This window comes from Anaerorhabdus sp. (assembly GCF_036641015.1).
Lineage (GTDB): Bacteria > Bacillota_I > Bacilli_A > Erysipelotrichales > Erysipelotrichaceae > Anaerorhabdus.
The window spans coordinates 1-89,662 of sequence record NZ_JAVWFO010000001.1 but is presented as its reverse complement, the minus strand read 5'-3'; the positions used below and the strand labels follow the sequence as shown (position 1 = coordinate 89,662).

The 89,662-nt window shown below is 30.6% G+C and carries 81 protein-coding genes, 1 tRNA gene, 1 riboswitch and 3 other annotated features; of the genes, 74 read left to right on the top strand and 8 right to left on the bottom strand.

All coding sequences use genetic code 11. The annotated features are described in order from the left end of the window. Nucleotides 1–159: 159 nt before the first annotated feature. The 17 genes from RR430_RS00410 to rbr all read left to right on the top strand — a co-directional run bounded on the left by RR430_RS00410 (nt 160) and on the right by rbr (nt 16,387). A complete protein-coding gene (locus tag RR430_RS00410; RefSeq protein WP_332486742.1) occupies nt 160–675 on the top strand; it encodes a hypothetical protein in 516 nt (171 codons plus the stop codon). A gap of 43 nt (nt 676–718) precedes the next feature. Beyond that, nucleotides 719–920, top strand: a binding site (T-box leader). A gap of 34 nt (nt 921–954) precedes the next feature. Further along, nucleotides 955–3,348: a leucine--tRNA ligase gene (gene leuS / locus RR430_RS00405; protein WP_332486744.1), complete on the top strand. Its 2,394-nt coding sequence runs from the start codon at nt 955–957 to the stop codon at nt 3,346–3,348. Between the two features lie 120 nt (nt 3,349–3,468). Then, complete coding sequence (locus RR430_RS00400; protein ID WP_332486746.1) at nt 3,469–4,194, top strand: segregation and condensation protein A; 726 nt, start codon at nt 3,469–3,471, stop codon at nt 4,192–4,194. A 5-nt stretch (nt 4,195–4,199) separates the two neighbouring features. Further along, nucleotides 4,200–4,850: an SMC-Scp complex subunit ScpB gene (gene scpB / locus RR430_RS00395; protein ID WP_332486747.1), complete on the top strand. Its 651-nt coding sequence runs from the start codon at nt 4,200–4,202 to the stop codon at nt 4,848–4,850. A gap of 131 nt (nt 4,851–4,981) precedes the next feature. Continuing rightward, nucleotides 4,982–5,079: riboswitch (purine riboswitch) on the top strand. A 125-nt stretch (nt 5,080–5,204) separates the two neighbouring features. Continuing rightward, complete coding sequence (gene purF / locus RR430_RS00390) at nt 5,205–6,599, top strand: amidophosphoribosyltransferase (RefSeq protein ID WP_332486748.1); 1,395 nt, start codon at nt 5,205–5,207, stop codon at nt 6,597–6,599. A 44-nt stretch (nt 6,600–6,643) separates the two neighbouring features. Next, nucleotides 6,644–7,351 carry a DUF554 domain-containing protein gene (locus RR430_RS00385; RefSeq protein ID WP_332486749.1) on the top strand — a complete coding sequence of 236 codons (708 nt, stop codon included), beginning with the start codon at nt 6,644–6,646 and terminating at the stop codon, nt 7,349–7,351. Nucleotides 7,352–7,395: 44 nt separating this feature from the next. After that, nucleotides 7,396–8,226: an Mrp/NBP35 family ATP-binding protein gene (locus tag RR430_RS00380; protein ID WP_332486750.1), complete on the top strand. Its 831-nt coding sequence runs from the start codon at nt 7,396–7,398 to the stop codon at nt 8,224–8,226. Between the two features lie 62 nt (nt 8,227–8,288). Continuing rightward, on the top strand, nt 8,289–8,960 hold the full coding sequence (locus RR430_RS00375) for a response regulator transcription factor (RefSeq protein WP_332486751.1): 672 nt from the start codon (nt 8,289–8,291) through the stop codon (nt 8,958–8,960). Further along, on the top strand, nt 8,944–10,386 hold the full coding sequence (locus tag RR430_RS00370) for a HAMP domain-containing sensor histidine kinase (RefSeq protein ID WP_332486752.1): 1,443 nt from the start codon (nt 8,944–8,946) through the stop codon (nt 10,384–10,386). The genes RR430_RS00375 and RR430_RS00370 overlap by 17 nt, the downstream gene beginning before the upstream one ends. Before the next feature lie 63 nt (nt 10,387–10,449). Continuing rightward, on the top strand, nt 10,450–10,845 hold the full coding sequence (locus tag RR430_RS00365; protein WP_332486754.1) for a DNA topology modulation protein FlaR: 396 nt from the start codon (nt 10,450–10,452) through the stop codon (nt 10,843–10,845). 224 nt (nt 10,846–11,069) lie between these two features. After that, entirely contained in the window at nt 11,070–11,330 is a 261-nt protein-coding gene (locus RR430_RS00360; RefSeq protein WP_332486756.1) for an autorepressor SdpR family transcription factor, read from the top strand. Between the two features lie 4 nt (nt 11,331–11,334). Next, nucleotides 11,335–12,003: a DUF1648 domain-containing protein gene (locus RR430_RS00355; RefSeq protein WP_332486757.1), complete on the top strand. Its 669-nt coding sequence runs from the start codon at nt 11,335–11,337 to the stop codon at nt 12,001–12,003. A 15-nt stretch (nt 12,004–12,018) separates the two neighbouring features. Beyond that, nucleotides 12,019–12,720 carry an ABC transporter ATP-binding protein gene (locus tag RR430_RS00350; RefSeq protein WP_332486758.1) on the top strand — a complete coding sequence of 234 codons (702 nt, stop codon included), beginning with the start codon at nt 12,019–12,021 and terminating at the stop codon, nt 12,718–12,720. Then, nucleotides 12,720–14,318 (top strand): hypothetical protein, encoded by a 1,599-nt coding sequence (locus RR430_RS00345; protein WP_332486760.1) that lies wholly within the window; start codon nt 12,720–12,722, stop codon nt 14,316–14,318. The genes RR430_RS00350 and RR430_RS00345 overlap by 1 nt, the downstream gene beginning before the upstream one ends. A gap of 134 nt (nt 14,319–14,452) precedes the next feature. After that, nucleotides 14,453–14,905, top strand: a complete 453-nt coding sequence (locus RR430_RS00340) for a GNAT family N-acetyltransferase (RefSeq protein ID WP_332486762.1) — start codon at nt 14,453–14,455, stop codon at nt 14,903–14,905. 69 nt (nt 14,906–14,974) lie between these two features. Next, nucleotides 14,975–15,796, top strand: a complete 822-nt coding sequence (locus RR430_RS00335) for a ZIP family metal transporter (protein ID WP_332486764.1) — start codon at nt 14,975–14,977, stop codon at nt 15,794–15,796. 54 nt (nt 15,797–15,850) lie between these two features. Continuing rightward, a complete protein-coding gene (gene rbr / locus RR430_RS00330; RefSeq protein WP_332486766.1) occupies nt 15,851–16,387 on the top strand; it encodes a rubrerythrin in 537 nt (178 codons plus the stop codon). A gap of 74 nt (nt 16,388–16,461) precedes the next feature. Here the strand turns inward: rbr and RR430_RS00325 are convergent, their stop codons facing one another. Continuing rightward, nucleotides 16,462–18,375: a DEAD/DEAH box helicase gene (locus RR430_RS00325; RefSeq protein ID WP_332486768.1), complete on the bottom strand. Its 1,914-nt coding sequence runs from the start codon at nt 18,373–18,375 to the stop codon at nt 16,462–16,464. A gap of 149 nt (nt 18,376–18,524) precedes the next feature. Between RR430_RS00325 and RR430_RS00320 the strand changes: the two genes are divergently transcribed. From RR430_RS00320 to RR430_RS00275, 10 genes are all read left to right on the top strand, one after another. Continuing rightward, the gene (locus RR430_RS00320; RefSeq protein ID WP_332486770.1) at nt 18,525–19,925 is read left to right on the top strand and encodes a TrkH family potassium uptake protein; all 1,401 of its coding nucleotides are present in this window, start codon (nt 18,525–18,527) and stop codon (nt 19,923–19,925) included. A 9-nt stretch (nt 19,926–19,934) separates the two neighbouring features. Further along, the gene (locus tag RR430_RS00315) at nt 19,935–20,606 is read left to right on the top strand and encodes a potassium channel family protein (RefSeq protein ID WP_332486772.1); all 672 of its coding nucleotides are present in this window, start codon (nt 19,935–19,937) and stop codon (nt 20,604–20,606) included. A gap of 46 nt (nt 20,607–20,652) precedes the next feature. Beyond that, nucleotides 20,653–20,907 (top strand): TIGR03905 family TSCPD domain-containing protein, encoded by a 255-nt coding sequence (locus RR430_RS00310; protein WP_332486774.1) that lies wholly within the window; start codon nt 20,653–20,655, stop codon nt 20,905–20,907. Between the two features lie 57 nt (nt 20,908–20,964). Then, the gene (locus RR430_RS00305; protein WP_332486775.1) at nt 20,965–22,761 is read left to right on the top strand and encodes an ABC transporter ATP-binding protein; all 1,797 of its coding nucleotides are present in this window, start codon (nt 20,965–20,967) and stop codon (nt 22,759–22,761) included. Next, complete coding sequence (locus tag RR430_RS00300) at nt 22,754–24,592, top strand: ABC transporter ATP-binding protein (RefSeq protein ID WP_332486776.1); 1,839 nt, start codon at nt 22,754–22,756, stop codon at nt 24,590–24,592. The genes RR430_RS00305 and RR430_RS00300 overlap by 8 nt, the downstream gene beginning before the upstream one ends. A 4-nt stretch (nt 24,593–24,596) precedes the next feature. After that, nucleotides 24,597–25,103: a hypothetical protein gene (locus RR430_RS00295; protein WP_332486778.1), complete on the top strand. Its 507-nt coding sequence runs from the start codon at nt 24,597–24,599 to the stop codon at nt 25,101–25,103. Nucleotides 25,104–25,178: 75 nt separating this feature from the next. Further along, nucleotides 25,179–25,649, top strand: a complete 471-nt coding sequence (gene lspA, locus RR430_RS00290) for a signal peptidase II (RefSeq protein WP_332486779.1) — start codon at nt 25,179–25,181, stop codon at nt 25,647–25,649. After that, a complete protein-coding gene (locus RR430_RS00285) occupies nt 25,636–26,550 on the top strand; it encodes an RluA family pseudouridine synthase (protein ID WP_332486780.1) in 915 nt (304 codons plus the stop codon). The genes lspA and RR430_RS00285 overlap by 14 nt, the downstream gene beginning before the upstream one ends. 1 nt (nt 26,551) lies before the next feature. After that, a complete protein-coding gene (locus tag RR430_RS00280; protein WP_332486782.1) occupies nt 26,552–27,808 on the top strand; it encodes a rhomboid family intramembrane serine protease in 1,257 nt (418 codons plus the stop codon). Nucleotides 27,809–27,813: 5 nt separating this feature from the next. Next, nucleotides 27,814–28,290, top strand: coding sequence for a deoxycytidylate deaminase (locus RR430_RS00275; protein ID WP_332486784.1), 477 nt, complete (start codon nt 27,814–27,816; stop codon nt 28,288–28,290). A 7-nt stretch (nt 28,291–28,297) separates the two neighbouring features. Here RR430_RS00275 and rnhC read toward each other — a convergent pair whose 3' ends face one another. Then, nucleotides 28,298–29,149 (bottom strand): ribonuclease HIII, encoded by an 852-nt coding sequence (gene rnhC, locus RR430_RS00270; protein WP_332486785.1) that lies wholly within the window; start codon nt 29,147–29,149, stop codon nt 28,298–28,300. Between the two features lie 86 nt (nt 29,150–29,235). On the opposite strand from rnhC, the gene RR430_RS00265 reads away from it, so the two are divergent. Genes RR430_RS00265 through RR430_RS00250 form a run of 4 tightly spaced genes read left to right on the top strand, consistent with a single transcriptional unit; the run spans nt 29,236 to nt 34,972 of the window. After that, nucleotides 29,236–29,874: a CvpA family protein gene (locus tag RR430_RS00265; protein WP_332486787.1), complete on the top strand. Its 639-nt coding sequence runs from the start codon at nt 29,236–29,238 to the stop codon at nt 29,872–29,874. Next, nucleotides 29,874–32,174, top strand: a complete 2,301-nt coding sequence (locus tag RR430_RS00260) for an endonuclease MutS2 (RefSeq protein ID WP_332486788.1) — start codon at nt 29,874–29,876, stop codon at nt 32,172–32,174. Before RR430_RS00265 ends, RR430_RS00260 begins: the two co-directional genes overlap by 1 nt. 2 nt (nt 32,175–32,176) lie before the next feature. Continuing rightward, complete coding sequence (uvrC, locus tag RR430_RS00255; protein ID WP_332486789.1) at nt 32,177–33,934, top strand: excinuclease ABC subunit UvrC; 1,758 nt, start codon at nt 32,177–32,179, stop codon at nt 33,932–33,934. 39 nt (nt 33,935–33,973) lie between these two features. Further along, nucleotides 33,974–34,972 (top strand): M15 family metallopeptidase, encoded by a 999-nt coding sequence (locus RR430_RS00250; protein WP_332486790.1) that lies wholly within the window; start codon nt 33,974–33,976, stop codon nt 34,970–34,972. A 19-nt stretch (nt 34,973–34,991) separates the two neighbouring features. On the opposite strand, the gene RR430_RS00245 is transcribed toward RR430_RS00250, so the two are convergent. Next, the gene (locus RR430_RS00245) at nt 34,992–35,285 is read right to left on the bottom strand and encodes a hypothetical protein (RefSeq protein ID WP_332486792.1); all 294 of its coding nucleotides are present in this window, start codon (nt 35,283–35,285) and stop codon (nt 34,992–34,994) included. 114 nt (nt 35,286–35,399) lie between these two features. Between RR430_RS00245 and RR430_RS00240 the strand changes: the two genes are divergently transcribed. The 12 genes from RR430_RS00240 (at nt 35,400) to RR430_RS00185 (ending at nt 45,664) form a co-directional block, all read left to right on the top strand. Further along, nucleotides 35,400–35,876, top strand: a complete 477-nt coding sequence (locus tag RR430_RS00240; protein WP_332486794.1) for a metallophosphoesterase — start codon at nt 35,400–35,402, stop codon at nt 35,874–35,876. Nucleotides 35,877–35,903: 27 nt separating this feature from the next. Then, a tRNA-Arg gene (locus RR430_RS00235) sits at nt 35,904–35,980 on the top strand. Between the two features lie 260 nt (nt 35,981–36,240). Then, nucleotides 36,241–36,690, top strand: a complete 450-nt coding sequence (locus RR430_RS00230; protein WP_332508529.1) for a hypothetical protein — start codon at nt 36,241–36,243, stop codon at nt 36,688–36,690. A 406-nt stretch (nt 36,691–37,096) separates the two neighbouring features. Then, nucleotides 37,097–37,657, top strand: a complete 561-nt coding sequence (locus RR430_RS00225) for a LytR/AlgR family response regulator transcription factor (RefSeq protein ID WP_332508527.1) — start codon at nt 37,097–37,099, stop codon at nt 37,655–37,657. Then, on the top strand, nt 37,657–38,574 hold the full coding sequence (locus RR430_RS00220; protein ID WP_332508524.1) for a hypothetical protein: 918 nt from the start codon (nt 37,657–37,659) through the stop codon (nt 38,572–38,574). The genes RR430_RS00225 and RR430_RS00220 overlap by 1 nt, the downstream gene beginning before the upstream one ends. Further along, entirely contained in the window at nt 38,556–38,909 is a 354-nt protein-coding gene (locus RR430_RS00215; RefSeq protein WP_332508532.1) for a GHKL domain-containing protein, read from the top strand. Before RR430_RS00220 ends, RR430_RS00215 begins: the two co-directional genes overlap by 19 nt. Before the next feature lie 622 nt (nt 38,910–39,531). Next, on the top strand, nt 39,532–40,041 hold the full coding sequence (locus tag RR430_RS00210; protein ID WP_332508522.1) for a hypothetical protein: 510 nt from the start codon (nt 39,532–39,534) through the stop codon (nt 40,039–40,041). Nucleotides 40,042–40,227: 186 nt separating this feature from the next. Beyond that, entirely contained in the window at nt 40,228–41,178 is a 951-nt protein-coding gene (locus tag RR430_RS00205) for a Dyp-type peroxidase (RefSeq protein ID WP_332508520.1), read from the top strand. A 243-nt stretch (nt 41,179–41,421) separates the two neighbouring features. Further along, nucleotides 41,422–41,985, top strand: coding sequence for a hypothetical protein (locus tag RR430_RS00200; protein WP_332508518.1), 564 nt, complete (start codon nt 41,422–41,424; stop codon nt 41,983–41,985). Between the two features lie 22 nt (nt 41,986–42,007). Beyond that, nucleotides 42,008–42,454 (top strand): hypothetical protein, encoded by a 447-nt coding sequence (locus tag RR430_RS00195; RefSeq protein WP_332508516.1) that lies wholly within the window; start codon nt 42,008–42,010, stop codon nt 42,452–42,454. Between the two features lie 168 nt (nt 42,455–42,622). Continuing rightward, the gene (locus RR430_RS00190; protein ID WP_332508514.1) at nt 42,623–43,378 is read left to right on the top strand and encodes an EFR1 family ferrodoxin; all 756 of its coding nucleotides are present in this window, start codon (nt 42,623–42,625) and stop codon (nt 43,376–43,378) included. 183 nt (nt 43,379–43,561) lie between these two features. Further along, complete coding sequence (locus RR430_RS00185) at nt 43,562–45,664, top strand: transporter substrate-binding domain-containing diguanylate cyclase (protein WP_332508512.1); 2,103 nt, start codon at nt 43,562–43,564, stop codon at nt 45,662–45,664. A 147-nt stretch (nt 45,665–45,811) separates the two neighbouring features. Here RR430_RS00185 and RR430_RS00180 read toward each other — a convergent pair whose 3' ends face one another. After that, nucleotides 45,812–46,714 carry an HD domain-containing phosphohydrolase gene (locus tag RR430_RS00180; RefSeq protein WP_332508510.1) on the bottom strand — a complete coding sequence of 301 codons (903 nt, stop codon included), beginning with the start codon at nt 46,712–46,714 and terminating at the stop codon, nt 45,812–45,814. Nucleotides 46,715–47,140: 426 nt separating this feature from the next. Here RR430_RS00180 and RR430_RS00175 point away from each other — a divergent pair, with 426 nt between their 5' ends. Both RR430_RS00175 and RR430_RS00170 read left to right on the top strand, forming a co-directional pair. After that, nucleotides 47,141–48,511: an MATE family efflux transporter gene (locus RR430_RS00175; protein WP_332508507.1), complete on the top strand. Its 1,371-nt coding sequence runs from the start codon at nt 47,141–47,143 to the stop codon at nt 48,509–48,511. Between the two features lie 104 nt (nt 48,512–48,615). Further along, nucleotides 48,616–49,200, top strand: a complete 585-nt coding sequence (locus RR430_RS00170) for a histidine phosphatase family protein (protein WP_332508505.1) — start codon at nt 48,616–48,618, stop codon at nt 49,198–49,200. Nucleotides 49,201–49,206: 6 nt separating this feature from the next. Here the strand turns inward: RR430_RS00170 and RR430_RS00165 are convergent, their stop codons facing one another. Together RR430_RS00165 and RR430_RS00160 are read right to left on the bottom strand one after the other, a co-directional pair. Then, complete coding sequence (locus tag RR430_RS00165; protein WP_332508503.1) at nt 49,207–49,587, bottom strand: rhodanese-like domain-containing protein; 381 nt, start codon at nt 49,585–49,587, stop codon at nt 49,207–49,209. After that, nucleotides 49,584–49,769, bottom strand: coding sequence for a DUF362 domain-containing protein (locus RR430_RS00160; protein WP_332508501.1), 186 nt, complete (start codon nt 49,767–49,769; stop codon nt 49,584–49,586). Before RR430_RS00160 ends, RR430_RS00165 begins: the two co-directional genes overlap by 4 nt. Before the next feature lie 150 nt (nt 49,770–49,919). On the opposite strand from RR430_RS00160, the gene RR430_RS00155 reads away from it, so the two are divergent. The 28 genes from RR430_RS00155 (at nt 49,920) to RR430_RS00020 (ending at nt 84,993) form a co-directional block, all read left to right on the top strand. Next, nucleotides 49,920–50,873 (top strand): L-lactate dehydrogenase, encoded by a 954-nt coding sequence (locus RR430_RS00155; protein WP_332488159.1) that lies wholly within the window; start codon nt 49,920–49,922, stop codon nt 50,871–50,873. A gap of 76 nt (nt 50,874–50,949) precedes the next feature. Then, nucleotides 50,950–51,321 carry a GntR family transcriptional regulator gene (locus RR430_RS00150; RefSeq protein ID WP_332488161.1) on the top strand — a complete coding sequence of 124 codons (372 nt, stop codon included), beginning with the start codon at nt 50,950–50,952 and terminating at the stop codon, nt 51,319–51,321. A gap of 3 nt (nt 51,322–51,324) precedes the next feature. Beyond that, on the top strand, nt 51,325–52,170 hold the full coding sequence (locus tag RR430_RS00145; protein ID WP_332488163.1) for an ABC transporter ATP-binding protein: 846 nt from the start codon (nt 51,325–51,327) through the stop codon (nt 52,168–52,170). Between the two features lies 1 nt (nt 52,171). Beyond that, on the top strand, nt 52,172–53,449 hold the full coding sequence (locus RR430_RS00140) for a hypothetical protein (RefSeq protein WP_332488165.1): 1,278 nt from the start codon (nt 52,172–52,174) through the stop codon (nt 53,447–53,449). Between the two features lie 297 nt (nt 53,450–53,746). Beyond that, a complete protein-coding gene (locus RR430_RS00135; RefSeq protein WP_332508499.1) occupies nt 53,747–58,657 on the top strand; it encodes a hypothetical protein in 4,911 nt (1,636 codons plus the stop codon). Nucleotides 58,658–58,703: 46 nt separating this feature from the next. Next, nucleotides 58,704–59,417 carry a DUF3196 family protein gene (locus RR430_RS00130; RefSeq protein WP_332488167.1) on the top strand — a complete coding sequence of 238 codons (714 nt, stop codon included), beginning with the start codon at nt 58,704–58,706 and terminating at the stop codon, nt 59,415–59,417. A gap of 107 nt (nt 59,418–59,524) precedes the next feature. Next, a complete protein-coding gene (gene tig / locus RR430_RS00125) occupies nt 59,525–60,796 on the top strand; it encodes a trigger factor (RefSeq protein WP_332488168.1) in 1,272 nt (423 codons plus the stop codon). A 42-nt stretch (nt 60,797–60,838) separates the two neighbouring features. Next, nucleotides 60,839–63,157: an endopeptidase La gene (gene lon, locus RR430_RS00120; protein ID WP_332488169.1), complete on the top strand. Its 2,319-nt coding sequence runs from the start codon at nt 60,839–60,841 to the stop codon at nt 63,155–63,157. Continuing rightward, on the top strand, nt 63,154–63,756 hold the full coding sequence (gene yihA, locus RR430_RS00115; RefSeq protein WP_332488170.1) for a ribosome biogenesis GTP-binding protein YihA/YsxC: 603 nt from the start codon (nt 63,154–63,156) through the stop codon (nt 63,754–63,756). The genes lon and yihA overlap by 4 nt, the downstream gene beginning before the upstream one ends. Nucleotides 63,757–63,777: 21 nt before the next feature. Beyond that, nucleotides 63,778–63,984: a binding site (T-box leader), on the top strand. A gap of 36 nt (nt 63,985–64,020) precedes the next feature. Beyond that, nucleotides 64,021–64,572, top strand: coding sequence for a GNAT family N-acetyltransferase (locus RR430_RS00110; RefSeq protein ID WP_332488171.1), 552 nt, complete (start codon nt 64,021–64,023; stop codon nt 64,570–64,572). A gap of 1 nt (nt 64,573) precedes the next feature. Beyond that, a complete protein-coding gene (locus RR430_RS00105; protein WP_332488172.1) occupies nt 64,574–67,186 on the top strand; it encodes a valine--tRNA ligase in 2,613 nt (870 codons plus the stop codon). 111 nt (nt 67,187–67,297) lie between these two features. Further along, nucleotides 67,298–68,239 carry an alpha/beta hydrolase gene (locus RR430_RS00100; protein WP_332488174.1) on the top strand — a complete coding sequence of 314 codons (942 nt, stop codon included), beginning with the start codon at nt 67,298–67,300 and terminating at the stop codon, nt 68,237–68,239. A 102-nt stretch (nt 68,240–68,341) separates the two neighbouring features. Continuing rightward, entirely contained in the window at nt 68,342–71,467 is a 3,126-nt protein-coding gene (ppdK, locus tag RR430_RS00095; RefSeq protein WP_332508496.1) for a pyruvate, phosphate dikinase, read from the top strand. Nucleotides 71,468–71,651: 184 nt separating this feature from the next. Next, nucleotides 71,652–71,852, top strand: a binding site (T-box leader). A gap of 37 nt (nt 71,853–71,889) precedes the next feature. After that, nucleotides 71,890–73,629, top strand: coding sequence for a threonine--tRNA ligase (thrS, locus tag RR430_RS00090; RefSeq protein WP_332488094.1), 1,740 nt, complete (start codon nt 71,890–71,892; stop codon nt 73,627–73,629). Continuing rightward, the gene (locus tag RR430_RS00085) at nt 73,629–74,573 is read left to right on the top strand and encodes a hypothetical protein (protein WP_332488095.1); all 945 of its coding nucleotides are present in this window, start codon (nt 73,629–73,631) and stop codon (nt 74,571–74,573) included. The genes thrS and RR430_RS00085 overlap by 1 nt, the downstream gene beginning before the upstream one ends. 158 nt (nt 74,574–74,731) lie before the next feature. Then, the gene (locus RR430_RS00080; RefSeq protein WP_332488096.1) at nt 74,732–75,463 is read left to right on the top strand and encodes an ABC transporter permease; all 732 of its coding nucleotides are present in this window, start codon (nt 74,732–74,734) and stop codon (nt 75,461–75,463) included. A 2-nt stretch (nt 75,464–75,465) separates the two neighbouring features. After that, nucleotides 75,466–75,966, top strand: coding sequence for an NADH-quinone oxidoreductase subunit NuoE family protein (locus RR430_RS00075; RefSeq protein WP_332488098.1), 501 nt, complete (start codon nt 75,466–75,468; stop codon nt 75,964–75,966). A 2-nt stretch (nt 75,967–75,968) separates the two neighbouring features. After that, nucleotides 75,969–76,328 carry a hypothetical protein gene (locus RR430_RS00070; protein WP_332488100.1) on the top strand — a complete coding sequence of 120 codons (360 nt, stop codon included), beginning with the start codon at nt 75,969–75,971 and terminating at the stop codon, nt 76,326–76,328. Then, nucleotides 76,321–76,740: an ATP-binding protein gene (locus RR430_RS00065; RefSeq protein ID WP_332488101.1), complete on the top strand. Its 420-nt coding sequence runs from the start codon at nt 76,321–76,323 to the stop codon at nt 76,738–76,740. Before RR430_RS00070 ends, RR430_RS00065 begins: the two co-directional genes overlap by 8 nt. Continuing rightward, a complete protein-coding gene (locus RR430_RS00060; protein ID WP_332488103.1) occupies nt 76,737–77,927 on the top strand; it encodes a [Fe-Fe] hydrogenase large subunit C-terminal domain-containing protein in 1,191 nt (396 codons plus the stop codon). The genes RR430_RS00065 and RR430_RS00060 overlap by 4 nt, the downstream gene beginning before the upstream one ends. Next, complete coding sequence (locus RR430_RS00055; protein WP_332488105.1) at nt 77,914–78,246, top strand: hypothetical protein; 333 nt, start codon at nt 77,914–77,916, stop codon at nt 78,244–78,246. Before RR430_RS00060 ends, RR430_RS00055 begins: the two co-directional genes overlap by 14 nt. Further along, a complete protein-coding gene (locus RR430_RS00050) occupies nt 78,246–78,941 on the top strand; it encodes a PHP domain-containing protein (RefSeq protein ID WP_332488106.1) in 696 nt (231 codons plus the stop codon). The genes RR430_RS00055 and RR430_RS00050 overlap by 1 nt, the downstream gene beginning before the upstream one ends. After that, a complete protein-coding gene (locus tag RR430_RS00045; RefSeq protein ID WP_332488107.1) occupies nt 78,938–79,492 on the top strand; it encodes an ATP-binding protein in 555 nt (184 codons plus the stop codon). The genes RR430_RS00050 and RR430_RS00045 overlap by 4 nt, the downstream gene beginning before the upstream one ends. Beyond that, a complete protein-coding gene (locus tag RR430_RS00040) occupies nt 79,489–79,851 on the top strand; it encodes a (2Fe-2S) ferredoxin domain-containing protein (protein WP_332488109.1) in 363 nt (120 codons plus the stop codon). Before RR430_RS00045 ends, RR430_RS00040 begins: the two co-directional genes overlap by 4 nt. Nucleotides 79,852–79,860: 9 nt before the next feature. Beyond that, on the top strand, nt 79,861–81,657 hold the full coding sequence (locus tag RR430_RS00035) for an NADH-quinone oxidoreductase subunit NuoF (protein ID WP_332488111.1): 1,797 nt from the start codon (nt 79,861–79,863) through the stop codon (nt 81,655–81,657). A gap of 5 nt (nt 81,658–81,662) precedes the next feature. After that, complete coding sequence (locus RR430_RS00030; RefSeq protein ID WP_332488112.1) at nt 81,663–83,420, top strand: NADH-dependent [FeFe] hydrogenase, group A6; 1,758 nt, start codon at nt 81,663–81,665, stop codon at nt 83,418–83,420. Between the two features lie 117 nt (nt 83,421–83,537). Beyond that, nucleotides 83,538–84,491: a biotin--[acetyl-CoA-carboxylase] ligase gene (locus RR430_RS00025; protein WP_332488114.1), complete on the top strand. Its 954-nt coding sequence runs from the start codon at nt 83,538–83,540 to the stop codon at nt 84,489–84,491. Next, entirely contained in the window at nt 84,484–84,993 is a 510-nt protein-coding gene (locus RR430_RS00020) for a biotin transporter BioY (protein WP_332508493.1), read from the top strand. The genes RR430_RS00025 and RR430_RS00020 overlap by 8 nt, the downstream gene beginning before the upstream one ends. Before the next feature lie 245 nt (nt 84,994–85,238). On the opposite strand, the gene RR430_RS00015 is transcribed toward RR430_RS00020, so the two are convergent. Together RR430_RS00015 and RR430_RS00010 are read right to left on the bottom strand one after the other, a co-directional pair. Beyond that, nucleotides 85,239–86,270, bottom strand: a complete 1,032-nt coding sequence (locus RR430_RS00015) for a lipid II:glycine glycyltransferase FemX (RefSeq protein ID WP_332488117.1) — start codon at nt 86,268–86,270, stop codon at nt 85,239–85,241. A gap of 55 nt (nt 86,271–86,325) precedes the next feature. After that, entirely contained in the window at nt 86,326–88,020 is a 1,695-nt protein-coding gene (locus tag RR430_RS00010) for a proline--tRNA ligase (RefSeq protein WP_332508491.1), read from the bottom strand. 107 nt (nt 88,021–88,127) lie between these two features. Between RR430_RS00010 and RR430_RS00005 the strand changes: the two genes are divergently transcribed. Continuing rightward, on the top strand, nt 88,128–89,636 hold the full coding sequence (locus tag RR430_RS00005; RefSeq protein WP_332488120.1) for an IMP dehydrogenase: 1,509 nt from the start codon (nt 88,128–88,130) through the stop codon (nt 89,634–89,636). Nucleotides 89,637–89,662 lie beyond the last annotated feature (26 nt).

Genomic DNA, 89,662 nt, shown 5'->3' with positions numbered 1-89,662 from the left:
AGATGTTATTATTTTACCATTTTTTATTAATAATTCAAGTAGGGCAATCATTTTTGTATTTAATAAATTTTAAATATTAATAAAATCTTAAGGAAGTCTTAAGTTTATCATTAACCAAATGCTGTATACTTCATTTTGCGTCAAGCAAGAGGAGAAATTATGAAAAAAATATTATTTAGTTTATTAGCACTAACACTTATTGCAGGTTGTTCAAGCAAGCCGGCTGAAACAACACCGACAACTACTCCAGAATCAACAGATGTTCCAACTACAACACCAGATGCTGCACAACAACCATCTACGGGTGAAGTATTAAGTGCATGTGAAGTTATTTCTGATAATGATACAGTTATTACTACATTTAATGGTACTGACGGTGTTATATCTGAAATTAGACAAGAAATACATTATGGTATTACTGAAGATAGAACATTAGAATCATTAAAGAAATCAATTGAAGCAGATGCTGGATTTTTTAAAGGAATTGATGGAGTTACATATGAAATAATAGAAAATGAAAAAGAAGTTATTCAAACTGTAACTTATCAACTAGACAAAATGGATGAAGAAACATTGGCACTTGTTGGAATGGATGCGCTTGCAAATACAGATGGAAAATTCATTAAAGATGATGTTGTTAAAGTATTTGAAGATATGGGAGCTACTTGTAAATAAGCGCCTACTAATGATTGACACTCTTAGGTAAATTGGATATGATTATTACGCTATGAAACGGAGTAGTAATTAGAAGTCTAAATATAGAGAGTCAAGGGTTGGTGCAACTTGATATTAGATACTGGTGAACTCACCGTAGAGCTGAATCTGAATAAAAGGATTCCGTATAATCTGCGTTAAGGAGAAATTAAGGGCATGACTTTGTCATGAACTAAGGTGGTACCGCGTAATTTAACGTCCTTAGATTTAAGGGCGTTTTTATATTTTAAGGAGGAAATTATGGAATTTAATCATGTAGAATCAGAAAAAAAGTGGCAAGAATATTGGGATAAGAATAAAACATTTGAAACTAATGTTTGGGATTTTAGTAAGCCTAAGTTCTATGCATTGGATATGTTCCCATATCCATCAGGACATGGATTACATGTAGGTCATCCAGAAGGATATACAGCTAGTGATATTGTATGCCGTATGAAAAGAATGCAAGGATTTAATGTATTGCATCCAATGGGATTCGATTCATTTGGGTTGCCTGCCGAGCAATACGCTATTCAAACTGGAAATCACCCTGAAGGATTTACATTAGACAATATCAAAACATTTACAACACAGTTGAAAATGTTAGGTTTTTCTTTTGACTGGGATAAAGAAGTATCAACTTGTGATCCTCATTTTTATAAATGGACTCAATGGATTTTCAAGCAATTATATGAGGATGGGTTAGCTAAGTATGTTGATTTTCCTGTTAACTGGTGTGAAGAATTAGGAACTGTATTAGCTAATGATGAAATTATTGATGGTAAATCAGAGAGAGGTGGATATCCCGTTGTTCGTAAAATGATGAAACAATGGGTTATTGATATTGTTAAATATGCTGATCGATTACTTGATGGATTAGATGAAATTGATTGGCCAGAATCTACTAAAGAAATTCAACGTAATTGGATTGGTAAATCACGTGGAGCTCATGTGAATTTTAAAGTAGATGGACATAATGAACAATTCACTGTATTTACAACACGTTGTGATACTTTATTTGGGGCTACTTATTGTGTATTGGCTCCTGAACATGATTTAGTTGATAAAATTACTACTATTGAGCAAAAAGAAGCAATAACTAATTATAAAAATGAATGTGCTTCTAAATCTGATATGGAACGTACAGAACTTAATAAAGATAAAACAGGAGTATTTACTGGTGCTTATGCAATTAATCCAGTAAATCAAAAGAAAGTTCCTATTTGGATTAGTGATTATGTACTGGCTTCATATGGTACTGGAGCAATTATGGCTGTTCCTGCTCATGATGAAAGAGATTATGAGTTTGCTAAAAAATTTGGAATTGAAATTATACAAGTTCTTGATGGTGAATCAGTTGAAGAAAAAGCAATGGTTGATGATGGAATTCATATTAATTCAGATTTCTTAGATGGAATGAATAAAGAAGATGCAATTAATGTTATGATTGCATGGCTTGAAACGAATAAAGTTGGAGAAGCTAAAATTAATTATCGTTTGCGTGAATGGATATTTGCAAGACAACGTTATTGGGGTGAACCAATTCCAGTAGTTCATTTTGATGATGGAAGTATGGAAGCGTTAAATGATGATGAGTTACCGTTAATATTACCTGAATTAAGTGATTATAAAGGATATGGTGGTAAATCACCACTTGATAAAGCAACTGATTGGGTAAGTGGAGAAAGAAATGGAAAGCATTATCATAGAGAGACGAGTACAATGCCAGGTTCTGCTGGAAGTAGTTGGTATTTCTTGCGATATATTGATTCACATAATGAACAAACATTTGCTGATAAGAAACTACTAGAACATTGGATGCCGGTAGATTTATATATCGGAGGACCAGAACATGCAGTAGGTCATTTATTATATTCTCGTATGTGGAATAATTATTTATATGATAAAGGCTTAGTTCCATGTAAAGAACCATTTAAAAAATTATTCCATCAAGGAATGATCTTAGGTGAAAATGGTGAAAAAATGAGTAAGTCTCGTGGTAATGTAATTAATCCGGATGATATTGTTCAAGCATATGGAGCTGATACATTACGTTTATATGAAATGTTTATGGGACCACTTGAAGCAAGTAAACCATGGAATGATAAAAACGTAGAAGCTTCTAGAAAATGGTTGGATCGTGTATGGCGTCTATTTATTGATTCAGATAGACTTACTGATGTAAATGATGGATCATTGGATTATTCATATAATGCGACAGTTAAAAAGGTTACAAATGATATTGAAACATTAAATATGAATACTGCAATTTCACAAATGATGATTTTTATTAATGATTGTTACAAACAAGAAAAAATATATCGTGAATATGCATTAAACTTTATTAAGATGTTATCGTGTTATGCTCCTCATATATGTGAAGAAATGTACCAAATCTTAACTGGTAAAGATACAATTACTTATGAATCTTGGCCAACTGTTGATGAGAGTAAACTTGTATTAAGTGAAGTTGAAATGGTTGTACAAGTTAATGGAAAGATTCGTGGTAAATTTACTGTAACAAAAGATGAAGACAGTAAGAAAGTTGAAGAAATTGCATTGAATATTGATACAGTTAAAGCACAAACTGATGGAAAGACTATTAAAAAAATTATAGTAATTCCTAATAAAATAGTTAATATTGTAGCAATCTAACACAAAACGATAGTCATCTGACTATCGTTTTGTATGCTTATTGATAATTGCATGGATTAAATAAGTTTCTACTAGTGAGATTACGTTATTTTTGATATAATTTTATAGCGAGGTGTACATATGAGTTTTACTGTAACAATTGAACAATTTGAAGGTCCATTAGATTTAATGCTTCACCTTATTAAGGAGCAAGAATTAGATCTTTTTGATTTAGATATAAGTGCATTGACAGATCAATATTTAAATTATCTTAGTCATATGGAAGATTTACATCTAGAGGTCGCAAGTGAATACTTACTTGAACTTGCTACACTTATTGAATACAAAAGTAAAAAAATCCTTCCTAAGGATGATACTATATTAGGTGATGAATATGAAGAAGACCCTAAAGATCGTTTAGTAAGACGATTATTAGAGTATCAACAATTCAAAGAGGTTAGTGAAGAATTAAGTGAATTATTTCATCAAAGAATGATGCAAATGTCTAAGCCAATATCTATTGAAGTTGAAGAATGGACAAAACCTAAAACAGAAAATGAACCAATTAATGGAACACCGTATGATTTAGTAAAAGCTATGAATAAATGTTTACGAAGACTTCAATTATCAAAACCTATTGAAACTAAATTTACTGCTAAGGAGTTGTCTATGGAAGATCGCTCATTGCAAATTAGAGCGCGGTTAAAAGATTTACCAGAAACATTTGCTTTTGAAACACTACTAGATGATTGTACTGATATGCAAATGGTTATTGTAACATTCTTATCAATATTAGATTTAGCAAGACAACATACATTGGTATTTACTATCGATGATAAAGAAACAATTTGGTTTAAGAGGGGGTAATGATAATGACAGAAATCCTTAATGATGAGCAAACAGAAGTTGTTGAAGAAATCACAACAGAAATTGAAGAAAAAATTGATGAAGCTATTGAAGAAAATAATAAAGTTGAAGAAGGTAACCGAGCAGGTACAATTCTTGAAGGGTTGTTGTTTATTGTTGGCGAAGAAGGTATTACATTGCAACAAGCTAGTGAAGTTTTAGGCATTAGTTTTGAACGCTGTGAGACAGAGTTTAAACTATTACAAGATGCTTATGCGGATGATTGCCGTGGTTTTGAAATAGCTAACTATGGTGGTGTGTATAAGTTTTTATCTAAAGCAATTGTTCATCCATACGCAGAAAAATTATTTCAAACAACAAAGACTGCAGGTATTTCGCAAGCAGCATTAGAAACTTTAGCTATTATAGCTTACAAGCAACCTATCACTCGTGTTGAAATCGAAGAGATACGTGGCGTTGGATGTGACATGATGTTGCGAAAACTTGAAGCTCGTAACTTGATACGTGAAAATGGTAGAAGTGAAGCACCAGGTAGACCAATTTTATATGAAGTTACAGATGAATTTATGGATAGCTTTAAACTGTTAAGTTTAGAAGAGTTACCTAAATTACCTGAATTTGATACAGAAGCTAACAACGAAAATCTATTTGACTAAGTGGGTGAAGAACCCACTTTTTCTTTAATTAATGAATGAATACTAAGTATTGGAAGATTTACATTAAAAATTATGAGATACCAAGAAAAAAAACTTGTAATGAGTGGCTCGGTTGTGTATACTATCTTTGTGATTGAAAGATCACATTTGCTTGTATATGTGTCAATAAATGGCTGACATGTTTCTACCCACTAGCCAATAGTGGACTACAAGTAAACCTTTTCCCCTTAATACGTGATAGGTTTACTTTGTAATGGAGGAAAAAGGATGTTTACTATTACAAAATTACAAACAAATAGAAATTAACTACATATTGCTTTCAATATGTATTTTTATTTTTACGGAGGGTGCATGATGGATGAATTTAGAGAATTAATGGGTAATAAACTTAATGAAGAGTGTGGATGTTTCGGAATTTATAATGTGAAGGATGCAGCAAGTTTATCATACTTTGGCTTACATGCTTTACAACATCGTGGACAAGAAGCGTGTGGTATTGCAGCAAGTGATAATAAAAATATTACTTGTTATAAAGGCAAAGGCTTAATTAGTGAAGTGTTTAATAATAAAATCATTGATGAATTACCAGGTAAACATGCGGTAGGTCATGTTCGTTATGCTGCTGCACATCAAAATCAAATTGAAAACGTACAACCAATTATGGTGCGTGCCCATCAAGGATCTTTTGCTTTAGTTAATAATGGACAAATTGTTAATGCTAAAGAGATAAAAATTGAATTAGAAAATAGTGGTAGTATCTTCCAAGGTACTAGCGATAGTGAAATCTTCTTGCATTTAATTCAAAAAGAAGAAGGAACGATGGTTTACAAAATAATGAATGCATGTGCCAAACTTGAAGGTGCGTTTGCGGTTATTATTATGACTAAAGATTGTATGTATGCAGCACGTGATAAAAATGGATTAAGACCATTATCAATTGCTAAACTTGAAGATGGTTATTGCATCTCTAGTGAAAGTTGTGCATATGATATAGTAAATGCAAAATTTATTCGTGATGTTGAACCAGGTGAAGTAGTTAGAATTGCACATGATGGTGTTCAGTCATTCAAGTATACTGATAAAGTTCAAAAAAAGATGTGTGCAATGGAATATATTTACTTCGCTCGTCCAGATAGTGTAATTGAAGGGGTAAATGTTCATAATGCTCGTAAACTTTCTGGCAAATTATTAGCTCGTAAAGATAAAGTGAATGCAGATATTGTCATAGGTGTTCCAGACTCATCACTAAGTGCAGCAATTGGTTATGCAGAGGAAAGCGGTTTACCTTATGAAATAGGTTTAATTAAAAATCGTTATGTTGGTAGAACATTTATTCAACCAACACAAAAACAAAGAGAACGTGGTGTACGCATGAAACTAAGTGCTATCTCAGCTATTGTTAGTGGTAAGCGTATTGTCATGATCGATGACTCAATAGTTCGTGGTACTACTATGAAACGAATTGTTCAGCTATTAAAAGATGCAGGAGCTAAGTCTGTTCATGTACGTATTGCATCTCCAGAATTTAAATCTCCTTGTTTCTATGGGGTTGATACATCATCATATGATGAATTAATAAGTTCTAAACTAAGTATAAAAGAACTAAAGGATTATATAGGGGCAGATAGTTTAAAATTCTTAACGATTGATGAAGTAAAAGAGGCAAATGGTACGGATTTATGCGTTGCTTGCTTTAGTGGTAAATATCCAACTAATCTATTTTCACTAGGAAACATTATAAAGAAGTAGTAAAATGAAACAGGATGAAAATCCTGTTTTCTATTGGAGGAGATATGGGGAGTATTGTTAATGCGATATGCATTGTAATCGGAGGATTGCTTGGAATATTATTGAAAAATGGAATAAAAAAGAATGTACAGGATAGTATTTATATCGCTATTGGAATTTGTATTTTAATTATTGGAATAAATGGTGTCATATCTAATATGGCAGTTGTAAATGGAAATATAATATCAACAAACGGTGAGTTAATATTAGTAATTTCTATAGTTATTGGAACACTTATTGGTGAGTCATTAGATATCGATTCTTTCTTAAATAACTTATCTGTAAAAATTGAAAAAAAGTTTAATTTGGCAGGATTTGCAAGTAGTTTTGTTGCGGCATCAATTATATTTTGTGTGGGTGCTATGGCAATAATTGGTTCAATAAATGATGGACTTTTACATAACCCTAATGTTCTATATGTAAAAAGTATTCTCGATGGTATAACAAGTATTATATTAGCTGCAACACTAGGCATGGGGGTAATTTTTGCATCAGTTCCGGTATTAATATATCAAGGAATAATTACTCTATTAGCGGGTTCATTATCGGGAATCTTAGTGGGTGAGTTTTTAAGACAATTGTGTATGGTGGGATATGCGTTGGTATTGTGTATCGGTATAAATTTTATTGCACCAGGTAAACTAAAAATTGCGAATATGTTACCTTCATTAATTGTTGTAATAGTTATAAATGTTATATTGATGTTTATTTAGTTCATTTGTGATATTATAAAATACGTTGAAAGGTGGTAAGTTAAATGAGTAGTTGTAATCATGATTGTGGATCTTGTAGTCAAAGTTGTTCAGAGCGTACGAACCCTGAAAGCTTCTTAATCAAGCCACACAAAGATAGTAATATTAAAAAAATCATTGGTGTTGTAAGTGGTAAGGGTGGGGTAGGTAAAAGCCTAGTTACCAGTATGCTTGCGACCGCAATGTCACGTAAGGGATTTAATGTGGGCGTATTGGATGCTGATATTACAGGACCTAGTATGACAAAAGTATTCGGTATAACTGGCAAAGCTGAAGGAACACAAGATGCGATTTATCCATGTGTTACAGAAGGTGGAATTCAAGTAATGTCAATTAATATGATGCTTGAAACAGATGAAACACCAGTAATTTGGAGAGGACCTGTTATTGCGGGTATTGTTAAACAATTTTATACCGATGTTGTTTGGAATGATGTGGATTATTTATTTGTAGACATGCCTCCTGGAACGGGTGATGTACCATTAACGGTATTTCAGTCATTACCATTAGACGGTATTGTCATTGTCACATCTCCACAAGAATTAGTTAGCATGGTTGTAGCAAAAGCAATTAATATGGCTAAAATGATGAAAATCAATGTTTTGGGTATTATAGAAAATATGAGTTATGTTCAATGCGATGAATGTGATCATAAAATATATGTTTTCGGTGAGAGTCATATATTAGAAATTGCAAGGGATGCTGGATTGGAAGTACTAGCACAATTGCCATTGGATCCAATGATTGCTAGCCTATGCGATGCTGGAAACATTGAAGTTGTTGATACACGAAATTTAGATAAAGCAATTACAAAAATTGAAGGGCTTAATAAATAGCCCTTTTATTGTATTCACGCAAAATTCACATAGCATGGTGTATAATAAAAATGGTGATAAAAATGAAAATATTAATCGTTGATGACGAAGTAAAAATTAGAGAAATGATACGTAAATATGCGCAATATGAAGGATATGAAGTAACGGAAGCAATCGATGGTTTAGATGCTGTTGAAAAATGTGCTGATAATAATTTTGATTTAATTGTTATGGATGTTATGATGCCAAACCTGGATGGCTTTTCAGCGTGTAAAGAAATTAGGAAGATGAAAGATATCCCAATTATCATGTTAACGGCCTTAGGAGAAGAGTATGATAAAATTCATGGATTTGATTTAGGTATTGATGATTATGTTGTTAAACCATTTTCTCCTAAAGAGTTGATGATGCGTATACAAGCTATTTTGAAACGCACAAAATCACAAAGCGAGTTAACGGAAGTATTTACACAAGAAGGATTAACGGTAGATTTTACTGCACGTATTGTTGAAGTTGATGGAGTAAAAACACAACTATCTCCTAAAGAATTTGATTTGCTTGAATTTTTAATTCGTAATCAAGGAATAGCATTAACGCGTGATAAATTGTTACAAAAAGTATGGGGTTATGATTTCTTTGGTGATGACCGTACCCTAGATACACACATTAAATTATTACGTAGAAATTTAGGACCTTATAACAAATTTATTGTTACATTAAGAGGGGTAGGTTATCGTTTTGAAAAAGCCGATTAAATTACAATGGAAGTTATTTATTTATTTACTAACTTTTATGTTTGGTATTCTTGCGATACTTTGGTTATTTCAAATCGTATTACTTCAGCCATTATATGAATCAAATAAAATTAATGTTGTTAAAGATGTTGCGAATAATATAGCTAAAGTAATTGATAAAGAAAACTTAGATGTATATGTTGAATCTATTTCGAAACAAAATGATTTATGTGTATCGGTTATTACGGATACTAATAATGTCACTTCTAATAATTTGTCAGGATGTTCAATAGATAGAATTCCGTTGGATAAATTATATGAATATTATTCATTGGCACAAGAGAATGGTGGAAGTTATTTAGCTAAAACAGATTTAATTGAAATGACATTTAATTTTAATAATCCAGATTCTTTTACACCTAGAAATAAAGGTGATAAAAATATAGTTTATACCAAAGTTGTTATGTCAACTACTGGTACACCTAATATTATTTTGGTGAATTCAAGGGTGACTAGGATTAATGCTGCGACTCAAACGTTGTCTGATCAACTGTTTGTAATTGCTGGGATAATATTTATAGGTACTATTGGGTTAGCATTTTTCTTATCTAAAAAAATTGTTAAGCCGATAGCGGATATAACAAAGTCTTCGAAGAGTTTAGCTAAAGGTTCATATGACAACACAATAAATGAAAAGGCATATCAAGAAGTTCATGCCCTAAATGACACTTTAATTGATGCATCGGTTCAAATACAAAAAGCAGATCAAGCAAAACGAGATCTTATCGCTAATGTATCACACGATTTAAGAACGCCACTTACTATGATTAGTGGCTATGGAGAAATGATGCTAGATTTACCTGATGAAAAAACGGATGATAATTTAAAAGTTATTATTGAAGAATCTAAACGATTAACATTAATAGTAAATGATTTATTAGATTTATCACGATTAAGTGAAAATAAAATTAACTTACAAAAAGAACAAATAAATTTAACACAATGTATTAAAGATGTTATTAAAACATATGAAACTTATTTAAGACAAAATAAATTTGAAATTGAATATATATATGATAAGGAAATTGAAATAACTGCGGATTCAACAAGGCTCATGCAAGTATTACATAATTTTATTAATAATGCGATAAACTATTCTAATGATTCAAGAAAAGTAATTGTTAGACAATCTGTTGTTGATAATAATGTAAGAATTGAGATTCAAGATTTTGGAATGGGTATAGATGAGAATCAATTATCACTTATATGGGATCGCTATTACAAAGTGGATAAAGAACATACTCGTGTTGAGCAAGGATCAGGAATTGGATTGGCCATTGTAAAAGAAATATTAGAATTACATAAATTTAAATATGGTGTAAATTCAAAATTAAATGAAGGTTCGACATTTTATTTTGAAGCGCCAATTAGAAGAGGCGATGAGTAATCGCTTTTTCTTGTTAGATTGATTACTTTGAATTATAATACTATTTACTTGAGGTGATGGTGAATGAAAATTGCAATTATTGGTTACAGTGGATCTGGAAAATCTACGCTTGCTAAACAATGTTCAAATTTATTGAATATCCCTTGTTGTCATTATGACAAAATACAATTCATTGAAAATTGGAAAGAACGAAGTCAAGAAGACAAAGAAATACTTGTAGAAGAGTCGCTCAATCAACAATCGTGGATTATTGATGGTAATTACTTTTCTTTTCAAATGGATAGAAGATTAGAAGATGCAGATAAAATAGTTTATATGAATTATCCAAGAAGAATATGCTTAATTAGAGCATTTAATCGATATTTTCAGAATAGAGGTAAATCTCGTGACTCCATAACAGAAGGTTGTATAGAGAAAATTGATATTGAATTCATTATGTGGATATTATTTAATGGATGAAATAAAAAAATAAGAAATCTTTATAAAAACATTCAAAAAAAATATCATCATAAATTTATAGAATGTAAAAATGATAATGATACAAAAAAATTTTTAAACACAATTTAAGTAGGGAAACCTACTTTTTTTCTATTTAGAAATATTTCGAAATAGATATTGATTTTTTGAAAATAAGGTTCATAATGTATTTAGAAAGTTATCTAAATAGGTGGTGATGAAAGAGGATGAGTATAAATGATACTTTAAAAGCAATTTCCGATCCGATAAGGAGAAATATTTTAGAACTACTAAAGAATGGAAAAATGTCAGCAGGAGATATTGCAGAAAAATTTGACTTAACAAATGCAACTGTTTCATATCACTTATCTCAACTCAAAAAAGCTGGATTAGTAAATGAAGAGAAGCAAAAAAACTTTATTTATTATGAGATAAACTTATCTGTTTTTGAAGATATTTTGATGTGGATACAGCAATTAGGAGGATAGAATGATGAGTAATGTAAAATGGAAAACACTTATTATTACGAGTTTACTTTGCTTAGCGCCAATACTTATTGGGGCCTATTATTACAGCGAATTACCTGAAATGGTAGCAATTCACTTTAACTTTAAAGGCGAACCAGATAGTTACATGCAAAAAAATTATTTTGTGTTTCTATTACCAATTTTAATGGCGTTATTACAAGTGTATCTTTGTTATAAAAATGATGTTGTAAATAATGGGCTTAAGACACCTAAAGTTGAATATATATTTAAATCGGTTATACCGTTAACAAGTATTATTGTATATTTGCTTAGTATGGGAATAACAATGGGTATTCAATTAGATTTAAGAAGAATTATGTTAGTGTTTTTGGGAATATTATTTATTTTAATAGGTAATTATATGCCTAAGACAAGTGGATATTATCGAACTAAAGTGATGCTGAATGGCAATTTAACAGGACTAGGATTTATTAAAAATTATTATAATATGGACCCGGATTTACGTAAAAGGCACTACACTGTATTTGGATATATATTGTTTATAATTGGAATTATTTATTTGTTTTCAATTTTCTTAAACGAAGTATTTACAATGTATATTCTAATAGGAACTATTTTAATAGTGTTAATTTATACGGTTTTAATTTATTTTCAAATGAGCAAAAAGGCTTAGTGAAAGAGGGATAAAATGTTAGAAATTAAAGATTTCCATAAATCATATGGACAAAAAGAAATTGTTAAAGGTATCAACATCGAAGTTAAAAGTGGAGAAATATTTGGGTTTATTGGTCACAATGGTGCAGGGAAAACAACAACTATAAAAAGCATTGTAGGTATTCTAGATTTTGAGCGTGGTGAAATATTAATTGATGGTAAAAATATTAAGAAAGATCCAATTGCTTGTAAGCAAATACTTGCATATATACCTGATAACCCAGATTTATATGAGCATTTAACAGGTATTAAATATATTAATTTTATTTGTGATTTATATAGTATACCAAATGAAGATCGTTATGAAAGAATTCAAGAATTATCTAAAGAATTAGAATTTGATACTAATTTAGGAGATTCTATAAGTTCTTATTCTCACGGTATGAAACAAAAGCTAGCTTTGATTGCGGCGTTTGTACATAAACCTAAATTGCTTATTCTAGATGAGCCATTTGTAGGGTTGGATCCTAAGGCGGCATTTACATTAAAAAAGAGAATGCGTAAAATCTGTGATGAGGGTTGTTCAATATTCTTTTCCTCTCATGTATTGGAAGTAGTAGAGAAGCTATGTGATAAAGTAGCTATATTAAAAGATGGAGCAATTGTATTGCAAGGGGAAACGGATGAAATTATTCGTAATGAATCATTAGAAGAAATCTTCCTAGGTTTAGAGTAATGAAAAAATTTTTTGAAATTGCAAAAATACAATTAGCAATAATGACAAGTAATACCACTAAAGCTGGGTCTGGAACTTTGTCTAGTAAAATTTTGTTGTTTGTTATTGTTGCTTCAATGATTTTTGCTTCAACAGTTTATAGCTTTGGTATTTATTCTAGTTTACCTGTTGGTAATAAAGAATTGGTTTTATACTCAATGGCAACTGTTTCTGTGTTGATTATTTTCATCTTTTCAATTACAACAGCACAAGGACAATTATTTCAATTTAGAGATTTTGAAATGCTAATGACATGGCCAATATCAAGAACAACAGTATTCTTAGCTAAGGTAATTTCATTTGTAGCAATTATGTTAATGTATAGTATATTAATAATGTTACCTGCATTGCTTGTATATGGATATTTACAATCAATGGGAATTTTGTTTTATCTATTAGGTGTTGTTGGGATGTTCTTTAATATATTAATTCCTATTACTTTGTCTAGTATGATTGCGTTCTTTATTCGTAAAGTTGCAGGTAATGGAAAATATAAAAACTTATTTGTAAATCTAGGTTCAATTATAATGTTTGGTGCTATTATGATTTTCTCGTTTTCATTATCGTCAGTTGAAGAAACTGTTATTTCTATCGATGTTGTGACAAATATAATAGGTTATATCAAAACATATTTATATCCAATTTACTTATATGTTCATAGTTGTATTACTGGTAATATTTTTGAATTGTTATTATCAATCCTGATAAATGTAGTTGTGTTTATGGTGTTTGTACTTGTGTTTAGTAGAACGTTTGTAAAAATTAATAGTACCGTTCAAACTGGTTATAAAAACAAGAATTTCAAACTAAGAAAAGAAGGTGGTAAATCACCATTATTAGCATTATGTTTGAAAGAGTTAAGTAAGTTTACATCTAATATGATGTATTTTATGAACATGGGCATGGGGCAAGTTATGCTTGTTATTGGTGGTGTTTATTTATTACTTAATAAAAGTTTAATTATGGATGGCTTAAAACAATTTGAGTTATTAGGTTTCGATATTTTACCGACATTATTTGGATTAGTTTGTACAGCAATTTGTTTATTTGCATTTATGACACCAACAGCAGCTGTTAGTATATCACTAGAGGGTAAACAGTTTTGGATAACTAAAACTTTACCTGTGTCAACTGAGACTATCTTCATTTCTAAAGCATTGGCAAATGCTATAATAATATGGCTACCTTCATCTATTGGATTTATATTGATCAGCCTTGGTTTAGGGTTTACGTTGCTTGAAATAATTATGGGATTAGTGTTGATATTTTTAATGGGTATTTTAATTGGATTATTAGGTGTTTTTATAAATATTAATTTTCCTAAACTTGAATTTGATAGAGAAATACTTGTAATTAAACAAAGTACTAGTTCATTTGTAGCGATACTAGGTGGAATGGTTGTTGGAGCTTTAATCGTTTTTGCTTATATTAACATTGCTCCTGCAATTGGTGAATATATCTTCATCATGTTACTAATCATTGCAATTCTATTTATTAATTTGGGTATATGGATTTACCTAAAAAAAATAGGGGTTAGGAAATTCTACGAGTTGTATTGATTATATTAAAATGCAAAGAACCATCTATTCACTTCAAAATAGATGGTTTTTATGTGTTATAATGCAATTATTCATCATGAAGATGAATTGGAGTATTATACAAGGATTAAGTTTTAGTGTTAAAGGTGGTAAGTATGTATATAAGAAAATATGAACCAAGTGATTGTTTCTATTTATATCGATTATTTTTTGATACTGTTCATTCTATTAATTTAAAAGATTATAATGAACAACAAGTAAATGCATGGGCAACGAATGAGGTAGATTTGGAAAAAATGAATCGTTCATTTATGAATCATATAACTTTGGTAGTGGTAAGTGACGATTGTATTGTGGGGTTTGGAGATATTGATCAAACAGGTTATCTTGACTATTTGTATGTTCATAAAGATTATCAAAGACAAGGTATCGCAACGATGTTGTGTGATGAATTGGAAAAAAATGTAATAAATAATGTGATAACAACACATGCATCGATTACAGCAAAACCATTTTTCATGAAACGTGGTTATAATTTAATAAAAGAACAACAAGTTGAAAGAAAAGGGATTTTCCTTACAAATTTTGTGATGGAAAAGTGTTTATGAAATAAATATTAAAGCATATCGCTTGCCTTTTTGATACTTAATATCAATAATAATAGTGGAGGATATATTATGGGTTTAGAACAACTAATAACAATGGGTCCTATAGCTTTGGCACTATGTGCATCGTTATTTACATGGTTTATGACAGCTTTAGGTGCAGCTTTAGTATTTTTCTTTAAAGATATTAATCAAAAGGTATTAAATGGCATGTTAGGTTTTGCGTCTGGAGTAATGATTGCGGCTAGTTTCTTTTCGCTATTGGCTCCTGCAGTTGATATGGCGGAAGAATTAAATATGACTGCTTGGATAGTAGTGGCAATTGGGTTTTTGGCTGGTGGAATCTTCTTGTGGATATCTGATCATACAATTCCTCATATGCACTTTCAAGATAAAACGCATCATGAAGAAGGTATTCATACAAAACTGAAGAGAAGTATCTTGCTTGTGTTCTCAATTACACTACACAATATTCCAGAAGGTTTAGCAGTAGGTGTGGCATTTGGTGCGTTAGCACAACATGCTAGTGTTCCAGAATTAATGGCAGCTTTCACAGTTGCATTAGGGATTGGAATTCAAAATTTTCCTGAAGGAGCAGCAGTTTCAATTCCATTGAGAAAAGAAGGGTTGTCACGTACAAAATCATTTCTTTATGGTCAAGCAAGTGGTTTGGTTGAACCAATATCAGCGGTTATTGGGGCATTCCTAGTAACTGCAGTAAGACCTATTTTACCTTACGCATTAGCATTTGCAGCAGGAGCAATGATTTACGTTGTGACTGAAGAATTGATACCTGAGAGTCAAACGGGTGGTCATGAAGCAACGCATTTCTCTACAATGGGATGTATTGTTGGCTTTGTGATTATGATGATTTTAGATGTAGCATTTGGATAAATAATGCTTTATCTATATAAAATTGAGTTATAATAAGAAAAAGGAGAGATGAAAATGAAAGACTTAAAAGGAACAAAGACTGAAAAGAATTTAATGGATGCATTCTCTGGCGAAAGCCAAGCTCGTAACAAGTATACTTATTATGCTAGCAAAGCTAAAAAAGAAGGTTATGAACAAATAGCTGCATTATTTTTACAAACTGCAGAAAATGAAAAAGAACATGCAAAATTATGGTTTAAATTATTCCATGGTGTTGGTGATACAATGGAAAATTTGAAAGATGCTGCTGCTGGTGAAAATTATGAATGGACTGATATGTATGCACGAATGGCAGATGAGGCGGATGAAGAAGGTTTCCCTGAAATTGCTGAAACAATGCGCGGAGTAGCTGCCATTGAAAAAACACATGAAGAACGTTATAACAAATTATTAGCTAATATTGAAAATGGTGAAGTATTTGTTAAGAAAGAAGATACTGTTTGGGAATGTCGTAACTGTGGACATTTATATATTGGTAAAAATGCCCCTGAAGTTTGTCCAGTATGTACTCATCCTAAATCATACTTCATGGTTCATCCAACAAATTATTAATTTATTTGAACATCTAGTAAGCTTTGCTAGATGTTTTTCTTTTTTTGACTAATAAACAAAAAAAAGAAGAAACATTAATCTTGTTTCTTCTTTCTATCAGGTGTACTTTTTCTTTCTCTAACTGGTTTGTCATCACTTGATTTCTTAGTTCTAGAGAAACTTCTTTCTCTAGTTGGCTTATCATCACTTGATTTTTTGTCTCTAGAGAAACTTCTTTCTCTAGCTGGTTTATCATCACTTGATTTTTTGTCTCTAGAGAAACTTCTTTCTCTAGCTGGCTTATCATCACTTGATTTTTTATCTCTAGAGAAACTTCTTTCTCTTCCAGAACTTCTATCTCTAGTGCCTCTATCACGACTTGAGCTTCTTTCGCCACTAAAGTTTCTATCTTTACTTGATCTTGAATTTGAACTACCTAGTTCAGTTACTTCGATATTATAACCTTTAATTGTAGTATTCTTTAAATCATTAAGGATACTAGATACAACTTCTTTTGGAACATCTACTGTAGTAGAACGTTCACCAATGTTGATCTTTCCAATGTCTTTACCACTTAATCCAGTAGCTTCTGCTATAGCACTTAAGATATGAGCAGGACTTACTTTGTGACGGTTACCAACATTGATTTCAAGAGTTGTTTTATCTTTAGAGTTTACACGTAGTGAATTTGGTTCCTTTTGAGGAGTTTTAATTTCAACTAATAAAGTTGATGAGAACATATTGTTAGCTAGAGCTAGCGCTAATTCTCTTTCACTAAATCCTTGTCCGATGAATTCATTTACTAATTCTTCGATTTCTTTTGTAACTGAAGTATTTAACATGTTGTTAATATCTTGTTTAACTTGATTAGTACGTACCTCACGAATCATCTTTTGGCTAGGTAAAGGTTTAACTTCAATCTTAGCTTTTGTTGTACGTTCAAGTTCTCTAACTAAATTTCTTTGTCTAGCAGTTAATAAAGTAACAGCTAATCCTTCTTTACCAGCACGTGCAGTTCTACCGATACGATGAACATAGTATTCAGCTTCTTGAGGGAAATCGAAGTTATAAACAACATCCATGCTGTCTACATCGATACCACGAGCTGCAACGTCAGTTGCTACTAGGATATTAATCTTCTTCTTCTTGAAGCGTTCCATAACGTTGGCACGAGCTTCTTGCTTCATGTCACCATGGATTGCAGCGGCAGGATATCCTTTAGCCACCAATTCGCTTGTTAAATCATCAACCATTTTCTTAGTGTTACAGAAGATCATTGCTAGATTAGGACGTTGTAATTCAATTAATTGAATTAATACTTCACGTTTGTCACTTTGCTTACATTCATAAACTACTTGTTCGATTTTTGCAGCAGTAAGTTCAGTTACTGGTGTTTTAATATGAACAGGGTTAGTTTGGTAAGTTCTAGTGATTTCTAGAATTGCCTTAGGCATTGTTGCAGAGAAAAGAATAGTTTGTCTTTCTTCTGGTAATTCGTTAATAATTGATTCAATATCTTCTCTAAATCCCATGTTAAGCATTTCATCTGCTTCATCTAAGACTAGTTTATTACAGTTTTCCATCTTTAATGTATGTCTGCGTAAATGGTCTAGAACACGTCCTGGACATCCAACAACGATGTCACAACCTTTCTTAAGATCTTGAATTTGTTTAACTATAGGAGTTCCCCCGTATAGACAAACTGTTTTAAGACCTTCTTTGTATTTTGCAAACTTACGGATTTCTTCTACTACTTGTAAAGCAAGTTCACGAGTAGGGGTAAGGATTAGCGCTTGAGGTCTCTTGTGATCAGTAATTTTTAATTCTTCGATTAATGGTATGCCAAAAGCAGCTGTTTTACCAGTTCCTGTTTGTGATTGTCCTAAAATGTCGCCACCTGTTAAAATAACAGGTATACATGCACTTTGGATATAAGTAGCTTCGTTATACCCGCAATCTTGAATTGCACGAAGCATTTCTTTTGATAATTGTAATTCGTTAAATTTCATAGTTTATTTTCTCCAAAGGAACACTATATCATAAAGATAAGGATATGTATACTTTTAATTCTTTGTGAAAGGTTTAACTAATACGGTATATGTTGATTTTTATTTATAAAGGAGTAAACTAATATTTGCTATAGATTAAAGGGGATATTATGGATAAATCTAATATGTCTATACGACAAATACTATTTAAAAAAGTTGGTCCAATGGCAATGATTGCTCTTAGTTTTGCATTTGTTATTTTAACTGGAGCTATTCTATTAAGTTTTCCATTTGCCAATGTTGGCGTTCCAAAGCCATTTATTGATCATTTATTCGTTTCGACGAGTGCTACATGTGTTACTGGTCTTGTCCCATATTCTATTTTAAGTCAATATAATATGTGGGGGCAAATTGTAATTATCGGTTTGATGCAAGTTGGTGGACTTGGATTGATGACATTACTAACATTAATGCTTTCACTTATGAAACATAAAATATTTTTAGGTGAGAAAAAAATTATTCAAGATTCATTATCTAAGAATGATATGAAAGATATTCCTAAGTTTATTAGGAGTATTGTTTTATACACTTTGATATTTGAAACTATTGGATTCTTGTTATTCGCTACTAAATTTGTACCTGAATATGGTTGGTTTCATGGTATCTTCAATTCTATTTTCTTATCTGTATCAGCATTTTGTAATGCTGGACTTGATAATATAACTCACTCAAGTTTAATACCATTCGTTAATGATCCACTAATTAACTTTACGGTGGCTGGACTAATCATTACTGGTGGTATTGGATTTGTAGTTTGGTTAGATTTACGTAAAAATATTGGTGATTTATTCGCAAAGCGTAAAAACTTTAGGAAGTTTATTAGTACGTTATCGGTACATACAAAAGTTGTATTACTTATGACTGTTGGGTTATTATTATCCGGAACTGTGATTATCTATTTATTAGAACATAATAATCCAGCAACACTTGGACCTTTAAGTGAAAGTAGTAAGTGGATGGCTTCATTCTTCCAATCAACTACATTGAGAACAGCAGGTTTTGCTACGCTGCCTATTGCAGCATTAAAACCAGCTACTCAATTTATTATGTGCTTATATATGTTTATTGGTGGATCACCTGGAGGAACTGCTGGGGGTATTAAAACCACTACATTTGCAATGTTATTTATATTTGTATTATTTATTTTAAGAAATGATAATCATATTAATGTAATGAAAAGAGATATACCACGTGTAAACTTTATGAAAGCTTACGTTGTTACTATTATCTACTTGACAGCATTAGTTATTGCGATTATTGTGTTATGTATTTCTGAGACTGCGCCATTCTTAGCGATTATATTTGAATGTTTCTCGGCAATCGCAACTGTAGGGCTATCAATGGATTTAACACCACTACTTTCGGTAGTTGGTAAACTGGTCATTATCGCTTTAATGTTTATCGGTCGTGTTGGACCAATAACAATTGTAGTATTAATATTTAGGGTTAATTCGCGTAAGAAATTAACAAACGAAGTATCGTATGCACACGGGGACATTTTAATAGGTTAGGAGAAAACTATGTCAAACAAAACAAAAACATATGCAATCTTAGGATTAGGAATATTTGGTTCAACAATTTCTAAAACATTATCAGACTACAACTATGAAGTAATCGCAGTGGATAGTGATATTACTTGTGTTGATCGTGTTGCTGAATATGTTACTAATGCCGTACAAGCGGATATTACTGATATCGAACAATTACGTGCTATTGGAATTCAGGACTGTGATGTCGCAGTAGTTGCTACAGGATCACACTTGGAAGATAGTATTATGGCAATAATGAATCTAAAAGAATTAGGTGTTCCTTATATTTTAGCTAAGGCAAAAAATAAGAAGTATATGCAAATATTTGAAAAAATTGGTGCTGACCGTGTTATCCGTCCTGAAAAGGAAATGGGTGAACGTGTTGCCAAACAATTAGTATCAAAGAATATTGTTGATTTAATAGATATTGATTCAGAGTATAGTGTAGTAGAAATTATTGCACCAGAAATTTGGGTTGGTAAGCCACTTAAGGATTTAAACTTACGTGCAAAATATGGAATAAATATCTTAGGAATACGTAAAAAACCAAAAGAACATTTATCAATTTCACCTAATGCAGATTACGTAATTGAATTGGATGATCGTTTGTTAGTTATTGCGGATAATACAGTATTTAAAAAATTCGATAAAAACTTCAACTAATATAAAAAATATGTTATGATATTTCCAGCGTAAAGGAGGTGACATCATGTCAGTCAATAAATTTAGTTATAAACCAAATGGGACTTGCTCAAGACTCTTTGAATTTGAGTGTGAAGATAATATAATTAAAGATGTACAAATAACTGGTGGATGTGATGGCAACCTAAAAGGAATTTGTAGTATTATCAAGGGCAAGACCGTAGAAGAAGTGATAAGTGCTTTTAACGGGATTACTTGTGGTAACAAGAATACTTCTTGTCCAGATCAAATCGCCAAATGCTTAGCGGAGCAATTTCGTTAAATTATAAAAAGCACGTAAGTGTTTTTTATTTTTGTATTTTAAAGGGGGAAGCAGTACATGAATACATGGACTTTTGTAAAGAAGTATTGTAAAAATAATCAAGGTAAATTGCTACTTATGCTTATAGTTACATTACTCTATGCATTACTAAACCTAGTTTCACCACTAATATTTAGTTTTTTTATAGACAATATCATAGATAATCAACCAATAACAAATACTTTGTTTAGTTCCTTATTAAATTTTCTAGGAGGGCGTGACTATGTGCGCGATAACCTATGGATAGGAGCGGTACTGGTTTTATTAGTAAGTGTATTCTTATGCATATCAGTATTTATTCGAGGAAGAATGAACGGAATTATTTCGGAAAACATGAGTTATCATATACGTAATGATTTATATGATCATTTACAACATTTACCATATTCGTATCATGTAGGTGCAAAAACAGGTGACTTAGTTCAACGTTGTACAAGTGATGTAGAACAAGTTCGTAAAGTGTTTGCAGGACAATTGTCGGAAATGATATATTCTGTTGCAACAGCATTTATTGCTATTGTCGTTTTATTTTCAATTTATCCACCAATGGCTGTTTTATCGATTATCAGTATGCCATTATTGATATTTTACGCTTATATCTTTTTCAAAAATACTCAGAAAACATTTTTAGATTCAGATGAAGCTGAAGGTGTAATGACTACAACTATTCAAGAAAGCTTATCTGGAATTCGTGTTATTAAGGCTTTTAATAGAGAAAGATATGAAATTGATCGATTTGAAAAGAAAAATGAAGTATTTAAAGATTTAACTTTTAAATTAATTAGATTACTGGGACTGTATTGGAGTACGAGTGATTTAATTTGTTTATCACAAATATTATTAATTCTCGTTGTAGGAATATATCAAGCAATCGCGGGGAACATAACAGTTGGGAATTTCTTTGTGTTCATTTCGTATGAAACTATGATTTTATGGCCGATTAGAAACTTGGGAAGAATATTAGCTGATATTGGTAAAGCAACTGTTTCAGCAAAACGTTTAAATGAAATATTTAATAGTCCTATAGAAGATGCTACTAATGGTGAAACACCAAATGTTAAAGGAATGATTGAATTTAATCATGTTGACTTTCAATACCATGATGCTAATGAACCAATTTTAAAGGATATTACTTTTACAATTAATCCAGGTGAAACTGTCGCAATTATAGGTCCGACAGGTGCTGGTAAATCTACTTTAGTTCACTTACTATCGCGTTTATATGATTACACTGGTGGATCATTAAAAATAGATGGCAATGAATTAAATACTATTCAAAGAGAACATATTCGTAAAAATATAGGAATTGTATTACAAGAACCATTTTTATTCTCTAAATCAATTCACGATAATATACGTTTGGCTAATCGCTTTAATGATGATGCTAAGGTAGAAAGAGCTGCACGTGTGGCTTCTGTTCATGAGGTTATTCAAGAATTTGAACAAGGATATGATACTTTGGTAGGTGAGAAAGGTGTAACTCTATCTGGGGGACAAAAGCAACGTATTGCTATTGCAAGAACAATTATCAATGAAACACCGATTCTTATTTTTGATGATAGTTTAAGTGCTGTAGATACTGAAACTGATGCCCATATTAGAGGAGCATTAAATGAATTAAATAAAGAAACAACAAAAATCATTATTACACAACGTGTTTCTTCTGCACAGGATGCAGATAAAATTATCGTAATTGAAGACGGTAGAATTACACAAATTGGTAATCATGAATCATTGATAAATCAAGATGGATTATACAAACGAATTTTTGAAATACAAAGTTCATTTATTCGAGGAGGTGATGACAATGACTAATCGTTTCCAAGAACAAGAATATAATACCGATTCTCTAGAAATTGGTCTTTGGCGCAAAATTCTAGGACTGATGCATTCTCAAAAGAAAAACTTGTATATTTTATTCTTACTTAATTTGTTTATTGCAGTATTGGATGTAGCATTTCCATTCATGAATAAGATTGCAATTGACTACTTTGTTGGTAAAGGTGTTATTGATTCGCAATTAACGTTATTTGCTGTAATATTTATTATTGGTATCATTGCACAGGCTAGTATTGTTTATTTATTCTTTTTGCAAGCAGGAAAAATCGAAATGAATTTCGCTTTTGAAGTGAGAGAAAAAGCATTCCATAAACTTCAATCACTTTCATTCTCGTATTTTGACAAAACGCCAATTGGCTGGTTAATGGCACGTATGACAAGTGATATTGGACGTTTAGCTGAAATACTATCGTGGAGTTTAATGGATTTAGTATGGGGTTTTAGTGTAATGATTGGTGTAACTATAGTTATGTTAATTGTTAACTGGAAACTTGCTTTAATGGTATTAATAGTAGTTCCTATTTTAGCTTATATAAGCGTTTGGTTTCAAATTCGAATTCTAAAAAATTATCGATCTGTAAGAAAAATAAACTCTCGTATTACAAGTGGGTTTAATGAAGGTATTACAGGCGCTAAAACTACAAAAACGCTTGTTCTTGAAGAAAAAAACTTTCATGAGTTTAGAGAAGATACTGCTTTAATGCGTAAATCTAGTATCAAAGCTGCTACCTTGTCTTCCTTATTTATGCCTTTAGTAATGGGGCTTGGATCAATTAGCACTGCTGCTATTCTTTGGTATGGTGGTTATGAAGTGCTATTAGGTACGCTACAATTTGGAACACTAATGATGTTTACTCAATATGCAACGCAATTTTTTGAACCTTTACGTCAAATTGCAAGATTAATTGCTGAACTACAAATGGCACAAGCCAGCGCTGAACGAGTATTAGGGTTATTAGATAGTAAACCAGAGATTGTTGATACACCAGAAGTTATTGAAAAATATGGTACATTGTTTGATCCAAAGACAGAAAACTATGAACCAATCAAAGGAAATGTAGAATTTAGAAATGTTTCATTTCATTATTTACCAGGAGAGCCAGTATTGAAGAACTTTAACTTAAAAGTTAAAGAAGGTCAAACTGTTGCGCTTGTTGGTGAGACAGGATCTGGTAAGAGTACAATTGTGAATTTATTATGTCGTTTCTATCAACCAGTTGAAGGTGAAATCTTAATTGATGGGGTAGAGTATCGTGAAAGATCTTTAGGGTGGTTAAGATCACGTTTAGGTTATGTTTTACAATCACCACATTTATTTTCTGGTACAATTAAGGAAAATATTCGTTTTGGTCGTCTTGATGCGACAGATGAAGAAATTATTGAAGCATGTAAATTAGTTAATGCTCATGATTTTATATCAAAACTTGAAAATGGCTATGATACTGAGGTTGGAGAAGGTGGAGGTAAACTGTCTACTGGTCAAAAACAATTGATATCATTTGCTAGAGCAGTACTTGTTAATCCTCGTATTTTCGTATTAGATGAAGCTACATCTTCGATTGATACTGAAACAGAACAAATCATTCAGCACACAATTGATCATGTTTTAACTCATCATACAAGTTTTATTATCGCTCATAGATTGTCAACAATCGTAAATGCCGATATAATCTTAGTTATAAAGAAGGGCGTTGTAGTTGAATCTGGTACTCATACTGAACTGATGGATAAAAAAGGATATTATTATCGTTTATATACCAATCAGTTTACAGAGGATCTAGAAAATCAATTACTGCATAAAGGATAGATTAATGATTTCTTATAGAACAGAGAGTGTTGTTGATACAACAATTGAAGATGGGATATGGCTAGATTTCCTTGAACAAACTTGGATCTTCTTTATAAAAGATAAAGTTTGGGTTGATGAAGAAATACAACTTTTTAGAAGGAATAAAATACATTTAAGTTATTTTCAAAAAGGAGTAATTGATGGCTTCTTATTAGAGGTTAATGATATGATTGAAACCTCAGATATACCATTTTGTATCTTAGATGCAACTAAGGAATTCCTAAATACACTTAAGGATAATCAAAATTACAATGCCTTATTTTTATTGATTGATGGTTCAAATAAGATTTGTGCGAGAAAAGAAGGGTCAATGTCATTTGAAGTTAGCTCTGCAATTAAACATGCATTACGTGAACAAAGAATGAATGATTATGATGAAAAAGCATTTAATATAGCCCTTACTAAGATGCAAAAAAGATATGAACCTTATGAGTTAGAAGAATTCATTAAAACTTCTCAAGATTTCTAAAAAAGAAATAGATTTGTTAAAGACTAGTGTTGAACTAGTCTTTTTGGTATAATATTCCAATGAAAAGGTGAAATTATGAAACGTAGAGATATATTTATTTTAATAGGCGTATTGATTCTTGATTTAGGAAGTAAGGTATTAGTGCAATCAAACCTTGCGTTGCATCAACAAATTCCAATTATTGAGAATTTCTTCTATATTACTTATGCAAAAAATACAGGTGCAGCTTGGAGTTTGTTTAGTGGGCGTGTTGGAATTTTAACGCTTATCTCGCTGCTTGGTGTTGGGTTATTCGTGTACATGTATACTAAAACTCCAGAAGAAAATAAATGGGAAAGAATTTGTATTACATTAATGATCGCAGGAGCTGCAGGTAATTTATTTGACCGCTTTGTATTTGGTTATGTCCGTGACTTCTTAGATTTTATTATTTTTGGATATGACTTTCCAATATTTAACGTTGCGGATTCAGCACTGTGTATAGGTATTTTTGTGCTAATCATAATAACATTATTCAAAAAGGAGGAACCGGATGGAAAAAATTAATTATATTATTGAAGAAAATGAAGTAGGTAATCGACTTGATAAAGTATTATGTGCAAGAAGTGAGGACTTTTCTCGTGCTCGTATTCAACAACTACTTGATCAAGGTTTAATACACGTAAATGATGAAATAAAAAAGAATAACTATAAAGTTAGATGTGGTGATGAAGTTGAAATCGAAATTCCTGAAGTGAAAGAATTAGAAGCATTTCCACAAGATTTAAACTTAGATATTATTTATGAGGATGAAGACATTATTGTAATAAATAAACCGAAAGGTATGGTTGTTCATCCAGGTGCTGGAAATCCAGATCATACATTGGTAAACGGATTATTATATCATTGTAAAGATTTATCAGGTATTAATGGAGTTCTAAGACCAGGAATTGTCCATCGTATTGATAAGGATACAACTGGATGTATAGTGGCATGTAAGAATGATATGGCTCATGAAGCTATTTCAAAACAGTTATCTAATAAAACATGTACTAGAGATTATATTGCAATTGTTCATGGTGAATTACCTCATGAATATGGAACTATTGATGCACCAATAGGACGTGATTCAAGAGATAGACAAAAAATGACAGTTACTGATAAAAATGCCAGAGATGCTGTTACACATTTTAGAGTAGAAGAGAGATTTAAAGGTTTTACATTAGTTAGCTTTAAATTAGAAACGGGTAGAACACATCAAATTCGTGTTCATATGCAATATATTGGTTTTCCAATTGTAGGAGATCCAAAATATTCACTAAGAAATACAAGACAAGATACACAAGGGCAAGCTTTACATGCTCAATCCCTTACACTTGTGCATCCAAGAACACATGAAACAATGACATTTGAAGCACCTTTACCAGATTACTTTAAAGCTCTAATTGAAGAAATGAGAGGTTATTAGTATGGCAGTTGAGAGAGATTTACTCATTATGAAATTAGCTCAATATTTCGTAACGAAATATGAATATAAATTTGTAGAGATTAAGCACAATACTCATGAGATATGGCTAGGTAGTAGCATTAATGAAGAATACCCTGTAATTCGTATTTCTTTATCAACTGCATCATCTGTAATGTTTGAAAAATCTCGTTTATTAGAAACCAGTAAAGCGATATGTGATTTTTTTCATAGAAACGTTAAGTTACTTGATATTCATATTAGTGATGAACTAGTTGAAGAGAGTGAAGATGAAAACTTTGTTCAGGTTGCAATTTCAAATGAAAATGTCTCTGGAATTGATATTACCAATACATTTCCAGATTTTAAATCAATGATTTTAAAGATTAATGATAATGAAAATGAAACAAAAGAAAAAACAATACAAGCATTTAATAATTTTGATCCAAGAAATATCAAAAAAAATAATCTTAAACAATTACCATTAATTACGTATGGCATTGCAATTATATGTTTCATTATTTTTGTAATAACAAACCTCATTAGTAATTCTATTGGTGGTGATGGGTCGGCAGTTACTGCGAGTATTGTAATGGGTGGTTATTATAAGGCGTTTATTGTAGCTGGAGGAGAATTCTTTCGTTTCTTAACTGTTGGATTTGTTCATTATGATTTCTTTCACGTATTGATGAATACTGCTGCATTGATTTCATTAGGTGGTATTATTGAAAAACTATATAAGAAATGGGAATATGTTGTCATTTTATTGGGGTCAATAATTTTTGGTAGTTTATTTATTTTCGCTGCTCAAGATAATGTTGTTACAGTTGGATTAAGTGGTGGGTTATATGGATTTATGGCAGCGTTGCTAGTTTATGGGTTTGAATCTAAAGTAATTTATAATCCGGCAGTGGCACGTAGTTTCCTTTCTACTTTATTAATTAACTTGTTAATAACATTTATGCCGGGAGTTTCAATGTATGGACATATTGGTGGATTCGTAGGTGGATTGTTTATCTCGTTATTGTTAACAAAACAAAAATCATGGAAATTACTTAGACAAAATGCCTTAATAGCTTTTGTATTATTAATAGGTATTTTAGGATTCCGTTGTGTTCAAAATTATAATGTTAAACCGATGTATTTGGGAACGGATATTGCGGTATTAGATTATCTTGATTCAGTTGGGTTAAATGGATATAGTAATAGTATGAAAAATAAATTAAGTGAATTTTATGGACTTAATTTAGAAGGGAAATAAACATAATGAAAAGAGAAAACGTATTAAATTGGGACCAGTATTTTATGGGTATGGCACATTTATCGGCACTACGATCTAAAGATCCTTCTACGCAAGTAGGTGCTGTTATTGTTGATGATACTCATCGTGTTGTTAGTATTGGTTATAATGGCTTACCTCGAGGTTGTAACGATGATGAATTTCCATGGGGAAGAGAAGGTGGAATGCTTGAAAGTAAATATGCCTTTGTTGTTCATGCTGAGTTAAATGCAATTTTAAATAGTCCCCGTCCAGTTAATAACTGTGCGATTTATGTTTCCTTATTTCCATGTAATGAATGTGCAAAAGCTATAATTCAATCAGGTATTAAAAAAATTGTGTACGAGTGTGATAAATACGCGGACACAGATGCTGTAAAAGCTAGTAAAAAAATGTTGTGTGCAGCTGGTGTAGAACTTGTTCAATTACAAGAACAAATTAGCATAAATATTAAAATTAAATGAGGAATACCTATAGGTATTCCTTTAATTTTTCAGTATTCTTGAAATGTAGTTTAGCGACATTCTTTAGTTCTTCTATTCCATATCGTTTAACGAATTCAGCAGCATTTTGATCTACTTTGTCGCTTGCACCTTTTTGAAATGTCATATCATAATGTGTTTCATAATTTTTTAAACATTCAAGGAAAGCGTGTCTTGCGATTACTGATGCACAAGCTACGGCAAGATATTTATTTTCAGCTTTAGTTTCAAAATGGATATTTCTAATAATATTTGGTTCATTTTTAATGTAATTGTAATAAAGTTTTTCTGGTGTAAATTGATCGATGATTATAAAGTTGGGCAATGTTGTTTTCTTTGCTAGGTTTACGTAAGCTTGATTATGTAATTTTGCTTTAATTTGATTCATGTTGTTAGTTGCTTGAACTTGATTGTATTTTGCATTATCAAGTATTAACAAACTATATTCAACTGTCTTCATAATTTGGGGAGCGATTTGTTGGATGTAATCATCTTTTAATGCTTTTGAATCTTGGATAGCGTATTTAGCTAAAGCATCTTTATTTTTGTTAGTTACAATGCAAGCACAAACACATATTGGTCCAAAGTAATCACCTGTACCAACTTCATCACTTCCAGCCTGTGTTTTAAATGTATTTTTAATTTGAAAGGGACTTGCGTAGACTTCTGCATCACTTCCTTGAAATACAACTTTTTTAGATTCATATGCAGTAATGACACATCCTTCTACTTTTAATTGATAAAGAGCATATGGAGGAGTCTTTGAAACTATGGATTCACTAAATGTTGTTTTTAGTTTATTTATTTGCGTATCGGTTAATACAAGAGTAATTGTTGACATATCTTTTTACCTCGCGTATATCATACCATAGTATTTGCACATTCGATGATAATTAGTTATTATTATATGGATTGAGAGGTACCACAATGGAAGTAACATTTTTAGTAATTAATATTGGTATTTGTTTATTTTATGGTATCAATTTTATCTTAGGATATAAAAGAGGATTTTTATTACAATTATTAGATTTAGTAGGTTTATTAGTAATTATTTATGTGTCGTGGCTATTTTCACCTGTACTTGCAACATATTTTGCAATATGGCCAAAAGACTTGATGCCGCTACAAGCTACAATTTTTCAGGATGCAATTTACAATTACATCAATCAATTTGTGTGGTTTGTAGTAATTTTCATAGTATTGAAAATATTGTTACTCTTAATAAGACCATTAGTAAAAGTGTTACAAAATATTCCTATACTTAAGCAACTAAATGGAATAGCAGGTTCTTTATTTAGTTTTGTTTATTCTACAGTATGGATGATATTAATAGCTTTTGTTTTAACATTGCCAATTTTTCCAAAAGGAGGGCAATATGTAGAAAAATCTTGGTTACAGCCAATATTGACTTATGCTAGTACATTTGTAGAAGAAATTGAAGAGCCACTTTCAAAGAATTCATCATTAAATAAATTATTTGATGATATGAATGATTTTTCTGATAATGATCGTTTAGAATTGAAACAATGGTTTGAGGAGAATCATTTAGATGAGGTAGGTAAGTAATGAAATATGCAGGAATAGAACTTGAGACTATTAAAACACAAATAGCAAATTTTTGTGCTTTTAGTCTTGGGCGTGAAAAAATAGAAGCGCTAGAACCGAGTTTTAGTCCTTTGATTATTAGAAGAGAAAATGCTCGTATTAAAGAGGCTTTAAATTGTACAGTTAAATATTCTTCAATGCCACTATCAGGTTTAAAAGACATCACAAAAATTCTTTTGCAAGCACAAAAAGGTATGACACTTTCACCTTTGGATTTTATATCTGTAATAAATCATATAAGAGCTTGTAGAGGGATAGTTGCATATCAAACGAGTGTAGAAGAAAAATGCGAAGAATTAGAAGACTTAGTATCTTCAATAGTTATCTTTAAAAGTGTCCAAGAAAAACTTGAATCTTGTTTTGATGATTCTGGTGAAATATTGGATAGTGCGAGTCCCGAGTTAAGACAAATAAGAAGATTATTATTGAAAATAGATGGTGAAATATCGATAGAAACTAATCGTTTTATGCAAAAACATGCATCATCTATGATTGATAATATTGTAACTACTAGAAATAATCGTGTTGTGGTTCTTGTTAAAGCGGGAGATAAGAATAGTTTTGGTGGTTTTATTCATGGCGAGAGCGCATCAGGGCAAACCGCTTATGTTGAACCTAGTAGTTTTGTTGAGTTAAACAATCGTAAGCAATCTTATTTATACCAAGAGCAAGAAGAGATAGAACGTATCTGCATGGAGTGTAGTCAAGAGGTTAGTGTAATCGCAACAGATTGTTTAAATAATTTAGAGACTTGTGCTATTTTAGATGCATTATTTGCGAAGGCTTGTTGGGGAAAGAAAGAGGATGCATGTGTTGCATCACTTACTCAAGAAAAATCAATTTATTTAAAGAATACTCGTCATCCATTAATTGATCGTAAAAAAGTAGTTGAGAACACGTATCGAATCATAGAACCAAAAAAAGTATTACTTATTACAGGCCCCAATACAGGTGGTAAGACTGTTAGTTTAAAATGTTTAGGCTTAGCTGTTTTACTTACATATTGTGGAATACCAGTATGTGCAGAGGAAGCATCAATTCCTTTCTTTGATCATGTTTTTGTTGATATTGGAGATGATCAGTCAGTTGTTGAATCATTAAGTACATTTAGTGCTCATTTATCAAAGTTAGCTGATGTAAGTCAACATGCAACTGCTGATAGTTTTGTATTGTTAGATGAGCTTGGGTCGGGAACTGATCCCAAAGAGGGAGAGAGCCTTGCTATAGCTGTTTTAAACGACTTAAGAGCTAAAGGGTGCATAGTTGTTGCTACTACTCATTATGGTCGCTTAAAAGCGTATGGAAAGCGACATGATGACATATTGGTATCATCAGTACAGTTTGATGTTGAAAAGTTAGTACCAACTTATCACTTTGTTGAAGGGTTAACTGGTCAAAGTAATGCCTTTGAAATAGCTCGTCGTTTTAATATTAAGGATAGTGTTATTAAGGATGCAGAGTTTCTAAAAAATCAACAAAAAACAGAAGAAGATAAATTAATTGAAAAGCTAGAAAAACAAGTGCTTGAAAATGAGCAACTTAAAGAAAAATTACTTGTTCAACAACAAGTTCAATCAGAAATGATTCAAGCATTAACAATAGAAAAAGAAAGAATTGAAAAAGAGAAAGATAAAAGTTTAGAAAAAGCTAAACAAGCAGCAGATGACTATTTACAAATGATTAAAGAAGAAGCACAAGATATCTTAAGTGAAATGCGTGAAAAACAAGAAAATAGTAAGTATCACGAAATATTAGATATAAAGAAAAAATTAAATGTATTAGATGAAACAGAAGATGAAGAAACAGTTGACGTTAAAGAATATAAAGTTGGTCAAACTGTTGAAATCAAACAATCATCACAAATTGCTAAGATTATACAAATTAATAAAAATCAAATAACTTTAAATTTAAATGGAATTACAGTAAAATCAACAAAAGATAAGATACGACATACCCATAAACAAATTATTAAACCAAAACAAGTTTTCTCTATGAAAACAGAAAAAATACAATCATTCAAATTGGAGTGTAATCTTATTGGTATGAGAATTGAAGAAGCAATGCCTGTTTTACAAAAATATTTAGATGATGCTAAATTTAATCACATGGCTACGGTACGAATCATCCATGGAGATGGTACTGGAGCATTAAGAAAAGCAGTACAAGATTATCTTAAAAGTGATCGCGATGTTATAAGTTTCAGATTAGGTGCTCCAAGTGAAGGATCAACGGGTGCTACAGTAGTAACACTAAGAGGATAAAAATGAATAAAGATTTACAAGCTAAATTACAAAATTTACCTATGGAGCCTGGATGTTATTTAATGAAAGATGCATCTGGAACAATCATCTATGTTGGTAAAGCAAAAAAATTGAAAAATCGTGTGAATCAATATTTCGTTGGTGCACATGATTTTAAGACTACAAAAATGGTAAGTAATGTACGTGACTTTGATTTCTTTATAACAAGAACTGAAAAGGAAGCGTTACTTTTAGAGATAAATCTAATAAAGAAACATCGTCCACGTTTTAATATTATGTTTATGGATGATAAAACTTATCCGTATATCAAATTAACAAAAGAAAATTATCCCACACTAACAGTAGTAAGGGAGACTAAAAAAGATCGAAGAGCAAAATACTTTGGTCCTTTTCCTGATGCAACAGCAGCTCATCAAACTATTCGATTACTACAAACTTTATATCCTTTAAGAAAATGTAAAACAATGCCTAAAAAGGTATGCTTATATTATCACTTAGGACAATGTTTAGGACCATGTGAATATGATGTAGATCCAAATATATATCAAGAAATCGTTGAAAAAATAACACGGTTTTTAAATGGTGATAATAAAGAAATATTAGATGACTTACAGAGAAAAATGGCAGATGCAACAGAACAAATGCAATTTGAAAAAGCAATTGAATATCGTGATTTAATTCATTCAATAGAACATGTATCTAATGATAAGCAACAGGTACAAACACAAGATAAATCTAATCGTGATGTATTTAGTTATTTTGCGGATAAGGGATATTTATCTATTCAAGGCTTCTTTATTCGTCAAGGAAAATTGTTGGAACGTGAATTATCATTATCGCCTTTATATGGACAAGCAGAAGAGGAATTTATATCTTTTGTAACGCAATATTATCAGAAGCACCCATTGCCACCAGAAATTGTGTTACCAAATTTAGAGGATATTACAATACTTGAAGAGGCGTTGGAAACCAAAATTACAGTACCGAGTAAGGGTTATCGTAAAAAGTTATTAGATTTAGCTGAAAATAATGCACAAAAGCAATTAATATTGAAGTTTGAAGTTGTTGAAGCAAGAGCGGAGAATGATGAGTCGTTAATGAATCAGTTTACATTATTAGCCAAAAGGGATATACATCGTGTTGAAATATTTGATAATAGTCATATATCTGGTGCATTTACAGTTGCAGCATGTGTTGTTTATGATGATGGAAAACCAAATAAATCAGAATATCGTATTTATAAATTACACACTACAAATAGTGATGTTGATTCAATGAAAGAAGTGCTTTATAGAAGATATTATAGATTAATGATTGAAGAAGCAAGGATGCCGGACTGTATTTTGGTAGATGGTGGTCAACAACAAATAGATGCAGCTAAAACAATATTAGATTCATTGGGGCTAGATATACCATTGTTTGGTCTTGTTAAGGATGATAAGCATAATACATCTGGAATGATGAGTCGAGATGGTCAATTGAATATAATTGATAAAAATAGCCCATTTTTCTTTCTATTAACAAGAATGCAAGATGAAGTGCATCGGTTTGCGATTACATACCATCGAAAACTAAGACAAAAAGCCCAAACAAAATCAATACTTGATGAAATTGATGGAATTGGTGAAGTTAGAAAGAAAAAACTACTTAAACATTTTGGAAGTTTTAAACAGATAAAAAGCGCTACTATAGAGGAATTAACTGAAGTTTTACCTCAAGAAGTTGCAGAGAATGTTTACCTAATTTTAAAAGAGTCATAGGTAGAATATTATGATATAATACTGAAAGAGGTGAATGAGATGAAAACTAAACGTGCTATATTTGTAAGCATGATTCTCGTTATATCTATCTTATGTCTTGCTTTTATGAACGTGAATTATGATAAATTATCACGTTATCCATATAAAAATGAAGAAAATAATCGCTTAATTAGAGAACATTTAAACGACCAAGAGATAGAATATATTATTGAATACTCCATAGCGCCAGCAACATTTATTGCGTATATTCAAGAAGATGGTTTTAATATATATCATGCTGCTGAATATCGTGAGTTAAACAAATTGTTGTGGGATGAAACTCCGGCTGCAATTGTTAGAATGGTTGAGAAAACAAGGAATTATATGGATGTAATCACATTAGCAAACTACTTAGTTTATTATAAATTTGATGAGTTGTCATATTGGATAGATCATGGTGATTCATATAATTCAAACTCAATATTGGTTACTAATGCTGGTAATCCAAATGCTTATGTGGATGATATTCATACTGTTTCAATTCGTAAACCCTATAATTTACAACAAATTAATGATAATATTCCAACTTTATATGACAAATATATACAAGTAGATGCTGCATTACAAACACCTATTCAAAATTTATGTAATGCTATCCAAACTGATTTGAATTCTTTTAATTCTTGCGGTGGATTATTTGTGTCGGAAGGATATATTTCTTATGCGGATCAAGATAAGCGCTATAAAGATGCTATACAACAGTATGGAGAGAATGCTGGCAAAGTAGAATTTATGCCAGGACATAGTGAACATCAATTAGGTTTAGCTGTCGATTTTTGTTTAAGAGGACTTGCTAACTCAGAATTTGATAAAACTGAGCAATATAAATGGTTATTGGAAAATGCATATTTATATGGATTTGTTCAATCATACAAAGTAGAGAATGCATATCTAACTAATAAAAGTGAGCAAAGCTATCATTTCCGGTATGTTGGAGATGAGTTAGCACGATATTTACATGATAATAACTTATCTTTAGGAGAAGTAATAGCAAATTAAAAGAGAACGTAAGTTCTCTTTAGTCTTTATGATTAAGAATATGAAGGAAGAATAGGGCGGATATTAAGAAGCTAAGTTCCGCTTTTTTCTTTTTAAAGTAATATTGCATTAAATCTTTTTTATTCTTTGTCATAACTAAATTGTCTTGTACTTGATTGGTTGTTTCTATAACTTCATCAACGGTACTTAGTAAACTTTTACATCCTAAGAATAATCGTACTAAATAGAAAATTGTTATTACAATAGTTATAATTAGAACTCCAATTACTATAGGACTGATATATGTTTTATATAAATCTATAATGTTATTCATATTGCACCTCTAAATGTATTATAGCAAATAAGATGGTAATTGATAAGTTATAGTTGATAAATTCTTGATTTCTAGTAAAATTATAAATGCATTATTAAAAGAGGTTTGTGTTTTATGAAAATAATAGTAGTTAGTGATAATCATGGAAGAATAGAACCATTAAAAGAAGTTCAACTGGTGCATCAAGATGCAGCAGCTTTTATACATTGTGGAGACAGTGAGTTACCAATAGATTATCTAGCAGGATTTGCGGCAGTTCGTGGCAATAATGATTTTTATGGAGATTTACCAGAGTCAAAAATTATAGAACTTGGAAGTCATAGAATTCTTATAGCTCATGGTCATCGTCTAATGTTTTTAGATAACCGTGAATTACTAATAAATAAAGCTAAGAGTTGCAATTGCGATATTGTATGTTTTGGTCATACCCATGTATTTGAAACAAGAGTAGTTGATGGTATATATTTGGTTAATCCAGGATCTATATCAAGAAATCGTGATGGTAGTATTCCGTCATATGCAATTATAAATATAGAGGATGATAAAATAGATATTGAACGAAAAGACTACAAATTAGGTTGCAAATTGTAGCCAGCTTTGTTATTATAATATAGCAGTGTCCTCGTAGCTCAGTTGGATAGAGCATACGCCTTCTAAGCGTACGGTCGAAGGTTCGAATCCTTTCGAGGACGCCAGTAGTTAAATCAGCCCATTAAATGGGGCTTTTTTTTCATGAAAAAACGGATTTGATATGATTTTATTTTCTAGACTTTATTTTTAATGTGTGCAGTTGGCAATGTTTAAAGGTTTTTTATATAACTAACCTAGAAATTCTTGATACGATTCTGATATGTTTTTAATTTATTGGCACAATTCAGAGATTTTTGAGTTAAAAAGTGTCAGTTTAACTTTTAGATAATGGTATAATATTAACAAACTTGAAAGGAGTTAATATATGAATTATGAAACACAAATTGAAATGTTAATTTGCTCAGATAACAAGCACGCATATAACGCATTGAAAGAATTGTTATTAATATGTGAACATAGTAATGATTTATATATGTATTTTGACAAGTTTGTTGATATGATGAACAATAAAGAAAATTCTTTTATTCGCACAAGAGGATTACGATTGATTGCCTATAATGCAAAATGGGATAAGGACAATAAGGTGAATTCCATTATTGAAAAATGGCTAGAACATATTGAAGATGAAAAGCCAATTACAGCAAGACAATGTATTCAAGATGTGATTGTGATTGCTAAATATAAACCAGAACTAATAGATATTATTCTTAATACGCTAGAAAGTTTTAACCGAATATATGACGATAGTATGCAGAAATTAATTTATAAAGATAGGCAAAGAGCGATTAAAATAATTCTCCAATATACTAGGTAAAATTTCAATTTAGCATATTAATGAATTGAAAAATCACTTCTTAAGCCAGCTATTAGGCTAGAGAAGTGATTTTAACGTTATTGAGTACATTAAGTATCTCTTTCTTTTTACATGGAAACAAGTTACCATAGAAATTTCAACCATTTGTTTAGAGTGACCTAGTCGCTCTGCAGTGGTGAATATGTCAACTTCTGAATTAATCAACATTGGTACATGTGTAGCTATTCAATAATTGTATATGAATAATAATACATGGGCAGATGGTATATAAATAGTTATTTTGATATAATGAGCATATATTGGGAGAATAATATGAAGATTGCTCTTGTAGAAGATAGTAAAGAATATTCAACTTTGTTAATAAATGCATTAGTGAATAGAAATATTGGGATAAATATCGAGTGTTTTGAAGACAACTCAATGTTTTGATTTAATTATTTTAGATATTGAATTACCAGGTATTGATGGCATCAAAATATCAAAATCAATGAAAGTTAAGAATACTAAAATCATATTTTTAACATCTATTTCAGATAGAGTATTTGAAGCGTTTGGAGAAAAAGTGTTAGGTTATTTACTTAAGGGAAATGATATTCAAAAAACAACTGATGATTTGATAAATTTTATAGAGCGAACAAAGGAGGTAAAAACTATTCATTTAGTTACTGAAGTAGGTGAGGTTGATGTTGAATTACTCAATATCTTGAAGGTTTCTAAGGAAAACAGGAAAATATATATATCAACAAACAAAAATAAGATTCAAATTTATCAAAATACTTTATCAAATATATATGATAAATCATATGGATATTTAATATATATTAATAAATCAACAATGATTAATATACTTCGCTTGGTATCATTCTCAGATAATTTGATACTTCTTGAAAATGGTATTAAAGATACAATTAGTCGAGATTATCTACATAGCTTTAAGAAAGAATACTTAAAAAGAGTGGCGATATGATGGAAATTCTATTTAGTATACTGGATTATGTTGAAATTTTCTTATTCTTTTATTTTGTTAACAAATCAAGGAGTAGGAAAATTTATATAACAATTCCATTAATACTTTTGTTTGGAATATTAAATTATATCATTTCAAATATGTCAAACTTATATGCTTTTAATATTGAATTCTTACTATTTATAATAGACATTATAATGATCTATTTATGCTTTAAAATGATGACCTCTAATGAAATTATCTTAATATTTTTGTTAAATGTGATATCTATTATTGGAGCAGTTGGAATACTATTGTTGGCACAATATATTGAAATAATTCAATTTGACTTCGTTACTTACGCCATTACTATTCATGTAGTAAGATTTATTACATTTTATTTATTTGCAAAATATGTAAAAAAATTCATTGAAAAGTATGGTGTTAAATCAATGAGCAAGATGTTTTATATTATGCTACCATTGTTGATTTTGATGTTATTACTACTACAAGGGTACTATATATTTGGAAGTAATGACTATTATAATATTATTCTTGTTTCCTCGATGATTGTTGGATTGAGTATTTTCATAATTGTAAAGAAACAATATATCACTGAAATAGAAAATGATAAGCTAAAAATGATTACTAAAATTGTTGAATATACGAATGAACAGCATACTTCACAACTAGAAAAAGCTAAGGAAATAAGAAAAATAAAGCATGATATGATTAGTAATTTAGGAACAGTTGAATGCTTAATAAAAGCGGATAAAACCAAAGAATCAATAGCATTTATATCTAAAATTATTGGAGAAATATCTGTTATAGATACTACAATATTTACTGAATATCAGTATTTAAACGCTTTACTTAATTTCAAAAAGAATTCACAAAAAGATATTTATTTTGACTATCAATTGAGACACTTCAAATAAATCAAGATATTGAATTCGATTGTTGTACTATAATTTCTAATTTGCTAGATAATTCTATTGATGAGTTGAAACGTAATCATAATAACAGACAAAATATCACTCTAAAGATTAAAGATGTGAATAATAATATAATAATCAGTGTAGTGAATGATATTAAGCAACACAAGAATTTGGTTACTGAGAAAATGAATCCTGGTGAACATGGAATTGGATTAACAATAGTAGATACAATCGTTAAAAAATATAATGGTGAAATTGTGATTGAGCAAGATTTACAATTCAAAGTATCACTTTTTCTAAGAAAACCATACGAGATAGACAACGAAAAGACGTGATAGACAACGGATATTGAAATTCGTTGTTTTTTTATTTATCTTGTAAGTAGGTAATGGAATGGGAATGATAGAAAGTTTAGGAACAAAGATCGGTAAGTATTTTTTTAATAAAGGATATAGAGATGAAGTAGATGTTGATGCAGTTTGATATTACATTGAGGTATTCTTCAATGAATATCTTCAATGGATCCTCTACATCCATCATGCATAAAAATTATCGATGTGTAACTTAATATCCTATTTATTACATTTTAGTGGATTATTGTTTTATAAATACCTATCAATTAATTTCCAAATCTCTATATTTTTCGTTTTTATACTTATGGATTAAAGAACCAGTATATTTAATAGAACAAATTGAATTTAAGTTTAATGATAAACAAACGAATAAGCTGAGAGTGACTCTCAATATATTGTTAATAGTGATTATATTGTATAGAAATAGTCAGTATTTGGATTGACATACAATTGCAAAGTATTGGAAACAATTGAAAAGAATTCGGTAGTTATAATAATTTCAATATTGCTGTAAAAGAATAAAATATAGAAAATTAAAATAAAAGTCACATATGTTCGAAATGAAACAGCAGCAAGAAAACAACTACTGCTGATTTGGAGGAAAATGAAAAATAATGACAAGAGAAGGCGAGGAGAGGTAGTGAAGTTTAATCTATTAACATCAATACTAGGATATTTTCGATTTCATAGCAATATCTATTCAAAAGTCTTAGCACTTATTTTAGTGTTTATTTCAATATACTTATTTATGAATTTGAACAGTATAGGGAATCTGGTATCAAACGTTTCCAATGTTACGTTAATTAAGTGTGATTATACGGTATCTGCGACTAATTGTGAAGATTTGAGTTTAAATAAAGAGTCTGTAAGAAATGTTTTGCAAGACCTGGATAGTAGCTATGTAATTAATTTTTATCCTTTGATTGATCAAGAAATCCACAAATTACCATTGGATTCAATAGAGATAATCATGATAAATACACAAGGAGATTATGCTAAAATAGCAATTTATAATGATGGTAAAAATTCAGTGATTTTGAATAGGAAAAATTATTTAGCAGTTGTTTTCAAACCTAAACAAGTATCAGATTTGTTTTATAAATATTTTAAGTAGCTGTATCTATCAAATGTTAATTAAAAAAATTTAAAATACTAAAATGTTAGTGATGGATGTATTACTATATAGATAATCATTTATGTTTTTATTTGTAATGTGTAATTATAAACAAAATAAATAATGCATATTCATTGAAAAGTAATTTGATAAAGCTAATAATATATTTTATATGGAGGATTAAATATGAAATATCAAGATGTTATCCCAGAACAAGCACAGAATACAATTCTATGTACTGTAAATTTTAAAAATGATGTAGATACTAATGAAGTTTTAGAAGTGTTTAAAGATTTTTGTGGTAGACTTCATCCAACACTTAATAGTATGAAAATAAGGTTTCCTTTTGATAATTTTAAATTTGTAATGGGTATTGGTTCTAATGCATGGGGTAGATTATTTCCAAATAGTGAAAAACCAAAAGATCTAAAACAGTTTAATGATATAAAAGGAAAGAACAAAACAGCGGTTAGTACAGATGGTGATTTATTCTTTCATATAAGTGCAGATAAAATGGATGTATGTTATGAAATGATGCTTATTATACATAAATTATTAAAAAATGTAATAGATTCTGTTGATGAAACTCATGGCTTCCGTTTTCGTGATGGTAGAGCTATATTTGGATTTGTTGATGGAACAGAGAATCCCGATATAGAAGAAGCCAAAGAAGTTGTTTATATTGATAATCATGAAGACCCTTACTTTGGAGGTACATATGTTATGGCTCAAAAGTATATTTTTGACTTGGATCTATGGGATTCATTATCTGTTGAAAAACAAGAATTAGTTGTTGGTAGATATAAAGATACAGATTTGGAATTATCTGAAGATAAAAAGCCTAGTAATGCACACACTGAAATTTCTAAGGCGCATGATGTTTTGGGAGAGGAAGTGAAAATTATGAGAGCTAATATTGCTTTTGCAGAAGCTTCTAAAAGCATATTTGGAAGTTATTTCTTAGGATATTCAAAAGACTTTTCTATTACTCTTCAAATGTTGAAACACATGTTTGAGGGGAAGGATAATAATGAATATGATAGTATTTTAGATTATTTTAATCCTATAACAGGTAATTTGTTTTTTGTACCAAGTTTTGAACAAATAGATAAAATCGCATCTGGCGATATTCACTAATAAACATACAATTTATATAAAATCAGTTAAAATTGTTACCACTTAGACAATAAAACAACGGGTTAGACAATGAGTCTTGTAATTCGTTGTTTTATTTTGTATTTTAAAGATGATATTATAATGTGATTTTCAAATAAAACTTACCATTTATCACGCTTAAATGGCATATTATCACAAAGCTATTGTTTATTTAAAATCATGGTGATAAAAATAAGTAAAAAGTTAAACGAGACTGGAGATACTATGAAAAAAATTATAATGCTAGCTCTTACACTAATCTTTATCAGTGGATGTAACGTTAATAGAAATGTGATTGAATCTAAGAAAACAACTACCAGTATTCCATTTGATAATCTTTCTATACTAGTTGACGAATTTAAACAGAATACAAAAAGTATTGATTTAAATTATTATGATTTGGATAATAAGAGGCATTTCTCATTATTTGAAGATGAGTTCAAAATAACTTTGAATTTAGATTTGCCAAAGTCTTTAAAAGTAAAGAAACCAAGCATTATAGAATATAAAAATCAAGAATATATAAGTCTAACCATAAGCTATCTGCCAAAAGATTGTAAAGATGATAAATGTTCAGAATTATTTTATGGTTGGGATATTTACCCGATAGATTTTAACGATACTAATGTTCAAATTAATAGTTTAGATAGTCCTTCTATACAAAATGATTACTTTGTTATACCATTTGAAGCTAAGAATCCAAAATTAGATGCTACTAGTTTAAAAGAATACACAGATTTAAAAAACCAAGCAAAGATGAATATATTGAGACTAGTTTGGTTTAGATAATATTATGAAAGGTGTGTCAATTATGAAATATATAATTAAGCATAAATATTTTATTTTCATTTTTTTGATTATTATTTCTGTTCTTTTCTATTTGTCAAAATCAATTAACTTAGAAGAAGGATTTGAAGGATCATCAAATGTTATTGTGATTAAAAACTATGTTGATGAAGCAGCGAATAAAAAATCCGAATCAATATATTTAAAAGAAGAGGATATTGAAAGGCTATCAAATTTACTTGAAGATAAATCATTGTATTATTTATATGAAACAACTGAAGGGTATTTCTTTCCTTATTACCCAATCACATTTTATGATTTTTATATTTCAAATGACAACAATGTCATCCAAAGATTAGAAGTAGTTGAAAATGGAAGAATATTTTGTAACGATTCTGATTATTATTCATTTGATAGAGCAGAGATATTTAAAGTAATAGATGATTTTTACAATTCATTAAACTACAAATAAAATATTAATTAAATTATACCTGGTATGTAATATGTAAGATATTAGCAATTACAACGAGGTTTTTTAATGACTTTAAGAGTTTTCAATATTATTAATTGTATTATAAGTTGTAAAAGAATAAAATAAGCTAGATAAGTTGAATAACTTAGCAATAAGAGGAGAAATATAATGAGCAATTATATGATATATTTTAGTCCAACAAAATCAACGGAGAAAATTGTTAAAATTATTAGTAAAGAATTTGTAGTAACAAATGAAATAGATTTAAGTAAACATGATTGTAAAAATGATTATAGTTTTGGTGAAGAAGATTTATGCATTATTGGAGTACCATCATATGGAGGTAGAGTTCCATCGATTGCTTTAAAACGTATGGAAAAATTTATAGGTAATAGTACAAAAGTAATTCTTGTGGTTTCATATGGAAATAGAGCGTATGATGATACACTAAAAGAATTACAAGATTTTGTAAAAGAGAAGGGATTTGTTTGTGTAGGTGCAGTTGCAGCAGTCGCAGAACATTCGATTATGCATAAATTCGCAACCAATAGACCTGATGATGAAGATAAGTTACAATTACTAGATTTCTCTAAGCAGTTAAAATCAAGGATTGGCGAAGAAAAGTATAAAATTATTTCGCTTCTAGGAAATTATCCTTATAGAGAATATAAAGGTATTCCATTAAAGCCACATACAACGAATAAATGTACAAGTTGTCGATTATGCGCTCAATTATGTCCCGTGGGTGCTATTTCTTCTGAAAATCCTAGAAAATTACATAAAGATGAATGCATAACTTGTATGAGATGTATAACTATTTGCCCAACTAAAGCAAAAAAACTAAATTCATTATTAGTACAAGTTGCTTCAAAACAGATAGAAAAGACTTGTACAGATAGAAAACATAATGAAATATTTATTTGACTATTTGAAATGGTAATGAATAAAACACATTTTTTTGACAATTATATGGATAAAACTCTTTTGAAAAGGTGAAGTTATTTTTAAATGTTCTTAAATGTTACATAAAATATTTATTTAAAAATCAGTATTATTTAATGTTTTTTGTAAGTTGTGGTACAATATAACCGTCAAAAGGAAACTAATATGAAAATAAATAGAATTAGAAAACCATTATTACTTCTTTTTATATGCCTTATTTTTGTATCTTTATGCAACCCACTAAGTGCTGAAAATACAAGTTTCTCTAAGGTAGAAAGATCTACAATAACTGTAGCTATTTTGACTGAAGAAGGTAATAATACAGATGCCTTAAACGATGATTATATTACAGGATATACTCATGAATACTTAACAAAATTGGAACAGTTTTCGCCTGTTCATTTTGAATTTATTTATTATAATTCGGTTGATGCAGAAATTTTAGATGTTTTAAATAAAGTAAAAGAAGGCGAAATTGATTTAATTGGTGGGATGCTTAAAAATAGTGGATTCGATGAGGGTTACCTGTATAGTGACTTTTCTTATGGACATGTAAGCACCTCGTTATTAGCATTATCTAATAATGATGATATGAATCAACGTGTATTATTAAAAAATGAAAAAACTAAGATTGGTATAATTAGTACTTCTTTAAATCAAAGAAAATATCTAGATGAGTATTGTTCTAAGAATAAGATTACTCCAGAAATAGTTGAATATGCTACTTATAAAGAAACAAAAAATGCTTTGGTTGATGGTGAAGTTGATTTGATTATTGGACGTGACACGACAAAATCAACAACATTTAAAGTCGTTGATAATTTGGTTAAAACTCCATATTATTTCGTATCTGCTGAGAGTAAAACAAGTGTTATGGAAATTATTAACGATGCAATGAGTGAATTAAATATAATTGACCCTAATTTTGTGGATAGTTTATATCAAAAATACTACTCAACTCCAAATTTATCTACATCACTAACAATGGAAGAGAAACAATTAGTGAATGAATTACGTGTGTTACGTGTAGGGGTAATTCCAAATAACTATCCGCTACAATACTTTGATACATCAACTAATGAATATAAAGGTATTCTAATTGATATTATGAATTTAATTAGTGAAAATACTGGATTAAAGATTGAATATGTGGAAATGGATGATTTAGGAAGTATTAAAGAAGACTTTGAATATGGTATTATTGATATGATTTTAGGTGTTCCTATAAAATATTCAAGTGGATTAAAAAATGGATACTTATTAACATCATCTATTGTACAATTGCCTATAGTTAGAATATCAAATGGATTTGTATCTAAAAGTAACGTTATTGCAATGTCAGGATATTTAAATTTGAATCATACATTTGAAGTGAATTATGAAGATAAAGATTTATTTAATAAAGTCTCTAGTGGCGTTTATAAAGAGGCATATATTGATGGGTATCGTGCACAATATTATTCATCATATTATCCTAATGTTAATATTATACCTTCAATTTATGATAATTATGATTTAGCGATAGGACTATACAACAAACAAGATTATCGAATTATGAATATACTTGAACAAGGAATTAGTGGTATCAGTCAACATCGTATTAATGATATTATTTATAATAATGTACTTGATAAAGAAAAGTATACGTTAATAGATTATTTCAAACAAAATCCAATGGAATCTATTGCGTTAGTTTTATTAATTTCATTTGCGATTGTAGGTACATTGCTTGTATTCTTATATAAATCAAATCAAATGAAAAAAGAGTTGCATAAAGAAAGAAAAAAATATGAATGTTTAGCTCAATATGATCAGCTAACAGGAGTTTATAATCAACAAACATTCAAAGAAATTGTTCAGTCTTATATAGATAAAAAATCAAGTGGTGCAATTATTTCTATGGATCTAGATAACTTTAAAATTATAAATGATACACAAGGACATTTTGAAGGTGATAGATTATTAGAAGAATTTGGTAAGTTGTTGAATAGCTGTTTTAGTAGTTTCGTCTCAGGTCGACTTGGCGGAGATGAATTCATGGTTTATTTGGATTCTATTAGAAGCGAAGAAGAAATTTTGAAATTATGTGAAAACTTTATAAAAAATCTAGATACAATTGAGAAAGAATACAAGTTGACAATCAGTATAGGAGTACTCATATTTGATAAAGTTATAGACTTTGATGATTTGTATTACAATGTTGATGGTATTTTATATGAAGTAAAAGAGTGTGGAAGAAATAATATAAAGATTAAAAAACTTAATTAATAAATTTATATTAACCTTGTTACGGACAATTAATGCCATAATAAGGTTTTTATTATAAATGAGCAAATTATTGGTTCTACTTTATAGTATGAAAATATAAAAAAACCTATTTACACTTAATAGTATAAAAAGGTATTTTAATTGAATTTATTCTAGTGTTGATAGATACATCTCTAGAGCATCTATAACGCTACCATCAAATTGAATTCCTTCACATCTTCTAAGCTCCTTAATAGCATCGGGAATTGATTTAGCAACGTGATAGGGTCTAGATACAACCATTGCATCATAAGCATCTGCCACTGTGATAACACGTGATAACAAGCAAATTTCATCACCTTTAAGTCCGCGTGGATACCCAGTGCCATCGAGTTTCTCATGATGTTGATAAGCAATTTCAGCGATTGTATCGCCATAGTGTTCCTTTATCATTTCATAGGTATGTTGACTGTGTTTCTTCATAATTTCATATTCTTCATTGTTTAGCTTACTAGGTTTTAATAATATTTCTGTAGGTATTTTTGCTTTTCCAACATCATGAAATATAGCTGCAAAATAAAGGTCATCTAATTGGTCGATGCAAGTTCTTAAAAAATATACTATTCCTAAACAAAGACGACGAACTCTTATACAATGTTCTAAAGTATCACCATCTACTTTTTGAAGATTTTCTAATACCGTCATTAAATCATTTTCATCTTTTTCATAACTATTGTAGTATGGTCCAGTATTTAAATTTAAAACTTTAGCAGCTTTAGTAACACGGAAAATGTGGTTATGAAGTAGTGAATGATGAAAATAGATATCTCCTTTTTTAAGAAGTATTGTAGTTTCACCATCTAAAAATTCAATTTCTCCCTCTAAGATATAGCTAAATTCTACTAAACTTGTTTGAATAGTATAGATATATCCTACAGTTCCTTTTGGCATTATTTCAATTAGTGATTCAAAATCTTTATCTTGATAAATAAGGCATGAAGCATCACCATTAATACCGTGTAATTTATTTTTTTCATATTTTTCATTAAATATAAAACTAAGTTCTCCCATATGCGCAGTCTCCTTAGTATCTTCACATTAATAATACTCTATTTATTTATGTTCACAAGTGAAAAAAGTGATTATTGCAGGAAAAATATAGATTATTACTTAATTCTATTAAGATAATGAAATATCATACTTGACCTAAATTTGAGTAAATAGTGGAGAGCGGTAGGAATGTAAGTAATGAAGTTATAAATGTTATCACTGCGTTGTTTCAGATTATAGCAAACATAAAAAATGAATAGTGTGATAGAGAAAAGACAAGATATTGTAATAAAAGTTTGATATTTAACTGGTTTTTGGTTAAAATAGACATACAGATAACGTGACCCATACGTCTTCTGTCCGCTTTGCATAAAAACATTGGAAACTATCAGAGTGAATAAATCAAGGAACCCCGGGTTCCTTTTAGTTTGGAATGGAGGCAAAATAATGGAAGAAAATAAAATGGGAAGTATGAAAATTAACAAATTAATTATGACTATGTCTTTGCCAATTATCATATCAATGTTAGTACAAGCGCTTTACAATATTGTAGATAGTATGTTTGTTGCTAGGGTATCAGAAGCAGCACTTACTGCGGTCTCGCTATGCTATCCGATACAAATGATATTAGTAGCTGTTGCTTGTGGTACAGGTGTTGGAATTAATGCGTTATTATCAAGGAATTTAGGTCTTAGGAAACAAAAGAATGCTGAACAAGTTGCCTTGCATGGATTGATGTTGGCAGGAGTTAATGGTTTAGTTTTTGCGCTAATTGGAGTATTATTTTCTAAACAATTTTTACAATTGTTTACAACTGATCCTGAGATATTGAGTATGGGAATAAGTTACATGCAAATATGTACTATATTTTCGATAGGGGTATTTGTTCAAATTACTTATGAACGTATAATGCAATCAACTGGTAACACGGTTTATAATATGATTATTCAAGGAGTGGGAGCATTAGTAAATATAATACTTGATCCTATATTTATTTTTGGATATTTTGGATTACCGGCGATGGGTGTTACAGGAGCAGCGGTAGCAACTGTTATTGGACAATTAATAGCTATGGTTTTAGGCATAGTAATTACTAAATATAAAATTAAACTTATACAAGTACATATTAGAGAATTTAAATTTGATTTAGGATTAGTTAGAAATATTTATAAAATAGCAATTCCTGCAATTTTAATGCAATCAATAATGAGTTTTATGACTGTATTTATGAATGTAATTTTAGTTCAATTCTCTACTCTTGCGGTATCTGTGTTTAGTATTTATTATAAGTTACAACAGTTTGTATTTATGGCGGTAGCAGGAATAACCAATGCAATTATACCTATTGTTTCGTTTAATTTTGGCGCAAAAAATAAGAAACGAATAATTGAAACAATTAATTTTTCTTTGGTTTTTGCAACAATTATAATGCTTGCTGGAACCATTGTTTTCCAATTGTTTCCAGAACAATTATTATATTTATTTGATGCTAAGGAGGATATGCTTGCAATTGGTGTACCTGCATTGAGGATTATTAGTTTCTCATTTTTGTTTGCAGGTGTATCGATGATACTTTGTTCTGTATTCCAAGCATTAGATCATGGTAAAAATTCATTAATAATTACATTATTACGACAAATGATACTATTAGTTCCATGTACTTATATATTAGCTCATCAATTTGGATTGAATGTATCGTGGATTTCATTTCCAATTACAGAAGGTATTTGTTGTGTATTAAGTTTATATTATTTGCGTAAAGTTAAAAAGGAAACGATTAATAATCTAGATAAGGAAGAAGCATTATTAAATCTATAAGAGATGGGAGATAAATTCTCATCTTTTTTATTAAATAGTTGAATATTTTCGTTTATAATGTAATATCAAATTAGATAAATAAAAATAGAAGTATTAGGTAAATTATGAAAACGATATATTTGTTTCGACACACTACTCCGCAAGAAAATTCCAAATATCATAATGAAAGTATTCCTATTTCAAAACAAGGTGTTATAGAGATGAAAAATTTATTATCAGATTTGTATGATGATTTTGATAGTATTCTTTGTTCACCATATGTACGAGCAGTACAAACAGCGCAAATAATAAGTTCTAATTATTCTGTTGATGATCGCTTATGTGAAAGAAGATTAGGCATGGAAGAAGAACTTGTTGATGATTTCTGGGCTCGCCAATATTCGGATTATGATTATAAAAATATTGGCGGAGAATCACTAAATGATGTTAGAAAGAGAATGGTAGATGCGATAGACTTCTATTTGAATCGTGTTGATGATAATCAAACAATAGCGATTGTAAGCCATGCTACTGCAATATGTTCATTCCTTTTATCAAACTGTTCGATTGCTGTTACAAATGCTAAATGTAAAGAAAGAAAAATCATTTTTAATGAACGTATTATTATAGATGGTAAAATTAAAACACCAAGTTGTTTCAAATTGGTGTTTGATAATGAAAAATTAATTGACATTTCATACATTGAATAGTTATTTTCAATTTGTAACAATATCTTCAATGTAAGGGTAGTTACTTATTCCACCTAAATCATAGACATCTTTATATCCCATACTAGTTAGCTTATGCGCAACATTACGACTGCGATTACCACTGCGACAATAAACAATGATTGTGGTATCTTTGTTTGAAATTTGTGTTTCGATTTCATTTTCAATGTCATAATCAGGGATTAAAATAGAACCTTGAATATGTTTTTCTTCATATTCTTTAGGAGTTCTTACATCAAGGAGAACTACATTTTCAGATGTAGTCATTTTATCTTTGGCATCATCAGCAGAGATTGTTTTATAAGTAGTAGTAGAGCAGCCAGTGATAAATAAAAGAGTAATGATAGTAAGTTTACTTAGTATTTTCATGATTCTAAAATTAATGCTTTCTTAGGACATAGTTGCACACATTTACCACAACGAATACATTTTTCTAAATCAACAACTGGGGCATCAAAGCCATTTTGACTTAAAGCATTTACAGGACAAACTCGCATTGCTGGACATTGATGATTTTTAGGACAACGTTCATTGATAATAACTAATTTCATAATAATTTCCTCACTTTTATACTCATAGTATAAAGAAAATTAGATGAGTTTACTGTGACTTTATCACAATACTATAAAACGGGCATATTAGATTACAAATGTGTATCTTTTAGTTAAACTAATAACATAGCTATGAAAGGAAGGAGTGCTATGAAAAAAGATAGAAAAGTTGTATTAGTTGGAACAGGATTTGTCGGAATGAGTATGGCATATTCATTTTTAACAACTGGAGGAGTAGATGAACTAGTCCTTATTGATGTAGATAAAGAAAAAGCGTTAGGTGAAGCGATGGATTTACAACATGGGTTACCATATGCTAGAAATAAAATTATTATAAAAACAGGTGATTATGAGGAATGTAATGATGCTGAAATTGTTGTTATTACAGCAGGTACAGCACAAAAACCAGGTCAATCACGTTTGGATATGACATCTGTTAATGCAAAGATTATAAAATCAATTACTGAAAGTGTAATGAATTCAGGATTTGATGGCATATTAGTGATAGCCTCAAATCCAGTTGATATTATGACTTATGTTGCATGGAAGGTTTCTGGATTGGTAAAAGAAAGAGTAATAGGTTCTGGGACTATATTAGATACAGCACGTTTACGTTATCTCATGAGTGAATATTTAAGTATTTCTACAAATAATATTCATGCATATATCATGGGAGAACATGGTGATTCAAGCTTTGTGCCTTGGACACATGCCTATGTAGGAAGCAAATGTTTACTCGAACTTTTAGATGAAAAAGGAAAAGATTTGAACGATTTAAATGATATTTATCACCAAGTGCAACAGGCAGCATATGAAATTATTAATCGAAAAAAAGCGACTTTCTATGGAATTGGATTGGCGCTCAATCGTTTAGTACAAGCTATACTCAACGATGAGCATACAATTCTTACGGTATCTGCTTATCAAGATGGCGAGTATGGATGGAATGATATGTATATTGGTGTTCCTGCGATAGTTGGGCATAATGGTATTGAATCCATTGTAAAAATTCCACTTAATGAAGTTGATCAAGGAAAGTTTGATGCAAGTGCTAAAACACTTAAAGATATAAAAGAAGAAGTAGTTAATGTTAATTTGAAGTAATCAATTGATTGCTTCTTTTTTTAAATTTTGTTGACATTTAACTGTGTCTATACAATAATAACAGTGAGGAGAGATTATGATACTTAAAATTGATGAAAAATCTAATATACCTAACTATCTTCAATTGATTATGCAAATCAAAGAAAAGATTTTTAGTGGTGTATTGAAGGAGAATGATCAACTTCCATCAATTAGAAGTTTGGCGAAAGAATTGAATATCGCTATCATCACAATCAAACGAGCTTATGATGACTTGGAGAGAGAAGGTTACGTTGAAACAAGACAAGGTAAAGGATGCTTTGTCAAAAAAGTATCCCTCAATAAACTTAAGGATTTAAAAGAACAAGAGACAAGTGAAAAACTAAAAAATATTATTGAAGAAGCAAAAAAATATGGATTAAGTAATGATGAGTTGAAGAATATTATTAATAGTATATTGGAGGACTAAACTATGACTGAGTATGCATTAGAATTAAATGATTTAGCTGTTAGCTATAATAATTTTAAACTATATATTCCTAATTACTGTGTTAAAAAGGGTTATGTTACAGGATTGATTGGGCGAAATGGCTCTGGTAAAACAACGATGATTAATGGCTTTTTAGAATTAATTAGACGCAATAGAGGAGATATAAAAATATTAGGTATGAATTTCGAGGATAATGGACTTGAAATAAAGGACAGAATTGCGTATGTTAACGATCAATTTTATTATCCTTTATCAATGACTGGAGAACGTTTAGCATCAGAACTAGGTCCGTTTTATAGTAATTTTGATATATTATATTTTAAAAATTTGTGCAAAAAGTTGGATGTATCCTTAGACACTAAATTCAAAAGTTTATCATTAGGAATGAAAATGAAAATATCAATTGCGTTTAGTTTAGCACATCATCCGGATTTCATTATTCTTGATGAACCAACATCAAATCTTGATCCAATTTCAAGGCATCAAGTTTTAGATTTAATTTATGATATTATGCAAGATGAAAGTAAAACCGTTTTATTTTCAACACACATTACATCTGATTTAGATAAAATTGCAGATGAAGTTACATTAATTGATGATGGCGAAATTGTATTTTCAATGAATAAGGATCATATCCAAGAAGAAAACCAAATTGTATTTGGTGAAGGCACCATACCAGATGATTTAAAAAAAGTTTGTAGAAGTATTGAAGAAACTAAAGATGGTTTTAAAGCATTGTGCACGCAAAGCTCTAAATTTATAAATAATCCAAAATATCAATTTAAAAAAGCATCAATAGAAGATATTATGATTTATTGGGGGTTATGATATGAAACCTTACTTTACATATTGGAAAAATAAATGTATGTGGCGTTGGGCAGTTGCAATATTTACAATTGGTTTTATTGGATTGTGTGATCCTAGTTTACTTTTGGCTGTTGGTGCGCTTGGAATTTGTTTATTTACTGTGGGTGAATCAACCCGATTTGATTATGGATCTAACTTTGATTTTTTAGATACAAACGGAAGTAAATATTTACAAATATTGCCAATAGATAAAAACAAACAATTTTCTCTTTATTTTATAAGTTCATTTGCATTAACAATTGTAGGAGTATGTATTATTGGTTTATGTAGTTTGACTAAAGTATATCCATATAGTGTAAATGCTGTAATACTGTTTTTGGCGATAGTTATCAGCTTTTATTGGATATATTTCGTGCTTGAAAATATGATGTTTAAAAATAATTGTTTTTTAAATAATTGTCGATTTGGATATATATTATCGTTAATGTATTTAAACTTTCTATTATTGGTTGTATATTATTTTAAAACGCAAATATTAGTTTTTGATAAATTTTTCTTAATGATATTAGTTTCATTTATATTTCCATTTATGGTAGCGTTATTTAAACTTTTTGTGCAAACGTATTCAAATAGTAAAAATCTTGAATTAAGCAATAAAAAAATGGAAAATAAAATTAGTCAATTAAGTCGGTTTTCTAAATATAACCTTGATAATCAAAAAGTTGCGATAACTGGATTTTCGTTTTGGTTATATCAAATTTTCATAACATTCTCTAATTATGGTAAATTTTCAATGATGTCATTAACAACGGTTTATGTTCTATTTATTCTATTATTTTCGATTTCGTTATATGCAACATATGAGTATCATTTTAATAGGGCGACATATTTAAAACTTGTGCCAATATCTAGAGAAAGAATGTTTGATGCAATTGTATATAGTTTTGTTAAGAACATAATTATTATATTAATTACAGTTGGAGTAACACTCATTAGTTTAAAATTGTTATTTAATATTCAATTAATAAATTTCAACTTAGTATCAATTGGAGATGCATTAATTTATGCTATGACTATACTTTTGATATTCTATTTCGTAACAAAAGGGTTTATTAATAATGATATGTTTTTTGATGGTATATTCATTTTTCTGATTTGTATTGTAATGGTTGTATTTTATAATAATTTAGTTAGCTACTTTTCAAATATCTATATCATTTTGGTGCCTGCAATAACCATTTTAACTATAATTATCTATAAAAAATTACGTGAAAATTTATATCGGTCAGTCTATAGATAGACATTCATTGCATTGCTTTCAAAACTGTTGCAAAACAAGTTAATGTTTAAAATAGAGTAAATAATCTAACTCAATATATCCTACATAACTACTATTGTTTAAGTATTATGGCTATGACTTGGATACAGCATGAATATTTATTAATTGTATTAAAGTAATGTTATCTTGGCTGATTTATAAACGAAGTTGTTTTATTTTACTTCGTTTTACCTAGTTTATGTTGTTAAAATAGCATTTTTGAGTTAATATTTATGATATACAAATGTGCATTTTTAAACATGATTAAGGGGTGCTACTATGGCAAAATTCAGTTTTTTTAACTCATTCAAAAAGCAAGAAGAGGTAAAACCAAGCGATATTCAAATCGAAATAGAAGAAAAAGAGAAGAATATTGAAAAATTGGAACACGAGTTAGAACATTCAGGAGATTTTTTAAATGGTGTTCAGAAGGTTCAAAATATCGAATATAATGCGCGTAAAAAACAAGTTAATCAAGCTAAACGTGATATTGAAAAGGCAATGGATGACATTGATGCTGAATCAGGAGAAATCCAAGAAAAAATTAATGTCTTAGCAACTAAATCTGAAAAAGCAGCTAAAGAAGTAAATAAGAAAAAAGCTGTTATTTTAAGTGATGCTGACAAAAAGAATAAAATATTAAAAGAACAACTTGCTAAAAAAGAAAAAGAAATATACGATGAAATTCAGTCAATCAAACAATCCCAAGACAAATTATTCTTAAAAGAACGTAATCGTTTAATACAAGAAACTGAAGAAATCAAAGAAAGTCTAAAATCTGCATCGGCTATTGAATGTGAAAAGAAGAAAAAAGAAATTAAGAAACTTGAAACACACATTGAGAAATTAAAGAAAAACTTTGATAAGAAGGTTATTGAATTAGAAAACAGTCTTAGCGAAGCACTTAAAAATGAAGAAATTACATATGAAGGTTATAAACAAGAAATTGAGAATACAAAAGAGAATAACTTAGCGCAACTTGAACATAAGAAGCAAGAACTTGCTACTAAAATAAATCAATGGGCAGCAAGTTTTGATGATTTTGCACTTAGTAACCAAGCTTTTATCGATGGTAAAAAAGCAGAACTTGATTTACTTGATAAACATGAAAAAAGTTTAAAAGACTTACTAAAACAAAAAATTGAAAAATATGAAGTGATTAGACGTAATTTGGAAGATAATCAACTTGCTCGCATTAAAGAATTAGAAAATTCCCATAACCATGCGCAAAATGAACTTGCTGGAAAGCAAAATCAATTTCGTATTTTAAGTGATACTTATAAGAAGGAAGTAGAAAACTTCACTAATTTAAGAGCAACTGAACAAGAACAAACACAACAATTAATTGAAAAACTAGGCCGTGAATTTGAGCAATTCCAACAAGACATTGTATTAAAAACTAATGGATTGGATACTAAACTTAAGGAAGAAGCTGATTCAATCTATGAATTTTATCGTGGATTGCTTGCGAGTGAGGAAGAAAAACTTAATGGTAATATTAGTTTCTTAAAGGAAGATCTACGTCGTGATGAAGAAAAGTTACAATTAGGAAAGAAAGAACTAGAAGCTAAGGAATTAACACTTGAAAGCACACACTATCAACGTCTAAATGAAATCAAAGATCGTATATTAAAGTGCCAAACAGATATTAAAAATGCAGAAATTGAACATAATAATTATTTAATCAAACTAAGTGCACAATTCGAAAGCGATGTACTATTAATTCAAGAACAACTTAAAGAACAAGAAGCTGTTTTTGCACAAAAACGTGTTGAAATTGATGAACAAGTTGAAGGTTATATTAAAAATTTAGAAAATAAACAAGTTGAAGTTAACTTAATACAACAAAATAATGATGAAGAAGTTAATCGTCTTGAAAATCAAATTAAGCTTATTAAGGAAGAACACAGTACTGAAATCGATAATAAGAATGAAATTATTGAAGGATTAAAAAAAGAAATAGAATTATTAAATGAAAAAATGATTCCTTTAGAAGCACTTCGTGAAGAAGAAAGAAGTAAACATGAAGCTTGTGTATTAGCTTTTGAAGCAAGAAGAGAAGAATTAATTAGTGCTCATACAGCTAAAATTGATGAATCAAAAGATAAATTCCAAAAGAAAATGGAAGAATTCGAACAAAAAGTTCTTGCTAAAAAAGATGAAATGCAAGCTAAGTATGAAGAAAACATTAAAGAAATTCAAAAAGAGCATAAGGAACGTGTTGCTGAATTACAAAGAAATAGTGATGTTTTCATTGAACAAATATCAAATGAAATTCATGATACGCAAAACAAGATAAATACTATTATTCCAGAGTTTGAAAAACAAATCGAACAAGAGAATCGTATTTTAGCTGAAACAGGCAAAAACTTTGATAGCTTAAAAGAGAAAAATGCTAATGAATTAGAATCATTTAAGCATAACAATGATAAGAAATTAAACAAAATTAAGGAAAATGCTCAAACAACAGTAGAGAAAATCGTTAAGAGTATTGATGAACATAGAAAAAATGCTGAAGAAAGAATTAGTGAAATAAATAGTGAGATTAGTCGCTTAACTGATGAGGAAAAGACATTAATTACAAATATGGCTGTACTTCAAGAGGAATACGAAGCTAATAAAAATGATTTAATTAAAAAGAACAGCGTTGCACTTGAAGAGCATTTGCAACAAATTAATGATTTTGAGCATGCAATTGATAATAAACGAATTGAAATTCGTAATATTGATGCAAATTTACGTGACATAATTAGTCATTATAAATCAGATGAACAAGATGAGAATCAAAAACTTATCAAGTTAAGAAATGAATTAGCTACTGAGTTAAATGAACAAGCACAAGAAGTTGAACGCTCTATTGCTCAATTGGAAGTGCAAAAAGATGAACGAATTGATTATTTACGCTCTGAATATGAACTAGCACGTAAGACAATATCTAATAAAATGAATTCAGAATTAATCGACATTCAACGTAATATGGAAGACGAGAAGAATAGAATTCTTCAAGAACAATCTGTATTAGAAGCTACATATGCAAATAAAGTAAGAGAAAATGAACAAGCTCTTAGTAAAATTCAAGAACAAGTTAAACTTGTTACTCAAGAAATGGAAAAAACAGAAGAAAGCCATAAAAATGAAATGGCACTTCTTCAAGAGGACTTTGAACATCATAAAGCTCAACTTGAATATGAAGCAGAAGTTGCTAGAGAGTCTAATATTAAAAATTTCAATGAATTAAAAGATGAGTTGAGTGCACAATTAAATCAAGTTGAAATTGAAAAAATTCAACTTAAAAATGCGGTTGATGCTAAAATTAGACAACAAGAAACAAAAAAAGAAATGATTGAAAAGTTTATCGCGGACTATGAGCGCAATAATAAGATTCATATGGAAGACCGTGAAAGAGAGATTTCTAATTATCAATCAATGGTTGATAGACTTAATGCAAATATTGAAGAATTACAAAATGAATTAGATCAAACTAAACAAATAAATGAGCAAAAAATTCAAGAAATCAAAAATGCTCAGGAAGATGTTGATAAAGAAATTACTCATATTATTGCAATGCGTAATGAAAATTATCAAAAAGCAATCGAACAAGTAAATACGCAACATGAACAACTTATTCAAGAATTTATTCGTGAACAAGATGAAAAACAAGAAGTTATTGCACTTCAAAATGATGAAATTCTAAATGGCTTTATTAAAAACTATGAGGATTATAAAGCGCAACTTGCAAAGCAACTTGCTGATAAACAAGCAGATATTAATGAATATGTTCGTCAAGAAGAAGAAAAACTTGAGGCTGAAAAAACTCGCTTTGAAGCTCTTGTGAATCGTTTGAACAATGAAGAAGCTAAACGTATTGAAGAAAGAGATATTGAAAAAGAAAACTTCAAAAAATTCTGGGATGAATCTTTAAGTGCTATTCGTCAACGTATCAAATTATCTGCTGAAAAAATGCAAGAAGAAGAAAAAGCAATTAGAAATCAATATAATCCTGAAATTAATCGACTAATTAATGAAAATGAGTCTTTAAAGAAACAAGAAGAACAAGTTAGTCAAAGTATTCATGATTTAGAAGAAAAACTTGAACAACGTAAGTTTCAAGATGAACAAAGATTACGCAAATATGAGGAAGAATGTGAACAAAATCTTGTTAACATTGAAAACCTTATTAAAGATAGACAAGCTAAAATTGATTCTTACAAACAAAGTATTGATTTAGAAGTTGAAAGATTTGTTCAAACAAGAAATCAAGAAGAGGAAAAACTTCAAGCAATTCGTCAGTCTAAATTGGAATTATTAGAAGAAGAAAAAGCTAAAATTAATGATGTAATTGATAAGCAACAAAAGATTTTTGAAAAGCTTTCAGAAAAGAAGAAAGCATCAATTGAAGAAGAAAATCGTAAAAATAACAAGATTCTTGAAAAAGAACTTCAACGTATAGAAAAAGAAAAAGAAGCAGCTGGCGAAGAGTTTGAATTGTCACTTGATGAGTTGGACAAACAAATACGTGAAAAAGAAGAACGTTACGAGAAGTTGTTGAACGAACAAATTGTTAAGAATGAAGCATATATTCAAGAATATAAGGATGCATTACGTAAACGACAAAATAACGAAGAAAACTATGATGCAGCTGAATTTGAAAACGTAAGTAATATTCGAGATGAACTTATGGAAAATGAAAAACATGCTAAGGATGAATTTACTGATCGTATTGCTGCAACTAAGAATAGTTTCTTAGAGGAAATTTACTCATTACAAGATGATAACAACAAGGTATTAAGACGTTTCAATGCACTTAAGAAGAAATATGAGTCATTAGATGAAATTTATAAATCAAACTCTAGTTCTGTATCTTATGCAGATGTACTTGAGGGATATGAAGATAAAATAATTGCTCGAAAGAATAGATTAAGTGAACTGGAAGCAGAAGAATCTAAATTGCGTAAAGAAAAAGCTGGTAAAATAGCGAATCAATCAGAAATTTATGATGAAATGGTACGAAAACATCAAAAATTACTGAATGATATTGAGCAAGAAATAGCTAGTGAACAACATCGTCTTATTGAATTTGAAAATGAAATGAGCGAAAAGCGTCGTCTTGACAAAGAATTAGAAATTAAAAATAAGAATTTATTTGCAAAGAAATTAGATTATCTAAGACAAAAAATGTTTGATAATTAATAGAAGAACCTTCAACTTGTTTGAAGGTTCATTTTTGAGGAAGAGTATGAAAAGTTACTATGATGAAATACTAGAAACAATCGAAAACCATATTAAAAATAAGGAATATGATGAAGCAAAATCACTTATATTGTCGGAGTTGAAAATGCCTTATGTGCCTGTGGAGTTCGAAAAAAAATTAGAAGAGTTAAATAAAGACATTAAATCAGAAAGTGGTAATCAAGTAATTCGCGAATTAAGTGAACAAGATATAGAGAAATACCTGTTTGCTGATGATGAATTACAACTGGTTGCGGTTAATAAGTTAAATACATTGAATTTGAGAAACTATTTGGAACTTATTAGTAAATACTTAGCAAGTAAACCTAATCCTTCTGCGGCAGCATTACTAATTGACTCATGCATTGAACAGAAAATTGATGAGACTTTAATTTATCAAAAAGATGAAATTGATTATGAGTTTACACCAGTATGTTGTTTAAGACCTTTTGAATCTGATGGATTTAATGAAGCACAATCTTATTTAGAAGAGTGGTTTTCTAATGAAGATCCTTCGTTTTATGAGTTTTGTTTACAGCAACTTATTCATGAATGCTTTGATTACTTACCTTTAAGCTATGAATTAGAAGAAGGTTATGAATTAGCGTTAATGATAACGAAGTTTGTGTTGAATCTTACTAATCGCAGTAATGAGTGGGATAATCTTGAAAAAAAGCTTAAATTTAGGCAAGAAACACCTAAAAATCACTTACTTTCATAAAATGGTGTTAAATTAAGCAAAAAGAATGCATATTACTTCTCAACTTATTTGAAATTGAGGATAATTTTGTTATAATAGTTAGGCTGAACATTTAGGAGGAAATAGCAATGTCAACTTGGAATATTATTGAAAAATCTAAAGGTGAATTAAAAGTAACAATTGAAGGGCAAGAATGGAAAGATGCTCAAAAGAAAGCTTTCGATAAATTAGCGCAAAATGTGGAAATCCCTGGTTTTAGAAAAGGGCATGCTCCAAAAAATATGATTGAGAAAAACATTTCTTCAAATAATGTAATGGTTGAAGCAATTGAAAGTATTGCTAATCAATTATTACAAGATGGAATTAAGGAGTTTGATTTATGGCCTGTAGCAAGACCTGAATTAGCAATTGATGACATGAATGAAGAAAAAGCTGACATCCGCTTCATTATTGTGGTTAAACCTGAAGTAACTTTAGGTCAATACAAAGAATTACCATATAGTGAAGAAGTATCAGAGGTTAGTGATGAAGAGGTTAATAATGAATTAACTCGTTTACAAGAAAACTATGCTGATATGATTACAAAAGAAGGCGCTGTTGAAAATGGCGATACTGCTGTAATTGATTTTGAAGGATTTAAAGATGGTGTAGCATTTGAAGGCGGTAAAGCTGAAGGACATCACTTAGTAATTGGTTCAGGAAGCTTTATTCCAGGATTTGAAGAACAACTAATTGGTGCTGTTGCTGGCGATGATAAAGATGTTAATGTTACATTCCCTGAAAATTACCAAGCAGAAGAACTAAAAGGAGCACCTGTTACATTCAAAGTAAAAGTACATGAAGTTAAGAGTAAGCAATTACCTGAACTTAATGATGAATTTGCTAAAGATGTAAATGCACCTAATGTAGAAACTCTTGAAGATTTAAAAAATCTAATTAAGAAAGATTTAGGGGAAAACAAAAAAACTCAAGCAGAAAATAATGCTATGAATGATTTGATCACTAAAGTAGTAGATGGTGCTACTGTTGACATTCCACAAGAAATGATTGAAGATGAAACTAATCAACTAGTAAATGACTTTGCAAATCGTTTACAACAACAAGGTTTCGGACTTGATCAATTCATGCAAATGACTGGTCAAACAATGGAACAAATTCGTGAGCAAATGGGGAAAGATGCTGAAAACAAAGTTAAATTGCGTTTAGTTCTTGAAGCTATTGCTAAAGCTGAAAAGATCGAAGTTAATGACGATGAAGTTGAAACTGAATTCAACGGAATTGCTGAGCAATATAAGATGGAAGTATCAAAAGTTAAAGAATTGATTCCTTCATCTAGCTTGGCAGAAGATATTCGTATTCGTAAAGCTTACGATCTAATCAAAGATACAGCTACTAAATAAGACGCATTGCGTCTTATTTTGTCTTATGATGGAGGTTAAAATATGAAGAATAAGAGCTTACAAGTTACGATTCCAGTAGTTTGTACTAGAGGAATTGTAATATTTCCTAACCAAGATGTAGTAATTGAGGTTGGAAGAGAAAAAAGTGTTAATGCAGTAGAAGAATCACAAAATCATTATGAAGGACATGTTTGGGTTGTATGTCAAAATGACATTATGATTGATAGTCCAACACTTGATAATATTTATAAATTTGGTACTTTATGTCACATAAAAACAATTCGTAAAAAAGATGGTTTTATGCGTGTAACATTTACTGGTTTAGAAAGAGCTGAACTTGTTGATTATATCGATGGTGAGAAATTAACAATGGCTACAATTCAACCATTATCTAATATAGCAGGAGATGAAATAGAAGAACTTGCTTTAGTAAAAAGAGTTGCAATGGAATTTGAAAATGTTGCGAATACAACTACTAATTTTCCACCAGAAGTTATTGCACAATTAACTAAAGGAGTTAGTGCTGTAATTTTGGCAGATCAATTTGCACAATATTTTCCTTTGTCATTAGATAAAAAACAACAATTATTAGAAACATTAAATGTGAATGAACGTTTGATGTTAATTATTAGCGAACTTGAAAAAGAAAAAGAGTTATCTAAAGTTGAAACAAGCATTAATGAAAAAGTAAGAGAGCGTATCGAAGAGGGACAACGTGAATATTATTTGCGTGAAAAAATGCGTGCTATTAAAGAAGAATTAGGTGATGTATCTAATTTTACTGATGATACTGCAGAATTACGTGAAATGATTGAAAAAAATCCGTATCCTGAACATGTTAAACAAAAAGCACTTGAAGAATTGCAACGATATGAAATGTTGCCTGCATCTTCTGGGGAAGCTTCCGTTGTAAGGACATATCTTGATTGGTTATTGAAAACACCTTGGTATGGAATGACAGAAGACAACGAAAATTTGAATTCAGTTCAAGATAGACTTAATCAATATCATTATGGTCTTGGTAAAGTTAAAGACAGAATTATGGAATATTTAGCAGTTAAACAAATGACTAAGAGTTTAAATTCACCTATATTATGTTTAGTAGGTCCTCCTGGAGTAGGAAAAACATCTCTTGGTAAATCTATTGCAAAATCGCTTGATCGTAGATTTGTGAAGATGTCAGTTGGTGGTGTTAAGGATGAATCTGAAATTAGAGGACATCGTCGTACTTATTTAGGAAGTATGCCTGGAAGAATTATTCAAGGTATGAAAAAAGCAGGTGTTATTAATCCTGTATTCCTAATTGATGAAATAGATAAGTTAGGTTCTGATTACAAAGGTGATCCAAGTAGTGCGATGTTAGAAGTATTAGATCCAGAACAAAATGCTTTCTTTTCGGATCATTATTTAGAAGAACCATATGATTTAAGTAATGTTATGTTCATTGCGACTGCCAATTATTTAGAAGATATTCCTGCAGCGTTACGTGACCGTTTAGAAATCATTCAATTATCTAGTTACACAGAAGTTGAAAAAGTTAAAATTGCTTTGAATCATCTAGTTCCTAAGCAAATAATTATGAATGGTTTAAAACAAAATCAATTTAAACTTGAAGAGAATGAATTACTATTCATTATTAGACACTACACAAGAGAAGCAGGGGTACGTCAATTAGAACGTGTTATTGCATCTTTGTGTCGTAAGTCAGTTCTTTTAGTGTTAAAAGAGAAGAAAAAATCAATTAAAGTTACAAAAAAACTAATTCTTGAATGGCTTGGAAAAGAAATGTTTGAATATGGTCAAAAAGAAAAGAAGAATCAAGTGGGCGTTGTAACTGGTTTAGCATATACACAATTCGGTGGTGACGTATTACCTGTTGAAGTTACTTACTTTGATGGAAAAGGGAGATTTATCGTGACCGGTCAATTAGGCGATGTTATGAAAGAATCTACATCGATTGCATTAGATTATATTAAATCAAATGCTAAGAAATATAAAATTGATCCTAAGTTTTTTGATTCACATGATATTCATATCCATGTACCTGAAGGGGCAGTACCAAAGGATGGTCCGAGTGCAGGAATTACCTTAACTACCGCATTAGTTTCAGCTATTACAGGTATAGCAGTGCGATCAGATTTAGCCATGACTGGTGAGGTCACACTAAGAGGTAATGTTCTACCGATAGGTGGATTAAGAGAGAAAAGTCTTGCTGCTCATCGTGTGGGAATCAAACATATAATTATTCCAAAGAGTAATTTAAAAGATTTAGATGAAATACCTGATACTGTTAAAGAGAACGTTCAATTTATCCCGGTTGAATCTATGGAACAAGTATTAAAGGAAGCTCTTGTACAATGAAATACCATGAGGTAGAGTTTCTAACTAGTTCACCAAAAATTGAGGATTGTCCAATAAGTGATTTACCTGAATTTGTATTAGCTGGTCGCAGTAATGTCGGGAAATCTTCATTAATAAATGCATTAGTAAATCGTAAAAATGCAGCATATGTTGGTAATACTCCAGGGAAAACAAGATTTCTTAATTTCTTTAAAGTAGATAATAAATATATGTTAGTTGATGTACCAGGATATGGATTTGCACATCGAAGCCAAAAGGAATTAGTTCAGTTTGGTGAAATGATGGATGGATATTTTAGTAATCGTAAAAACTTAAAAGCATTAATACTTATTGTAGATTATCGACATAAACCAACGAATGATGATGTTACAATGATTGATTATGCAAGAGAATTGCACATGAATATTCTTGTATGTGCGACTAAAAAAGATAAATGCAAAAGAAGTGAGTTAGCAAAGTTAAAAAAATGTATAAGTGAGACTTTAAATGTTCCTTTAAGTAATATTATTGATTTCAGTAGTATTACAAAAGAAGGTGTAGATTCTCTTTGGGATTCTATAGATAATATGCTTAATAATGAATCAAATATTGACATTTAACTATAGATTGATAAAATTATCTTAATAACTTTGATTAGAAGGAAGTAAATAGTTAGTGACAAATAGAGAAGTCTTGGTTGCTGAAAAAGACTCGCATAACTATTGAATAGTAGTCTATGAGTTGGTTCTCTAAGTAAATAGGAGAATCCGTATACTTGCGTTAAAAGTTTGAGTGCATAGTTTTATACTATGAATTAAGGTGGTACCGCGTAATTTAACGTCCTTTTATATTAAAGGGCGTTTTTATATTGGTAGGAGGAAAATATGACAATATATAAAGAAACAGAAAGACTTATTATTAGACCAATAACAATCAATGATGCTAAAGATATGTATGAATATGCAAGTGATGATGAAACCATTGAATATTTGACATTTCCAAAGCATTCATCAATTGAAGCTAGTAAAGAAGTGTTAGAAAAATTCTTTTTGCATCGCGAAAGTCCAACGATGTTTGAAGCAACTTGTATTGAACTTAAAGAAAATCATGAAATGATTGGTATGTGTGAATTTGTACATTATTTTCCAGATGAGAAAACAGCTGAAATCGGATATGTACTCAAGAAAAAATATTGGGGTAAAGGTTATATGAAAGAAGCTGTTAAAGGTTTACTTGAATTTGGTTTTAATGATTTAGAACTTAGAAGAATTGATATCGGTCATTTTGTAGAAAATACTAAGAGTCAACGTGTTATTGAAAAAGTAGGATTTCATTTTGATGGTATACTTAGACAGCAAATGAAAGATGGTAAGGGTAAATACCATGATAAAAAAATATATTCAATGTTTAAAAATGAATTTGAGGAGATAAAATAATATGAAAGAATTAAATGCAAAGTATAATCATCTTGAAGTAGAGACTGACAAGTACAATAAATGGGTTGAAAAAGGATATTTTAAAGCTGGTGATAAAAGTAAAGATCCTTTTACAATTGTAATACCACCACCAAATGTAACAGGCAAATTACATTTAGGACATGCTTGGGATAATACTTTACAAGATATTATTTCACGTTATAAACGACTACAAGGTTTTGACATGTTATATCTTCCTGGTATGGATCATGCAGGAATCGCAACTCAAGCAAAAGTTGATGCAAGACTTAAAGATGAAGGTATTAGTCGTTATGATTTAGGAAGAGAAAAATTCTTGGATCGTGCTTGGCAATGGAAGGAAGAATATGCAGGTCATATCCGTGAACAATGGGCAAAACTTGGTAACTCTGTTGACTATTCACGTGAACGTTTTACACTAGATGAAGGTCTTAATAAAGCTGTTACAAAGGTATTCTGTGATTTATACAATGAAGGCTTAATTTACCAAGGTGAACGTATAATTAACTGGGATCCGAAAGCTAAAACAGCACTAAGTAATATTGAAGTAATTCATAAAGAAGTTGAAGGGGCTTTTTATACATTTAACTATAAGGTAGTTGAAACTAATGATTCATTTAATGTTGCAACTACTCGTCCTGAAACTATGTTTGGTGATGTTTGTGTAGTTGTTCATCCAGAAGATGAGAAATATAAACATTTAATTGGTAAACATGCAATAAACCCTGCAAATGGAGAAGCTTTACCAATTATTGCTGATGATTATATTGAAATTGGATTTGGTACAGGAGCAATGAAGTGTACACCAGCACATGACCCTAATGACTTTCAAATTGCTGAACGTCATAACTTACCGAAAATCGTTTGTATGAATCCTGATGGGACTATGAATGAATTGGCTGGTGAATTTAATGGCATGGATCGTTTTGTTTGTCGTAAAGCTTTAACAGATCGTATTGAAAAAGAAGGAAACTTAGTATCTATTGAAAAACATATTCATCAAGTTGGACATTCAGAAAGAACTGATGTTATTGTTGAACCATATTTGTCAAAACAATGGTTTGTAAAGATGAAACCACTTGCTGATGACGTATTAAAAAACCAACAAAATCTAGAACAAAAAATTAATTTTTATCCACAACGATTTGAAAATACATTTAATCAATGGTTAGAAAATATTGAAGATTGGTGTATTTCACGACAACTATGGTGGGGTCATCGTATACCTGCTTGGTATCATAATGAAACTGGTGAAATTTATGTTGGACTAGAGGCTCCAAAAGATATTGAAAATTGGACTCAAGATGAAGATGTATTGGATACATGGTTCTCAAGTGCATTATGGCCATTTAGCACATTAGGATGGCCAACTGATACCGCTGATTTGCAACGTTATTATCCAACAAACTGTATGGTAACTGGCTATGATATAATTTTCTTTTGGGTAGCTCGTATGGCTTTCCAAGCTAGACATTTTACGAATTCATATCCATTCAAAGATTGTTTAATTCATGGATTGATACGTGATGAGCAAGGTCGCAAGATGAGTAAGTCTTTAGGAAATGGAATTGATCCAATGGATGTAATTTCTGAATATGGTGTAGATTCATTAAGATTCTTCTTAACTACTAATTCTACTCCTGGACAAGATATGCGTTATGTTCCAAGTAAAGTTGAAGCTTCGTGGAATTTTATAAATAAAATTTGGAATGCATCACGATTTGTAATGATGAACATACCAGAAAAATTTAATACCTTAGAATGTAAATTAGAAAATCTTTCAATGACAGATAATTGGATATTACAAAGATTTAATCAAGTACTTGAACATACAAATATAAATATGGATAAATATGAATTTGCAATTGTTGGTAATGAACTTTATAACTTTGTATGGAATGATTTCTGTAGTTGGTATATTGAATTTAGCAAATCTGGATTAAATAGTGATAATGAAACTACTAAGCTAGCTACTATTAATACACTAGTAAGTATGTTAGATGCAATAATTAAATTATTACATCCATTCATGCCATTTGTGACGGAAGAAATTTATCAATCTTTACACAATACAGATGATTCGATTTGTGTTGCATCTTGGCCAAAACAAATTAAAGATATAGATGATAAAAAAGCAATTGAAGTAAATCAACTAATTGAAATTATAACGACTATACGTCAGATAAAAGTTGATAACGATTTAAAACCATCTACTCCATTACGTGTTATAATTCAATCATTAGGTGGAACAAACAAAGAATATGATAAGGAAGTTGCATCAATTTTAGAAAAAATGTGTAAAGCAACATGGGTTGAATTTATTGATGATGAATTAATGGTTAGACCTATTGAAGGAGGATCTTTATCTCTTCCTTTAAATGAAGTTATCAATGTTGAAGAAGAAATTTCAAAATTAAACAAAGAAAAAGAATCATTAGAAAAAGAAATTAATCGTGGCGAAAAAATGTTGTCAAATGAAAACTTTATTTCTAAAGCATCAGCAAATAAAGTTGATGAAGAAAAAAATAAGTTAGAAAACTATAAAAATCGCTATGAAATCGTATCAAATCGCTTAAAAGAATTGACTTCCAAATAAATTTATCATTAAATATTAATAGGTGATAAATATGAGGAGAAAGAACTTAAATTAGAATTAACAACTGTTATTCTTTTATGGTCTTCTCCTTTTCTTTTTACGGAGGAAAGTATGGCAGAAAAAAATGGAAGTAAAGTAGGAAAAGTTTTAGCTGTTACAGCAGGTGTAACGCTTGCAGTAGGTGCAACATATTGTGCAACTTGTGCATATATTTTTACAAAAGTATTTAAACGCAAAAAAAATCCAAGTTATTTGGAATTTTCTAATTCGTTAATTACGAAGAAAGACAATGATATTTGGTTTGAAAATGTTGATAAACATGAAGTAGAGATTCTTTCATATGATGGATTAAAACTTAGTGGTGTGCAAGTTAACAATGACAAATCAAATAACTGGGTAATTTCACTACATGCATATGATTTTTTTGGAACACAAGTTTTAGATATTCCTAAAAAATATTATGAAGAAGGATATAACTGTTTGATTATTGATCAACGTGCATATGGTAAGAGTGAAGGGGAATACACTACACTTGGATGGAAAGAACATTATGATTTAATTGATTGGATCAATTTTATTATCAAACAAAATAATGATGCGAAGATTGTATTGCATGGGACTTCTCTTGGTGCGACAACTGTATTAAATGCTACAGGTGAATTTTTACCAGATAATGTAGTTTGTGCAATTTCAGATTGTGCTTACTCATCAATTGAAGATTTATTAAAATTTCAAATTAAAAATTATTTGAAAGTTCCTTTAGGTGCACTAGTGCCAGGTGTTAATTTTTTATGTAAATCTAAAATGAATTATTCACTATATGAAGGTAATGCACTTAAACAAGTCAAACAATCAAATACACCAACTTTATTTTTGCATGGTGAATTAGATTGCTTTGCACCATTTGAAATGGTCTTTGATTTGTTCTATTCATGTACAGCAGAAAAAGAATTATGTACGTTCCAAGAATCTAAACATGCTGAGTCATTTTTAGATAAAAAATATTTTGAAAAAGTTTTTGAATTTGTTAATGCTCATTTAAATGAAAATTAAATGAATTTTTTGGTTGTTAAAAAACTTTGAATAGTTTATTATAAGAATAGAGTTAAATGTAACCGTTTAAATTAAGTTCATATAATTAAATAGGAGGAAAGTATGGCCACAAAAAAATACGTTTACAAATTCTCAGAAGGTAATGGAACAATGCGTAACCTTTTGGGAGGTAAAGGAGCTAATCTTGCAGAAATGACAACATTAGGAATGCCTGTACCACAAGGATTTACTATTACAACAGAAGCATGTACTGCTTACTATGATGATGGAGAAAAAATTAGCGAAGCAATTCAAAAAGAAATTTTCCAAAATGTAGAAGCATTAGAAAAACTTACTGGTAAAAAAATGGGAAGCAAAGATAATCCACTTCTTGTTTCAGTAAGATCTGGTTCACGTGCATCAATGCCTGGAATGATGGATACAATTCTAAATCTAGGTATTAATGATGAAGTTGTTGAAACAATTGCAGCAAAAACAAATAATCCACGATTTGCTTATGATAGCTATCGACGTTTTATCCAAATGTTTGCTGATGTTGTTATGGGATTACCAAAGAGTCGTTTCGAAGAATTAATTGATGAAATGAAAGATGAAAAGCGTGTTAAGTTAGATACAGAACTTACAGCTGATGATTTAAAAGAACTTGTAGCTAAGTTTAAAGTTTTCTATCGTGAAAATTTAAAAGAAGATTTCCCAACAGATGCAAAAATTCAACTTGTTAAATCAGTTGAAGCAGTATTTAAATCTTGGAATAATCCTCGTGCAATTTATTATCGTAAAATGAATGATATTCCTAGTTCATGGGGAACAGCTGTTAATATTCAATCGATGGTATTTGGAAACATGGGTGACAATTGCGGTACTGGTGTTGCATTTACAAGAAACCCAGCTACTGGAGAAAATAAGCTTTTTGGAGAATTCTTAATGAATGCTCAAGGGGAAGACGTAGTTGCAGGTATTCGTACTCCTCAAACAATTAATGAACTTAAAAATATTATGCCTAAAGCATATACTCAATTTACACAAATTTGTTCTCGTTTAGAGAAACATTATAAAGATATGCAAGATATGGAGTTTACTATTGAAGAAGGTACATTGTACATGCTTCAAACTCGTAATGGTAAACGTACTGCAGCAGCAGCTTTAAAAATTGCATGTGATATGGTTAAAGAAAAACTAATTACTAAAGATCAAGCATTAATGATGGTTGATCCTAAATCATTAGACTCTTTATTACATCCTCAATTTGATTCTTACGAACTTCAAGCAGTTAAACCAATTGCTAGTGCATTACCTGCATCTCCAGGAGCTGCATGTGGTCAAATAGTATTTACTGCAGAGGATGCAATTACTGAAACTAACAAAGGAAAGAAAGTTATCCTTGTTCGTTTAGAAACAAGTCCTGAAGATATTGAAGGTATGCATGTTGCTCAAGGTATCTTAACAGTACGTGGTGGTATGACATCTCATGCTGCAGTAGTGGCTCGTGGTATGGGTCGTTGCTGTATATCTGGATGTGGTGAAATTAAAATTAATGAAAAGGGTCACTATTTTGAAGTGGCTGGTAGTAAATATCATGAAGGTGACTTCATTTCCTTAGATGGTTCTACAGGAAATATTTACGGACAAGCTATAAAGACTGTTCCTGCATCAATTTCTGGTGACTTTGATACATTTATGAAATGGGCAGATGCTCGTCGTACATTGAAAGTTAGAACTAATGCTGATACACCAAATGATGCTAGACAAGCAATCTTATTTGGAGCACAAGGTATTGGTCTTGTACGTACAGAACATATGTTCTTTGATGCTAATCGTATTAAAGCAATGCGTGAAATGATAGTTTCTGATGATGAGGCTCATCGTCGTGCTGCATTAGAAAAATTACTTCCAATGCAACGAAGTGACTTTGAAGGAATTTATGAAGTTATGGAAGATCGTCCGGTAACTATTCGTTACTTAGATCCACCTCTACATGAATTCTTACCAACTAACGAAAAAGACATTGAAGATTTAGCTCATGAAATGAAAATGACTGTTAATGAATTAAAACAAGTTATTGCTTCTTTACATGAATTTAATCCAATGATGGGACATCGTGGATGTCGTTTAAGTGTTACATATCCTGAAATTGCTGAAATGCAAACACGCGCAGTTATTGAAGCAGCGATTAATGTTAACAGTAAACATCCAAAATACAATATTGTTCCTGAAATTATGATTCCATTAATCGGTGATGTTAACGAACTTAAATATGTAAAAGATATCGTAATTAAAACAGCTGATGAAATCATTAAACAAACTGGTGCTAAACTAAAATATATGGTTGGTACTATGATTGAAATTCCAAGAGCTGCATTACTTGCAAATGAAATTGCAACAGAAGCTGAATTCTTCAGTTTTGGAACAAACGACTTAACACAAATGACATTTGGATTTAGTCGTGATGACGCTGGTCAATTCTTATCAGATTATTATGATAAGAAAATCTATGAGCAAGATCCTTTTGCAAGATTAGACCAAAAAGGTGTTGGTAAGTTAGTCGAGATGGCTGCAACATTAGGCAGACAAACTCGTCCAAATATTAAATTGGGCATATGCGGTGAGCATGGAGGGGATCCAAGCTCTATTGAGTTCTGTCACCGTGTAGGATTGACTTATGTATCTTGTTCTCCATATCGTGTGCCAATTGCTAGATTGGCTGCAGCTCAAGCTGCAATCAAATGTGATTTGGAACAAAATGCTAAAAAGGAGGCTAATAGAATGGCAGAAAAGAAAACAGCAGCTAAAAAACCTGTTGCTAAAAAGGCTGTAGCTAAAAAGCCAGTTGCTAAAAAAGCAGAAGCAAAGAAACCAGTTGCTAAAAAGGCTGTAGCTAAAAAAGCTGTAGCAAAGAAACCGGTAGCTAAAAAAGCAGAAGCTAAAAAACCTGTTGCTAAAAAAGCAGTAGTTAAAAAAGCAGTTGCTAAAAAAGCTGTAGCAAAAAAACCAGTTGCTAAAAAAGCAGTTGCAAAGAAACCAGTTGCTAAAAAAGCTGTAGCAAAAAAACCTGTTGCTAAAAAGGCTGTAGTTAAAAAAGCTGTAGCAAAGAAACCGGTAGCTAAAAAAGCAGAAGCTAAAAAACCTGTTGCTAAAAAAGCAGTAGTTAAAAAAGCAGTTGCTAAGAAACCAGTTGCTAAAAAAGCAGTAGCTAAGAAGGCTGTAGCTAAAAAAGTAACTAAAAAATAAATTATATGATTGGAACTGTTAGTATTAACAGTTCTTTTCTTTTTTATAATTAAATTATTAATTCACATTTAAATCGTTTTATTTAGGTCAAGTTAGTAATATTAGTAACTTTCCAATTTAACTTAATAATCTACGAATGAGGTCAATAATATTGACAAACGATTAAGTAAAGACTAAACTATTAACATATACATAGAACAAGACATGATGTTTCAAATTCAGATAAGAGAGATAGCCGGTAGGTGAAAGGTTATTGATGAATTGACACATTACCACTTGGGAGTAGCATCTTTGAAAAGATGCCGGTTAACAGCCGTTACATGTACGAGCGCATAATCTTTTGATTATGAATTAAGGTGGTACCGCGTAGTTATACGTCCTTTTGTTAAGGGCGTTTTTTATTTGTTTAGGAGGAGAAATTTATGATAAACATTAAAGAAAATGAAAAGTTAAATGTATTAAATCACAGTTGTGCTCACTTACTTGCACAAGCGGTAAAGAGATTATATCCAAATGCAATGTTTTGGGTTGGACCAGTTATTACTGATGGATTTTATTATGATATCGATTTAGGTGATGTATCACTTAAAGAAGAAGATTTAGCAAAAATTGAAAAAGAAATGAAGAAAATTTCAAAAGATGGTAAACGTATTGTAAGAGAAGAATTGTCTAAAAGTGATGCTTTAGAAATGTTTAAAGATGATCCTTATAAAATCGATTTAATATCACACATGAATGAAGATGATACAGTTATTACTTGTTATCGCCAAGGTGAATTTGTTGATTTATGTAGAGGACCTCACGTTGAATCTGTTAAAGAGCTAAAACATTTCAAACTATTAAAAGTATCTGGTGCTTATTGGAAGGGCGATGCTAGTAATAAAATGCTTCAACGCGTTTATGGCATTTGTTTCGAAATTGAAGAAGATTTAAATGAACATTTATATTTATTAGAAGAAGCTAAGAAACGTGATCACAAAAAATTGGGTAGAGAACTTGATTTATTCATGATGAGTGAATATGCTCCGGGTATGCCTTTCTTCTTGCCAAATGGAATGATAGTACGTAATATTCTTGAACGTTTTTGGTATGATGAACATACAAAGGAAAACTATGTATTCATTAAAACTCCTATAATGATGTCAAAGGAATTATGGGAAGTTTCAGGACACTGGTTTAACTATCGTGAAAACATGTACATCTCGGATGTAGATGACCGCGAATTTGCGATTAAACCAATGAATTGTCCAGGAAGTCTATTGGTATTTAAAAATGGGTTACACTCATACAAAGATTTACCTTTACGTATGGGAGAACTTGGGCAAGTACATAGACATGAAGCAAGTGGAGCTTTAAATGGTTTATTCCGCGTTCGTACTTTTACTCAAGATGATGCTCATATTTATATGACATATGATCAAATTGAGAGTGAAGTAGTATCGTTAATTTCGTTTATCGATCGTTTCTATGGAGTATTTGGATTAGATTATTCGATTGAATTAAGTACTCGTCCTGAAGAAAAATATATTGGAGAAATTGAAGTTTGGAATAAAAGTGAAGAAGCTTTAGCGAAAGCATGTAAAGCTGCAGGAAAAGATTTCAAAATTAATCCAGGTGATGGTGCATTCTATGGCCCAAAACTTGATTTCCATATTAGAGACTCATTAGGAAGAGTTTGGCAATGTGGTACTATTCAATTAGATATGAACTTACCTGAAAGATTTGATTTGACATATATTGATCAAAATGGTGATAAGGTTCGTCCTGTAATGCTTCATCGTGTTATTTATGGTTCAATTGAACGTTTTATTGGAATTTTAATTGAACATTTTGCAGGAGCATTCCCTTTATGGTTAGCGCCTGATCAAGTTGTAATTGTTCCAGTTCATCATGAAAATCATTTAGAATATTCAAAGAAAGTTGAAGCTGCATTACTTGAACGTGGTGTTAGGGTCAAAATAGATGCAAGAAATGAAAAATTAGGTTATCGTATTAGAGAAGCTCAAACTCATAAAATTCCTGTTCAATTGGTCGTAGGTGAAGGAGAAATTGAAAGCAATAGCGTAAATGTTAGACGTTATGGAAAACAAGAATCTGAAACAGTTGGATTGAATGAATTTATTGATAGAATACTTCTAGAAATTGAAAATAAGGTGATTTAATGAGAAAAATTATTGCAATAATTAGCACAGTGTTATTACTTGTGGGATGTAGTACAACACCAGTTGAGAAAACTACAGATCCAGAAGTTAAGACTGAGCCTGTTGTGTTAAAAGTTATTGCACCAAAAGGAGCAACTTCTTTACCATTAATACCTGTTGTACTTGATGAAAGTGCAGATGTAACATTTGTAGATGGTACTGATGTAATTCAAGCGGCATTTGTTAATCCAAATCCTGAGTACAATGTAATTATTGCGCCAACTAATTTAGGTACTAAACTTGCAAGCGCAGGAAAAACTAACTATAAGATGTTAGGTATTATTACTTGGGGAAATTTGTATTTAGTAGGAGAAAGTGAAGAGGCTTTAAACAATGACGGTGAGTTAGCAGCATTTGGTGAAGGAACAGTACCTGGATTAATTTTTAGTGAAACTGTGAAGAATATTAAACCAAATGTGACGTATTATAATTCTGTTACTGATGCACAAGCAGCATTGCTGAGCGGTAATGCTAATATGGCGTTGCTTGCAGAACCTGCTGCTACCGCTACTATTGCTAAAGCAAAAGAACAAGGTAAAGAATTACAAATAATTAAAGATCTTCAAAAAGAATTTGAAGCTATATCTGGAACAGTAGGTTATCCACAAGCGGCAATTTATGTTTTAGAAGATAAATATACTGAAAATATAGAAGTATATGATCAATTTATTTCTACAATAAATGATTATTTATCAAACATTGATGAATCAACAATGGATCAATTAGTTGTGGATATTGATACAATTACACCAGAGGAACTTGGAATACCAAATAGTCAAATCATCACTAAGACTTGGGATCGTATGAATATAAGATATGTTCCAGCTAATGAATCTATTGAACAACTACAAGCTTTCTTACAATTATTTGGTATTGAAAAAATTGAAAATACAATCATAAAATAACAAGTGTTCAAAAAGTATTGTGATGGTTATCGTTGATAACTTAAACAATACTTTTTATTATGGTTTTTAAAAGAATTCATATGAAAAATATATATAATTTTAGCGCTTACAATGTTATAATTAAACCATATTTAAAGTAATAATTATATGGAGATTAAATGAAAAAGGAACATGGAATAACAATCTTGATATTATTGACTATTTGGCAAGTTTTATCTATGTCTGTTCATAATGATATTTTGATACCATATCCTTTAGATGTATTAATGGATTTTTTACATTTATTAACAACAAAGATATTTTATATGAGTATATTTTCAACAATATATCGTGTGTTTATCGGTTTTTTAATATCATTTATGGTTGCATTAGTATTATCAATTATTGCCAATCGCTTCAAATTTTTTAGAAATTTGTTTGAACCAATTCAAATTTTGACTAAATCTATACCTAATATTAGTTACATTATCATAACTCTAGTTTGGTTAGGTTCAGAAAAAAGTGTAAGTATTATTTGTTTCTTTATTCTATTTCCAATTTTTTATAATAACTTTATCTTTTCAATGGATAGTGAACCTCAAGATTTAAAAGATGTTGAGAGAATATATCCTGAATCATTTATAGAATTAACTAGAGTTAAAACATTACCAATGTTATATCCAACAATATTAAGTTCAAGTAAGATGGCTTTTGGCTTAGGGTTTAAAGTAGGAGTAATGGCTGAAATTTTAGGACAAGTAAAAGTTGGTATTGGAAAACAACTTTACTTAGCTAGAATAAACTTAGATACAACTAGTTTATTTGCTTGGACCATCGTAATCATTTGCATTTGTTTTATAATTGATTATTTATTTAATCAATTTATAAATAGAAAATCAAACGGAGGTTAATTATGGAAAAGTTAAATGCTGAATCACTTCGTAAGATCGATGAGATTGTAGCAAAACATGCAGGACGCTTAGGACCAATTAAGCTTATGTTGCATGATGTTCAACATGAACTTGGGTATGTTCCATTTGAAGCAATGGAGAAAATTGCAAATGCATCAAAAGCATCAGTTGCAGAAGTGTATGGAGTAGTAACTTTTTACTCGCAATTTACTACTGAACCTAAAGGCAAACACATCATTAATGTTTGTATGGGAACTGCATGTTATGTAAAAGGAGCACAAAACTTAGTAAATGATGTTATCAGTATGACTGGAGCTACAGTAAATGGGACTAGCACTGATGGATTGTTTTCTTTAGATGCAACAAGATGCTTGGGTGCGTGTGGATTAGCACCAGTTGTAATCATTGATGGAAAAGTATATGGAAATGCGGATTCGTCTAAAATTATTTCTGAAATTATTCAATCAATTTTAGATTCTGAAAGAAAACCAGCAGGTGCATAATTATGCTTGCTAAAGAAATCGTTCAAAAATTAAATGCAACAGCCTTAGGTGTATGGAATGAAAACTTGATGTCTAAGGATTATGAGTATGTATTTGCAACGGATTTAATGAGCGATGCACTTGCAATGATTAACAATTCTTGTGATCAAACAGTATTACTTACGGGCTTGTGTAACCCGCAATCATTACGTACAGCAGAAATGCTTGATTTAGAATTAATAATATATGTTCGTGGAAAGAAACTTGATGAAGAAACACTTAAACTAGGAATGGAGATGGGATTTAATATATTCTCAACTGATTATTCTATGTTTGAAGCTTCTGGAATTCTTTATCAAACTGGATTACATGCAAGTGATTAATCAAGTCTTTATGGTTGAACGTGATGATTATGCAAATGCAGGAAAAGTATCAAGTCAAATTAAGCAAATATTAAGTCAAATTGGTATTCCTGTAGATATATTAAGAAGGGTTGCTGTTGCTTGTTATGAGGCTGAAATAAACATGATTATACATGCTTGGGGAGGAAATATAACATTAACTCTTGAAGATGATGGAAAGTTACAATTATGTTTTAGAGATCCTGGTCCAGGTATTCCAGATGTTGAAAAGGCTTTGACACCGGGTTGGTCAACAGCAAGTGAAAAGGCACGACAGTTAGGATTTGGGGCTGGAATGGGGCTTTTCAATATTAAACGAGTATCTGATCATTTTGATTTACAAACTTCAACTGATGGAACAGTATTAACAATTGGATTTGAGGTGGCACTATGAAATCTGTCGTGACTTACACCCTCAGTAAATGTGTAAAATGTATGAAATGTCTAAAAGTATGTCCTACCAATGCAGTTTATATTGAAAAAGAGCGTGTTCATATAAATCATGATAAATGTATTAATTGCGGAAAGTGTTTAAGTGCTTGTTTGAATCAAGGATTACAAGCGAAAGGTAGCACTCTTGTCGACATACAAAGTTATGATTATACTGTTTGCTTGGTACCTAGTGCTTTGATAAGTGATTACAAAACAAAAGAGCAAGTAGAAGAATTGTTTTATGCAATAAAGTTATTAGGATTTGATGAAGTGTTAGACATAACAGACATTGAAGGTCAGGTTGCTAATGAAGCAATTTTATTATCAGAAATTGAGAAGGGAAAAAGTTTAATATCTTCTTTTTGCCCGGTAATTAATAAATTAATTGAAGTTAAGTTTCCTATGTTGCTAAGTAGTTTAACGGCAATAGATTATCCAAGCGAAATTGCTGCAAGACAAGTTAGAAAAAATTATAGTAATAAAGGAAAAGTTGGGATATTTAATTGTTGTGAATGTATTGCAAAATTAAATTTAGCTAAATATCCTTATGGCAATCACAACTTTGAAGTAGATCATGCATTAGCGATTGTAGATATATTTCCAATCATTAAGCAAAACATGAAAAAAGGAAAGATACCTGTAACATTATGTAAAGAAGGTCTACAAAGTTGCAATCCAACAATGATGAAATTAGCAGAAAATCATTTAGTAGCTGATAGTTTCGATAAGGTAAGTAATATTTTAGAACTTGCTGAATTTGGATTACTAAATGAATTTGATCTTTTGACATTATTTCCGTGCTTTAATGGTTGTTTAGGTGGAAGTTTGTTATGGGGTAATAGTTATTTAACTAAAAATAATATACATCAATTATGTAAAGATAAAGAAAAACCTATTTCACAGTTACCATTTGAAGAAATTTATGGCGAAAGTACTATTGATAATGTTAATGACATGCGTAGTATACAGGAAAAATTAGCGTTTTTCTCTAAAGTGAATAAACAATTAGAACAATTACCTGGTTATGATTGCGGAGCTTGTGGATTTGCAAGTTGTCGTATTATGGCAGAAGAAATCGCAACCAGTAAGAAAACACTACAAGATTGTCGGATACGAAAAGGTGAGGCGAATCATTATGAAAGTAAGTGAGTTAGTAACAAAAACAGGGTGGAAGAATATTTCAACCGATGAGTCTATGAATGCAGAAATTACGGGTGTTTATGTGGGTGATTTACTTAGTTGGGTTATGGGTAAAGGAAAACCTGGTGAAGCTTGGATTACAGTTCAATCTCATATCAACGTAATTGCAGTCGCTGTACTTATTGAATTTAGTTGTATTATTATTGGCGATAGTGTAGTTGTACCTGATGATGTTTTGGATAAAGCTAAGGAAGAAAATCTAGCAATTATTACTACTGATTTATCTCCATATGAATGTGCTAGAAAGTTAATTGAAATAGGCTTGTAATGTTTTACGACTTTCATATTCATAGTTGCTTATCGCCTTGTAGTAATGATGATATGACTCCTAATAATATAGCTCAAATGGCTTATATAAAAGAACTTGATATTATAGCGGTAACAGATCATAACTCTTTAAAACAACAAAGAGCGGTATATGATGCTTGTGCTAAAGTAAATATCAAGGTAATGTTTGGAGTAGAAATACAAACAATAGAAGAGGTTCATGTTTGCTGTTATTTTAGAACAATTGATGATTGTGATATTTTTCAAATTTGGATTGATGAAAAAACAAATAAAATAAAAAATAATGAACTGTTTTTTGGAAAACAAATAATATGCGATAGTGATGATACAATCATTGCTAATGAAGAGTATTTATTAATCAATTCATTAAATGTTACATTGAATGATTGCATTGATAAAGTCCATGAGTGCAATGGTAAAGTTGTATTGGCACATGTATTAGATCGTGTGAATAGTGTTACTCATCAATTAGGATTTATTCCAACTGACTGTAAATTTGATGGTTTAGAAGTAAAAAACTTAAATCAAATGATGATAGTTAAGGAAAAACATCCTTGGATTAAAGATACTTTCTGGTTTATTAACTCAGATGCGCATCAACTTATAGACATAAGTGAAAAAGAAAATGCAATAAGTTCTAAAGAATTCGAAATGTTTTGGGGGAAGACATTATGATGGAAGACTTAGCAATGCAATTATTAGAACTGATTATGAATAGCATTCACGCTGATTCCTCGTTTATTGAGATATCAATTAAAGAGAGTGTTAGTCGAAATGAAATACAATTCATTGTTAGAGATAATGGTAAAGGAATGGATGATGAAACACTAAAAAAAGTTACTAGCCCATTTCTTACTTCAAGAACTACAAGAAAAGTTGGTTTAGGTGTTGCCTTTATGAAAGGTTTAACAGAACAATGTAATGGTACATTTTCAATAAAATCAAAAGTGAATAGTGGAACAGTTATTGTTGCTACAGTTGAACGTAATCATTGGGATACACCTACTATGGGAAACTTAGGCGAGATGATGATGTGCAGCATACAAGCAAATGAAAAAATTGATTTCTTATTTATTTATCAAACTGATTTACAAAAATTTGTCTTTGAATCGAAAGAAGTAAAGGAAAAAATTGAGGGTGTTAGCATCCTTGAACCTGATATTCTTCTTTGGGTTAAGGAATATATTAATCAAGGAATACAACTTGCGAAGGAGAATCGTGTATGAAAAGTTTAGAAGATTTAAAGAAAATGAGAGAAGAAGCTTTAAAAAAGGTCGATATGCGAGATAATGATAAAGACTATCGAGTAGTTGTGGGCATGGCAACATGTGGAATCGCAGCGGGGGCTCGTCCTGTTTTAAATCGTCTTGTAGAAGAAGCTGCAAAAAATAATTATTCATGTATCGTTACACAAACTGGCTGTATTGGATTATGTGTATATGAACCAATTGTTGAAATTTTTGATCGTGATGGAAATAAAACAACATATATACATGTAGATCCAGATAAAGCTGCTATTATTTTACGTCGTCACATTGGTTTAGGTGAACGCGTAGAGGAATACACAATAGATAGTGTTAAATAGGAGGTAGATATGGAAAGAATAAATGTACTAGTATGTGCTGGAACTGGATGTACATCTTCTAACTCAATGCTTGTGGTTGATAAATTTAATGAAATGTTAGAAAAGTATAATCTAACAGAAGAAGTTAAAATTATTAAAACAGGTTGTTTTGGACTATGTCAAAAAGGACCAATTGTTGCGATTTATCCTGATAAAGTATTCTATAATCATGTTGCAGTTGTGGATGTAGAAACAATTGTAAGTGAGCACTTATATAAGGGTAGAAAAGTAGAACGTTTAGAAATGACTGATATTGATGAGGAAACAAAAGAGAAAATCTTTGACATTGATAGTATTCGTTTCTATGCAAAACAAAAAAGAATAGCGTTAAAAAACTGTGGTGTTATAAATCCTGAAGATATTCAAGAATACATTGCTAAAGATGGATATATGGCTTTAGGTAAAGCGATTACAGAAATGACTCCACAAGAAGTTATTGATGAAATTAAAAAGTCTGGTCTTAGAGGTAGAGGAGGCGGAGGATTCCCAACAGGTGTTAAATGGCAATTCGCTGCTGATCAACCAACAGGTGATAAGTATGTTATTTGTAATGCTGATGAAGGTGATCCAGGTGCATTTATGGATCGTTCAATTCTAGAAGGTGATCCTCATGCGGTACTTGAGGCAATGGCTATAGCTGGATATGCAATTGGTGCTAAACAAGGATATGTTTATATTCGTGCTGAATATCCAATTGCCGTAGATCGCTTAAAAATTGCGATCGAACAAGCTAAAGAATTAGAACTTTTAGGTGATAATATATTTGGAACTGGTTTTGGTTTTGATATTGAAATTAGGCTAGGTGCTGGAGCATTCGTTTGTGGTGAAGAAACCGCATTAATAATGTCTATTGAAGGAAAACGTGGTATGCCTGTATCTAAACCTCCATTCCCTGCAGTGTCAGGTGTTTGGGGTAAACCAACAATTATTAACAACGTTGAAACGTTTGCTAATGTTGCGCAAATAATTTTATTAGGTGCTGATTGGTTCTCTTCTATTGGAACAGAAAAATCAAAAGGAACAAAAGTATTCGCATTAGGAGGAAAGATCACTAACACAGGACTTGTTGAAATACCTATGGGTACAACATTACGTGAAGTAATTTATGAAATTGGTGGCGGTTGTCCTAATAATAAAAACTTCAAAGCTGTACAAACAGGTGGACCATCTGGTGGATGTTTAACTGATAAACACTTAGATACTAAAATTGACTTTGATAATCTAGTTTCTTTAGGCTCTATGATGGGATCAGGTGGAATGATTGTTCTTGATGAAGATAATTGTATGGTAGACGTGGCGCGTTTCTATATGGATTTCATTGTAGAGGAGTCTTGCGGTAAGTGCACACCATGTCGAGTAGGTACAAAACGTTTACTTGAAATGTTAGAAATGATTTGTAAAGGTGAAGGAACACTTGAGTTATTAAATGAGATGGAAGAATTATGCAATAACATAAAAGAAACAGCACTTTGTGGATTAGGACAAACTGCTCCAAATCCAATTCTGTCAACTTTATCTCAATTTAAAGATGAATATATTGCTCACGTTGTAGATAAAAAATGTCCTGCTGGAGTATGTAAAGCATTATTACAATATAAAGTTGATCCAGAGAAATGTCGTAAATGTAGTATGTGTGCTAAGGTATGTCCAGTTGGAGCAATTTCAGGGGTACCAGGTAAAGAGGCATATTCTATTGATGTTTCTAAATGTATTAAATGTGGTGCTTGCTTTACTACTTGTCGCTTCCAAGCGATTGAAAGGGGATAAAATTTATGGCAATGGTTAATTTAAAAATAAATAATATTCCAGTACAAATTGAATCTGGATCTACAATCTTGGAAGCTGCACAAAAAGCAGGTATTAAAATTCCAACATTATGTTATTTAAAAGGTTTAAACAAAACAGGTGCTTGCCGAGTTTGTTTAGTTGAAGTTAAAGGTGCTAGAAATCTAGCTGCTTCTTGTAATTATCCGGTTAATGAAGGAATGGAAGTGTTCACACATTCTGAACGTGCTTTAAATGGAAGACGCAATTCTGTTGAATTGTTAATGTCTAATCATAATAAAAATTGCTTAAGTTGCAAAAGAAATCAATGCTGTGAATTACAAACACTGGCTAGTGAATTAAATATTCGAGAAAATAAGTTTGAAGGTGGTCACACTGTACCAACTTATGACGAAGTATCTCCAGGAATTGTTCGTGATACTAGTAAATGTGTTTTATGTGGTCGTTGTGTAAGTGCTTGTAAATGGTATCAAGGACTTGGTGTATTGAGTTTTCAAGGAAGAGGATTTGAGACAAAAGTAGGTCCTGTTTTTGATAAGAGTTTTGCTGATGTAAATTGTATGCAATGTGGACAATGTATTAATGTTTGTCCTGTAGGAGCTTTAACTGAAAAAGAAAATATCCATGATGTTTTCATGGCTCTTAACAATCCTAATAAACATGTTGTTGTTCAAACTGCGCCAGCAGTTCGTGCTTCCCTTGGTGAAGAATTTGGTTATCCAATAGGAACTCGTATTACAGGAAAAATGGTTGCGGCTTTACGTCGTTGTGGTTTCAATCGTGTTTATGATACAAATTTTGGGGCTGATTTAACTATCATGGAAGAAGGAACAGAGTTCATTGGACGTATTCAAAAGAATGGTACTCTACCAATGATAACTTCATGTTCTCCTGGTTGGGTTAAGTATATTGAATATGAGTATCCTGAATTATTAGCAAATTTGAGTACTTGTAAGAGTCCTCATATGATGTTAGGAGCTATGCTTAAATCTTATTATGCAAAAATAAAAGGAATTGATCCTCGTAACATTTATGTAGTTTCAATTATGCCTTGTACTGCAAAGAAAACAGAAATATTGAGACCTGAAAATAGAGTAGGGGATATTCAAGATGTTGATGCTGTTCTAACTACACGTGAATGTGGTAAATTAATTAAAATGTTTGGTATAGATTTCAACAATTTACCTGATGAAGAATTTGATCAAGATATGTTTGGTGAATATTCTGGGGCTGGTGTAATATTTGGAGCATCTGGTGGTGTTATGGAAGCTGCACTTAGAACAGTTAAAGAAATACTTGAAAACAAACCTTTAGATAAAATTGATTTTACTGAAGTACGTGGTATGAATGGTATTAAAGATGCTACTATAAATGTAGCTGGAATTGATGTAAATATTGCTGTAGCAAGTTCTATGTCAATGGCAAAAGGTTTATTAGACCAAATTAAGGATGGCACATCAAAATATCATTTCATTGAAATTATGGGTTGTCCTGGCGGTTGTATAAATGGTGGAGGTCAATCAATTGTGCCTGCATCAATTAGAAACTTAGAAGAAATGAATAACTTCAAAAACTTACGTGCAAAAACATTGTATGATGAAGATCTTGATTGCGCTGTTAGAAAATCTCATGAAAATGAACAAATTCAACAGTTATATAAGAACTTCTTAGGTGAACCATGTGGACATAAATCTCATGAATTACTACATACAACTTATAGTAAGAAAGAGAAGTTTACTATTTAAAAAACTTAATAACATGAAGGTACTTGCTAAATGTAAGTACCTTTTTATATGTAAACCTAAATTAATGATTGGTTGACATATAAGGGTAATTATTGTATTGTAGTTAACGGTGATGATATGAATACAAAAGAAAAAGTATATGAATTGTTAGTAGAATCTGCTGATCCAATTTCAGGAGAAACGATTGCATCTGAATTACATGTATCACGTGCAGCAATATGGAAAGCTATAAATTCATTAAAAGAAGATGGTCATTCTATTGAAGGAATTCCAAAAAAAGGATATTTTCTTTTGAAGAATTCTGATGAATTTAACAAAGAGGCAATATTAAATTTTTTAAATGATTCAAATAAATCTAAAGTAATTGTCTTAGATACGGTTGATTCTACAAACACTTATGCAAAGAAATTAGCAGAAGAAGGCTGTTTAGAATGGACAATTGTTCTTAGTAAATCGCAAATAAAGGGTAGAGGAAGATTTGGACGTAATTTTTATTCTCCTAAAGGTGGGTGTTATTGCTCGTTTGTGTTAAAGCCCGTTACCTCAATTCAAGATACCTTAAGAGTCACTATGATAACTGCTATAGCAATTTGCCATGTTGTTGAAAAACTATGTAGTAAACGATTAAATATAAAATGGGTAAATGATCTCTATTATAATGATAAAAAAGTTTGTGGTATATTAACTGAAGCATCATTAAACTTTGAAACAAACTTGCTTAATTATTTAGTAATTGGATTCGGAATAAATTTAAATCTTGATTCAATTCCTAGTGATCTTGAGAATATTATTACAGATATTAATTACACTGGTGATAAAAATAAATTTGTTGCAGCTATTATTAATGAATTTAACATTTGCTTAAATTTATCTATGCAAGATATTGTTAAAGAATATCGTAATAGAAACTTATTGCTAAATAAACAAGTCATTGTAAGTGGTGGTGAGAGTGGAGAAGCCAAAGTGTTAGATATCACAAATGAGGGTAATTTGCTTGTAAGATTTAACGACAATAGAGAAGTTATACTTGTTTCAGGAGAAGTATCACTTAAGGAGATAGAAAATGAATAAACAGTTAATTTTAAGTGCTATATTTGCGGCATTAATCGCAATATGTTCACAAATACAAATTCCATTGCCAATGGTTCCAATTAATGCAGCTTTACTTGCTGTGCATGTTTTAGGAGCATTATTAAAACCAAAATATGCAGCTATAAGCGTTTTAGTTTTTTTACTTCTGGGATTCATTGGATTACCTGTTTTCAGTAATTTCAGTGGTGGAGCAACAGTTTTGTTTGGAGCCACTGGAGGATATTTAGTAGGGTACATGTTTGATGCATTAATTATTAGCTTTGGTTTAACAAAATTAAAAAGAACAAATTTGAATATTGCTTTACTTGCAACACTTGGTACAATTGCATGTTACACGTTTGGAACAATTTGGTTCATGTTCGTTATGAAACTTGATTTAATTGCATCATTAACTTATTGCGCATTTCCATTTATTCCAGGTGACATTATTAAAATTGTTATAGCGACAATTTTAATACAAAGACTTCAATATAGAAACTAGTTTTATAAGATATTAATAAATTTGAAATCAATAATCTAAAAACTATAAAATTTAATGACTGAACTGCCTTAAAATGATAGAATAAATTCTAACAAATTATGGCAGTTTTTATTTCGAGTAAATGAAAAATTATAATCATCAATACTCTTACCAATTTATTTTGAGCGTTATTGAAGAATGTTGAGTGTAATACAAAAAAACCCTTAAAAGTTTGTTTTCAAGGGTATAAAAGTAATTAAATAAATTCAAATGACATATTTCTTTAAATAAGGATATACAAGTTGAGTACACTTACTTAGTATAGGATAAGGTAGCATATCAAATTCACCAACAAATATATGAATCAAAGGGTGAAAACTTGACTTAAACATTGTTAATCCATCATCTAAAGTACCTTCAACTCCGCCGAAGCTAAACTCTTTACATCCGTGTTGCTTAGCCCACTGTATTGATTCATAACGAAGGGGATAAGTAGAGTTAAAGTGTTTGAATGCATCATCGTATCCGGAATATAGTATTTCAGTTGTTTGGTTGCATTTAACAAGCAAACACGCTGATATTAGTTGATCTTCATGATATCCTGCAAGGACGATAGCATCGTCCTTAAATGCATTAAGAATTGTATTAAAATAATTTTCATTTCGTAGTTTAATTTGATGGCGCTGTTCTGTACAGTGTACCATTTGAACTAAACTTTTTGAATCGTTTTCTTGTTTAATAATTACTTCTTTTTTATAACTAGCACGAACTTTTTTCATTGTTTTACTACCAATACGATCTTCAATAGCATCATCAATTGGAAAAGCTAATTGTATTCTAGGTTGAATAGTATCTTTAATTGCAAATGTATATCCGCAATGTTTTAAACCTGCATGTGTGAATTTGTCAATAAGAGAGTCATTTACAATTGAAGATACTTTATCTTTATCTTCAAATGGAATGGCATCCAATAATAAATTTGGGTCGAATTTTGCAAGTAGCACTTTTTTATTTTTTAGAAACTGTTTTATTTGCTTCATAAAAAAGGACAATAGTAATTCATTGCTAAAATCTAGCAATGGTCCTCGAGGAGCGTATGCAAAACGGAACCCCATTGGTACACTTCGACATAAAATTAAACAAGCAGCAATTATTTCTTCATTTTCCTTAACACCAACGGTATAAGCTTCCCAATTTGATTTAAGCTTAGCCCATGAGTCTGTTTGAAAGATGCTTGAAACAGCGCTTTTTTTTGAATAATCATTAAATTCTGTTGTTGTTAATTGTACAAATTTCATTTTATCGCTTCCTAACGTAAATATTATAACACACAAAAGAAAAGGGGATTACCCCTTAACCTTTAATTGCTTCATTAATTTTATTTAGTAAATCATTAACATGAACTTCTTCAACTTCAATTGAACCACGTTTCTTAAATTCAATAATTCCTTCTGCTGCTTTTTTACCAACTGTTATACGATAAGGGATACCTATTAAATCCATATCTTTAAACTTAACACCTGGTCTTTCATCACGATCATCAAGTAATGTATCAATACCTTCTTTCATAAATGTATCGTAAATTTTATTCGCAAGTTCTGTTTGAACTTCATCCTTGACTGATATAAGTACTACAGCAGCTTTATATGGCGCAATATTGATTGGCCAAATCAAACCATCTTCGTCAGCATATTGTTCAGCTATAGCTGCCATACAGCGTGCAGGACCTATACCATAACTTCCCATCCACACAGGTTTTAATTGATTTTCTGCATTTAAATATTCTAAACCTAATGCATTTGAATATTTAGTACCTAGTTTAAATGTATTCCCAACTTCAATACCATGTTTGAAATAAATCTTACCTCCACATTTAGGGCAAGTATCTCCTTCTTGAATATTGCGAATATCTGCTATCTTATCAGCTTTAAAATCTGTAGTATTTACGCCAATATAGTGATAACCAGTTTTGTTAGCTCCTGTTATAAAGTTATGCATCACACTAACTTCTTCATCCATTATTAATTCACATTTTATATCTATTGGTCCAGCAAAACCCACACCTGCGCCAGTTACTTTAACTACAGTATCAGCGTCTGCAAGTTCCACCTCTGTTGCATTAAAAAGTTTTCTAAGTTTAGTTTCGTTTACTTCACGATTACCTCTAACCATGCAAGCAACCACTTTGTCATCAACTTTATACACTAAAGTTTTTACAAATTTACTCGCAGGTTGTTTTAAGAAATCTACAACTTCTTCAATCGTACGAGCATTAGGTGTTTCAACACATTCTAATTTCATTGTTTCAAGTGTTGTTGCCTCATCAGTGTTGACACATCCAGCTACTTCGATATTACTTGCGTAATCACAATTATCACAAAGTACTAGAATATCTTCACCAATGTCTGTTACTGCTTGGAACTCTTCCGATAGTAATCCACCCATAACACCAGTATCTGCACGTACAATTTTATAATCCAATCCTAAACGATCAAATATTTTTTTATAGGCATTAAACTGTTTACTATAAGCTATATCAAGACCGGCTTCATCAGAGTCGAATGTATAAGCATCTTTCATAATGAATTCACGAACACGAATTAATCCAAAACGTGGACGTGGTTCATCTCTATATTTAGTTTGTATTTGATATAAAGAAAAAGGTAAATCTTTATAAGAACGTATTTTCATTTGTGCAGCAATTGCAAATAACTCTTCGTGAGTAGGACCCAAAACAAATGGCTTTCCAAAACGATCTTTTAAAGAAAACATACTTTTTCCAAAACCTTCACGTCTACCAGATGCTACATACACTTCCTCAGGAAGTAAAGCGGGCATGATTAGCTCTTGACAATCAGTAGCGTTCATTTCTTCACGGATAATTTGTGTAATATTATTTAATGTTTTATACCCAAGGGGAAGAATCATATAATCTCCTGCAGAACTTTTTTTAATCATTCCTGCACGTACTAATAGATTACTGCTTTTTGAATCTTCATCTTTTACATTTTCTCTTAAAGTATAAAAGAAACTATTTTTTAACTTCATATTATTTTTCCTCGCTATCTCTATGATTATATATCAAAATGCCTTTACTTAAAAGACAATTTGAACTATAATTACATAAATTATAAATTGAGGAGGAGAAAAAATTCATGGCATTTTATTACAATGAAGCAAGTCATACGTTTAGTGAATATTTATTAGTACCAGGTTATTCAAGTAGTGATTGTGTTCCAAATAAAGTTTGTTTGAAGACACCACTAGTTAAATATAAAAAAGGTGAAGAACCAGCAATCTCTTTAAATATCCCAATGGTAAGTGCAATTATGCAGTCTGTATCCGGTGAAAAAATGGGTATTGCTTTAGCAAAAGAAGGTGGAGTTGCATTCATTTATGGCTCTCAAAGCATTGAATCACAATCTGCAATGGTCTCTAGAGTTAAAAATTATAAAGCTGGTTTTGTAGGAAGTGATTCTAATTTAACACCTAATCAAACACTGAACGATGTGCTTGAATTACTTGAAAAGACAGGACATTCAACTATGCCTGTTACACATGATGGTAGTGCAAATGGTAAATTGTTAGGTATGGTAACAAGCCGTGACTATCGTGTATCAAGAATTGACTCTACAACAAAAGTTTCTGAATTTATGACACCGTTTGAAAAGTTAGTTACTGCTAATGTATCTAGCACTTTGAGTGATTGTAATGATATTATATGGGAACACAAATTAAATACTCTTCCTATTATTGATGACAATAATAATCTTGTTTATCTTGTATTTAGAAAAGATTATGATTCTCATAAAGAAAATCCGAATGAATTACTAGATAGTGATAAGCGTTATGTAGTGGGTGCTGGTATTAATACTAGAGATTATGCTGAACGAGTACCTGCATTAGTAGAAGCTGGCGCAGATGTTCTTTGTATTGACTCAAGTGAAGGATTCAGCGATTGGCAAAAAATTACTATTGGCTGGATTCGTGAACATTATGGCGATACTGTTAAAGTAGGAGCAGGAAATGTAGTTGACAAGGAAGGATTTGATTTCTTAGCTGAAGCTGGTGCTGATTTCATTAAAGTTGGTATTGGTGGAGGGTCAATCTGTATTACTCGTGAAACTAAAGGTATTGGGCGTGGACAAGCAACTGCAGTCATCGAAGTTGCGAAAGCACGTGACGAATATTTCGAAAAAACAGGTGTCTATATTCCTATTTGTTCTGATGGGGGTATCGTTTACGATTACCATATTACACTAGCCCTTGCAATGGGTAGTGACTTTGTAATGTTAGGTCGTTATTTCTCAAGATTTGAAGAATCACCAACAAATAAATTAATGATTAACGGAAACTTCGTTAAAGAATATTGGGGCGAAGGAAGCAATCGTGCTCGTAACTGGCAACGTTACGATTTAGGTGGTGCTGGTAAATTAAGTTTTGAAGAAGGTGTTGATTCTTACGTACCTTATGCTGGACCTTTAAAAGACAATGTATTAACAACATTGGCAAAAGTTAAATCTACAATGTGTAATTGTGGTGCACTTACAATTCTCGAATTGCAAGAAAATGCCAAATTGACATTAGTGAGCGCTACATCTATCGTTGAAGGTGGAGCTCATGATGTTATTGTAAAAGATAAAGGTAATGACAATTTTAAATAATTCGCTATTTTAGCGAATTTTTTTAT

What these genes read in the sequence shown, in the direction of transcription:
- RR430_RS00320 (WP_332486770.1), top strand. Translation starts at nt 18,525, where the DNA reads ATGGATAAATCTAATATGTCTATACGACAAATACTATTTAAAAAAGTT.
- RR430_RS00275 (WP_332486784.1), top strand. Translation starts at nt 27,814, where the DNA reads ATGAAAAGAGAAAACGTATTAAATTGGGACCAGTATTTTATGGGTATG.
- RR430_RS00190 (WP_332508514.1), top strand. Translation starts at nt 42,623, where the DNA reads ATGAGCAATTATATGATATATTTTAGTCCAACAAAATCAACGGAGAAA.
- ppdK (WP_332508496.1), top strand. Translation starts at nt 68,342, where the DNA reads ATGGCCACAAAAAAATACGTTTACAAATTCTCAGAAGGTAATGGAACA.
- RR430_RS00335 (WP_332486764.1), top strand. Translation starts at nt 14,975, where the DNA reads ATGGGTTTAGAACAACTAATAACAATGGGTCCTATAGCTTTGGCACTA.
- RR430_RS00100 (WP_332488174.1), top strand. Translation starts at nt 67,298, where the DNA reads ATGGCAGAAAAAAATGGAAGTAAAGTAGGAAAAGTTTTAGCTGTTACA.
- RR430_RS00150 (WP_332488161.1), top strand. Translation starts at nt 50,950, where the DNA reads ATGATACTTAAAATTGATGAAAAATCTAATATACCTAACTATCTTCAA.
- RR430_RS00285 (WP_332486780.1), top strand. Translation starts at nt 25,636, where the DNA reads ATGGAAAAAATTAATTATATTATTGAAGAAAATGAAGTAGGTAATCGA.
- leuS (WP_332486744.1), top strand. Translation starts at nt 955, where the DNA reads ATGGAATTTAATCATGTAGAATCAGAAAAAAAGTGGCAAGAATATTGG.
- RR430_RS00140 (WP_332488165.1), top strand. Translation starts at nt 52,172, where the DNA reads ATGAAACCTTACTTTACATATTGGAAAAATAAATGTATGTGGCGTTGG.
- thrS (WP_332488094.1), top strand. Translation starts at nt 71,890, where the DNA reads ATGATAAACATTAAAGAAAATGAAAAGTTAAATGTATTAAATCACAGT.
- purF (WP_332486748.1), top strand. Translation starts at nt 5,205, where the DNA reads ATGGATGAATTTAGAGAATTAATGGGTAATAAACTTAATGAAGAGTGT.
- RR430_RS00135 (WP_332508499.1), top strand. Translation starts at nt 53,747, where the DNA reads ATGGCAAAATTCAGTTTTTTTAACTCATTCAAAAAGCAAGAAGAGGTA.
- RR430_RS00040 (WP_332488109.1), top strand. Translation starts at nt 79,489, where the DNA reads ATGAAAAGTTTAGAAGATTTAAAGAAAATGAGAGAAGAAGCTTTAAAA.
- RR430_RS00130 (WP_332488167.1), top strand. Translation starts at nt 58,704, where the DNA reads ATGAAAAGTTACTATGATGAAATACTAGAAACAATCGAAAACCATATT.
- RR430_RS00240 (WP_332486794.1), top strand. Translation starts at nt 35,400, where the DNA reads ATGAAAATAATAGTAGTTAGTGATAATCATGGAAGAATAGAACCATTA.
- RR430_RS00380 (WP_332486750.1), top strand. Translation starts at nt 7,396, where the DNA reads ATGAGTAGTTGTAATCATGATTGTGGATCTTGTAGTCAAAGTTGTTCA.
- RR430_RS00045 (WP_332488107.1), top strand. Translation starts at nt 78,938, where the DNA reads ATGATGGAAGACTTAGCAATGCAATTATTAGAACTGATTATGAATAGC.
- RR430_RS00200 (WP_332508518.1), top strand. Translation starts at nt 41,422, where the DNA reads ATGAAAAAAATTATAATGCTAGCTCTTACACTAATCTTTATCAGTGGA.
- RR430_RS00020 (WP_332508493.1), top strand. Translation starts at nt 84,484, where the DNA reads ATGAATAAACAGTTAATTTTAAGTGCTATATTTGCGGCATTAATCGCA.
- RR430_RS00165 (WP_332508503.1), bottom strand. Translation starts at nt 49,587, where the DNA reads ATGAAAATACTAAGTAAACTTACTATCATTACTCTTTTATTTATCACT.
- rbr (WP_332486766.1), top strand. Translation starts at nt 15,851, where the DNA reads ATGAAAGACTTAAAAGGAACAAAGACTGAAAAGAATTTAATGGATGCA.
- RR430_RS00050 (WP_332488106.1), top strand. Translation starts at nt 78,246, where the DNA reads ATGTTTTACGACTTTCATATTCATAGTTGCTTATCGCCTTGTAGTAAT.
- RR430_RS00375 (WP_332486751.1), top strand. Translation starts at nt 8,289, where the DNA reads ATGAAAATATTAATCGTTGATGACGAAGTAAAAATTAGAGAAATGATA.
- RR430_RS00015 (WP_332488117.1), bottom strand. Translation starts at nt 86,270, where the DNA reads ATGAAATTTGTACAATTAACAACAACAGAATTTAATGATTATTCAAAA.
- RR430_RS00010 (WP_332508491.1), bottom strand. Translation starts at nt 88,020, where the DNA reads ATGAAGTTAAAAAATAGTTTCTTTTATACTTTAAGAGAAAATGTAAAA.
- RR430_RS00075 (WP_332488098.1), top strand. Translation starts at nt 75,466, where the DNA reads ATGGAAAAGTTAAATGCTGAATCACTTCGTAAGATCGATGAGATTGTA.
- RR430_RS00060 (WP_332488103.1), top strand. Translation starts at nt 76,737, where the DNA reads ATGAAATCTGTCGTGACTTACACCCTCAGTAAATGTGTAAAATGTATG.
- rnhC (WP_332486785.1), bottom strand. Translation starts at nt 29,149, where the DNA reads ATGTCAACAATTACTCTTGTATTAACCGATACGCAAATAAATAAACTA.
- RR430_RS00220 (WP_332508524.1), top strand. Translation starts at nt 37,657, where the DNA reads ATGGAAATTCTATTTAGTATACTGGATTATGTTGAAATTTTCTTATTC.
- RR430_RS00025 (WP_332488114.1), top strand. Translation starts at nt 83,538, where the DNA reads ATGAATACAAAAGAAAAAGTATATGAATTGTTAGTAGAATCTGCTGAT.
- RR430_RS00265 (WP_332486787.1), top strand. Translation starts at nt 29,236, where the DNA reads ATGGAAGTAACATTTTTAGTAATTAATATTGGTATTTGTTTATTTTAT.
- RR430_RS00105 (WP_332488172.1), top strand. Translation starts at nt 64,574, where the DNA reads ATGAAAGAATTAAATGCAAAGTATAATCATCTTGAAGTAGAGACTGAC.
- RR430_RS00210 (WP_332508522.1), top strand. Translation starts at nt 39,532, where the DNA reads ATGAAAAATAATGACAAGAGAAGGCGAGGAGAGGTAGTGAAGTTTAAT.
- RR430_RS00230 (WP_332508529.1), top strand. Translation starts at nt 36,241, where the DNA reads ATGAATTATGAAACACAAATTGAAATGTTAATTTGCTCAGATAACAAG.
- RR430_RS00345 (WP_332486760.1), top strand. Translation starts at nt 12,720, where the DNA reads ATGAAAAAATTTTTTGAAATTGCAAAAATACAATTAGCAATAATGACA.
- RR430_RS00195 (WP_332508516.1), top strand. Translation starts at nt 42,008, where the DNA reads ATGAAATATATAATTAAGCATAAATATTTTATTTTCATTTTTTTGATT.
- RR430_RS00305 (WP_332486775.1), top strand. Translation starts at nt 20,965, where the DNA reads ATGAATACATGGACTTTTGTAAAGAAGTATTGTAAAAATAATCAAGGT.
- RR430_RS00295 (WP_332486778.1), top strand. Translation starts at nt 24,597, where the DNA reads ATGATTTCTTATAGAACAGAGAGTGTTGTTGATACAACAATTGAAGAT.
- tig (WP_332488168.1), top strand. Translation starts at nt 59,525, where the DNA reads ATGTCAACTTGGAATATTATTGAAAAATCTAAAGGTGAATTAAAAGTA.
- RR430_RS00155 (WP_332488159.1), top strand. Translation starts at nt 49,920, where the DNA reads ATGAAAAAAGATAGAAAAGTTGTATTAGTTGGAACAGGATTTGTCGGA.
- RR430_RS00160 (WP_332508501.1), bottom strand. Translation starts at nt 49,769, where the DNA reads ATGAAATTAGTTATTATCAATGAACGTTGTCCTAAAAATCATCAATGT.
- RR430_RS00205 (WP_332508520.1), top strand. Translation starts at nt 40,228, where the DNA reads ATGAAATATCAAGATGTTATCCCAGAACAAGCACAGAATACAATTCTA.
- lon (WP_332488169.1), top strand. Translation starts at nt 60,839, where the DNA reads ATGAAGAATAAGAGCTTACAAGTTACGATTCCAGTAGTTTGTACTAGA.
- RR430_RS00145 (WP_332488163.1), top strand. Translation starts at nt 51,325, where the DNA reads ATGACTGAGTATGCATTAGAATTAAATGATTTAGCTGTTAGCTATAAT.
- RR430_RS00030 (WP_332488112.1), top strand. Translation starts at nt 81,663, where the DNA reads ATGGCAATGGTTAATTTAAAAATAAATAATATTCCAGTACAAATTGAA.
- RR430_RS00355 (WP_332486757.1), top strand. Translation starts at nt 11,335, where the DNA reads ATGAGTAATGTAAAATGGAAAACACTTATTATTACGAGTTTACTTTGC.
- RR430_RS00280 (WP_332486782.1), top strand. Translation starts at nt 26,552, where the DNA reads ATGGCAGTTGAGAGAGATTTACTCATTATGAAATTAGCTCAATATTTC.
- RR430_RS00350 (WP_332486758.1), top strand. Translation starts at nt 12,019, where the DNA reads ATGTTAGAAATTAAAGATTTCCATAAATCATATGGACAAAAAGAAATT.
- RR430_RS00185 (WP_332508512.1), top strand. Translation starts at nt 43,562, where the DNA reads ATGAAAATAAATAGAATTAGAAAACCATTATTACTTCTTTTTATATGC.
- RR430_RS00250 (WP_332486790.1), top strand. Translation starts at nt 33,974, where the DNA reads ATGAAAACTAAACGTGCTATATTTGTAAGCATGATTCTCGTTATATCT.
- RR430_RS00300 (WP_332486776.1), top strand. Translation starts at nt 22,754, where the DNA reads ATGACTAATCGTTTCCAAGAACAAGAATATAATACCGATTCTCTAGAA.
- RR430_RS00365 (WP_332486754.1), top strand. Translation starts at nt 10,450, where the DNA reads ATGAAAATTGCAATTATTGGTTACAGTGGATCTGGAAAATCTACGCTT.
- RR430_RS00310 (WP_332486774.1), top strand. Translation starts at nt 20,653, where the DNA reads ATGTCAGTCAATAAATTTAGTTATAAACCAAATGGGACTTGCTCAAGA.
- RR430_RS00385 (WP_332486749.1), top strand. Translation starts at nt 6,644, where the DNA reads ATGGGGAGTATTGTTAATGCGATATGCATTGTAATCGGAGGATTGCTT.
- uvrC (WP_332486789.1), top strand. Translation starts at nt 32,177, where the DNA reads ATGAATAAAGATTTACAAGCTAAATTACAAAATTTACCTATGGAGCCT.
- RR430_RS00180 (WP_332508510.1), bottom strand. Translation starts at nt 46,714, where the DNA reads ATGGGAGAACTTAGTTTTATATTTAATGAAAAATATGAAAAAAATAAA.
- RR430_RS00245 (WP_332486792.1), bottom strand. Translation starts at nt 35,285, where the DNA reads ATGAATAACATTATAGATTTATATAAAACATATATCAGTCCTATAGTA.
- RR430_RS00360 (WP_332486756.1), top strand. Translation starts at nt 11,070, where the DNA reads ATGAGTATAAATGATACTTTAAAAGCAATTTCCGATCCGATAAGGAGA.
- scpB (WP_332486747.1), top strand. Translation starts at nt 4,200, where the DNA reads ATGACAGAAATCCTTAATGATGAGCAAACAGAAGTTGTTGAAGAAATC.
- RR430_RS00035 (WP_332488111.1), top strand. Translation starts at nt 79,861, where the DNA reads ATGGAAAGAATAAATGTACTAGTATGTGCTGGAACTGGATGTACATCT.
- RR430_RS00325 (WP_332486768.1), bottom strand. Translation starts at nt 18,375, where the DNA reads ATGAAATTTAACGAATTACAATTATCAAAAGAAATGCTTCGTGCAATT.
- yihA (WP_332488170.1), top strand. Translation starts at nt 63,154, where the DNA reads ATGAAATACCATGAGGTAGAGTTTCTAACTAGTTCACCAAAAATTGAG.
- RR430_RS00170 (WP_332508505.1), top strand. Translation starts at nt 48,616, where the DNA reads ATGAAAACGATATATTTGTTTCGACACACTACTCCGCAAGAAAATTCC.
- RR430_RS00315 (WP_332486772.1), top strand. Translation starts at nt 19,935, where the DNA reads ATGTCAAACAAAACAAAAACATATGCAATCTTAGGATTAGGAATATTT.
- RR430_RS00400 (WP_332486746.1), top strand. Translation starts at nt 3,469, where the DNA reads ATGAGTTTTACTGTAACAATTGAACAATTTGAAGGTCCATTAGATTTA.
- RR430_RS00070 (WP_332488100.1), top strand. Translation starts at nt 75,969, where the DNA reads ATGCTTGCTAAAGAAATCGTTCAAAAATTAAATGCAACAGCCTTAGGT.
- RR430_RS00080 (WP_332488096.1), top strand. Translation starts at nt 74,732, where the DNA reads ATGAAAAAGGAACATGGAATAACAATCTTGATATTATTGACTATTTGG.
- RR430_RS00005 (WP_332488120.1), top strand. Translation starts at nt 88,128, where the DNA reads ATGGCATTTTATTACAATGAAGCAAGTCATACGTTTAGTGAATATTTA.
- RR430_RS00110 (WP_332488171.1), top strand. Translation starts at nt 64,021, where the DNA reads ATGACAATATATAAAGAAACAGAAAGACTTATTATTAGACCAATAACA.
- lspA (WP_332486779.1), top strand. Translation starts at nt 25,179, where the DNA reads ATGAAACGTAGAGATATATTTATTTTAATAGGCGTATTGATTCTTGAT.
- RR430_RS00055 (WP_332488105.1), top strand. Translation starts at nt 77,914, where the DNA reads ATGAAAGTAAGTGAGTTAGTAACAAAAACAGGGTGGAAGAATATTTCA.
- RR430_RS00410 (WP_332486742.1), top strand. Translation starts at nt 160, where the DNA reads ATGAAAAAAATATTATTTAGTTTATTAGCACTAACACTTATTGCAGGT.
- RR430_RS00175 (WP_332508507.1), top strand. Translation starts at nt 47,141, where the DNA reads ATGGAAGAAAATAAAATGGGAAGTATGAAAATTAACAAATTAATTATG.
- RR430_RS00085 (WP_332488095.1), top strand. Translation starts at nt 73,629, where the DNA reads ATGAGAAAAATTATTGCAATAATTAGCACAGTGTTATTACTTGTGGGA.
- RR430_RS00340 (WP_332486762.1), top strand. Translation starts at nt 14,453, where the DNA reads ATGTATATAAGAAAATATGAACCAAGTGATTGTTTCTATTTATATCGA.
- RR430_RS00260 (WP_332486788.1), top strand. Translation starts at nt 29,874, where the DNA reads ATGAAATATGCAGGAATAGAACTTGAGACTATTAAAACACAAATAGCA.